We start from the raw sequence: 113,054 nt of genomic DNA on the forward strand, positions 1-113,054 counted from the left end.
GATGCGCGCGAGGCTTTCGCCCTTGGCATGAACTTCCGACGTTGCGTAGTCGGCAGCGGCGCGGCCGAACTGCGATTGGACGGAGCTGGTTGTGTCGTCAGCCATAAGTGCCCTCTCTTCGCGGGTATTCAGCATCTGCGAGTTTCAAGTATGCCGTCGTTTCCCGCGGCTCAAGCACCAATTTAGACAACGCTCCGCCTTTGGGAGAAATGGCATTTTTTATCGAAGATCAGAGTCGCGGATTTAGGAGATCAGCGACACTTTTCGGTTCGCTCTAGCACGATCCCATAGCCATTCTTCACACGACCCTCCTCGATGCGTCCGACCATTAATGATCGGACGATCTTCCTTCTGGTCCGCCGTGCTTTGGATTGGCATGTGCGAACGGACGGCAGAAAAGGTTCTGCGCGTGCGATCGTTACAAGGTTAGCTAGGAGCGAAACCAACCAGGCAAATTGATCTGCCATTGTGGTCCTAAAAGAAAAGCCCACGCGAGGTGGGCCATTGGCATCACAGCACGCTAGACACAAAAAAACCCGCTCGGCTTTCGCTTCGCAGGCTCGTTCGTCACTTTCTATCTCGTCGGCACGACTTGCCGAACGATAAAAAAATAATGGCCTAAAACCGGGTTTTTGCCAACACCCGGTTTTAGGATTTAATTCTGTTGTGGCACTACCGCTATACCTGCCACTCGCGGACATCGACGAAGTGGCCCTCGAGTGCGGCGGCGGCGGCCATGATCGGCGACACAAGGTGCGTGCGGCCCTTGTAGCCCTGGCGGCCTTCGAAATTGCGGTTCGAGGTCGAGGCGCAGCGCTGGCCCGGCTTCAACTGGTCCGGGTTCATGCCGAGGCACATCGAGCAGCCCGGCTCACGCCATTCGAAGCCGGCGTCGAGGAAGATCTTGTCGAGACCTTCAGCTTCCGCTTGCTCTTTCACGAGGCCCGAGCCCGGAACGATCATCGCGTAAGCGAGGCGCGACGAGATCTTCTTGCCATCCACGATCTTGGCGACAGCGCGAAGATCTTCGATGCGGCCGTTGGTGCATGAGCCGATCCAGACGACGTCGAGCGGAATGTCGGTCATCCGGGTGCCGGGCGTCAGGCCCATGTATTCCAGCGCACGCTGCATGGACGCGCGCTTGTTTTCGTCGTGCACATCGGCAGGATTGGGAACGGCGCTCGCGATCGACGTCACGTCTTCGGGGCTCGTGCCCCACGAGACGATGGGCGGCAGCTTTGCAGCGTCGAGGCGAACTTCGCGATCGAAGTGCGCGCCGTCGTCCGTGCGCAGCGTTTCCCAGTACTTCATCGCCATGTCCCAGGCCATGCCCTTCGGCGCCTTGGGACGATCCTTGAGGAACGCAAACGTCTTCTCATCCGGTGCGATCATGCCGGCGCGGGCGCCGCCTTCGATCGACATGTTGCAGACCGTCATGCGGCCTTCCATCGACAACGCGCGAATGGCCTCGCCCGCATATTCGATGACGGAGCCAGTGCCACCAGCGGTGCCGATCTCGCCGATGATCGCGAGCGTGATGTCCTTGGCGCCGACGCCCTTCGGGGCGACGCCATCGACCGTCACGCGCATGTTCTTGGCTTTCTTCTGGATCAGCGTCTGCGTCGCCAAAACGTGCTCAACCTCGGAGGTGCCGATGCCATGCGCGAGTGCGCCGAACGCGCCATGCGTCGAGGTGTGGCTGTCGCCGCAAACAATTGTCGTGCCGGGCAGCGTGAAGCCTTGCTCCGGTCCGACGACGTGGACGATGCCTTGGCGCTTGTCGCGCTCGTTGAAATACTCGATGCCGAAGTCGCGCGCGTTCGTTGCTAGCGTTTCGACTTGAACGCGGCTCTGCTCGTCGGCGATGCCCTTGGAACGGTCAGTCGTCGGAACGTTGTGGTCGACGACGGCGAGCGTCTTCTCAGGGGCGCGAACCTTGCGGCCGGCCATGCGCAGGCCTTCGAATGCCTGCGGGCTCGTGACCTCGTGGACAAGGTGGCGATCAATATAAAGGAGGCTCGTTCCGTCCGGCGATTGCTCAACCACGTGATCGTCGAAGATTTTATCGTACAGCGTCTTTGCCATGACTTTTCGAGAGCCTTTTGGGTGCGGCGGATCAAAACGAACGCGTTAGATAGCGTCAGAGATCGATTTCCGCAAATCAGTGCTGGTCGCAGGCCCGATCAGCAAAAAGCCGGGCCTTTTGGGCCCGGCAGTTCAGGGAGCTGGCATTTCAAACGGAGCGCCGACCGGTGGTGGCAAACAAACCAGTTCGCCGCTCCGCGCATGTCAGGGACATGGGGTGCTCGCGCTCGGCCAGCAAGGCCGCAGAGCGTTCAGTTACCTTTATTTTTGGCAATCTTCGAGATCAGGAAGTCGCGCAGCAGCTGGACCTTCTTTGAGGATTTCAGCTCTTCCGGGTAGGCGTACACCATATTGAGCGACGGCTGGTCGATGTCGGTCAGGACGGGCACGAGATCGGTGATGTCGTCGGTCAGATAATCCGGGATCATGCCGACGCCGATGCCGGCCTTAATCGCGTACTTGATGGCAACGACGCTGTTGACGCGCAGGGCGGCTTCGCGCGGCTCGCCGTTCAGGCTGCCTGCGGTTTCGATCCAGGACATGGCGTCGAGATGCTGGGCGGACGGACCGGTATAGCCGATGATGCGGTGCTGGTTGAGATCCTCGAGGCTCTTGGGCGCGCCGTATTTGCGGATGTAGTGTGCAGATGCGAAGGCGCGGACGCGGCTTTCGAACAGCGGACGGCGGATGAGGTCCGCCTGCTCCGGTTCGCGCGTCCAGATCGCAGCGTCGGCGGCGCGCATGCCGATATCGACCTGATCGTCGTTGAGGATCAGCTCGATGCGAATTTCGGGATAAAGCTCGCCGAATTCCCTCAAACGCGGCGTCAGCCAAATCGTGCCGAAGCCGATCGGCGCGGTGACGCGAAGTTCGCCCGAAGGCTTCGTCGTCGAGTCCGAGAGCAACGTTTCGGCGGTTTGCAGCTTGGCGAAGACCTCGGCGACCGTACGGTTCAGCAACTCGCCCTGCTCAGTCAGAACCAAGCCGCGGGCGTGCCGGTGAAAGAGCGTGACGCGAAGGTTGGCTTCGAGAGCCGAGATCTGCCGGCTGACGGCCGACTGGCTCATATGAAGCTGCTCGCCGGCATGCGTGAAGCTCCCTGCCTCGGCTGCGGCATGGAAGATTCGAAGCTTATCCCAATCCATTTCGGAGGCTCACCAGTGGGGGGTTACTGGACGGTACATAATTAGCTATGCACTGGACGCATTGCAACGGGGGTATGCCAGATAAGCAATAGACAAATGGGCCGAGCGCGGTCTTGTCGCGCTCCGTCCACAGATCAAAGGCATCTCTGGTCGCGATGAATGCGCCGGTTTCTATTCCGCGGCGTCGGCCTGGTCTTCCATCTGCGCGAGATAGCGCTCGGCTTCGAGCGCCGCCATGCAGCCCATGCCGGCCGCCGTCACGGCCTGGCGGAAGACTTCATCCTTGACGTCACCCGCCGCGAAGACGCCGGGGATGGCCGTCGCGGTCGAGTCGGGCGCGGTGATGAGATAGCCCGAGGGTGTCGTCTCAAGCTGGCCCTTGAACAGCTCGGTTGCGGGCGCGTGGCCGATCGCAACGAAGAAGCCGTCTGTCGCGAGTTCGGACGTCATGCCGGTTTTGATGTTCTTCAGCACGATGCCGGTCACCGACTTCGGCGACGGTGCGCCGATGACTTCCTCGACGACGCTATCCCAGATGACGTCGATCTTCGGGTTCTTGAACAGGCGTTCCTGCAAGATCTTTTCTGCGCGCAGGAAGTCGCGGCGATGAACGAGCGTCACCTTGTTGGCGAAGTTCGTAAGAAACAGCGCTTCCTCAACGGCGGTGTTGCCACCGCCGATGACGACGACGTCCTTGCCCTTGTAGAAAAAGCCGTCGCATGTCGCGCAAGCCGAGACGCCGTGACCTTTGAAATGCTCTTCTGACGGCAGGCCAAGCCAACGCGCTTGTGCACCTGTCGCGATGATGAGCGCATCGCACGTGTAGGTGTCGCCACTGTCGCCTTCCAAGCGGAACGGGCGAACACGCAGATCGACCTTGTTGATGTGGTCCATGATGATGTGCGTGCCGACGTGCTCCGCCTGCGCCTGCATCTGCTCCATCAGCCACGGGCCTTGGATCGGATCGGCGAAACCCGGATAATTTTCCACATCGGTCGTGATCGTCAGCTGGCCGCCGGGTTGCGTGCCCTGGATGAGCGTCGGCGAAAGCATGGCGCGCGCGGTGTAGATCGCGGCGGTGTAGCCGGCGGGGCCGGAGCCCAGAACGATAACCTTGGCGTGATGCGGTTTTTTAGTCATGGCTCTCACTCTCCGACCGCAGCCTGCGGGTCAGGGTTTGCTAATTAGGGGTGCCGTTTGCCCATCGTCAATGTTCGTCGGCCCGAGCGCCGTCGTTTCCGGGGAATACGTGCGGCACAGCGGCGCGGGCCGTGTTAGGCTTCATCAAAAACCGGGGGGTGACCAGGGGTGAATGACGCGAAGTCCGCGCCGGAAATGAGTTTCGGCCAGCGAATCAGAGCCATCCTCATCGGCTCTTCGGGCAATCTGGTCGAGTGGTACGATTTCTACGTTTACGCGGCGTTTTCGCTGTATTTCGCCAAAGCTTTTTTCCCGGCAGGCAATCAGACCGCGCAGCTCTTGAATACGGCCGCGATTTTTGCCGTCGGTTTTCTGATGCGCCCGATCGGGGCGTGGCTGTTCGGGCGGATGGCGGACAGGCACGGGCGGCGTGTGTCGCTAACGGCGTCGGTGCTGCTGATGTGTTTCGGCTCGGCGATGATCGCGGTGACGCCCGTCTATGCAACGATCGGCGTTGCGGCGCCGATTATTCTGCTCATCGCGCGCATGATCCAAGGGTTGAGCCTCGGCGGCGAGTACGGCACGAGCGCGACGTACCTATCCGAGATGGCGACGTCGAAGCATCGCGGGTTCTATTCGAGCTTTCAGTACGTGACGCTGATCGGCGGGCAACTGACGGCGATGCTGGTGTTGATCGTGCTGCAGACGTTCGTGCTGACGGCTACTCAGCTCGAAGCCTGGGGTTGGCGCATTCCGTTCGTCATCGGGGCGCTGCTTGCGCTCATCGCGTTTGTCATGCGGCGCGATCTCGTCGAGACGGATTCGTTTGCGCGTGAGACGCGGCGCGAGGGTTCGCTTGCGGCGCTCATGCAGCATCCGCGCGAGGTTGCAATCGTCATCGGACTGACGATGGGCGGTACGCTCGCGTTCTATACCTACACGACGTACATGCAGAAATTTCTTGCTAACACGGCGGGATTTTCAAAAGACACTGCGACCCTCGTGTCGGCATCCGCGCTGTTCGTCTACATGCTGTTGCAGCCTGTCGTCGGCGCGATATCGGACAAGGTGGGGCGGCGGCCGGTGCTCGTCACGTTCGGTGTTCTCGGCACGTTGTGCACGGTGCCGCTTTTGAGTGCCATCGGAAACGTGCGCGATCCGTGGGAGGCTTTTCTCTTGATCGTCGCGGGGCTCGCGATCGTGTCGTGCTACACGGCGATCAATGCGGTGGTGAAGGCGGAATTGTTTCCAACGTCGGTGCGCGCGCTGGGCGTGGGATTGCCCTATGCGCTGGCGGTCGCGCTGTTCGGCGGCACGGCGGAATGGGTGGCGCTGTGGCTCAAGCAGGCCGGACACGAAACCTATTTCTATTGGTATGTTACAGGCTGCATCGCGCTTTCTCTCATCGTTTACGCGACGATGCGGGACACGCGGGATCGCTCGGAGATTGATTGAGACATCATGTTTGACGGATGTGGTTCAAATCAATCGCAGCCCTTTGAGGCTCGCGTGACCATTGCGGCCGACGATGACGTGATCGTGCACGGTGACGCCGAAGGGCCGCGAGGCCTCGATGATCTGCTTCGTCATGTCGATGTCGGCGCGCGACGGGGTCGGATCGCCGGAGGGATGATTGTGGACGAGAATGATCGCTGTCGCTGACAATTCGAGCGCGCGCTTCACCACTTCGCGCACATAGACAGGTGTGTGGTCGACAGTGCCGTGGCCTTGCACTTCATCGGCGATGATCTGGTTCTTCTTGTCGAGGAAAAGAATGCGGAATTGCTCGCGCGTCTCGAAGCCTTGCGCCAAGCGCAGATAATCAATGACGCCGCTCCACGAAGTGAGCGCCGAGCGGGACTTGATCTCGCCTTTCGTCAAACGCTCGGCAGCGGCCTTGATGAGCTTCAGCTCTTCGACAGCACGGTCGCCGACGCCTTCAACTTCTTTCAAGCGTTGGGGTGCTGCGGAGACGACGTCGGCGAACGAGCCGAACTTGGCGAGCAGGCGTTTTGCGATGGGCTTGGTGTCGATCCGCGGGAAGGCGCGGAACAAGATCATTTCGAGAAGCTCGTAGTCGGGGATCGCTTCGGCGCCGCCGTTCTGGAAGCGGTCGCGAAGGCGCTTGCGGTGGCCGTGTCGATCATCCGGCTCGGGTTTCGGCTTCTCAGGCGCGGCGGCGAAAAACGCCGCTTGCTCTTCGGCGCTTGCCTTGTCGCGAGACCCCCCGGAGCGCGACATGCCTTACTCCATTACGCCGCGGCGCGGACGTTGTAGGGCGGGTAGTGATAACCGGCGGGCGATTCCGTGAAGATCTCGCAGCCGGTCTCGGTGACGCCGACGGTATGCTCGAACTGCGCGGATAGCTCGCGGTCGCGCGTGACCGCGGTCCAGCCGTCAGCGAGGATTTTCACGTGCGGCTTGCCGAGGTTGATCATCGGCTCAATCGTGAAGAGCATACCCGGTTCGAGCACGGTGCCTTCGCCCGGTTCGCCGTAGTGCAGGATGTTCGGGCGGTCATGGAAGACGCGCCCGAGGCCGTGACCGCAGAAGTCGCGGACGACGCTGCAGCGCTCGGCTTCGGCAAAGCGCTGGATGGCGGCGCCGATGTCGCCGGTCGTCGCGCCGGGCTTCACAACGGCGATGCCGCGCATCAGGGATTCATAGGTGACATCCATCAGCCGTTCGGCGCGGCGCGACACGTCGCCGACCGGATACATGCGGCTGGTGTCGCCGTGCCAGCCGTCGACGATCAGCGTCACGTCGATGTTGACGATGTCGCCCGGCCGCAGCGGTTTGTCGTTCGGCATGCCATGGCAGACGACGTGATTGATCGAGGTGCACGTCGCGTAGCGATAGCCGCGATAGTTCAGTGTTGCTGGGATGGCGCCGTGATCGAGGGCGAATGAGAGCACAAGCTCGTCGATTTCGGCCGTCGTGACGCCCGGTTGCACGACCGGAACCAGCATGTCGAGCGCGGCGGCTGCCAATTGGCCGGCCTTGCGCATGGCAGCGAAAGCGTCGGGGCCGTGCAACGGGATCTTACCGTCGCGGCTTGCTGTTTTGCTCACTTCAATGTTGGACATGGGACTCCACGGCGGGGCAATCGTTCGTCAGTATATTTAGTGCGAAATCGCGGCCAACAAAATACATGGCATCGTCGCGGCAGCATTAACGCAAAAAGCGCCAGGAGATCCCGGCGCTTTTCAAAATTTCAGAAGCGGCCTGCACGAGGCGTTTATTCCTTGGCTTCTTCGGCCGGAACTTCGGCAGCCGTCAGTTCGGCGAGAAGACGCTGAGCCTGACCGACCCAATCCTGCTTCTCAATCGCGCCCTTGAGCTTCAGCGTCTCATCGAGGTTGGCGATATCCTCATCCGAGAGGTTCGCGATCTGCTCGATCTTGTAGGCGTTGACTTGCTTCAGGCGGTTCTGCAGGTCGATGTCGATGCCCTTGATCTGGGTCAGATCTTCGGCCTCGCCCTTCGGCTTCTTGAAGCCCTTCCAGGCGGCGTTCAGGCGGCGCGCGCGAGCGTCCGTACGTTCGAAGATACGGGCGGCCTTACCGCGGCGGCCACGAAGATAGTAAAGCTTCGCGCGGCGGACCTTGCCGCGACGCAGGACTTCGATCTCAGCGATGAAGGGCGAATAGATCGGGAAAACGCGCTCGACGCCTTCGCCGTAGGAAATCTTGCGGACCGTGAAGTTCTCGTTGAGGCCTGCGCCGGAACGGGCGATGACCACGCCTTCATAGGCTTGGAAGCGTACGGTCGGTTCTTTCTCGACCTTCTTTTTCTTGTCCTTAGGATCGGCTTCAGCCGCCTCAATGACTTTTACCATCACTTTGACGGTATCGCCGGGGCCGAATTCGGGAACGCCGCGCTTGGAAAGAATGGCGTCCATCTGCTCGCGTTCGAGCTGCTGGATAAGGTTCATCTTGTTGATTCCATATAGTTTTTTGATGACGCAGAGGATCGGCTAAGCAGCCTTGGCGCTCGAGCCGTTCATGCAACCCCGAAGGGCAACCCGTTTGAGGGGGAATATTGTTGGGGCGGTTGATAACCGAAGCGCCAGGTTTTGTCGAGGGCGTCGCGCGAAAGTGCGCGCGAAAACCGGCGTGGTTCCGGTGAGCCACGTTACCACAGCCAAAAGCGGCGGCCACGCCGTCAGGCGCCTCAGTCTGTTATGATTTCCTTCGAATCACATTCGGAGGTGCGGAATGGCCGATTGCCCGCTCGTCATCATTCGGTGGCTCGATAGCCGGCAACCGTCAGGGCAATGGCGCTATCTTGCGGATTTGCCGGAGGCCCGGCCCGTCGAAGTGGCGAGCGTCGGTTGGCTGCTGCGGGATACCGCGGAGGTAATGGTCATCTGCCAGAACGTCGGCGATCTTGAGACCCCCGATAAAGCACAAGCGAGCGGGATCATGACGATACCCACTCGCTGCGTCCTTTCGGTTGAAAGGCTGACGGAAGTAGAACGCGGTACTAACGCTTTTGCTGCCCCTGGTTCTGCTGGTATTGCTGGTTCTGGGCATTTTGCTGCGATCTCTGAGGATCTTGAGATTGCGACAACACGGACGCTGCAAGCTCTTTGATCTCTTCAGAGTTCAGGGACTGTGGGTTCGATAGGGCCCTTGAGGCGATCGAACTCACACGCGCAGATGTTTTCTCATTCTGAGCCATGACGATTTACTCACTTTCTCAAAATTGAGGAACCAACTCACTTGCGCAGGCAACTGATCACGTTGCAGTGCGAAAGTCGTCAGTCGGCGGCGAGTTATCCACCGATTAGTTCGTATACGCTGTTAATTTAATGGGCAGTCCGGCGAACCCGAACGTGCGTTCGATTTTTGATATATATTGTTCTAAAATCAATTACTTAGTCCGAGCGCGTTGCCGATCATATTGCCGAGCGTCGCGTTTTGGCGGGCCGGGTATTGTTCGTCATCCACGTCGTTATCGCGGGTGCGGGCGGCGAGCGCTTCCGGGTTGAAGTCGGGCTCGACGGGTGCGAGGTGGTCGTGACCCTTGTTGATCTTGCTCCACTGACCATCGAGAGCTTGCGTGATGCGGCGCTCGTGGCCGTAGACGTCGGGGAAGGTCTTCAGCTTGCCATCGTCCGTCACCCAGGCGGTGAAGTAGACGATGTGGATCGGGATTTCCTTGGTGATCGGGATTTCGTTGTTGAGCGGTCCCGTCCGGTCAAGCTCATCGACTTTGGCGGCATCCCAGCCCTTGTCTTCCTTCAAGATCATCTTGGCGAGGTCCATCGGCTTCCAGACGCGCAGGCAACCATGGCTCAACGTGCGGACCGCAGGCTTGAACATCCACTTGTCCGGCGTGTCGTGCATGAAGATCGTGTGCTGGCTAGGGAACGAAAATTTGACGTGGCCCAGCACGCTCCTGCGTCCCGGCGGCTGGATGACCTCGAAATTGCGGATGTCGGTCGAGGCCCAGTCGACCTTGCGGTAGTCGATATTACGGCTGCCGTCCTTCGAGCGGATTTGCAGTCCGTATTTGGTCATCATGCCGCCGCCACGGATCAGGTTCGGCCACAGCTCGTTGACCATGATGCTTTCGGGCACGCGCCAGGCAGGGCGCAGCACGACGTATTTGAGCGGGCGCGAGAAGATCGTCGTCTGCTTGTCGACGAGGCCAGCCACGATCTTTTCGGAGCGGATGATCTTTCCGTCCTTGTAGACGTACTGCATGAACTCGGGGACGTTGTTCAGGACGTAGAAATTGCCCATATCGAGCCACATCCAGCGCCACTCTTCCATATTGGCGCGAATGCGCTTGGCGGCCGGGCTCAGTTTGCCTTTACCGTCCTTCGGCAGCATCGTGATGTAGATTTGGCGCAGCTTTTCGAACTGCGGATGCTGTGGTTCGAGGCTGCGCAGATAGGCGTCGGGTTCATGCGTGGCGGCGAGCGCGTCGATGACGATTTTCGGCTCAATCCATTGCGGGCGGCGATCGAGGTTGGTCGTCAGCTGCGCCGACGGGTCGGGGATCCGGCCGCCACGGGCGTCGCGGGCATAGAGCAGTGCGGCCTTCGAATACGTGATCTCGGCATCGGCCAGCGAATCTGTGTCCGTTGCCGTCAGCGCGCCGTCGGCGAGTTTCGGGACCTTGAAACGCCAGACATCGAGAGCGTAGTGATCGGCGTTGGCGATCTCGGCGGCAAGCGCCTTGGCTTCGGGTTTGAGGCCCGAGGCCGTCACCCACAAGCCGTCGCCGTGGCGACTGTTGTAGAATTCGACGAGCGCCTTTTGATCGTCGCGGTCGTGCTCGTCTTCTGCCGCGGGTTCGGCGGCGAGCTTGGCGCGGGCCGCAGCCAGGACCGGATCGTCTTGCGTTTGTTGCGGAGCAGCAGAAGCCGCTTCAGAGGATGGCGTCGCGGTTGCGGTGGGCGTTGCTGCCGGAGTGGATGGGGTTTCGGCTGCGGCTTTCGGATTGGGCGTATTGGTTTGAACGGGCGCCGGATCGGGCGCGGCGGGGAGCGGATCGGCGATTGCGGGAGACGTCAGCAGCACCACAGCCGCTATGCCGAGAAGCAGATTTTTGTAATATCCCATCGCCATCTCTCGATTGGTCACGCGTCCGTGCCGAGAGCTTCATGCGCACGGTCTAAAGAACCGTTTCGCGAATCTTCCCCCACGTCATTTGCCCAAGAAATCCTGGCCATGCAAAGGCGAAGCGGCTGTGACGCCTCACTTTGGGGCGCGGGTGGGACGAATAAGATCCGGGCGGCGGGCGGCCGTCAGTTCTTCTGATTGGCGGCGACGCCAGTCTTCGATTTTCTTATGATCGCCGGAGAGCAGAATGTCGGGAATGGCGCGGCCTTCCCACTCGCGGGGCTTGGTGTACTGCGGGTATTCGAGCAGGCCCGTCTCGAAGCTTTCGCTGGTCAGGCTGTCGGCGGCGCCCAGGACGCCCGGGATGAGGCGGACGCAGGCCTCGATCAGAACCATGGCGGCCAACTCGCCGCCCGCCAGCACATAATCGCCAATCGAAATTTCGCGCAGGCCCCTGGCTTCGATGACGCGCTGGTCGATGCCTTCGAAGCGGCCAGCGAGCAGCGTGGCGCCCGGTCCTTCGGAGAGATCGCGGGCGAGTTGCTGCGTCAGGGGCGTGCCGCGCGGAGAGAGATAGATCAGGGGTGCATCGGGCGAACGTTCTCGGGCGTGATCGAGTGCGGGGCCGAGCACGTCGGCACGCAGCACCATACCCGCGCCGCCGCCCGCGGGCGTATCATCGACCTGACGGTGACGGCCCAAGCCGAAGTCACGGATCTGCAGAGCGTCGAGCGACCAGAGGCCGGCGTCGAGCGCCTGTCCCAGCAGCGAGATGCCGAGCGGTCCCGGAAACATCTCGGGGAAGAGGGTCAGGACCTGCGCTCGCCACGGGGCGCGTCCGTCGCTCGTTGGGAAGTGGGCCATTTATGTTGTCATCCTCGGCTGCACGCCGAGGATCCATTTTGTAGGACGATGACCGATGGGTCCTCGGGACAAGCCCGAGGATGACACCGTTGAGCGTCCGATTACACGCCTTCGACAATGGTCATGTGCATCGTGCCGGCGCCCTGGCGTAGCGCTTTGGCTTCGGCATATTCGGGCGACTTGGCATAGCCGATCGCGTGTTCGTAGCTTGGAAATTCGAGGATGACGTTGCGGGCGACGCCCTCGCCTTCCAGGGTCTCGCTCTTGCCGCCGCGTGCGATGGGCTTGCCTTCGAACTTGTCGAGCGCAGCCTTTGTCTTGGCAGCGTACTGAGCCCACTTGTCGGGGTCGGTGACGATGGAGCGGGCGATAACGTATCCCTTGGGCATTGGCTTGTTCTTTCCTTCGACGCAGAGCGTGGATTTTTGGACGAGGAGCCATAGCCGGAGCGGCGGCGCTTCGGCAACCCATGCGACGTCGATGGTGGCGGCGCCAGGCGTTATTTCACGATCGACTGAAGAGCGCCGAGGGCGGTGTCGCTGCTGGTTGCGAACGATTGCCGGTGCGGCGCAGGGCGCGGCGGATTGGAAGCCGTCGCGACGGACGTGCCCAGCAGATAGGTTTCCCAACTCTGGCTCGCGATCATCACGCCTTTGAGCTTCTTGCCGTTCCCTTCAAGGTCGGGATCGGCCTTAACCAATCGCTTCCGGAAGCGCGGCGATAGCGGCGCCAAGCGTTTGCCGATCAGAACCGGGCAGGCGGCATTCGGATTGTCGCCGACGGATGTCAGCGGATTGACGATATAGCGCTTGCCGCACATGCCGATCTGCGGCGGCTCGCGCGTTCGGGTGAAATCGTCGTAGGCTTCTTTTAACGGCTCCCACGTATCGCATGCCGGATTGTCGGCGTGGCGCTTCATGTTGGCGGCGGTCATGCGGAACGGGAAAATGTGGATCGGCACGGATGTTTCGCCGCCGGCGAGCGCATCGCGCACGAAAGCGTAGATTTCTTCGATCTGATTGTCGGTCATGGCGAAGCAGCCGACGCTTTTGCAATCGCCGTGGACCATGATGTAGCTGCCGGTGCGGCCGAGCGAACGATCGAGCGCGTTCGGATAGCCGACGTTGAGCGCCAAATGATATTTGCTGTTCGGGTTCATGGCGCCGGGCGTGATGCGGTAGAAGCCCTCAGGCGACATCAGATCGCCCTGGGTGCGCTTTGGTCCGAGCGTGCCGCCCCAATTGCAGACAGGGAACGTCTTGATCAGCGCGTAACGGCCGTTCGGGCGGGCCTTCCAGACCTCAAGCTCGGATTCTTCCTTGAAGATACGAAGATAGACAGGGGAATTCTGGTCGATGTCCTTGAGGATCAGGGCGGCTTCCACGGCGGAGGGAAGCGGCTTTTCGGCGGACCGCTCGTCCGCAAGTGCCACGGGCGCGAAAACCTGGATGGCAACGGCGATTGCCGCAGCCAGCAGACGCACCTGCTGGGTCAAGTGCCAAAGCCAACGCATACTGTCCGTGAACCCCGCTTACGCAACGCTTAACCATCATGGACCGTCCAGTTCATGGCCAAAGACGGTTAAGGGGAGGTAAACGGCGAGTGTGCGCACGGCGTGGTGAGAGCTGGGCGCCGATGTGGCAAGGCCATGATCGGCCAGCGACTTATCGCGCGTAAGTGCCTTCGCCGCTAAGCCTGGGCGATGTGCTGCAGGAACGCTTCAGCGGCGGCTTTGGGGTCCTTAGCGGCGTTGATCGGGCGGCCGACGACGATGTGGTTGGCACCGAAGCCGATAGCCTCTTCGGGCGTCGTGACGCGGGTCTGGTCGCCGGCTTCGGCGCCGGGCAACCGGATGCCTGGCGTGACGATGAGGAAATCCGGCCCGGTTTCGGCGCGGATGGCGGCGGCTTCCTGGCCAGAGGCGATGACGCCGTCGAAGCCCGCGAGTTCCGACATGCGGGCGCGGCCGACCACGAGGCCTGCCGGCGTTATGTCGGTAATGCCCTGTTCTTCAAGGTCGGACTGATCGAGGCTCGTCAGCACCGTGACGGCGAGCAGCTTCAGGTTCGAGGAGCCACGGCCTTTGACGGCGGCTTTCAGCGTCTTGGTGTCGTGGCCGTGGACGGTGATGAAATCGACGCCCAGCCCGGCCGCAGACGCGACCGCGCGCTCGACGGTATTGCCGATGTCGAGGAATTTCAGATCGAGGAAAACGCGTTTTCCTTCGCGCTTCAGTTCCTGAGCAAGATCGAGACCGCCCGCAAACAACAGTTCCAAGCCGATCTTGTAGAAGCTGACGGTATCGCCGAGGCGATCAACAAGAGCGCGCGCTTGATCGTAAGACGACAGATCGAGGGCGACGATGAGCTTGTCTCGGGTGGCGGCGTCAATCATCGCGGTATCGTTCCTCTAGCCGTGCAGCACGCGGGCGGCGCGTGCGAGCCGCTGAATGACAGTCTTGAACTGCTCGGTCTGCTCTTTGTTTTTCAGGTGGCCGTGCTCGTCGAAGGCATCGGCGGCGCGGGGTAGTAGAAACTGGTTCGGTAGAACGAGCGCGCCCGTTCCCAGTTCCAGCATCAGGCGGAGTTGTGAGAGGCCGCGCAAACCGCCGGTGCCGCCGTTCGAGGCTGCTCCAAGGGCAAAGACGCGTGTGCGGAACACTTCGAGCGGGCTCTCGCCATCGTCGCGGATATGGCTGATCCAGTCGAGCGTGTTTTTCAAGAGCGGCGTGAAGGACGCGTTGTATTCTGGGCTCATGATGAAAACGCCGGTGTGGGCCATCATCAGGTTTTTGAGCTTGTGCGCGTTCTCGGGCTGGCCGGATGCGGCTTCAAGATCGCCGTCATAAAGTGGCATCGGGTAGTCGGAGAGATCGACGAACGTCGCCGGGATGCTGTTGGCTTCGGCGATCACGGCGCCGAGTCTCGCGACGCGCTTGTTGAACGAGGCTTGGCGGGCGCTGCCTGCGAAGAACAGAAGGCGCGGATCGGGCGCGGGGGCGTCGGTCATCTGGGTCGAAGGTCCGGATCATGAGAGCGCTTTGTGAGCCGGACCCTAGCGGCTTTCGGACCGTTGGCAAGGCTGCGCAAAGGGCTCAGAGGTGACGAGAGCAAACTGCGATCAGCCGCTCTTGCCTTCGAAGAATTCTTTCACGCGGGAGAAGAAGCCTGCACTTTCCGGGCTCGTTTCCTTGTGGCTCGCGCGCTCAAATTCTTCGAGCAGCTCGCGCTGCTTGCGCGTGAGGTTCTTGGGCGTTTCGACATCGACCTCGATGTACATATCGCCCGAGACCTTGGCGCGGAGTACGGGCATGCCCTTGCCGCGCAGACGGAACTGCTTGCGGCTTTCGGTGCCCTCGGGGATTTTCACCCGCGTCGTGGTGCCTTCAAGCGTCGGGACGTCGATCTGGCCGCCGAGCGCCGCCGTCGTCATCGAGATCGGCACCTTGCAGAAAATGTCGGCGCCGTCGCGCTGGAAGAATTCGTGCGGCTTGATCGAGAGGAAGATGTAAAGGTCGCCGGGCGCGCCGCCGCGTAGGCCGGCTTCGCCTTCGCCCGCGAGCCGAATGCGCGTGCCGTCTTCGACGCCGGCCGGGATGTTGACCGAGAGCGTGCGTTCTTTCTGGACGCGGCCTGAACCGGCGCAGTCAACGCACGGATCGTCGATCATCTCGCCGCGGCCCTGGCAATGCGGACAGGTGCGCTCAATCGTGAAGAAGCCCTGGCTGGCGCGGACTTTGCCCATGCCGCCGCAGGTGGTGCAGGTCTTCGCCTTGGTGCCGGGTTTTGCGCCGGTGCCCGAGCACGTTTCGCATTTGACGCTGGCGGGAACGCGGATCTGCGCGGTCTTGCCGGTGTAGGCTTCGGACAGCGTGATTTCGAGATTGTAGCGCAGGTCGGCGCCTGCTTCGCGAGCTGTGCGCGAGCGGCCCTGGGTGCCGCGTCGTCCACCCATGAATTCGCCGAACAGATCGTCGAAGATGTCGGACATCGAAGAGGCGAAATCCGGTCCGAAGCCGGGGCCGCCGCGGCCGCCCATGCCGCCGTCGAAAGCGGCGTGGCCGAACTGGTCATAAGCGGCGCGCTTCTGAGGGTCTTTCAGAACTTCGTAGGCTTCGTTGACTTCCTTGAAGCGGCGCTCGGCTTCTTTGTCGCCCGCATTGCGGTCGGGGTGATATTCCTTGGCGAGAGACCGATAGGCGGATTTGATCTCGATTTCGGTAGCGGACCGCTTGACGGTCAGAACTTCGTAATAATCGCGCTTAGCCATGGTGCGCTGTTCTATGACCTATTGATTGGCAAGTTGCTGGTCGAGGAAGTCGCAGCAATAACAAGCGGTTATATCAATTTTTCGCCCTCAGGCCGGGCGCAGCGTTCCAAAATTGAGAACGCCGCGACAACCCAAGGGCGAATCTAAGTTCGACTTTTAAGCCGATTTCTTCTTGTCGTCTTTGACTTCTTCAAAATCCGCATCGACGACGTCGTCGCCGCTGGCAGATTTCTCAGCCGATGCTTCGGGGCCACCTTCCATGCCTTCAGCGCCACCCTTGGCCGTGTAGACGGCTTCGCCGATCTTCATGGCGACCTGGGTCAACGCGGTTGAAGCCGAGCGGATCGCATCGGCATCTTCGCCGGCGATGGCTTCCTTGGCGGCCGTGATCGCAGCTTCGACTTCGCCCTTGATCGCGGCGACGGCCGGGATCGACTCGTTCTCGGCGAGCGATTTCTCGGTGCCATGGACGAGGGCTTCGGTCTGGTTGCGAAGCTCGACGACCTCGCGACGCTTCTTGTCTTCGGCCGCGTGGACTTCGGCGTCCTTGACCATCTTGTCGATGTCGGCATCCGAGAGGCCACCCGAGGCCTGGATGCGGATCGACTGTTCCTTGCCGGTCGCCTTGTCCTTCGCCGAAACGTGGACGATGCCGTTGGCGTCGATATCGAAAGTGACTTCGATCTGCGGCACGCCGCGCGGCGCTGGCGGGATGCCGACGAGGTCGAACTGGCCGAGCATCTTGTTGTCGGCCGCCATTTCACGCTCGCCCTGGAAGACGCGGATGGTGACAGCGTTCTGGCTATCTTCGGCGGTCGAGAAAGTCTGGCTCTTCTTCGTCGGGATCGTCGTGTTGCGATCGATCAGACGGGTGAAGACGCCACCCAGCGTTTCGATGCCGAGCGACAGCGGCGTGACGTCGAGCAGCAGGACGTCCTTGACCTCGCCCTGCAGAACGCCGCCCTGGATCGCGGCGCCGACGGCGACGACTTCATCCGGGTTGACACCCTTGTGCGGCTCTTTGCCGAAGAGCTGCTTCACGACTTCCTGGACCTTCGGCATACGCGTCATGCCGCCGACGAGAACGACTTCGTCGATCTCGGCAGCCTTGAGGCCAGCGTCCTTCAGAGCCTTTTCGCACGGACCCTTGGTCCGGTTGATGAGGCCATCGACGAGGCTTTCGAGCTTGGCGCGCGTCAGCTTCATCGTGAGATGCTTCGGACCGGTCGCGTCGGCCGTGATGAACGGCAGGTTGACTTCGGTCGAAGGGGCGCTCGACAGCTCGATCTTGGCCTTTTCGGCGGCTTCCTTCAGACGCTGAAGGGCGAGCTTATCGGAGCGCAGGTCGATGCCCTGCTCTTTCTTGAACTCATCGGCGAGGTACGTAACGAGGACCATATCGAAGTCTTCGCCGCCGAGGTGCGTATCGCCGTTCGTCGACTTCACTTCGAAGACGCCGTCGCCGATTTCGAGAATGGACACGTCGAAGGTGCCGCCGCCGAGGTCATAGACCGCGATCGTCTTGGCGTCCGTCTTTTTGTCGAGGCCGTAGGCGAGCGCAGCTGCCGTCGGCTCGTTGATGATGCGCAGAACTTCAAGGCCCGCGATCTTGCCGGCGTCTTTCGTCGCCTGGCGCTGGGCGTCGTTGAAGTAAGCGGGAACGGTGATGACCGCCTGCGTGACCTTCTCGCCGAGCTTGGCTTCGGCGGTTTCTTTCATCTTCTGAAGGATGAAAGCCGAGATCTGCTGCGGGGAATATTGCTTGCCGTGGCTTTCGACCCAGGCGTCGCCGTTGGTGCCCTTCACGATCTTGTACGGAACGAGCTTCTGGTCCTTCGTGACCTCGGGATCGTCGTAGCGGCGGCCGATCAGGCGCTTGATCGCGAAAAAGGTGTTGGTGGGGTTCGTGACTGCCTGGCGCTTGGCCGGCAGACCGACGAGACGTTCGTCGTCGGCAGTAAATGCAACAATGGACGGGGTGGTATTGGCGCCTTCGGAGTTCTCAAGCACTTTCGGTTTGCCGCCATCCATGACGGCGACGCACGAGTTGGTCGTGCCGAGGTCAATACCGATTACTTTTGCCATTCGCATCAATCCTTCTCAGTTGCGGCAGACCGGGTGGACCCTCTATTGGCATCCAACGTGCTCCCCAACGAGAGGTCAGAGGCACCGGTCCCCAGGATTTCAATTGTGTGACCGACGGTTATATAGGGGCCTGATTTCAGCGTGCAACGCTTCTTATCCCCTCCATAGATCAACTTTATCGCCTTTTGATTGCGTCAAAACGGAACTACCCGCCGTGACGCAATGCTTCAATTTGCAAGCTTTTTTCTGCGGTTGAAGCGCATCCTTGCTGAGGAGGAGGCGCCTTGATTTCGCTCAACGTTTGTTCTGGTGCGACGCTGGTCGCGACGTCGCAGCCGCATCAAGCATCGGCAGGCGGCTCCGACGAGGCAGGGGCAGCGTCGTCAGCCTTGGCGACTTTCGGGCCGCCGCGGGAGACGACGACCATCGCCGGACGCAGGTTGCGGTCATCGATCATGTAGCCGACCTGATAGACCTGCAGCACGGTGCCAGCTGGGACGTTTGCGTTCTCCTGCTCCATCACGGCTTGGTGGTGGTGCGGATTGAAGGGTTGGCCGGCCGGGTCGATGGCGCGGACACCGTGACGCTCAAGAGCCGTCTTATAATCACGCTCGGCAAGAATGACCCCATCGAGTAGGGTTTTTAGGGCCGGATCGCTTTCGACGGCATCCTTCGGCACGGCGGCGATAGCGCGCTGGAAGTTGTCGCCGACCGTCAGGATATCCTTGGCAAACTTGGTGATCGCATACTTCGCCGTCTCTTCCTTTTCCTTTTCGAGGCGGCGGCGGACGTTCTCCGTTTCAGCAACCGCGCGCAGGTACTGATCCTGCTTGGCGGCAGCTTCGGCGGACTTCTTTTCGAGATCGGCCTGAAGGGCGGCGATCATCGCCTTGAGCTGCTCGACGCTCACATCTCCCATTTCGGGGGGCGTTGCCGCGGACGGTTGCACGGTCTCGTCTATGGGCTTTTTGTCGTCGCTCATTTTTCTCTTCGCTGGAATAGCACTGCAAAAATTCCGGTGCCGGGGTATCGGCCGCTAGGCGGTAAAAATCAAGGCAGTTCAAGTTGGGGTGCGTCAGAAGCGGGTCAAATAGGTCTCGATGCCTCAGCCCATCAAGCGGCTCATCAGCTTGGCTGTATAATCCACCATTGGGATGATGCGGGCATAATTGAGCCGCGTCGGGCCGATGACGCCCAGAACGCCGACGACGTGGCGGGTCTCATCCCGAAATGGGGCAACAATCAACGATGAGCCCGAAAGCGAAAACAGCTTGTTTTCCGAGCCAATAAAAATGCGGACGCCTTCGGCCGTTTCGGAGGCGCCGAGCAGCTCGACGATGTCCTGCTTGGATTCGAAGGCGTCGAAGAGCTGGCGGATGCGCTCCAGGTCTTCGGCGGCGGTCACGTCTTTCAGAAGGTTGCTCTGACCGCGGACGATGAGGCTTTTGCGGTCATCGGCGACACCGGACCATTCGGCGAGCCCGGCCTTGATGACCTTTTGGGTCAACACGTCGAGTTCTGCCTTGGCGGCATTCAATGACTTTTCGAGTTCTGCCCGTGCTTCGGCGAGCGTCAGGCCGCGCAAATGAGTGTTGAGATAGTTCGAAGCTTCCTGCAAGGCAGACGGTGGCAAGCCATCGGGAAGGTTGATGATGCGGTTCTCAACGTTCTGGTCTTCATCGACCAGGATCACGAGGCCGCGTCCGGGTTCGAGTGGCACGAATTCGATGTGGCGCAGGCGGGCGACCTGTTTTTCGGCGAGCACCACACCCGCGCAGTGTGACAGACCAGACATCAGTTCGCCCGCTTCGCTCAAAAGTTGATCGACCGATTTTTCGCGCCGGACGGCGATCTGGGCTTCGATCTGACGGCGCTGGTCCGGGGTGATGTCGCCGACTTCAAGAAGGCCGTCGACGAACAGACGCAGGCCGAGCTGGGTGGGCAGGCGCCCCGCAGACGTGTGCGGCGCGATAATGAGGCCGAGCTGCTCCAAGTCCGACATGACGTTGCGGATCGAGGCGGGCGAGAGGGCGATCGGCAAGGCGCGTGAGAGATTGCGAGAGCCGACCGGCTCACCCGTCGCCAGATAGCTTTCGACGATGCGCCGCAGGATCGTCCGCGAGCGCTCGTTAAGCTTTTGCAGCTGTGTTTTGCCGTCCAGGATGGTGGCTGCCACGATTTGATCTTCCGTGTTCACCGTCAAAATCTATGAATGACAGGGGCCTACGTCAAATCCTGCGGTGTTTTCTGGGTATCTGCACCCTTCTTTCAACCGATAAGGTTTCCGGTTGAAGGCCGGGGGGGCCTTCATTAGGGTCGCGGCCGCAATACCAACAATTCAGGGAACTCATGCGACCTTCCAAACGCAAGCCAGACGAGTTGCGCCGTGTTTCAATCGAGCGGGCCGTTTCCAAATATGCCGAAGGCTCCTGCCTCATCAAATTCGGCGACACCCATGTTCTTTGCACGGCGAGCTTGGAAGAGCGCCTCCCGCAGTGGCTGAAAGGTCAGGGCCGTGGCTGGGTGACGGCGGAATACTCGATGCTGCCGCGGTCGACGCACGACCGGACGCGGCGCGAGGTGACGAGCGGCCATCCGTCGGGGCGGACGCAGGAAATTCAGCGTCTCGTCGGCCGGGCGCTTCGCGCGGTCGTCGATCTGACGAAGCTTGGCGAACGGCAGATCACGGTCGACTGCGACGTCATCCAGGCCGATGGCGGCACGCGCACGGCGTCGATCACGGGCGCGTGGGTGGCTCTGCACGATTGCATCCAGTGGATGAAAATGCGCGACATGGTGAAGGACACCGTGCTGCGCGATCACGTAGCTGCCGTGTCGTGCGGTCTCTACAAAGGTGAACCGGTGCTCGATCTCGACTATGCCGAGGACAGCAACGCGGATGCCGATTCCAATTTCGTGATGACCGGCTCGGGCGGCATCGTCGAAATCCAAGGCACGGCCGAGACGACGCCCTTCACAGAAGATAAGTTCACCGAGCTGATGGGGCTCGCCAAGAAGGGGATCGGCGAACTCGTTCAGCTGCAGAAGCTGACGGTCGCTTAAGACCAGACAACGGAGCGAGGCCATGTTCGGACCTTTTGCCCTGACGGTCGCGGCGCTGTTCACAGGCGCGGCGATCTACATCAACTGGGCAGAGCAACCGGCGCGGCTTTCTCTCGACGATGCTGCGATGCTTGCGGAATGGAAGCCCGCCTACCGGCGCGGATTTCAGATGCAGGCATCGCTTGCCGTCATCGGCTTCATTCTGGGTACGCTCGAGTGGCTGGTCACCGGCAAGGTCATCTGGCTTGCCGGTGGTGCAGCGCTACTCGCCAATTGGCCGTTTACGATCTTCGCGATCATGCCGGTCAATAAGATCCTTGAAGAGACCCCGTTCGAACGGGCCAACGAAGAGACACGGGCGCTGATCGAGCGCTGGGGCATGCTGCACGGCGTGCGCAGCGTGCTTGGTCTCGTCAGTGTCGGATTGTTCCTATGGGCATCGATCTGAAGCCTGCGCCGCGACCGTCGGGCGTTCTTGAAACGGTTCTGTACGCACCCGATCTCGGGGCCATTCAAGACTTCTACGGTCGCGTGTTTGGGCTCGAACCCTTTGCGGTCGCCGAGGGACGTCATGTTTTTTATCGCTATGGACCGCAGATGCTTTTGATCTTCAATCCGGAGGCGACACGTATTCCGCCGCCTGCGGGTGCGCTTCCCGTTCCGCCGCATGGCGCGGTGGGTGAAGGGCACGTCTGCTTCCGGGCGTCAGCTGACGATATTGCGGTGTGGCGTGAACGGCTCGAAGCGCTGGGCGTTCCGATCGAAGCCGATTTCGAGTGGCCGCGCGGTGGCCGCTCAATCTACTTTCGCGATCCGGCCGGCAATTGCCTCGAATTTGCCGAGCCGCGCATCTGGGGGATGGTGTGAAGAAACTTCAAAAAGGCATGAAGCTCGTCGTCGCGAGCCATAACCTCGGCAAGGTCTGGGAGATCAACCAGCTCATTCAACCTTACGGGCTCGATGCCGTTTCGGCGGGCGAGCTGGCTCTTTCGGAACCTGAAGAAACGGAGACGACGTTTGCGGGCAACGCGCGGCTGAAGGCGGTTGCGGCGGCCGAAGGTTCCGGGTTGCCTGCATTGGCTGACGACTCCGGCCTTGAAGTCGAATGCCTCGACGGAGCGCCGGGGATCTATTCGGCACGCTGGGCCGGCCCTGGCAAAGACTTCGGCGTCGCCATGAAGAAAGTCGCCGAAGAGATCAGCGCGTGTCATGGCTGGACGGCTGAAGGTCCGCGCGCCAATTTCATTTCGGTCTTGTGTCTCGCGTGGCCAGGCGGCGAGGTGGAACTATTCGAGGGCAAGGTGTTTGGCCATCTCGTCTGGCCGGCACGCGGCGGCAACGGCTTCGGCTACGATCCGATGTTCGTGCCGGACGGCGACACCCGCACATTCGGCGAGATGGAGCCGAAAGAGAAGTATGCGATTTCGCATCGGACGCGGGCCTTTGCGGCCTTCAAGGCGGCGATGCTCGATGGCATTACGCCGACCGCCGCAAAGGTGAGCGTACGACGGGACGTCGATGCGTTTGCAGCGGCGGCTGCGAGCCTTTCGACACGGGTCGAGGCTGCGGCGTTCGTTGCACGTTTGAAAGACGATCTCGTCACGCACGGCTCAGAATGGAACAACACGACACTCGAAAGTTTTCTTGGTGCGCTTGCCCGAGAGTTAGAGCGTGCGCCATCGAAGGATGAACCGGCGTGGCGACAAATCACGAAAGCAATGCTGGCTGCGAGCGATGACTGATCGCGACACTACATTCGGCGTCTACGTGCACTGGCCTTTCTGTGCGCAGAAGTGTCCGTACTGCGACTTCAACAGTCACGTTCGCCACAAGGGCTGGGACGAGGCGCGGTTTCTTTCGGCCTATAAGCGCGAGATCGATTGGGTGGCGGATCGCATCGGAGCACGCGTTGCGACGAGCGTGTTCTTCGGCGGCGGCACGCCATCGCTGATGCAGCCTGCGACCGTTGCGGGTATCCTCGATCACATTGCGAAGCGCTGGGGTATTGCGGATAACGCCGAGATCACGCTCGAAGCCAATCCGGGCAGCGTCGAAGCGGCACGTTTTCGCGGTTTTCGCGATGCGGGCATCAACCGCGTTTCGATCGGCGTGCAATCTCTACGAGATGAAGAACTGCGCAAGCTCGGACGCATTCACAGCGTTGCGGAAGCCAAGGCGGCGATCGATGTTGCGCGCGGCACGTTCGAGCGGTTTTCGTTCGATCTGATTTATGCACGTCCCGGACAGACCGGAGACGCGTGGCGTCGCGAGCTTGGCGAGGCGCTCGATCTCGCGGGCGATCACCTGTCGCTTTACCAGCTGACTATCGAACCCGACACGCCTTACGCTGCGCTTCATGCCGCCGGTAAGCTCGTCATTCCCGATGACTACGATGCAGGTGCGCTCTACGAGATCACCGAGGAGATGACGGCGTCGCGCGGGCTAGCGGCTTACGAGGTTTCGAACTACGCGCAAGCTGGTTCCGAAAGTCGGCACAACCTTCTTTACTGGCGCTACGGCGAATATGCCGGGATCGGGCCGGGGGCGCATGGCCGGATTGTGGTCGATGGTCGGCGCGAAGCGACGATTGCCGAGCGTAACCCGGAGGCGTGGGTCGAGCGGGTCGAAGACGGTGGTCATGGTTTTATTGAACGGATCGCATTGTCTGACGCCGAGCAGGCGGACGAGATGCTGCTGATGGGCCTGCGGCTCTCAGAAGGGGTAGAGCTTGCGCAGCTTGAGAAGATCGGGGGTGTGCGCCCGAGCCAAGTAACAATCGACGAACTGGCGGAACTCGGGCTGCTGGAGACGCTGCCTGCGTCCTTGCGCGCCTCCCCGGCCGGTGGCGACTGGCGGCGGAATGAGCTTGACGAGATTGTCATGTGCTCAGGTCCAGGACTTGCTCCCGAGACGCAACCGCTGTCTGGCGTGCGCATCCGGGTGACACCGCAAGGCCGGCTCGTGCTTAACGCCGTCGTCGCCAAACTCTCAAACAGCTTTCAGCTGACGGACCGCATGGACAAGCTCAGAAGCGCCGTTTAAGCAGCGCTCATGCTGAGGGGACTTTACGATTGGACGATGCGGATGGCGGCCAGCAAACGGGCGCCGTGGGCGCTCGCGGCCGTTTCGTTCGCCGAGAGTTCGTTTTTTCCGATCCCTCCCGACATTATGCTGATCCCGATGGTCCTGAGCGACCGGCGGAAAGCGTGGTGGTATGCGACGGTGGCGACCGTCGCATCCGTAATCGGCGGCATTCTCGGGTACGCCATCGGGTACTATTTCTTTGAGGCGGTCGGACTGCCCATCCTGAAGTTCTACGGCCGTGAGCATGCGCTCGATAGCTTCATGGCCTTTGTGCAGGAGTATGGTGTCGAAGCGGTCATCATTAAGGGCGCGACGCCGATCCCTTACAAGGTTGTGACGATTGCGGCTGGCGTTGGCAAAATGAATCTCGGGGCGTTTCTCGGCGCGAGCATCGTTGCGCGGGCCATGCGTTTCTATCTGGTCGCCGGTCTCCTATATTTCTTCGGCGAGCCGATCCGCGCTTTCATCGAGAAACGCCTCGGAATGGTGATGACGGTGTTTCTCGTGCTGCTGGTCGGCGGCTTCGTGGCCGTCAAATACATCTTCTAGGTCGGATTGAAGCCATGGCGTTTGCAGCACGGTCGGCTCGGGGTGCGGATTATCGGCTCGGCGCGCTGGCGCTATTTGGAGCGATTGCGACGATCCTGACGGCGCTCGGGTTTCAATACATTGGCGGCTACGTGCCGTGTATGCTGTGCCTGATCGAACGCTACGCCTATTACGCGGGAATTCCGGTTCTTTTCATCGCGTTGGTGCTGACGGCGGGCGGCTATCGGCGGATGGCCGCGCTGCTCTTCGTGTTGGTCGCTTTGGCGTTTCTGGCGAATACAGGGCTTGGCATCTATCACGCCGGAGCGGAGTGGAAGTTCTGGCCCGGCCCGAGCGCCTGCGGCGGTGGGGAATCCCTCACGTCGTCCGCCGGAAATCTTCTGAACGACATCCAGCACATCAAAGTCATCAAGTGCGATGAAGCGGCGTTGCGCTTCCTAGGCATCTCTTTTGCTGGCTGGAACGTCGTCGCTTCGGTGCTGCTGATGGCGGTTGCGTTCGGTGCGGCCTCGGCGGCTTGGACGCGCCGTAACATCTGAGGCGCGCCAGCGTTCCCAACGTCCTGACGCTTGTCCACAATTCTCAAAATCCATGAAAACGTTGATTTTGTTGCTGGCCTAATACTGTCAAGGCAATGTCGCGGTGAATATCACCGGTAAGCCGTGATCGCGCCTTCGCGTTGCCCGAATGTGACGGCTATTCTTGCTTCGTTCGCGGGGCACGGAACGAAACCCGAGCCGGCCCATGTGGATTGTGTGGATATCGTACCAGCGTTGGGAGCATTCGTGGTGGCGTCTGCGTTGAGTTTGTCGAGTGCAATGCTTGGGACGAGTGACAGCAATCCATTGTCCGAGGCCCAGTCCGCACCATCTTTGAGTACGAGTGGCGTTGTTGCGTTTCGTAGGCGTTCGTTGCGTAGCGTGGTGTCTGTGTACGGACCGAGCCCGAAAGACGTTCTGTCCGAGACGTTTGCAAAATTTAGGCGAACTGCTTCGACAAACTCGTCAAAGCGTATGTCCTCGCGGTTCGCCCGCACTCCTCACGGAGATCGCTCTTTCCCGGAGCGGACCTCCAACGGTTTTGAGGCAAGTGCGCGTTCACCTGATTGGGGATGGCGTCCAGTTGGAGACGTCGCGGGCGATGTGGTGCGAAACGCCATGGTCGCTGCGGCTCTCGCAAAGGCGCAGTGAACCCCTAAGTCGAGCGTTGAGTATCCGGTCGCGTATGCGTCGAGTTTTAAGAGTTGGGAAAAAGGATTTCGGAGAGCGCTGGCTTTCCAACGAGCTGGCAGACGCACGGAGCGTGATTGGAGTTAGCCCTCAATCGAGACATCATGTGACACGGTCTCGCGTAGTGATGTCACAGCGCTCTGTGTGTCTGCCGCCATCGTTAGAAACGCTGAAGCTTCGGTAATCGTTCCACGAATTTCGGTTTAGCGGAGTGCGAAGACAATGACCCCCTCGGTTCCGGAACACGTCAGCCCCATTCAGTGGCATCAGGCCATTGCGGTGAGCCGCGAGCAGTGCGCCAGGATCTTTCGCGATGGCGGCGCGCCGAGCGACGCGCTGGTCGCATTCGGATTGAAATGCGAAGACGGCGCCGACTCCGATTGGGAGCGCGTGGTCGATCTCGTTGCCGCCGAGCTTTGCGCCCATCCGATGGCGCGGGCCGCTTAAGATCGGGCGACGGCCGTACGTGCCCAAATGTGGTGGCCGGGCGTGACCCGGCCATGCGAGGGCGCGGAAGGCTACGGCTCGAGTTCGGTATCCCAGTAGAGATAGTCGAGCCAGCTTTCGTGCAGATAGTTCGGCGGGAAAAGCCGGCCGTTGCGATGCAGTTCGAAGACCGTTGGCCGATATGGCTCGTGCGCCGGGAACATGCCCGCGGCGCGCGGCATCAATCCGCCCTTCTTCAAATTGCACGGTGCGCAGGCGGTGACGACGTTGTCCCATCGCGTCTGGCCGCCACGCGAGCGCGGAATGAGATGATCGAACGTCAGATCATTCCTGTCGCCGCAGTACTGGCAGGCGAAGCGATCGCGCAGGAAAACATTGAAACGCGTGAAGGCCGGATAAAGCGCCGGTTTCACGTAGGTCTTCAGCGAAACGACACTCGGCAGCTTCAGCTCGAATGACGGGCTTCGGACGTAGCGTTCGTATTCCGAGACGATATTTACGCGGTCCAAAAAGACCGCCTTCACCGTGTCCTGCCAGCTCCACAGGGACAGCGGGTAGTAACTGAGCGGCCGGAAGTCGGCGTTCAGCACAAGAGCCGGACAATTGTCCGGTATTGTCACGTGAGCATTCACAGTCGCGCAAACCTCGCGGTTTTTCGATCCGTCGAATCGCGTCTTGGCCCCACTCGGACGCCGGGATACTAGCCGCGCGTATCAGTTCTGTGAAGCATTCGAGCCCATCTGTCGCGGAAATGATTTTTCCGTTATATTTCAGTTATTTATTTGTTTTTGTCCGGATCGGCTTTTGGGCTTTCCCCAGGAGAGCGCGGCGCGCGAAGGCGTAATCGGCCCATAACAGCCGGGCGGCGACGGCGCGTGCGGGGCGCCAGCGATCGGCGATTCGTTCCAGTTCCTCGGCCGTGGGGCGGTTTTCAAGCTTGAAGTGGTGCTGCGCGGCAAGCTGCAAGGCGAGATCGCCCGGCGCGAATGCGTCGCGGCGGCCCAAAGCAAAAAGAATATAGATGTCGGCGGTCCAGGGGCCGATGCCATGGATCGCGGTCAGACGTTCGACGATGACGAGATCATTGGCGGCGTTGAGGGCTTCGAAGTCGAGGCCGTCGTCGAGGACAGCGCGCGTCAGGGCGCGCAGCGTGCGGATCTTGCCGTCCGAAAGTCCAAGCCGTTTGAGGTCGCTATCGCTCGCCGCTTGGATTGCATCAGGCGTGAACGGGAAAAGCGCTTCGGCGACGCGTGTCCAGATGGCAGCGGCGCTCTGGGCTGAAAGCTGTTGCCCGACGACGATTTTTGCCAGTCCGGAGAAATCGGCGGGAAAATCCCGTGGCGGTGGAAGGCCGGTGCGTTTCAATATGCGCGACATGACCTTGCATTGACCGGCGAGCATAATCGCCGCTGCCTTGAGCTGGCGTTCGGTCGTTACGGTCGCATGGCGGCGAGGGGTCAAACGCGTTGTTCCGGGAAGGATTTGCCTCATTCAATTCGCGGGCGATCTTATCGCGCAATGCGGAGCCGGCGAAAAGAGGACGTGGAAAATGACACGGATTGCTGGAATTCTATTGGCGGCGCTCTTTATCGCTTTGCTGATTTCAGACAGTGCGGCAATGCGATTCTGAGGCGTCACGCTTTCGCCATGGCGAGGTTCGACAAGTTTTGGAATGACACACGGAGGCATCTCAGATCAGTGAGTATGGCGCCGACGTAAGACGTGCATGGCAATTGCAAGCATGCCGATCTTTCCGCAAAAGGTGACCATCCGTCTATCGAAGATTTTCAAAACTTCCCTGATCTCCGGCCGCCTTTTCGGTGCATTCAGATCGTGTGCCGGTGAAATTGCTTTGGCATAATAAGTGTCGCGTTCTCTGAGGGTAAGTTCAACAGTTTGGATCGTAGTTGAGGTCATGATTTATCAGTCTGCTGAGTGGAATGCCGGTCATTGTGTCGTTGACGCGCGTTTTGTGAGCCGAAGCGCGTGATGGCCTCGGTTACGCGTTTCGCGCCATCACCCAACGGTCTTTTGCACGTCGGGCACGCGCTCTCTGCTATCATCGCGCACGACACGGCACGGCGGAACGGCGGACGCTTTTTGCTGCGCATCGAGGATATCGATCTCGAACGCCGGCGGCCCGAATTCGTCACGGCAATCTTCGAAGATCTCAATTGGCTTGGGCTGACGTGGGAAGAGCCGGTGCTGGTGCAGTCGGAGCATTTCTCCGAATACCTTGCGGCTGCTGATCGGCTGATTGCGATGGGCTTGCTCTATCCGTGTTTTGCAACGCGCAAGGAAATTGTCGTTGCGGCGGATCCGACAAAAACCGATCCCGATGGCGTTCCGCTTTATCCGGGAATTTGGCGTGGTGCTTCCGCCGAAATAGTTGGTGAGCGGATGGCTGCGGGAGAGACGCCGGCGCTTCGTCTCAACATGGAAGGCGCGTTGCAGGTTCTGAAATCGAAACGCGGCGATGAGCCGTTGACGTTCGTCGAGGTTGAGGATGACGGTTCGCAGCGGACCGTTGTGGCCGATCCGGCGCGCTGGGGCGATGCCGTGATCGTGCGCAAGGAAGTGCCTGCGAGCTATCATCTTTCGGTCGTCGTCGACGATGCGCGGCAAGGCGTGACGCATGTTACGCGCGGACAGGATTTGCTGGCGGCGACCGATCTGCAGCGTCTGCTGCAAGAGTTATTGGATCTGCCGCAGCCGGTCTATTCGCATCATCGGGTGATCCGATGGGCCAACGGGCAAAAACTTTCGAAGTCCAATCAGGATATGGGGCTCCGGGTGCTGCGCGACGAAGGGGCGACAGCGGACGATATCCGGCGGGTCATTTTCGAAGTCTGATCGTGCCGTAACGTTTTTGTGGCCGTTGCGATATGGCGAAGCGTGTTCCGGGGCGGAATTAAATTCCCTAAGGCGCCAACTTTTTTGATTCGGCGCCGGTGCCATATTTCATTGCCGCGTTTCCGGGTCGTATTCCGCGCCGAATTCGTGCGCGATATTTCCCTTATTACTCTTAAGATTCAAAAATAATCGAAAAGCAAATTGGCCCCTCCTTGTAACTTTGGCCAAATCACGTCAATTTTAATCGTTCTCTAATCTATCCACCGGATTCTCGCATTTATGGCAGAAACATCGAAAATTGTCGGTGCCAGATTATCCGTCGCAATTGCGCACGGACTTGCAATCGTCCGTCAATTCGTCATTTGGGCCTTTGCGGACGTCCCGGAAACGGTTGAAGTTCGCAGGCCGGTCGAGCCGCGCCGGCTATCGCTTGCCGATCAATGGAGCCGACTGTCCGACATCGTGATCGGGGCGGCGCAGCAAGCTGAAACAGCGACGCGCTGCCATGCCTCTGCAACCCAGCAGATCGATCTGGCGCAATATGCTTTGTCGTCTTTGATCGATGAATTGTCGTCCGTCATGGATATGGGCGATCGGGTTCGCCGTCGCGCGACGGTGCATGTGTTGGGTGTGGCGCCGATGCCGGCGCTGCGGCCGATCGGCGGCGCAATCGCTGCTTAAACGCTTCACGCAAGACGGCTTTCGGCGTTGGTCCTGGGTTGATATGGGTAGTTCGACTGCCCGCATTTCAGGATCGAGACAATCTCCGTGGCCGATGACCGCTCATCTCTTTCAGCAATAGCAACGCCAAATCTTGGACCGGCGGCGCGTGCGCGGGGCGTGATTGCGGGGCTTTTGTCGGAGCCGTTGGCGGCTGGGCTTTATCTGGTCGCGACGCCAATCGGCAATCTCGGGGATATCACGCTGCGTGCACTGTCGGTGCTGGCGCGGGCCGACATCATTTATTGCGAAGATACGCGTCATTCCGCGAAGCTTTTGCAGCATTATGGCATTGCCACGCGGACGCGGCCATTTCACGACCATAATGAAGAGCGCGAAAGCGCGCGCGTTATTGACGAACTCAAAGCCGATAAGCGCATTGCGATCATATCGGACGCCGGGACGCCCCTGCTTTCGGATCCGGGATTCAAACTTGTGCGCGCTGCGGCGGCGGAAGACATTCCAGTCGTCGCTATTCCCGGCGCGTCGGCGCTGCTGCCAGCGCTGACAACCAGTGGTCTGCCGACGGATGCATTCTTCTTCGCGGGCTTTTTGCCGCCGAAGCAGGCGGCCCGGCGGGCGCGGCTTGCGGAATTATCGGCCATTCCTGGCAGTCTCATCTTTTATGAAGCGCCTCACCGTGTCGCGGAGACGATTCCGGATATGGCGCGTTTGCTCGGTAGCCGAGACGCCGTCATCGCCCGCGAACTGACGAAGCTGCACGAGGATGTTCGGCGCGGCACTCTGGCGGAGCTTGCTGAGGCAACTCCAATGGAGGGCCTCAAGGGCGAGGTTGTCATTGTCGTCGGGCCGGAGCAGGCTCAGGCCGTTAGCGACGAGACGTTGACGGCGCGGCTGGCGGGGGCTCTTGAGGTTATGAGCCTCAAGGATGCCGCCAAAGCCCTGGCCGACGAATTTGGGGTTCCGAAAGCGCGGGTTTATGGGCTTGGGATCAAGGCGAAAGATGAACTAAAGGCGAAGGACGTGGGACGATGAGTTCGAACGTCAATGATGAGCTTCGGCAGCGGCTTGAGCGCAAGCGGCGGCACCATAGTGGTGTCAGGGCCGAGACGATCGTTGCGGCGGTCTATATGGCGACCGGGCATCGCATTTTGGGCCGCCGGTTCAAGACCCCGGTCGGGGAAATCGACCTGATCGCGATCAGGAAAAACCGGGTGGCTTTCATCGAGGTCAAACGGCGGCAGACAACCGAAGAAGCCGAAGACGCCATTACGCTGACGATGCGCCGCCGGGTGCGCCGCGCGGCCGACCTCTGGCTGGCGCGCAACCCGCAATACCGCGAGCACGACGTCGGTTTCGACCTGGTGTTCGTGCTGCCCTGGCGCTTTCCGATTATCATGCGGGATGCACTTTGAGACAAAAAAAAGACCCGCCGAAGCGGGTCTTTAAGTGATTGAACGTGAAGTGCAGGGACCGTCATCGTCTAGGAACGCGCGAGCGCGATAGATTTGCGCTGCATGTTGATGAACGTTTAGCTGGTCGAGCCTGAACGTAATTTGAACGGCGCTCGATCCCTTTGTTCATCCCTCCGGAAGCCGGCCGGGCCGCGAAACGCCCGAAATTCAGGCTCCTTGCGAAAATGTAATGCGGCAACGCGCCCTCTTGGCGCACTGTTGAAGCCTTGCAGAGTGCATGTTAAGGACAGCCCGGCTTTGGAAGGGGGCTGCTGGTGGGTTCCGGCCCCGGCGCTCTTTTTTTGTCAAAGGCCTTTCCTTGGAGCGGGCGCAATTTCGGGCCTTTTCGTGCCCCGCCCTCTATGCGCCCGAAGGCGCGAGGTGAGAGCGACGTGGCGACGGACGAAACAAGCGTGGACGGAGTGGCCGGACGATATGCGTCGGCCTTGTTCGAGCTGGCTAAGGAAAGCTCGAACATCGAGGGGATCGAAAGCGATCTCGTAAATTTCCAATCGTTGCTCGATGAAAGCCCGGATCTGGTGCGCCTTGTGTGCAGCCCGGTGATCGCCGCCGACGATCAAGAGAAGGCGATGGCCGCCATTCTCGACAGGGCAGGCATCGGCGGCTTGACCGCGAACTTCCTGAAGCTCGTGACCGCCAATCGGCGCCTGTTCGTCATTCAGGACATGATCAAAGTTTATCGCTCGCTCGCTGCCAAGGCGCGCGGCGAAATCACGGCTGAGGTCACCAGCGCGTTTGCGCTCAACGACGAGCAGATCTCGGCTCTTAAAGAAACGCTGAAAGCTTCTGTCGGCAAGGATGTGACGCTGCAGTCGCGCGTCGATCCGAGCATTCTCGGCGGCCTGATCGTCAAGGTTGGCAGCCGCATGATCGACTCCTCGCTCAAGACCAAGCTTCAGAACATGAAGACGGCGCTGAACGGAGCCGGGGCTTAAGGCCTGACAGTTTCGCTGCTGGCTGCGAGGCCGGCGGTGTCACCGCAAGGTTTGCACTTAACAAATTGGCATAAGGGGCCGGACCAGGCTCCGTAAATGGAAACGACCAGGGAAGAGGTCTCAATGGAAATCCGGGCCGCAGAAATTTCTTCGATCCTGAAGGATCAGATCAAAAACTTCGGCAAGGAAGCCGAGGTTTCCGAAATCGGCCAGGTGCTGTCGGTCGGCGACGGCATCGCACGCGTCTATGGTCTCGACAACGTCCAGGCGGGCGAGATGGTCGAGTTCCCCGGCGGCATCCGCGGCATGGCGCTGAACCTCGAAGCCGATAATGTCGGCGTCGTTATTTTCGGCGACGATCGCACGATCAAGGAAGGCGACACCGTCAAGCGGACCGGCGCCATCGTCGAAGTTCCGGTCGGCAAGGGGCTTCTCGGTCGCGTCGTCGATGGTCTCGGCAACCCGATCGACGGCAAGGGCCCGATCCAGTTCGAGAAAAAGATGCGCGTCGACGTCAAGGCGCCGGGCATCCTGCCGCGCAAGTCGGTGCACGAGCCGATGGCGACGGGTCTCAAGGCCATCGACGCGCTCATCCCGATCGGCCGCGGCCAGCGCGAGTTGGTCATCGGCGACCGTCAGACGGGCAAGACGGCCGTCGTGCTCGATACCTTCCTCAACCAGAAGCCGCTCAACGCAGGCAACGACGAAAGCGCGAAGCTTTATTGCGTGTACGTTGCCGTCGGCCAGAAGCGCTCGACGGTTGCGCAGTTCGTGAAGGTCCTGGAAGAGCGTGGCGCGCTTGAATATTCGATCGTCGTTGCTGCGACCGCGTCCGATCCGGCGCCGATGCAGTACCTCGCGCCGTTCACCGGCTGCACGATGGGCGAATACTTCCGCGACAACGGCATGCACGCCGTGATCGCCTATGACGATCTCTCGAAGCAGGCTGTCGCTTACCGCCAGATGTCGTTGCTGCTGCGTCGTCCGCCGGGCCGCGAAGCTTATCCGGGCGACGTTTTCTATCTCCATTCTCGTCTGCTCGAGCGCGCCGCTAAGATGGGTGACGCTGCCGGCAAGGGGTCGCTGACGGCGCTTCCGGTTATCGAAACGCAAGCCAACGACGTGTCGGCCTACATTCCTACGAACGTCATCTCGATCACCGACGGCCAGATCTTCCTTGAATCGGATCTCTTCTATCAGGGCATCCGTCCGGCCGTGAACGTCGGTCTGTCGGTGTCGCGCGTCGGCTCGTCGGCGCAGACGAAGGCGATGAAGCAGGTTGCCGGCAAGATCAAAGGCGAGCTTGCACAATATCGCGAAATGGCGGCCTTCGCGCAGTTCGGTTCGGATCTCGACGCCGCCACGCAGAAGCTGCTCGCACGCGGCGCCCGCTTGACGGAACTTCTGAAGCAGCCGCAGTTCTCGCCGCTGAAGATGGAAGAGCAGGTTGCGGTGATCTTCGCGGGTACGCGCGGCTACCTCGATGCCATTCCGGTGTCGGCTGTCGGTAAGTTCGAAGAAGGCGTTCTCGCCGGGCTTCGCTCTGAAAAGACGCTGCTTGAGACGATCGCGAAAGAGAAGGCTCTGTCGGCAGACTCCGAGAAGAAGCTGGTCGAGTTCCTCGACAAGTTTGCCAAGGGTTTTGCAGCTTAATCGGGTTCCTTGAGGAGAACGCCCGATGGCGAGCTTAAAAGATATGCGCAACCGCATCGCCTCGGTGAAGGCGACGCGGAAAATCACGAAAGCCATGCAGATGGTTGCGGCGGCGAAGCTGCGCCGCGCGCAGGAAGCCGCAACTGCCGCCCGGCCCTACGCCGAGCGGATGGCCACCGTGCTCGGCAGCCTGGCTTCGAAGGTTGCGGACAAGAATGGCGCTTCGCCACTTCTCGTTGGCACCGGCAAGGATCAGGTGCATCTGCTGATCGTCATGACGGCGGAACGTGGTCTATGCGGCGGTTTCAATTCGAACATCGCCAAGCTAGCGCGTTCAGATGCGAACCGTTTGATCGCCGCGGGCAAGACGGTGAAGATCATGACGGTCGGCCGCAAGGGCGCCGACAACCTGCGTCGCGATCTCGGCCGCAACATTGTCGAGCGCAAAGACTTTCAGGGTGTGCGTCAGCTGACGTTCGGGCATGCCGAGGGCCTCGCGAAGCGAGTGCTTGAGATGTTCGAAGCCGGCGAGTTTGACATCGCAACGCTCTACTTCTCGGAGTTCAAGTCGGTTATCGCGCAGAAGCCGACGGCGCTGCAGCTCATTCCGGCAACCGTGCCTGAGGCGGCACCGGACGCTGCGAAGGGCGCAGGCGCCATTCACGAGTACGAGCCGAGCGAAGAAGAAGTCTTGGGCTTCCTGCTATCGCGCAATATCTCCACGCAGATCTTCCGCGGTCTGCTCGAGAACTCGGCATCGTTCTATGGTGCGCAGATGACCGCGATGGACAACGCGACGCGCAACGCCGGTGACATGATCAATAAGCTGACGATCGCTTACAACCGTCAGCGTCAGGCAAACATCACTAAGGAATTGATCGAGATCATCTCCGGAGCGGAAGCGGTCTAGGGCGAGGTAGATAGATCATGGCCTATGTAACGCGTGCAACGACGAAGGGCGGCCGGGACGGCCGCGCAGTTCTCGAAGAGGGCAAGCTCGCTCTTGCGATGGCGCTGCCGAAGGATCTCGGTGGATCGGGTGAAGGCCATAACCCCGAGCAGCTGTTTGCGCTCGGGTGGTCGTCTTGCTTCGGTCAGGCGGTTCTGCTGCTGGCCAAGAAGCACGGACTCGACGGTCAGGCCGCCAAGGTTACGTGCGAAGTTGAACTCGACAAAGATGCGACGAGCTTCGGCCTCAAGGCGCATCTGACGCTCGCGATTCCTGGCGCCGATAAGGACAAGCTGCAGGCGCTGATCGAAGAAGCGCATCAGATCTGCCCGTATTCCAAAGCGACACGCAACAATATCCCGGTGACGCTCTCGGTCGCCTGAAACAATTCCGCTGGAGATAAAAATGGCTAAAAACGTAGGGAAGATTCACCAGGTGACGGGTGCCGTCGTTGACGTGCATTTCGCCGACAAGCTGCCGGAAATTCTGAACGCGCTTGAGACCACCAACAACGGCAATCGTCTGGTTCTCGAAGTCGCGCAGCACCTTGGTGAAAACACCGTGCGCACGATCGCGATGGACTCTACCGAAGGCTTGGTCCGCGGCCAGGAAGTCACCGACATGGGCGCTCCGATCTCGGTTCCCGTCGGCGACGAGACGCTCGGGCGGATCATGAACGTTATCGGCGAGCCGGTTGATGAAGCCGGTCCGATCAACAGCAGCTCGGTGCGTGCTATCCACCAACCGGCGCCGACGTTTGAAGATCAGGCAACGGAAGCACAGATCCTCGTCACGGGCATCAAGGTCGTCGACCTGCTCGCTCCTTACGCGAAGGGCGGCAAGATCGGCCTGTTCGGCGGCGCGGGCGTCGGCAAGACGGTTTTGATCATGGAGTTGATCAATAACGTTGCTAAGGCCCACGGCGGCTACTCGGTTTTCGCGGGCGTCGGCGAGCGTACGCGTGAGGGCAACGATCTTTATTACGAAATGATCGAGTCCAACGTGAACAAAGACCCGAAGAAGAACAACGGGTCGGCTGCCGGTTCGAAGTGCGCTCTCGTTTACGGTCAGATGAACGAACCGCCGGGTGCGCGTGCACGCGTCGCTCTTTCGGGTCTGACAGTCGCCGAGCACTTCCGTGACCAGGGCCAGGACGTGCTGTTCTTCGTCGACAACATCTTCCGCTTCACGCAGGCGGGTTCGGAAGTGTCGGCGTTGCTCGGCCGCATTCCTTCGGCGGTTGGTTATCAGCCGACGCTGGCGACCGACATGGGCGCCCTGCAGGAGCGCATCACCACGACGCAGAAGGGTTCGATCACGTCGGTGCAGGCCATTTACGTTCCGGCCGACGACTTGACCGACCCGGCGCCGGCAACCTCGTTCGCTCACCTTGATGCGACGACCGTTCTTTCGCGCTCGATTGCTGAAAAGGGCATCTATCCGGCGGTTGATCCGCTCGACTCGACGTCGCGCATGCTCGATCCGCGCATCGTCGGCGAAGAGCACTACGCCGTTGCCCGTAAGGTCCAGGCGATCCTGCAGAAGTACAAGTCGCTGCAGGACATCATCGCGATCCTTGGCATGGACGAGCTTTCCGAAGAGGATAAGCTCACCGTCGCGCGCGCTCGTAAGATCGAGCGTTTCATGTCGCAGCCGTTCCACGTCGCGGAAGTGTTCACCGGCTCGCCCGGCAAGCTCGTTCCGCTCGCCGATACCATCAAGGCGTTCAAGGGCCTCTGCGACGGTGAGTACGATCACCTTCCCGAGCCGGCGTTCTATATGGTCGGTTCGATCGACGAAGCGATCGCGAAGGCAGAGAAGCTCGCGGAAGCGGCATAACAATAAGGCTGAGCGTTTTCGAGCGGAGGACCCGTCCGAAGGCGCCGCCAGGAGAAAGAGTTCATGGCGGAAGCCGGAAAGACGTTTGGAAGCTGCTGCGAAGAGCTGAAAGAAGCTCTTGAAGGCGGCGACTTCGAGCCCTTGATCACGGTCGGGCCCGATGAGGTCATCTACATGACTGTCGGGCTCGTCGATCTCGAAGAAGAAGAGCCGGGTCTGGTCGATCATCCGCTTTTCTTCTGCCCGTTCTGTGGCACCAAGCTGCAGACGCCGGAAGAGGTGAGAGCCAAAGCCGGCGCCGAAGACGACGGCGAAGAAGAGCCGCGCCAGGCTTGATGGCGCCAAAATAAAAAACGACGGCATTAAATAGGTCGAACGCCTTCGAAGGGTCGGAAATCACCATGGCAGGCACATTCAGGTTTGAACTCGTCTCGCCCGAACGGGTGTTGATGTCGGTCGACGCCGAGCAGGTGGTCGTGCCTGGCACAGACGGAGAGTTCACGGTTCTCGCCGGTCATGTGCCGGTCATCTCGACGCTTGTTCCGGGCGTTCTCGATGTTACGGCCGGCAGTGTGCACAAGCGGCTCTTCGTTAAGTCGGGCTTTGCGGAAGTCGATCCGGCGCGCCTGACGGTTCTGGCTGAAAAGGCCTATGACGTCGACGAGATGTCGGCGGCGACGATCGCTGCGGAGCTCAAGACTGCGGAAGCGGAACTCGCCGCCGCAAAGGACGATGATGCGAAGCGCATGGCCGATACGCTCGTCGGTGAGCTGAAGCGGCTTTCGCCGCAGGCTTAAGCGGCGCGCTCAGACACGATCTATAACTGAAACTCAAAGCGCTTCTTGCAGGCTGGGACGATCTCAGCCTTGCGAGGAGCGCTTTGTCATATCTTAGATCGCCGACCGGTGCGCCATGGTTCTGATGGGTCAGGCCTTCAGGCAGCGCTGTCCGTCGGTTGTTTCCCGTCAGGGTTGGTCCTCTCCTGTCCGTTTGTCGATCCGGAACGAGCCGACATAGCGGGCTGCCTTGCTGCCGACGCCGTTTGGCAAAGGCGCGGCGTTGGTTTGAATTTCGTTGCCATCGCTCAGCGTCATGGCCTCAAGCGCAACGGACCTCTTGGTGAAGGACTTCCAGGCGACCGGAATTGCGTGCAGGTCCGGGCCGACCTGCCAGGCGAAGACATCGTATTTCCCGGAGCATGTTTCTGACGCATCGCAGCCTTGATCAGCTCTTGCGCGGTTTTGGGATCTAAGGGGATCGTCATCAGAACCCCCGGACGCAAGTGGCGCCATGCGATCGGAGCGTCCTCGTGCCTCTCGAGCGGGGGTGGCTCGGTTCGGCATTTTTGGGCACGGCGCCTCCGAGCGACAAATTGGATGGCAAATTTCGTTCAAATCAGGTGTAGTTTTGCCGAGTTCTCAACACCGGTTCGATCGTCACTGAAAGCTATATCTAGGTGTGTTACCCAGGCCGCGGATGTCCTGCGGCCAACTGGCGTTGGGCAAATTGTCCAATTTTGCTTCAACCTGTGCGCGTTTAGCGGGAGATCAGGGGAAGCTCTGTCGATAGGACGCGACCTGCCTTGAAACGTTTTTATATATTCGCTCTGTTGCCGTTTCTTGCCCTTCTGGGCGGCTGCAACGCAATCGTGCTCAATCCCGCCGGCGATATTGCCATCCAGCAGCGCGATCTCGTGATTATCTCGACCGTTCTGATGCTCTTGATCATCGTTCCGGTCATGGCACTCACGGCGTGGTTTGCCTGGCATTATCGAGCCTCGAACACGAACGCGCGATATGAGCCGAACTGGTCGCATTCGACCCATCTTGAGCTGATCATCTGGTCGGCACCGCTTCTGATCATCATCTGCCTTGGCGCCGTAACGTGGATGGCGACGCACATGCTTGATCCGTGGCGCCCGCTCAACCGCACCGGCCCGGACAAGGAAATCTCGGCCACCGCAAAGCCGCTTACCGTTCAGGTCGTCGCGCTCGATTGGAAGTGGCTGTTCATCTATCCAGAACAGGGCATCGCGACCGTGAATGAAATGGCGGCTCCCGTCGACCGGCCGCTCAATTTCAAAATTTCTGCGTCGTCGGTGATGAATGCGTTCTACGTTCCGGCGTTGGCCGGCATGATTTACGCGATGCCGGGCATGCAGACCCAGCTGCACGCGGTGATCAACAAGGCGGGCACCTATAAGGGCTTCTCTTCGAACTATAGCGGCAACGGCTTTTCGGAGATGCGGTTCGACTTTCTGGCAATGGACGATGCCGGCTTCGACAAGTGGGTGTCGGACGTCAAGGCATCGCAGACCGGCAAGCTTGGCCGGACCGAGTATCTTGATCTTGAGCGTCCCAGCGAAGCTGTGCCCGTCAAGAAATTCTCGAGCGTCGATCCGCAGCTCTTCGATCTGATCGTCAACATGTGCGTCCAGCCCGGCAAAATGTGCATGCACGAAATGGCAGCCATCGACGCCAAGGGCGGGCTTGGGCTCGCGGGCAACAACATCGTGCAGTCTCTCGAGTACGACAAGTATGCACGTCGCGGCGATGGGCCGGTCGTGAAGAAGTCGTACGTCGCAAGCGTGTGCACGAAGACGGCGCCGATGGGCATGGATGCGCAGGCTGCTGCCGCAGTCACGCCTGTCAGCTCGACGCCGCTCGTCGGGGCCGGGCTGCCGCAGCCGGGCATGTTCCAATCGTTTGCGCGAAAGCCATCAAATTCCTGAGCCGTCGGGCTCCTGACCGGGATAGTTTCCAGAGATGTTCGAAAACTTTGACCTTCAGAAAGCGATATTCGGGCGGTTGACGCTCGAATCTATTCCCTATCACGAGCCGATTTTGGTGATGACGTTCATCGGCGTCGCTATCGGCGGTGCGGTGGTTCTGGGCGCCATCACCTACTACAGGCTGTGGGGCTACCTCTGGCACGAATGGTTCACGAGCGTCGATCACAAGCGGATCGGCGTCATGTATATCGTGCTCGGCCTGGTGATGCTGCTTCGCGGCTTCGCCGACGCCATCATGATGCGCGCGCAGCAGGCCATCGCCTTCAATGGCAACGAGGGCTATCTGCCGGCGCACCACTTCGACCAGATCTTCACGGCGCATGGCGTGATCATGATCTTCTTCGTGGCGATGCCGCTGGTCACGGGTTTGATGAACTATGTCGTGCCGCTGCAGATCGGCGCGCGCGACGTCGCCTTCCCGTTCCTCAACAACTTCAGCTTCTGGATGACGGTTTCGGGCGGCGTGCTTGTCATGGCGTCGCTGTTCGTCGGTGAGTTCGCGCGGACCGGGTGGCTCGCCTATCCGCCGCTTTCGAACTACGCCTACAGTCCAGATGTCGGGGTCGATTACTACATATGGGCGCTGCAGATAGCCGGCGTCGGAACGCTTCTATCGGGCGTCAACCTGATCGCGACGATCGTGAAGATGCGTTGCCCCGGTATGACGATGATGAAGATGCCGGTCTTCACCTGGACCGCGCTTTGCACCAACGTTCTGATCGTGGCGGCCTTCCCCGTTCTGACGGGTGTGCTGGCCCTGCTCTCTCTCGACCGGTACGTCGGCACGAATTTCTTCACGAACGACTTCGGCGGCAACCCGATGATGTACGTGAACCTCATCTGGATCTGGGGCCATCCCGAAGTTTACATTCTCGTGCTGCCGGTGTTCGGCGTGTTCTCCGAGGTGACCGCGACGTTCTCGGGCAAGCGCCTCTTTGGCTACACGTCGATGGTCTACGCCACGGTCTGTATCACGATCCTGTCGTACCTCGTCTGGCTGCATCACTTCTTCACGATGGGCTCGGGCGCTAGCGTCAACTCGTTCTTCGGCATCACGACGATGATCATCTCGATCCCGACGGGTGCGAAACTCTTCAACTGGCTGTTCACGATGTATCGCGGCCGGATTCGCTTCGAGCTGCCGATGATGTGGACCGTCGCGTTCATGCTGACGTTCGTGATCGGCGGCATGACGGGCGTCCTGCTCGCAGTTCCGCCGGCGGACTTCGTGCTTCACAACAGTCTCTTCCTGATCGCGCATTTCCATAACGTGATCATTGGTGGCGTCGTGTTCGGCTGCTTTGCGGGCATCGCGTACTGGTTCCCGAAGGTCACCGGTTTCAAGCTCGATCCGTTCTGGGGCAAGATGTCGTTCTGGTTCTGGGTCTCGGGCTTCTACCTCGCCTTCATGCCGCTCTACGTTCTTGGCCTGATGGGTGTGACCCGCCGCCTGCGCGTGTTCGACGACCCGTCGCTGCAGATCTACTTCGTCATCGCGGCGTTCGGTGCGTTCCTGATCGCACTCGGTATCGGTTCGTTCCTCATCCAGCTCGCCGTCAGCATCAAGAACCGCGAGAAGCTGCGCGACCTCACCGGCGATCCCTGGAATGCACGGACGCTCGAATGGTCGACGTCATCGCCGCCGCCGGTCTACAATTTCGCCTTTACGCCGGTCGTCTACGATCACGATGCGTGGTGGGACATGAAGGAGCACGGCTATAAGCGGCCGATGGGAGGCTTCAAGCCAATCCATATGCCGAGGAACACCGGAGCCGGTGTCATTCTCGCCGGTCTTAGCTTCATCACCGGTTTCGCTTTGATCTGGTACATCTGGTGGCTGGCCGCCGTTGGCTTCGTTGCGCTACTGGCGACCGCGATTGGTCATACCTTCAACTACAATCGGAGCTTCAACATTCCGACGCAGCAGATCGTTGAAACCGAGAGCGAGCGCACTCAGCTCCTTCAATCGGTGGGGGCCTGAGCGATGACGACAATGACGGCAAGTGCGTCGGCGTCCGGGGCCGGAGAGGCAAAGGAAACGCGCCCCTTCTACGTGGCCGATGAGCACGAGCACGGTGACGGTGGCAGCACCCAGCTGGGCTTCTGGCTCTACCTGATGAGCGACTGTCTCATCTTTGCGGTGCTGTTCGCGACTTACGGTGTGCTTGGCGGCAATTTTGCAGCCGGGCCGTCGCCGAAAGATTTGTTCGACCTGCCTCTGGTGGCAGTCAACACGTCGATGCTGCTGTTCTCGTCGATCACGTATGGCTTTGCTGTGCTTGAGATGCAGAAGAACCGCAAGCAGGGCATGCTGATGTGGCTGGCGATCACGATGGCGTTCGGCGCCGCGTTCATCGGCATCGAGCTGTTTGAATTCACGCACATGATCCTCGAAGGCGCGACGCCTCAGAGAAGCGCATTCCTCTCGTCGTTCTTCACGCTCGTCGGCACGCACGGCCTGCACGTGACGTTCGGCATCATCTGGATGATCACGCTGATGGTTCAGGTGACGAGGTTCGGCCTGAATGAGCCGAACAAGCGCCGCATCCTATGCCTCAGCATGTTCTGGCACTTCCTCGACGTCGTCTGGATCGGCGTTTTCACCTTCGTTTATCTTATGGGAGTGCTGCGATGAGCACGGACGCGCACGCCAATCACGGACATGCCGCGCATGGGCATATTGCTCCTGGCGGCGGTCATGACGATCACGGGCATGGCAGCGGCCATCCCGAGTCGACGCTCAGCGGCTATCTGACGGGCTTCGTTCTTTCCGTCATCCTGACGGCCATTCCGTTCTGGCTCGTGATGTCGGGCGCGCTCGGAAGCAAGGAAGCGACGGCCATCTCGATCCTGGCTATCGGTGCGGTCCAGATCGTCGTCCACATGATCTACTTCCTGCACATGTCGCCGAGTTCGGAGGGCGGTTGGACGCTGATGGCGCTGATCTTCACGGTCGTCATGGTCGTCATCACGCTGACCGGCTCGCTGTGGGTGATGTATCACCTGACGACCAACATGATGCCGATGGATCCGAGCCAACTGCCGTGACATCCGACGCCGGCGGGCGCGGGGGACGAGAAGCGGCGCCCTCGGGCGCAACGGAGTTCAATGCGGATGCGCCGGGTCGCGACTCGGCGCGCACACCTCGTTCGCTGTCTTCGCTGGCAGTCATCAGCCTCGTGGCGCTGCTCGGTGTTGCCGGTCTCATGTGGCTTGGCATTTGGCAGGTTGAGCGGCGAGCTTGGAAGCTCGATTTGATTTCCCGCGTCGAGAGCCGGGTTCACGCAACTCCGGTGCCCGCGCCGGGTCCGGCCGATTGGCCTTCGATCACCGCCAATAACGACGAGTATCGACGCGTCACGGTTTCCGGCCACTTTCTTCATGATCGCGAGACGCTCGTCATGGCCGTCACCGACGAGGGCGGTGGCTATTGGGTGTTGACGCCGCTCAAGACCGCGACAGGTTTCGAAGTGCTCGTCAATCGCGGTTTCGTACCGACCGAAAAGAAGGAGCGTGAGACGCGGCTTGCGGGAGAGATCGACGGCAACGTAACCGTTACGGGTTTACTGCGCATGACGGAGCCGAAGGGCGCATTTCTGCGCGGCAACGATATCTCGGCCGATCGCTGGTATTCCCGCGACGTTGACGCCATCGCGATCAAGCGCGGTCTCGACAATTATGCGCCTTACTTCATCGACGCCGATGCAACACCCAATCCGGGCGGCTATCCGGTCGGTGGTCTGACGGTGATCAAATTCCCGAACAATCACCTCGTTTACGCGTTGACGTGGTTTGCGCTGGCGCTGATGCTCGCGGCTGCCTTCGTCCGGTTCCTGCGCGAAGAGATTCGCATCCGGCAAACGCCGCAGGGGGCCGGCGGTGCGGCTCCGGATTGAGGTCCTCTGATCCCTAGTCTGTGCGCCCGGTATGTCGAAGTTCAGTGACCTCCAGTTCCCTTTTCAGAGCGACGAACTCGCGGCATCGCCTGCCAATGGAGCCGATGCCATTGGCGTGGAAAACATGCTGCTGCTGGTCCAGCTTCGCTGGATCGCGGTTGCGGGCCAGGTGGCGACGATTGTGTTCGTCTGGACCGTCCTTGGGGTCAATCTTCCGCTCGTGCCGATGGGCCTCGTTGCATCGTCGTTGGTGGTTCTCAATCTTGCAAGCCTCTGGTGGCTGCGGCGCGGGCGTGACGTCGGCGCCATGGGTTTGCTCGTTGCGCTGCTACTCGACGTCGCCGGTCTGACGGCACAGCTCTATCTCAGCGGCGGGGCGATGAACCCGTTTGCCTTCCTTTATCTTCTTCAGGTTACGCTGGCAGCGGTGCTGCTCAATGTGCGGCTGACGTCGGTGGTGCTGGCCGCGACGTGCGCGAGCTTCCTTTTGCTTACGCGGTTTTATCGTCCGCTTGAAATTCCGGCCGGAGAGATCAACCTCTTCACGCTACATGTTATCGGCATGCTGGTCTGTTTCGCGGTCGATGCGGCGTTGCTGTTCGTGTTTGTCACGCGCATTACGCGCAATCTCAGGGAGCGCGATGCGCGCCTTGCAGCGCTGAAGCAGCATGCCGCCGAAGAGGATCATATCGTGCGTATGGGGCTTTTGGCGTCGGGTGCTGCGCATGAACTTGGTACGCCGTTGGCATCGCTGTCGGTCATTCTCGGCGATTGGCGTCGGATGCCGGTCATCACGGGCAATCCCGAGCTGTTGCAGGAAGTCGATGAAATGCAAGCCGCCGTGAAGCGCTGCAAATCGATCCTGACGGGCGTGCTGCTGTCGGCCGGAGAGGCACGCGGCGAAGCCCCGAGCGTGACCACGGTGACGACCTTCTTTAATGCTCTGATCAACGAGTGGCGGGAAGCGCGAACTCCAAACTATCTCGATTATAACAACGCGTTCGGTGCCGATCTGTCGATCGTTTCCGATTCGACGCTGAAGCAGATCATCTTCAACGTGCTGGACAACGCTTACGATTCATCGCCCGACTGGGTCGGCGTTTCGATTTCGCGTGATGGCGACATGCTTATTCTGCGCGTACTGGATCGCGGTCCGGGATTTGCGCCGCAAATGCTCGCGCAATTCGGAAAGCCCTATCAATCGAGCAAGGGGAAGCCGGGCGGCGGGCTTGGATTGTTTTTGGTTGTGAATGTGGTCCGCAAACTCGGCGGCAGCGTCATAGCGGCCAACCGTCCCGAAGGCGGTGCCTCCGTGACGCTCAAGCTGCCGCTTTCGGCCCTTGCCCTTGGAGCCCGCTAGACATGGATGATGCCAACCCAACGCTGGTGATCGTCGAAGACGATGCGTCTTTCGCCGCGACGCTCAAGCGTTCGTTCGAGCGGCGCGGGTACAAGGTTGATCACGCCGAAGGCCCCGAGCAACTTCACGACATCCTGCAGGTCCGCACGCCGGGCTTTGCCGTCGTCGATCTGAAGCTTGCTGGCGCTTCCGGTTTGACATGCGTCGAAGCCCTGCATGCGCATGATCCCTCGACCGTTATCGTCGTGCTAACGGGCTTTGCGAGCATCGCCACCGCGGTTGAAGCGATCAAGCTCGGCGCGCGGCATTACCTCGTGAAACCGTCGAGCACGGACGATATCGAGGATGCGTTCGAGCGCGCCCAAGGCGATCCCGGCGTTGCACTTACGGAACGCCCGACGTCGATCAAGACCGTCGAGTGGGAGCACATTCACCAGATCCTGGTTGAGACGAATTTCAATATTTCCGAGGCGGCGCGGAGGCTTGGCATGCACCGCCGGACGCTGGCGCGGAAGCTTGAAAAGCGGCGCGTAAAATAGCTGTCGCAGCGATCCTGTTCTGCTAGCTTAACATCAGCAAGCGGAGGGGTTTTGCATCATGCGCAGCGGTTCGATTTTTATTCATCAGTCGACGACGTTTGTCGGAGTGATGGGATTAACGCTGCTTATCGCTGTCGGCTTTGCAGAAACGAAAGAAGCGCATCGGACGCCGCCGTGCGATGTCGATTGTGTGAGCCGGGACGCCGGTTATGCCTGGGGCAAGGAACTCGGCATCGACGATCCCTCGGAATGCGGAGGAAATTCCGCGGACTTCATTGCGGGCTGTCAGGCCTATGCGACGAAGCATGAAGATCCGATGGCACTCCCGGCGGACGACGCACAGAGCGATCAGCAATCCGATGACGAACAGGATCAGGCCGACGGCATGAGGGTTGACGATAACGTCAATGTGCTCACCGGGCCGAGTGCCGATCCGGACTCCAATCTTCCGCTGCCTAGCGAAGTGCCGAGCCAGGACTGAAGCGAGGCTTCATAGCAGGCGTTAGTTCTGCGGGATTTGCGGGCCGGAGACGGGAGCCTGGGGTGCGGGATGCGGCTTGTCGGGAAATGGCCAGCCCGGCCAGTAGAGCCGCACAAGGACGACGAGTACGAAAATATAGATGGCGAGCAGCCACGCGCGGCGCGAGGTCAGATCATGCTTGGGTTTCGGCTCGGGCGTGTTGTCGGAGGTCATGCTGGTTTCGCCCTGATCCACCCTGTTCGAGCTGGTGGTCCGTCTAGCTCGTGAAAATCGACTGTAAAAAACTTAAGGAATTATCCTACACCCTCTACACTCCTATCTCTCACCTTATCCACATTGCGAGTTCTCCTTCGAATTCCGCAACTCGTTGAATGTTGGCGTGACCGATAGCGATGCCGATGGAAGTCAACTCCAAGTGGCACAGGTATGTCTCGTCCCAAAGAGATTGAAGCTGGGAGGCCTCTGGAAAACACTCTTGAAGCTTGTCCAGTATTTGCTGGTTGTTCATGGCCTTAGATTTCGCGACAGCCCATAACTTGTCCGCTGAAGGCTTTGGGAACCCAATTTTGTTGCAGTGCTCGAATAATTCCTGCTCATTTCGTACCCCTACTTGAAATTTATCATTGTCGTGCATGCTATGGATTATTAATTGAGAGGAGTAAGATTTTAAGTCTGGAGCGAATATTGTCTCTAGCTCCGCCAAATCGCAGCCTCGCATAAAAAATCCGATATAGTTGCTTCGCAAAATATCAATGAATTTGGCTTGGCCAATGCTGACGTGGCCGCAGGATTGAGCGTTTAGATAATTTGCAACGCTCTCTTCCCTTGTTATATCTCCCATTAAAGGCGAAGTGCACTCTTTTAGCTTTCCCGCAAACTCAACAAAATTCTTCGCTCCGAGTCGCGTGTACCTAATCAAGAAAACGATGGAGAGGACAGCAAACTCCTCTTTTGTGAGGACAGCGGTTTTATTAATTGCCTCGTTGAGAGAGAGCGTTACGCGTGTTCTGTCGTCTCGTTGGCATCGGCTTTCAATAAGATCTAAAAGTATCTCCTTGACATTGGAGGCGCCACTTCTCGCATAGGCGTGGGCGGCTTCTCCGAGGACGTATTGGAAATCGGGAGTTTTTAGGGCGGATGCAGCCGCATCCGGATGTTTCGCCAGTCTCTCGAAAATGCCTTGTGATAGGTCTTCCATCAAAGCTCGTGCCTCCTCCTTCGCTAGAGCCCTGAACATTGGAGTAAAGGACGCGAGTATTTTTTCTATTTCTTCGACGGTTAAGGCCTCATTCTTGATGATCGTAATATTGCCTTGGGCCTGAGCCGCAATACTATCGTTTCCAACTTCCTGATTTTGCTTTGTCATTATTGATCTCAACATTGCTGTCGCGGCCAGATTGAACGGCTGTCGAATTATTGCCTACAGTTTGGTTTTGGCTAGAGCTACGGATGCGCTTAACCACTGGGATTCCGACCAGTGCAATGACGGCAGCAATAGCTGCAATAATACCGGCCCACTCCGATGCTTCTGTAAGGGTCATCTCAAAGTCTCCGCGGTGCAGTCGAGTTGATAAAGCGAGTCGGTAGTATGCCGATAATTGTAGCGTAATTTTTTGGGGGTCACTCCCTATGCCGTAGCCCTGCCCCGGCCCCCCTTGTGGGGGTGTTGTGCATGCCCTGTGAATTTTAAAGTGCTAGGTTGTATAGTGGGTGCCATTCTTCTTTCTGTCTCTCGGCCTGTGCCGCCTTAGCTCCGTTGGGTAGTCCGGAGCTAAGCGTAGGACGAGGAGCCCGAAGGTCGACGGGAGCGCGAACACCGCAAAGATGCTTGGAAGGTGCTTGGAATTGGGGGAAGCGCGGCGAAATCAACGGTGCCAGGAAGAGCTAGCCTGTTGATTTGGAAATGGTACCGCCTCCCAGAGTTGAACCGGGGACCTCTAGATCCACAATCTAGCGCTCTAACCAACTGAGCTAAGGCGGCACAAGCCGTTTTCCGGGTAAACTTTAGCGCGGTTGGCTGGCGCAGTGCATCTGCAAACGCCTCATCCGTCGCGCCGGAGATCCCCGATTGTCGAGCGGCCCGGAGGTACGCTCGGCGAGCGCTGGTTCCATCACAGGCTGGGGCGAGGGTCAAGGGCGACTTATCGCTCTTTGTGCGGTCCGCCCCGAATTTTCGGGGGGCCTACACGATTGAATATTAACTTTGCATGAACGCATGGAACTCGCTCCCCTGACGGGAGTATAGTGCGCTAGTGGGGAAACCGTAGGGACTGTTTTCGGGGGAAAACGGAAAATCATGACCCTTTGTCATTACAGCTCGGAAGAGCTCGATGAGCTTCAGCAATTGCTGAAAAGCATCATCGACGAAGCACACCAGATGTCGCTCAATATTCCAGATGAGGACATTATCGAGAAACTCTACGACCTGGCCGATCGCGGCGAACGCGACCCGGAGAAGCTCCGCGAGGCCATTCTGACCAAGGCTGCGTAAACCGACGAGGTTGGTGCGCGCCTAGATTGTCATTCTGCGTTTTCGTTCAATCGGTTGATGTGATTCCACCCGCGGTGCAGCGAGACGATCGTGCCCGTCCCGCGGTTGGCAGTGGAAAATCGTGCGTTTCGCCATTCTAGGTGTCCGCAAATCACGTACGTTGACGTGGTGCGTTGCGAATAAGCCTTTGGAACGGGCGAACTTTCACGATGGCTGTCGCGGCTAAACCCGTACTCCCGAATGGCCGTGACGATGCAGCGCCGCTCGATGCCGAGCAGGACGCGCAACCCACTGTCGTCATCGACACTGAAGCTGCGGAAATTCTCGCCGCCAACGCGCGCGGGCGGTCTGCGCTCGGGCTTTTCCCTTATGCAACCTTTCCGATGGCGCTTGATCCGGCGATGCCTGCCGTCGCGCGCCTTCGGCAGATTGCGGCGGCAACGAACCTCGGCAAGGGGACGCCGGAGACCTTGCTGTTCTGGAACAGCGGCCGGCTGAAACGCGTGAAATGCAAGGTAGCGCAACGCGGCGGCAAGGGCTCGAAGGTTTTGCTGCTTCACATCGAGATGGTGGAGGCTCCGGACGATAGCTATCCGCCGTCCCGCCGTGCGGGCACTTCGGCCGGCGCGGTCGAAAAGCTGCCGGACACGCCGGCGAGTGCGCCGGTCGCGGCCCAGCCGGTGGCGGCGTCTATAGCCGCCGGGCTCGACGTCGATACCATCGCCAAGCTCGCGCACGAGCTCAAGACGCCGCTGACGGCGATCGCGGCGGCTGCCGAGATCATGCGCGACGAACGGCTCGGCGAGATGAAGAACCAGCGCTACTTGAGCTACGCTGCGGACATTCACGAAAGCGCAACGCACGCCCTCGACGTCATCACGTCGCTGCTTGCAGAACGCGCCAAGCCTGCGACGGCCGCGTCGCGTCTCATTGCAATCGATCTCAATGCCATCGTCGACCGCACGGTTTCGAGCGTGAAGGCGCTAGCGGAATCGTGTGGATTGAACCTTTCATTCGATTCCGATGGAAGTACCCCGCATGTCGTCGCCAATCCGACGGCGCTGCGGCAGATCCTGCTCAATCTGCTGACCAACGCGATCAAATTCACCCCGCAGGGCGGAGATGTCCGCGTCGCGACCGGACACCTGGACGATGGGCGCGTGTTTCTCACGGTTCGTGATACCGGCGGCGGAATGAGCGGCGTCGGTGTGGCGGCGGGATCGATATCGGCCAGCGAATTGAAGCCCGCGTGGGCTCGCAGCAACGGCATCGGACTGCCGCTCGTCGAATCGCTGGTGCGCGACATGGGGGCGGAGATCGAGATCGACAGCGCACCTCAGAAAGGGACGGCGGCGACGATCCTGTTCGGCGACTTCGCACGCCGTTTCAAGTGATCCGGTGAGGGCGTCGGAAGCACGCCATAGCTAGTTGAAAATTATAAAAATTCTAATGTGAGCGATGCGACTTAGTAAGTGTTGACCGAGTCGCTATCGTCGCGTTAGCTCAGATAACGATGTCATCGGCGACATCGCGCGTCAGTCACTCGTCAGTTGCTGGCGTCAACCGATACCGGGGCCTTGAACCTCGATTATTGGAGCGGACAATGGACTTTTTCTCCAGCGCTATTCATTGCGCACTTTCTCAATCATCAGCACTCGTTTCATCAGGTCTCGACTCCGGCGTCGTCGCCGCGCTCGTGAGCCTCTCGGCGGAGGGTTCGCACAATGGCTAATTCGGCATCCAATTCCTCTCTCGGACAATCGGCGCGTTCGGCGAAGGTCGTGCCCTTGCCGGCGCGTGCACCTGAGCGGCTGGTTGCCGTCGGCTTCCGCTGCTGGCTCGCCGGATTGTCGACCGGCGATATCAAATGCTGGGAAGACGCGTGGAACACGTTTTCGGGCATGCTCGGCCCGGACAATGCCAAGGCGCTGTTGCTCGACCTTTCGAAGTTCGTTCGCGCCGTCAAAGCCAACGCGCAGCGCGACATCGAGATTTCGCCGGCGGGCTGCCGCAGCTTCTGCCGCGACGAGTGCCTCGCGATCTCGATTATCGCTGCGTGTCAGCATGATGAGCGTCAGGCGCTGACGGCTGCGGCTGAAGCGCTGATCGGTTCGGGCGATATCGGCGATACGCTTAACGGTGCGCAGGCGCTGGCAGCGGCGTTGCGCAAGACCAACCAGATGCTCGATGCGGATTCGATCTGCCCTGCTACGTGCGGCCTTCGCGCGTCGCGCCGGCGGTTGATGTAAGCACAGCGGCCTACGCTTTAGCGAGATCGTTCTGAATGCGTTCGGCGGCCATTGCGCGCTCGCCGAGCGCCAAGTGCAGGCCTACCTTCGTGCGCCGCCAAAGAATATCGTCCGCGGTCACGGCCCATTCCTCCGATTTGAGATAGGCGATTTCGTGGGCTGTCAGACCGCCGCCTAAGTCTTCGCCAAGGTCTTGTTCCGATCGCGCTCCGGCGATGAGGTCTTGTGCGCGCGTGCCGTACCGGCGAGCGAGACGGCGAAGACGAGTTGGCGCAAAACCGCTGTTCGCTCGGACGAAGTCTGCCAACCACTGTTCGAACGATTGTCCACCAAGGTCGCCGCCCGGCAATGGCGTCGTCGCGGTCGTTCCGCGGGGCATGTTCGGGAAGTAGGGATGGAGCGCGCTAAGAGCGGCTTCGGCGAGCTTGCGATAGGTGGTGATCTTGCCGCCGATGACGTGAAGGATTGGCGGCGATTGCTTGGCTTCCAAGTCGAGCCGGTAATCGCGGCTGACGGCGGATGCGCTTTGCGCGCCATCGTCATCGAGCGGGCGCACGCCTGCGAAACTCCAGACGATGTCGCTATGTTTTGGAGCATTCCGAAAAAAGCGGCGCGCGACGTCGAGCAGATATGTTTCTTCAACGCGGGTCGGCGTGGCATGGCGTGGATCGCCCGACAGTTTTTCTTCCGTCGTGCCGATCAGCGTGAAATCATCTTCGAACGGTATTGCAAACACGACGCGGCCGTCTTCGTTTTGGAACGTGTAAGCGTCATCAGCACCGGTGATGCGCGGGACGACGATGTGACTGCCTTTGACGAGGCGAATGGCAATCGCGTTTGCCGGCGGTTGTGTCGTCGTCGCCAGCTTCGCGACATCAGCGACCCAAGGACCAGCCGCATTGACGATGGCGCGGGCAGCGCAGCGTTGGCCATCGCGTCCGAACGAAGCGATCCATAGATCATTTTCAGTTGTGAGCGCCGTGACGGCGGTGCGCGTCAGGATGCGGGCTCCGGCATTGCGGGCGGCGAGCGCATTCAGAACGACGAGGCGGGCATCGTCGACGGCGCAATCCCAATACGTGAAGCCAGACACGATCTCTGGCTGAAGCGGTTTGCCCGCAGGTTCGCGCCGCAGATCAATCGCGTGCGAGGCGCCGAGCGACTGGCGCGTGGCGAGGTGGTCGTAAAGGAAAAGTCCGGCGCGCATCATCAGAGCCGGTCGCATGCCTTCGACTTGCGGCAGCACGAAACGCAGCGGACGGACGATGTGCGGGGCTTTTGCCAGCAGGACTTCCCGTTCGGCGAGCGCTTCTCGGACAAGGCGAAATTCGAAGTGTTCGAGGTAGCGGAGGCCGCCGTGGATCAGCTTGGAGCTTGCTGACGACGTTGCGCCTGCCAGGTCTTCGGCTTCGGCCAACAGAACCGACAGGCCGCGTGACGCGGCGTCGGCGGCGATCCCGGCACCGTTGATGCCGCCGCCGATCACGAGCAAGTCGTAGACTTCATCGGTCATGCAAAACCCATGGGGAACCCGCTCCACGACGTTGGTCGTTGCGGGATTCTAGGCGACTCGCTCAGAAGCGCGAAGGATCAGCTTTCTGTCGGGCCGCCGGCTTTGCGGCTGCGGAACAGCAGGCTGAAGAGCAATCCGGCGATGAAGCCCGCGGGTACCGAAACCAGCGTGATGGCCGCCGGTTGCAGTCCGCCCCAGTTGGCAATGGTCGTGACATGGGCGACGAGCGTGGCGCGAGCGGCAGCTTGAGCTTCCGGTGTCGTCGCTGCAGCAAGTGCGGTTTGCAACTCTGTGAAACGGTCGGCAGCTTCGGGCATGGCGTTCGACAGGCCGCCGCTCAGGCTGAACAGTTCCACCGGCCAGACGTGGACGCCGAAAAGGTAGATGCCGGTGATGGCGATACCGACCAGCATCGCAGCGATGGCGCCGACCTTGTTCATGTGCCGCCAATGTAAGCCTAAAACGAGGGCGGGGAAGAGCCCTGCGGCGAGGATCGCAAATCCTTCAGCGGCGAGCAGGCCCGTGCTCATCGCCGCATAAAGTGCGCCGAGCGCACCTGCCACAAGCATTGTGCCGCCGACCGTCACGGCGCGGAAATCGAGGTTCACGAGATCGTTGGCGTCGCGGTTCGCGCGGATTTCGCCATCCGCAACGACGATGCCGGAGATGAGCGCGTTGCCCATAAGGATCGAGGCCAGCACGGCGCCGATCAGCAGTGGGTATTGTAGCCAAGGATCGAGGCCCGAGATCTTCGGTGCGGCGACGACGAAGCCGTCCGTCGTAAACGCAAGGTCTTGCAGCCGGACGAAGCCGCGCTGGCCCGAGGCCTTCTGGCAGGCCGCTGTCAGTTCGGTTGGCGCTTCGGAATTGCGGTCGCAGACCTTCACCCAGCCGAGCGCGCTGGCTTCTGCCAGCGATTGCGGAATGGCGGCAATCTCGATGCCCTTCGACATCGCCTGTTCGAAGCCGAGGCGGCTATAGATGGCGAGCGGCGGCAAGCTCGCGATGATGATGGCAACCGCGAAAAGTGCAGCGGCGGTGCGCTTTACGGCAGAGCCTGGTGCGACGGAGGATTGCGAGACGTGGCGGCCGAGAAGATGCGGCGCGACGACAATGCCGAACGCGACTGCCAGCAGCAGCCCGGCGAAGTTTTTCATCGACAGCTGCAGGAATGGCGACGCCATCGGCTTCAGCGATTGGAAGTCCGAGAGGCGATTGATGATCAGTTTCTGGCTGATGCTGGCATGACTTTGCAGGGCGGCCCCGAGCGTCAGATGCGGCATGGCCGAGCCGTCGGCGTAAAGCGCAAGGCCAATCAGCGTTGCGAGCAAGCCGCCGCAGATGATGATAAAGCCGATGCCGTTGATCTTCTTGCCGGGCAGCAGAGAGCCGGCCAACCAGATGGCGGTGATCGCGAGGGTAAGAACGAGGATCGCCTGCGGCAGCGGCAGGTTCGATAAGCTTTGAAAGGCCAGCGATCCGGCGCGGATATCGGCCGCCAGCAAAAGCACGCAGCCGACGAAGGCAATCAGGAATGCGAGGCGGCGCACGACATTGCTGCCGTAGCGGATGGCGAAAAAGCCGCTGATCGATTGTACCGGATAGAGCACGAAGCGCGGCGCGACGAGAATGGCGAGAAGCGCGATGCCGGCGACCATGCCAAGCGGCAGCGCCAAGCCGTCATATCCCATGGCCGCGATATAACCGGTGAAGCCCAACAGCGCGACTGCGCCGACGCATTCACCGGCAAAGACGAGCGCCGGGCCGATGCCTTCGCGCGCCGACGTGCCGCCCGCGCGCCAAGCGTAAAACGCGACGAGCGCAACGAGACCGATGATGGCGCCCTGGGCTGCGATCCAGAAGCCGAGCGGGAAGCCGGCGAAGTGGAAGAGATTGAGCGTCAGCGCGCACAGCGGCAGAGCGACGGCCAAGATCAGCCATAGCATCAAGCTTGCGAGCAAAAGGCGGCCCGACGGCCGGCTGGCGCCTGCGATATCCCCCAAACTCATTCTGAAAACCTCTTCCCATCCCCGCTTAGCATCGAACGCGCGCTATTGGCGTCAGAAAGGCGTTCCGATCAAGGCGGGGAACATTACCGATGAGAGCTTCTGAACTAAGATCAGAAAAATGCCGGTGGCGGCGGAATGATGGGCCAGAACGACCCTTGTTTTGTTCGTTCGAAGGCCGGAATTGAATTGGGGTGGCTCGACTGGCGAACCACCCCAATAGTTTCGTCCCTAGACTTGGACCTTTATTCGTTTTTATCCCTGCGACCGGTCCCAACCATCGCGGAGTGGGCGCACCATGTACCATTGTGTCTTCTGCGTCAAGTCACCGCGCGACATAAATAATTTCGATTTTGTGACTGCCTAATCGATGGTCAATTTTGTTGCCTCGGAGGGGTGCACCGCGCTCGGTTATTGGTCGATTATGGCAAAATAGCGGGAGGAAATGAGTGCCGCAGCAACAGGCGGGTTTCGCCTGCTCCCAGAGCGTGGAAATCGCCATCGTGAGGCGCCGTCGAGGGGGGGCGTCGAGCCTGTGCAACTTATGCCGCCCCTGGCTTCCTGGGACGTCCAGGAATGTCTGTCTGACCGGTATTCAGAGCCGTTTAACGCCCCGCACGCCAGGACGTGCTAAGCTCGGTTTTGATCGGCCAACAACGGGCCAGGAAATGGATTGAACGCTGTGGCATCGGCCAAACGCATTCTACTGATCATCGGCGGCGGGATCGCGGCCTACAAATGCCTGGAGCTGATCCGCCGGCTCAAGGAGCACGGCCACAGCGTCCGGGCGGTGATGACCAAGGCCGCGCATCACTTCGTGACGCCGCTATCGGTCGGAGCGCTGACGAATGAGCGCGTGCTGACGGATCTCTTTGATCTCGATGAGGAGCGCGAGATCGGCCACATCCGGCTGGCACGCGATAGTGATGTGATCGTCGTCGCGCCCGCAACAGCGGATCTGATGGCGCGGATGGCAGGTGGGCATGCGGACGACCTCGCGACGGCGGTGCTGCTGGCAGCCGACAAGCCGGTGCTGGTCGCGCCAGCGATGAACCCAGCGATGTGGCTCAATCTGGCGACGCGACGAAACGTGGCGCAACTCAAAGAAGACGGCATTCGCTTCGTCGGACCGGCTGTTGGCGAGATGGCGGAGAGCGGCGAAGCTGGCCCTGGCCGTCTCGTCGAGGTTCCGCAGCTCATTGAAGCCATCGAGAGTGTGCTTGAATCGCACACGGATACCGTTGGTCCGCTCGCAGGGCGGCACGTCGTTATTACAAGTGGGCCGACGCACGAGCCTATCGATCCGATCCGCTATCTGGCGAACCGGTCATCCGGCAAGCAGGGTTTTGAACTCGCGGCGGCCGCGCGCGAACTTGGCGCCCGCGTAACGCTGATTACCGGGCCCGTGTCCTTGCCTGAGCCGCGCGATGTCACGGTCGTGCGAATCAAGACGGCTGATGAAATGCTTGCGGCGGTGCGCGCGGCGCTTCCTGCCGATATCGCCGTGTTTGCAGCAGCCGTTGCCGATTGGCGTGTCGACCGGCCGCAAACGGAAAAGATCAAAAAGGCCGAAGGCAAAAGCGCGCCGATGCTGACGCTGTCGGAAAACCCCGACATTCTGAAAACGATTGCTCAATCCGGTCAGATGCGGCCATCGCTCGTCATTGGCTTTGCGGCCGAGACGCAGGACGTGCTGGCGCACGGGCAAAAAAAACTGAAGACAAAGCGTGCGGACTGGATCGTTGCAAATGATGTTTCGCCGTCGTCCGGCGTGATGGGAGGAGAGAACAATACCGTGCATGTGATAACGGCGAGCGGCGTCGAGAGTTGGCCGGAGATGAGCAAAGCCAAGGTGGCGCGAAAGCTCATGGAGCGTGCGGCCGGAGAGCTTCACAGCAAGCGGACGGCTGCAGAATGAAAGTGAAAATCAAGCGGCTGCCGCACGCCGACGGTCTTCCGCTTCCCGATTATCAAACACCCGACGCGGCCGGTTTCGATCTTGTGGCGGCGGTCGCTCCCGATACGACGGTAACGATCCTGCCGGGCGCACGCGTGCTCATTCCGACGGGATTGATCTTCGAGATTCCGAAGAAGATGGAAGCTCAGGTGAGACCGCGTTCCGGTCTTGCCATCAAGCATGGCGTGACGGTTCTCAATAGTCCCGGTACGATCGACGCCGACTATCGCGGCGAAGTCGCAGTCATTTTGATCAATCTCGGCAAAGAGCCGTTCGTCGTGACTAGGGGCGAGCGCATCGCGCAAATGGTTATCGCGCCCGTTGCCCGCGTAAAATTGCGTGAGGTCAAAAAGCTTTCGAAGACGAAAAGAGGTGCCGGCGGTTTCGGCTCGACGGGCGTAGGTGAGGCGGCATCCCAACCGAAGTCCCGCAAGGAGAAATCCGTTTCCGACGACGGGGAGGCGGCGCAAACAAAATCCGGCTCTCAAAAGCGGGGACGCTCGTCGTAAGCATAAAAAATGCAATGCTTATCGGCGCCTACGACTATGCATCGCCTCTTGAGAGCGGTGCTCGAACCTGCGAGAAACGACCCTACATTCAGATGTAGTCGGTGCAGACACGCGCCAACGCAACCCGAGACTTCTCAAACCGAGACAGGCCATGACAGAGACGCTTGAGATCAAGACACTGGACGCCACAAAGAGCTGGGGGCGCGGCCGCGTCTATGACAGCATCACCGAGACCATCGGTCATACGCCGCTCGTGCGTCTTTCGAAAATCCAAGAGGCTGCGAAGCTCAAGGCAGACATTCTGCTGAAGCTCGAATTTTTCAATCCGCTGTCGTCGGTCAAGGATCGTATTGGCGTGGCGATGATCGACGTGCTCGAAGCGGAAGGCCGCATCAAGCCGGGTAAGACCGTTCTGATCGAGCCGACATCGGGCAACACGGGTATAGGTCTCGCGTTCGTTGCAGCGGCGCGCGGATATCGCCTCATCCTCGTCATGCCAGAGACGATGTCGATCGAGCGCAGAAAAATTCTGGCGCATCTCGGCGCTGAGCTTGAATTGACGCCTGGACCGGGCGGCATGCCGGCGGCGGTCACGCGCGCGGAAGAGCTTGCGAAGACGCTGCCGGACGCGGTCATTCCGGGTCAATTCGATAACCCGGCGAACCCGCTCGTTCACGAAAAGACGACGGCGGAAGAAATCTACAACGACACCAACGGCAAGGTCGACGCGCTCGTGGTTGGCGTCGGCACAGGCGGCACGCTGACCGGTGTCGGTCGGGCGCTGAAGAAGCGCATTCCAGGCCTCAAGGTCATCGCCGTCGAGCCGTCGACGAGTGCGATACTGTCCGGGCAGCCGCGCGGTCCGCACAAGATCCAGGGCATCGGCGCCGGTTTCATTCCGAGCATTCTCGATAAAGGCCTGATCGATGAAGTCGTGACGGTGTCGAGCGAGACGGCATTCGATGTGTCGCGCATGGTCGCGAAGGTGGAAGGCATTCCGGGCGGCATCTCGACGGGTGCCAACGTTGCCGCCGCGATCACGGTTGCCGAGCGGCCGGAATTCGCAGGCAAAACGATCGTGACATTCGCGCCGTCGTCGGCGGAGCGGTATTATTCCAGCGAGCTGTTCGTCGATCCGCAGCCGCGGAGCTAAACGCGCAAGAGGTTCTTATGGCGACACTCACGTCCGAAGAGGTGCAGCGTTACAAGCGTCACCTTGTGCTGCGTGATGTCGGTGCGCCTGGACAGCAGAAGCTGAAGGGCGCGCGTGTTCTCGTTATTGGTGCCGGCGGACTTGGTTCGCCGGTCGTCACCTATCTTGCGGCGGCGGGTATCGGCACCATCGGCATCGTCGACGACGACACCGTTTCAATCGACAACCTGCAGCGTCAGATCGCGCATCGCACCGAGGACGCCGGGCGACTGAAAGTCGAGAGCGCACGCGATACGATGCTGCGTCTTAATCCACTCGTCACGGTCGAGACGCATGCGGAGCGCATGAATGCCGATAACGCGATTGCGCTGATTTCCAACTACGACATCATTGCTGACGGCTCGGACAACTTCGCGACACGCTACCTCGTGGCGGACGCGTGTTATTTCGCCAAGCGGCCACTCGTCTATGCGACGCTCGGATCGTTCGACGGTTATGTCTCGACGTTCAAGCCTTACGAGCGAAACGCCGAGGGAGAGCCATATCCGACACTGCGCTGTCTCTTTCCCGAGGCACCGCCGCAAGGGCTTGTCGCCAACTGCGAAGAGGTGGGCGTACTCGGTCCGGTTGCCGGCGTCGTCGGCACGCTGCAGGCGACGGAAGTGGTGAAGGAAATTCTTGGTCTCGGTGAAAGTCTGGCGGGGCGATTGCTGATCTATGACGCGCTCGCGGCGCGCTTCGAGGTCGTCGCCATCGCCTGGGATCCGGACAATCCGCTGTCAGGCAAGCAGCCGACGATTGTCGATCTGTCTTCGCACCGGGCGTCGCAGAATTCGGCCTGCGCCGCCGAGTGACCCCGTCTCCGTGCTGACCACTGTCGCGCGCAATTAAAGGCCCGTTCCTTCCAATCGTTTGCGTACCTGGCGTGGCTCGCGATAAAAGAGCCAGCGTCAATTGCGAGGTCGCAGCGTGTTACCTCTTCTGCAGAATCTTCTCTTTCTGATCATAGAACTGCTCAGGGTGCCATTCGATCTTGTCGTTGGCACGAAGCGGCGGATCTATGAGGTTTCGCGCTTCGTCGATGCGCCGAAGACAGTGGCGTGGAATGTCGTCTCGGCGCACAAGATCAAGCTCGAAGGGCCGCCGCCGATGGAGCTCGATACCGAGCCCGATCCAGCGCGTCCGGGCGTGTTTACGGGAACCTGTCAGTACAACGACAAGCGGCTCAAATTCGCTTACCAGATCCTGGCGGAGACACCGGGCGAAGCGATGACGTTGCGTCTGCTGACGGATGAATGCGATCCGATCTATCGGGTCGGCGACGATTACATCGGCGCTGTTGCCGTTGCGGGCGACGACCGGCAATCGGTCATCACGGAATGTTGCGAGCTGACGCACACCAAGATTTCGACGCGGCTGTTAATGCCGCTGACAGTCTTGCGCAGTCTCTACAGCCTGAAGCGAACTGCGGAGGCTCGCGCGGGACGGCGCGGGCGCAATTTTGGCGATCAACTGACGAGCGCGGTTATTACCGGGGCGCTGACGTTTGCGAGCTTCTCAGCGCTTTTCGATATGTCGACCGCCGTGATTTTGCTGCTCGTGGTGTTACTGCATGAGCTTGGGCATGTGCTGGCAATGCGCTGGGTCGACATTCCCGTACGCGGAATTTATTTCATTCCGTTTTTCGGTGGTGTGGCGGTCGGCGAGGGTTTCGGCAAAAGCGAAGCGGTGCGTGGTTTCGTGGCGCTGATGGGACCGGCGGGCAGCATGCTGACGACGGGGCTTTTCCTCTGGCTGTCGTTGCAAAACGACGATCCGTTTCTTGCAGACCTCGTGTTGCTGAGTGCGGTGGTGAACGGCTTGAACCTGCTGCCGATCCTGCCTCTCGACGGCGGCCGGATATTGCAGGCGTTGACGTCGCGCCTGTCGCCGCGTGGGGCACGTTCGATCCATGGCGCACTGCTGCTTGTCGGTGTCGGACTCGCCGCCTGGTTCGGCGACTACCTTTTGATGGCGCTCATTCTGCTGATTGCGCCTGGCATTTTATCGAAGCAGACGTATGCACTCAACCAGGTGATGCCACTGACACGCCGGGAGATGGCGTGGCTCGTCTGCGGCTACGGCGCGACATTGCTTTTCTATATCGGCGTGGCGGAGCGCATCTGGACTACGGCGCTCGTCGCGGGCGGTTCTTGAGGCCGCCCGCGCGAGAGAGATTGCGTCAGAGCATCGCCGGATGGACGCGGTCGGGCGGCGCGTGGCCGTCGGAGTAGGCCTTGATGTTGATGATCACCTTTTCACCCATGTCGATGCGGCCCTCGATCGTGGCCGAACTCATATGCGGAAGCGCGACGACGCGGTTCGATGCGAGCAGGCGTGGATTGACGGCCGGTTCGTGCTCGAACACGTCGAGACCGGCGCCGGCGATGGCGCCCGATTCCAGCAGGCGGACCAACTCGTTTTCATCCACGACTTCGCCGCGCGCGGTGTTCACGAGATAAGCCGATGGTTTCATCAACTTCAGACGGCGCGCCGAAAGCAGATGGTACGTCGCTGGCGTGTGAGGGCAATTGATCGAGATGATGTCCATTCGCGTCAGCATCTGATCGAGGCTTTCCCAATACGTGGCCTCGAGTTCTTCCTCGACCTCTTCCATGACACGGCGGCGGTTGTGATAGTGGATCTGCAAGCCGAACGCCTTGGCTCGGCGGGCGACCGCCTGACCAATGCGGCCCATGCCGATGATGCCGAGGCGCTTGCCGTAAATGCGGTGTCCGAGCATCCAGGTCGGCGACCAGCCCGTCCACGTCGTTGCGGGATCGCGCATGTAGGCGGCGCCTTCCGCGAGACGGCGCGGAACCGCGAGGATCAGCGCCATCGTCATGTCGGCGGTGTCTTCGGTCAGTACGCCTGGGGTATTGGTGACAAGGATGCCGCGGTTACGCGCAGTATCGAGATCGACGTTATCGACGCCAGTGCCGAAGTTCGCGATCAGGCGCAGCCGCGGTCCGGCCTGGGTCAGGACCGAGCGGTCGATGCGGTCGGTGACGGTCGGAACGAGGACGTCGGCGGTCTTCACGGCTTCTACGAGCTGAGCGTGGCTCATCGGCTTGTCGTCGACATTCAAACGCGTGTCGAACAGCTCGCACATCCGCGTCTCGACGACATCGGGGAGTTTCCGCGTAACAACAACAACAGGTTTCTTGGGGGACGTCGGCATTCGTTTCCCATGGCTTGAAAAATGCGGCTTTGGACGAGATGACTGGGCCGCTTGAGAAAGTGCGGCCCCGTGTCTATCAGATGGCCTTTGCTAAGACAAAGTCCTGAAATCAAATAGCAGACGCCCCACTGCCGGGCATGCATCGATCCATGCTCGAACGCGGGGGCTACGAGCTATTCCAAATGACTGAATTCGCCATCACAAATCCCAAGCGCGGACGAATTCCGCTTGCGGTCTCGCGGGTTAGGCTTGCCGTTGCGGCCATATCCGTGGCGATTGCGGCAATGTCGGCCGTCGTACCGGCAAAGGCCGACGATTCGCCGCCTGTGACCGGCAGCGGCCTGCCGGTTCCGCGTTTCGTCAGTTTGAAATCGGATCGCGTAAACCTCAGGAACGGCCCAGGGACGGACTATCCCACTGGCTGGGTCTATCGCCGGGCCGGGCTGCCGGTCGAAGTGATCAAGGAATTCGAGACGTGGCGCGAAGTTCGCGATTCGGACGGGGTCACGGGCTGGGTGCTGCAGTCGCTGCTGTCGGGCCGGAGAACCGGGCTCGTGCTGCCTTGGGAGCGAAAATCCGGATCGTCGCCGCTGGTGCCGATCATGGCCAGCGACAGCTCACGGTCGGGCGTCGTCGCCAAGGTGGAAGCCGGCGTAATCGCCGATTTGCATTCCTGCGACGGCCGCTGGTGCCGCGTGACCGTCGATCAGTACAGCGGCTACATAGAGCAGAAGAAGCTCTGGGGCGTCTACGAGGGCGAGACCTTCAAATAAAGGACGCGCTGATGCAAAAGCCCAAGCGCCGCCAGCGCTGTTGGGCTTTGCCGACTATTCGCCGCGGTTAGATTTTCGCGAGGCGCACGACGACGTCGACGTGCGTGATCTTCATGCCTTCGGGCGGCTCGGGCAGGCCTTCGACTGAAATCGCGTCGCCGGCGATATCCATCAGCTCGCCGTTGGGTTCGAGCAGGAAATGATTGTGGTTGGAGGTGTTGGTGTCGAAGTAGGCCTTCGACCCCTCGATTGCCAACTCGCGCAGGAGACCCGCGCGCTTGAACTGGTGCAGGGTATTATACACGGTCGCGAGCGAGACGTGCTCTCCGAGACCTGCAACCTCGGCATGAAGCTGCTCTGCCGTCACGTGACGGTCACCGCCCTCGAACAGCAAACGGCCGAGCGTCATGCGCTGGCGCGTTGGCCGCAGACCCGCCTTTCGGAGGAGGTCGGAGGTGTTTGCCGGCATCCCGGTTTCCATATCGAGCGGAGATTTCTCGGACATTTCCGTTTGCAGAACCGTGTTGGCGTCACCACGTTCGATCGCAAGAATCGCCCGTGATGCAACGTGCTTCGAAGATCTGAGTATAGTCACTTGCCGGAAAACCCGCAACTTGCGGTCAAAACGGCTTTGAGGCGGGGATTTGGCCTGTTACACGCACCGGCTGGTCATGCTAGGCGCTCGGCCAAGCGTGTGTTAGGACCCGCTGATCTTGAACGGCCGGAGCATATTGTGCACGTACACGACACTATCGGCCATGAAACGAGGGGATACATGGCAGAACGCCGTTCTAGTTACGAATTCGATGATCTGCTCGCTTGCGGCCGTGGGGAGCTGTTCGGGCCGGGAAATGCCCAATTGCCGCTGCCGCCGATGCTGATGGTCGACCGGATCGCGTCGATTTCGGAGACGGGCGGCGCACACGGCAAGGGTCAGATCGTTGCCGAACTCAAAGTCGCCGGAAACGAGCGCCTGGATTGGTTATTTGCCTGCCACTTCAAGGGCGATCCGGTCATGCCCGGCTGTCTCGGTCTCGATGCGCTGTGGCAATTGACCGGATTTTTTCTGGGCTGGCTCGGACTTACGGGGCAGGGCCGGGCGTCAGGCGTCGGCGAGGTGAAATTCACGCGCGAAGTGACGCCGGACGTGAAGCAGCTTGAATATATCATAGACATCAAGCGGGTTATTGCTCGAAAGCTGAAGCTCGCCGAGGCTGACGGGGTCCTGAAAGCCGACGGCGAAGTGATATACACAGCCAAGGACTTGAGGGTCCTACTCAAGTCGAGCGAAGGCCCTTAAGCGTGGCCCTAGGGCCCGGTTGCCAGGGTGGGCGGCAGCAGGAACCGCAGGAGTGAAGGAGCGCATGCGGCGCGTAGTTGTGACTGGGATGGGTGTTGTGTCCTCGATTGGGAACAACACTCAGGAAGTTCTTGCTTCGCTGAGAGAGGCGAAGTCCGGCATTTCTCGCGCCGAGAAATACGCTGAGCTTGGCTTCAAGTGTCAGGTCCATGGCGCGCCCCATATCGACTGGGAAAGCATGGTGCCGCGCAAGCCGAAGCGTTTCATGGGCGCGGGCGTCGGCTGGAACTGGATCGCGATGGATCAGGCCATTCGCGATGCGGGCCTTGAGCCGTCGGATGTGGTGAATGAGCGCACGGGCGTCATTCTGGGCTCGGGCGGACCTTCTACGAAGGCCATCGTCGAGGCGGCGGAGACGACGCTCCGGACCGGCAGTCCGAAGAAGATCGGCCCGTTCGAGGTGCCTAAAGGCATGTGCTCGGGGCCGTCGGCCGCGCTTGCGACCGCTTTCCAGATCAAGGGCGTTAACTATTCGATCGCGTCGGCCTGCGCGACCAGCTCGCACTGCATCGGCAATGCTGCCGAAATGATCCAGTGGGGCAAGCAGGACATCATGTTCGCAGGCGGCTGCGAGGAACTCGATTGGACGCTGTCGGACCTATTCGACGCCATGGGTGCGATGTCGACGGGCTTCAACGCCACGCCGGAGCGGGCCAGCCGGCCGTTCGACAAGAACAGGGACGGCTTCGTGATCGCGGGCGGCGCGGGCGTCGTGGTGCTTGAAGAGCTGGAACGGGCCAAGGCTCGCGGAGCCAAGATTTACGGCGAACTCAAGGGCTACGCCGCGACATCCGACGGCTATGACATGGTCGCACCGTCCGGCGAAGGTGCGGAGCGCTGCATGCGCCTCGCCATGAAAGGGTTCGACGGTAAGGGCTTGCCCACGATCGATTATATTAATCCGCACGGAACCGGCACACCGGTCGGCGACGCCAAGGAAATCGACGCCATCCGGGCCGTCTTCGGCGATAAAATCCCGCCTATCTCGGCTACCAAATCGTTAACAGGGCACTCGCTCGGCGCTATTGGTGTGCAAGAGGCGATTTTCTCACTGCTGATGATGAACAATGGCTTCATCGCCGAAAGTGCAAATATCGACGAGCTTGACCCGGCGTTCGCTGATGTGCCAATCGCTCGCAGTCGTATCGACAACGCCAGCCTTAACTGTGTGATGTCGAACAGCTTCGGTTTTGGCGGCACCAATGCCACTCTCATTTTCTGCCGGCATGATGCCTGATTAACCGATGCTTTCCTGGTCGCCGCTAGGACTGCTCAGCGGCGAACGGTTGAGAGCGATGAGAGTATATAAGCGTGGTTCAGGCTGGTTTGACGTACGCGGGCGTACCTTTGGTGACAAAACGAGGCTTCCTATGACCGACATCGATATCGCTAAGCCCGGCCCGATCATGGCCGGCAAGCGTGGCCTCATCATGGGTGTTGCCAACGACCGTTCGATCGCGTGGGGCATTGCCCGCGTCCTTCACGGTCAAGGCGCCGAGCTGGCATTCACCTATCAAGGTGGCGCATTCGGGCGCCGCGCTGTGCCGCTGGCGCAGTCGATCGGCTCGAAGATCATCGAGGAATGCAACGTTCTCGATCTCGAAAGCGTCGATCGCGTTTTCAATCGCATCAAGGACGAGTGGGGCAGCATCGACTTTGTCGTGCACGCGCTGGCCTATTCCGATCCCAAAGAGCTTGCTGGCCGCTACGCCGACACGACGCGCGAAAACTTCATCAACTCGATGGTGATCTCGTGCTTCTCGTTCACTGAGATCGCGAAGCGCGCTTCGGCGCTGATGCCGAACGGTGGCTCGCTGATCACGCTGTCTTATGGCGGTGCGACGCGCTGGGTGCCGTCTTACAACGTCATGGGCGTCGCGAAAGCCGCGCTTGAGGCTTCGGTGCGCTATCTCGCAGCGGATTTCGGACCGCAGGGCGTTCGCGTCAATGCGCTCTCGGCCGGTCCGATGCGCACGCTCTCGGGCGCTGGCGTTTCGGATGCGCGCGTGATCTTCAATTTCCAGCGCGATAACTCGCCTCTGCAGCGCACGCCGACGCTCGATGAAGTGGCGGGTTCGGCGCTTTATCTGCTGTCGCCGCTGTCGGGCGCCGTGACGGGCGAAGTTCACTTCGTCGATTGCGGCTATAACACCGTGTCGATGCCGTCGCTGCAGAGCCTGAAAGAACAGGACGCTGAGGCCAAGCCCGCCAGCGCATCGCCGTCGGCTGCGGCGGAGTAAAATCCGCACGTCTGGCATCGGGCGATCGTCGGCCCGGTTGACGTTCACAATTCGCCGTCGCAAACACTCCGGCCATGATCGGGGTGTTTGATTCAGGGCTGGGTGGACTGACGGTGCTTCGCGCGCTCGTTGCGCGTTTCGACACGGTCGATTTCGTCTATCTCGCCGATCACGCCCACGTCCCCTATGGCAATCAGGCGTCGGAAGCCATCGTCGGCTATACGCGCGACTGTGTCGAAGAGCTGTTTGCGCGCGGCGCCAAGCTCGCGCTTCTGGGCTGCAACACGGCGACGGCGGTGGCGCTTCGACGATTGCAGCAGGAGTGGCTACCGGACAGTCGCTGGGCAGGCGGACACAATGTGCTCGGCATCGTCGCGCCGACAGTCGAAGGCGCAACACAGACGCCGTGGGCGGTGACGTCGCCGCAATATCCGCAGAAGTACAACACCGACACGATTGCCGTTTTCGGCACGACGCGGACGATCACGTCGGGCGTCTATCCGGAAGAGATCCGCAAGCGCTGTCCGAAGGTCACGGTCGTGCAGCAGATCTGCTCGGAGCTTGCGGGCGCCATCGAGCAGAAACGGCCGGAAGCGGAGCTTGATGCGCTCGTTCGCGAGGGCGTCGAGGCGATGCTTGCCAGCAACGGCAACATGCCGCCGCATCGCGCTATTCTCGGCTGCACGCATTTCCCGCTCGTTGAGCATCTGTTCCGGAAATATCTGCCGCCGTTTACGCGCATTCTTTCCCAGCCTGAAGTCGTGGCCGACAGTTTCGAGGATTATCTGGCGCGGCGGTCGAATTACCTCAACGGCGATGAACGGGGAAAGCTCACGCTGTTGACAACAGGTGACCCTCAGGACGTCAGCGAGAAAGCCCGGGTTTTCTGGCCCGACGTCCCTGCCTTCGCCAAGGCCTGAAGCGTCCGTGCAACGCTGCGACATTTTCGCGGGTTATTTGTCATTGATCCGTTGGCGGAATAGTTCCCCGCTGGTAGACGTCATGGTGTCTACAACTCCGGCGGGGTGCCGAAGGCATAGGGGAGAGGGATAGGCCCGATGACAACAAAGTTTCCGTTCGCTGCCATGGTGATCGCTGCGGGGCTGATGTTTGCAAGCGGACCAAGCATCGCGAATACGAGCGTAGCCGTCGGCAGCCTGAAGGCCGTGGCTGCTGCTCAGGGGGCTACGGTTCAAAAAGTGGGCTACTGGAATCGCTGCCGATGGGGCATCGGCGGCTATCACAAGTGGGTGCCGGGCGTCGGCCGTGTGCAGTGCACTGCGCGCAAATGCTGGCGCAATAGCTGGGGTATTCGCCGCTGCCGCTGGTATTGATCCGGCGCAGTTGTCATCCCGGACGAGGTGTCGCGAGCGGGAGCTCGATACAGCGGGGAAGTGGCTTCTCCTCCGAGTTCTAGGCCCGCAAGCGGCATCACCTAGGATGGCCGTTCGAGAGATCAGGCGGGGTAAAAAAAGCCGCCGGACTGCGGGTTCCGGCGGCTTTCGTCATTTCAGCAATGAGGCGAGGGCTTAGCCGCGCTCACGGCGCGGACCGCGACCGCCACGGCCACCTTCGCGGCGCGGCGGACGGCTCTCGAAGACTTCTTCCGGCTCGCCTTCAGCGCGCGGGATTTCCTGGCCGGTCGCCTGATCGACGATCTTCATCGACAGACGCGTCTTGCCGCGATCGTCGAAGCCAAGAAGCTTCACGTAGACTTCCTGGCCTTCCTTCACGACTTCGCCGACCGTCTCGGGACGGCCCTGCGCGAGCTGCGAGATGTGGACCAGGCCGTCCTTCGCGCCGAAGAAGTTCACGAACGCGCCGAACTCCATGACCTTCACGACCTTGCCCTTGTAGATGTGGCCGACCTCGGGTTCGGAAGTGATGCCGCGGATGCGGTCGAGGGCTTTCTCGATCGATTCACGGTTGGCGGAAGCGATTTTCACGGTGCCATCGTCTTCGATGTCGATCTTAGCGCCCGATTCCGCGACGATTTCACGGATGACCGAACCGCCCGAGCCGATGACTTCGCGGATCTTGTCGACTGGGATCTTGATCGTCTCGATGCGCGGGGCGAACTCACCGAGTTCGGAACGCGCACCCGTGATCGCCTTCGACATTTCGCCGAGGATGTGGATACGGCCCTCATGCGCCTGCTCGAGAGCGACGCGCATGATTTCCTCAGTGATGCCGGTGATCTTGATGTCCATCTGCAGTGACGTAACACCCTTATCGGTGCCGGCCACCTTGAAGTCCATGTCGCCGAGGTGATCTTCGTCGCCAAGGATGTCGGAGAGGACGACGAAGTCATCGCCTTCCTTGATCAGGCCCATCGCGATACCAGCCACCGGAGACTTCAGCGGCACGCCGGCGTCCATCAGCGCGAGAGACGAACCGCAGACCGTCGCCATCGACGAGGAGCCGTTCGACTCGGTGATTTCGGAGACGACGCGGAGCGTATAGGGGAACTCTTCCTGGCTCGGCAGCATCGGGTGGATGGCGCGCCAAGCGAGCTTGCCGTGGCCGATTTCGCGGCGGCCCGGAGAACCCATGCGGCCGACTTCGCCGACCGAGTAGGGCGGGAAGTTATAGTGAAGCAGGAAGCGCTCTTTCTTCGTGCCTTCGAGGCTGTCGATGAATTGCTCGTCTTCCCCCGTGCCGAGGGTTGCGACGACGAGCGCCTGCGTCTCACCGCGCGTGAAGAGCGCCGAACCGTGCGTGCGCGGCAGAACGTGGACTTCCGAGAGGATCGGACGAACCGTCTTGAGATCGCGGCCGTCGATGCGCCGCTTCGTCTTCAGGACGTCACCACGCATGATGTCCATTTCGAGCGACTTGAACGCGTCCCCGAGCAGGACTTTCTCGTTCGGGTCGTCAGCCGGAATGGCGATGCCTTCGGTGATCGCCTTCTTGGCTTCCGAAACGAGGTCCTGACGCTTGCCCTTTTCCTTGGTGGAGAAGGCTTCCTTCAGCTTCGCTTCGGCGATCTTCTTGACGTCGGCGGCGTATTTCGCCTTGTCGGCGATCTTGATATCCCACGGCTCTTTAGCGGCTTTTTCGGCGAGCTTGATGATCGCCTGGATGACCGGCTGCATGTGCTTGTGGCCGAACATGACGGCTTCGAGCATCTGGGATTCCGGAAGTTCCTTGGCTTCCGATTCAACCATCATCACGGCGTCGGTCGTGCCGGCGACGACGAGGTCGAGAGCGGTTTCCGCCATCTCGTCGATCATCGGGTTCAGCACGAACTCGCCGCCGATGAGGCCGACGCGCGCAGCGCCGATCGGGCCGAGGAACGGCAAGCCCGAGAGCGTCAGCGCAGCGGAGGCTGCAACCATGCCCAGAATATCGGGATCGTTTTCGAGGTCGTGCGACATGACCGTCACGACGACCTGGGTTTCGTTCTTGAAGCCGTCGACGAAGAGTGGACGGATCGGACGGTCGATCAGGCGGGAAACCAGCGTTTCCTTTTCGCTCGGACGGCCTTCGCGCTTGAAGTAGCCGCCAGGGATCTTGCCGGCTGCGTAGGTGCGTTCCTGATAGTTCACGGTCAGCGGGAAGAAGTCGATGCCGGGCTTGGCGGAACGGGCGCCGACGACGGTTGCGAGCACCGTGGTGTCGCCATATTGCGCCATGACGGCGGCGTCTGCCTGGCGGGCGTAATGGCCAGTTTCAAGCTTCAGCTTGCGGCCACCCCAGTCGATTTCGACGCGATGGATGTCAAACATGTTTGATCTTTCGTTTTCGCTTTTTCTGTTCGGTCGGTCAGCTCAAACGGCCTCATGCCGGGAGAGCGCGTATCGCGCCGGCACCGATCGAGGCGCCGACGTTCTTCTTGTTCAGTAGATCGCGTGACTGGCCATCGGGGCCCGTCCTGTCTTGGACGCTCTTGCGAGCGCGCAATTAGCGGCGGATGCCGTTTTTCTCGATGATCTTCTGATAGCGGGCGTTGTCCTTGGCCTTGACGTAGTCAAGGAGCTGGCGGCGCTGGCTGACCATCTTGAGCAGGCCACGGCGCGAATGGTTGTCTTTCTTGTGCGCCTTGAAGTGCTCGGTCAGCTCGTTGATGCGATGCGTCAGGACGGCGATCTGGACTTCCGGCGAGCCGGTGTCGTTGGACTTCGTGGCATTGTCTTTGATGACAGCCGTCTTGGCCTCACGGCGGTGAGGTGCGATCTGCGACATCGAATGCTCCTTTCGAAATTGGGAGTTTGAGATCAGCGGCCACGGCCGGGATGTCGTCCAGCGGGGTCGCAAACGAAAGCCGCGCGGGAACGAGGCCCGCGCGGGTGCGCTACTTATACACGAACCTCAGCCAAAGGCGAGGCGGATTTCGTGGGAAATTTCGTGATTTTTTTCAAGGAATTAACGAAAATTAGCCGAGATTGAAGACCCGTGTCGGGTGCAGCGCGCCCTTGGCAAGCTCGCCGAGCGCGATCAGGCGACCCTTCGAGGTCGCGTAGGCGGGGCCGGTCATGATCGGCGCGTCACGGCCGCGAATGATGACTGTTTGGCCGCGCGCGAGCGTGGCGGCGTCGCTTTGAGAGACGAGCAGCTCGGGGAGATCGGCGAGGGCCGCCTCAACGGGCAGCAGCAACTTGGCGATCTCTCCCGGATCTTCCGACTGCGCGGCCGCGAGGAGCGTGTCCATGCTGATGGCGCGAGCTTCGTCGAAGGGGCCGACTTCGGTACGCCGGAGCGCGATGACGTGGCCATAGCAGCCCATCAGTCGTCCGAGATCACGGGCCAGGGCGCGGACATAGGTGCCCTTGCCGCAGCGGGCTTCGAATACGCTTGTTGCGTCATCCGGCATGTCGACGAGCTTCAGGCTCTCGATCACGACCGGGCGCGGTTCAAGGACGACCGTTTCGCCGTCGCGCGCCAGATCGTAGGCGCGATTGCCATCAATCTTGATCGCCGAATAGGCGGGCGGCACCTGCATGATCTCGCCGTGAAAGCGCGGCAGCAGAGCTTCGATCTCCGCGCGCTCGGGGCGCTTGTCGCTCGTTTTCGAGACGGCGCCTTCGGTATCGTCTGTCTCAGTTTCAGCGCCCCAACGCACGGTGAAGCGATAGGCTTTTTCGCCATCGACTGCGAACGATACAGTTTTCGTGGCTTCGCCGAGCGCGATCGGGAGGATGCCTGTTGCGAGCGGATCGAGCGTGCCGGAGTGTCCGGCCTTTTGCGCGTTGAAGGCGCGGCGAACCGCACCAACAGCCTGCGTCGAGGTCATGTTGATCGGCTTGTCGAGAATGAGCCAGCCGTGAACGGCGTTGCCTTTTTTGCGTCGTGCCATGTTCGTTATTTCTTGATGTCGCGCTGAACGCGCTCGCTATCGAGAAGGCGGTCAATGCGGGTTGCTTCTTCGAAGGTTTCGTCCTCGCGAAAGCGAAGGTCGGGCGCATAACGGAGGTTCAGCGTATGCGCGACTTCGGCGCGGATGTATTTTTTGTTCCGCGTGAGGGCTTCGATGACAGGCTTCACGTCGTTGCCGCCGAGCGGCATGACGTAGACGGTTGCGAGCTTCAGGTCCGGCGAGAGACGCACTTCCGGAATGGTGATGACGTGAGAAGCCAGCACGTCGTCGTGGATTTCTCCGCGAGAGAGCAGTTCGGAAAGCTTGTGACGGATCAGTTCGCCGACGCGCAACATGCGCTGCGACGGGCCTTTGGCGCCCGATGGGGCTGGTTTCTTTGCCATTTGTTATCCGCCGCGGGATGGGACCGCGCGCGGCCTCTTGATAGAAATAGGTTACTGGGTCGAGGGAGTAGCGGATCGTGTTACATCCGCGCAAGCCCGCGCGATGAATAATCGCGCGGGATCGCTTGGGTTAAATGCTTAGAGCGATCGAGCAATCGTCTCGACCTGGAAGCACTCGATCTGGTCGCCTTCGCGAATGTCCTGATAGTTGGCGAAGGACATGCCGCATTCCTGACCGGAGACAACTTCTTTGACGTCATCCTTGAAGCGCTTGAGGATCGCAAGCGTGCCTTCGTGAATGACGACGTTGTCGCGCAGCAGACGGACCTTGGCGCCGCGCTCGACCTTGCCTTCGGTAACGATACAACCGGCGACCTTGCCTGCCTTCGAAATGTTGAAGACCTGCTTGATCGTGGCGTAGCCGAGGAAGACCTCGCGCCGGGTCGGAGCAAGAAGGCCCGACATCGCCGCTTTCACTTCATCCACGAGATCGTAGATGATGTTGTAATAGCGGATTTCGACGCCGGCTGCGTCGGCGGCTTGCTTCGCCTGCGCGTTGGCGCGGACGTTGAAGCCGATGACGACGGCCTTGGCGGCAGCCGCGAGCGCGATATCGGACTCGGTGATGCCACCGACGCCGGAGTGCACCAGACGGGCTTCGACTTCCTCGTTGCCAACCTTTTTCAGCGCACCAGCGATGGCTTCGACAGAACCCTGCACGTCGCCTTTGACGACGAGCGGGAATTCCTTTCGGCCAGCGTCCTTGAGCTGCTGCATCATCTGCTCAAGCGTGCTCTTGGTGCCAGCAGAGCCAAGCGTCTCGCGGCGCTTGCGGACGCGGTAATCCGTCAGCTCACGTGCGCGGGCTTCGTTTTCGACGACCGCGAACTGGTCGCCGGCTTCCGGTGCCGAGTCAAAGCCCAGGACCTCTGCGGGAACCGAGGGACCAGCCGACTGGATATTGGCGCCGTGATCGTTGAGGAGTGCACGGACGCGACCCCAGGCCGTACCGGCGACGATGATATCGCCGACGTGCAGCGTGCCGCGCTGAACAAGGACAGTGCCGACCGGACCACGGCCGCGCTCGAGCTTGGCTTCGATGACGACGCCATCGGCCGTGCGGTTCGGGTTGGCCTTGAGGTCGAGAATTTCGGCCTGAAGGCGGATCGCTTCGAGCAGCTTATCGAGGTTGGTGTGCTTGAGCGCCGAGACCGGCACTTCGAGCGTTTCACCGCCCATGCTTTCGACCACGATCTCGTAGGACAAAAGCTCGGTGCGGACGCGGTTAGGATCAGCCTGCGGCTTGTCGATCTTGTTGATGGCAACAATGATCGGCACGTTTGCAGCCTTGGCGTGATTGATGGCTTCAACCGTCTGCGGCATGACGCCGTCGTCAGCTGCAACGACCAACACGACGATATCCGTCACCTTGGCACCGCGTGCACGCATGGCGGTGAAGGCCTCGTGGCCTGGCGTATCGATGAACGTGATCTTGTCGCCGTCGGGCGCCGTCACCTGGTAGGCGCCGATATGCTGGGTGATGCCGCCAGCTTCGCCCGAGACGACGTTGGCCTGACGGATGGCGTCGAGCAACGACGTTTTGCCGTGGTCGACGTGACCCATGATCGTGACGACCGGCGCGCGCGATTCGAGCGAGGAATCGTCAACGTCTTTCTCGCCGACGAAACCGATTTCGACGTCCGATTCAGAAACGCGCTTCGATGTGTGGCCGAATTCCTGGACGATCAGCTCAGCCGTGTCGGCATCGAGCACGTCGGTGATCTTATGCATCGCGCCTTGCTGCATCAGGTACTTGATGAGGTCGACGGCGCGCTCGGCCATACGGTTGGAGAGTTCCTGAATCGTGATGGCTTCAGGAATGACGACCTCGCGAGCGATCTTTTCGCGCGTCTGCTGAATGCCCATGGCTTTCAGCTTTTCCTTCTCGCGCTTGCGCTTCAAGGATGCGAGCGAGCGGACCTGAGCTTCGCGATCGAAGTTCGTGATCGTCAGCTTCTGGCGTTGGCGGCCATCATCGTTGGTTTTGACGGCCGGGCGCGGAACCTTGACGCCGCCGGGGCCGCGCTTACGAGCATCATCGTCTTCGACCTGCTCGCGAACGACCGGGGGACGCACCGGGCGGGACGGCTTTTCAATCGTCGTCGCATCAGCCGGTCCTGCGGACGCGCCACGGCGGGCCGGGATCGGCAGCTCGATCTCGCGCGGGCGGCCGGCTTCACGCGGCATGAATGCGGTGTTGCCCGACGGACGTGGGCCGCGGTTGAATTGCGGACGGCCGCCATCGCCGCGCGGCGCATGACCAGCGTCGCGACCACCCTCACGTCCACCACCATCGCGGCGGCCTTCATGGCGCGGCTCGCGCTGCGGCGCGTTTCCGCGTCCGGCAGGCGGCGGTGTCGGTGCGGAAGCGGGCTGAGCGGCAGCTGCGGCCGGAGCTGATGCCTGTGCTGCAGCTTGTTCGGGCGCCTGTGCGGCGGGAGCGACGCTGGAGGCCACTGTGGGCTGTTCGCTCGGCGCCGTCTGCGGCCGTTCCTCGGCGCGCGGCTGTGGCTCGGGCGGACGAACGACGGGTTCGAAGCGGACCGGCTCAGCTTCCGGCACACGGCTCGTATCTTCGGCGCGTGCAGCGGCCAGTGCGCGCTCGCGTGCGGCGCGTTCCTCATTCGAAAGGACGCGGCCAGCGGAACGGTCACCAGATGATTGGCTCGGCGGTGCTGGGGGCACGCGATGCGGTGCCTGCGATTTTTCGATCGTCACAGCGCTGGGAGCAGGAGGCGCAGTGCCCTCGCCCTCGGATCCCAATCGCCGAGTCTTCTTTTTCTCGACGACAACGGATTTCGATCGCCCGTGGCTGAAGTTCTGCCGCACGTGGCCAGACTCGACCGTTCGCTGCAGCGATAGCGGCTTTCGCGCTCCGACCCGGATGGTCTTATCGGTCTGGTCGTTCGAATCCGTCATGCGTTATCCGTTCAGCCTTCACTAGAAAGTTCAGAAATATCGTCGGCCGCCCCAGGGGCGGTTTCGGGGGCGGCTTCAATCGTGGAGCGCCGGTAGCGGGTAACCCGCTCCGCTTCCTCCAGAAACCGATCCGACAGTCCTCCGGGTATGAGCGCAGCATGTACCACACTTCCGCGCCCAATGGCCAAGCTCATTTGCGCTATCGTCAGAACATTGACGATGGCAGCCGGTTGGCCACGATCTGCCTGAATAGCCTTGTATTTTCGATCAATTTTCGAGCAGCCGTCGGCGGCAGCATCGGCGCCATGCAGGATGGCGCGGACCGGCCCCTTCTCAAGAGCCGCAAAAACCTTTTCGAAACCGGCGATTGCGAGCCCAGCCTTATTGGCCAGCGACAGCGTTCCGGTTACGCGCTTAAGGATAAGAGCGTCAACGAGATCTGCAAGGTCCCTGGGTGCTTCGGCCTTCGTTTTAAGGCTTTTTGAAAAGGCCTGCGTCGAGATGGCCTTTTCCACCAGCTTTCTGTCGCAACCAACCCAGACACCCCGTCCTGGCAAGCGGCGATCGAGATCGGGAACGACAATGCCGTCGGGCGACAGGACGAAGCGGATCAGTCCGCTCGCGTCACGGCTTTCCCGCGTGACGGCGCACAGGCGCTCTGGTCCGACGCCGGAATCTAGCTCCGTGTCGTCCAGCATCAACCGTTGTTGCCGCTTCGCCATCACGCGCGTTTGTCGTCCTTCCGGTCATTCCTGTTAGCCTTCGGCGCTGACGCCGGAGGCATCAGCAGCGTCGGGTTCGGTTTCGCCCTCGGCGGGCTGTTCGAGATCTTCGGCCTTGATCCAGCCGGCGTGCACGCGCGCCGCCATGATCATGTTTTCAACGTCGGTCCGCGACAGCTCGAAGCCGTCGAGATAACCCTTGTGGCGAACTGGCTCGGTGTCTTTTTCCTTCTTACGCTCGGTCCAGCCGATCAGTTCGTCGGTCGCGCAATCGGCGAAGTCTTCGACGGTTTTGACGCCGTTCTCGCCGAGCGCGACCATCATCGCGGTCGTGATGCCGGGGATTTCGGCCATGTCGTCGGCAACGCCCAACTCGCGGCGCTTGGCATCGCGTTCGGCTTCCTGCTGTTCGAGGTATTCGCGGGCGCGGCTCTGGATCTGCTCGGCGGTGTTCTCGTCGAAGCCTTCGATGTGCGCGATTTCCGCGATGTCGACGTAGGCGACTTCTTCGATCGTCGCGAAGCCTTCGGTGACGAGAAGCTGTGCGATGACCTCGTCGACGTCGAGCGAATCCATGAGAAGCTGCGTGCGCTCGGCGAATTCCTTCTGGCGGCGTTCGCTTTCTTCCTGCTCGGTCAGGATGTCGATGTCCCAGCCGGTGAGCTGCGAGGCCAGCCGCACGTTCTGGCCGCGACGGCCGATCGCGAGCGAAAGCTGGGCTTCGGGAACGACGACTTCAATGCGGTTTGAATCTTCGTCGAGCACGACCTTGGTGACTTCGGCCGGTGCAAGCGCGTTGACGATGAAGCTCGCAGCATCCGGGTTCCACTGGATGATGTCGACCTTCTCGCCCTGCAATTCGTTGACGACAGCCTGGACGCGAGCGCCGCGCATACCGACGCAGGCGCCGACCGGATCAATCGAGGAATCCTTCGAGATGACGGCGATTTTCGCTCTGGAGCCAGGATCGCGGGCAACCGATTTGATCTCGACCACGCCATCGTAGATTTCCGGCACTTCGGCGCGGAACAGCATCGACATGAATTCGGGGCGGGCGCGCGTTAAGAAAATCTGCGGTCCGCGCTGTTCGCGGCGGACTTCATAGATGTAGGCGCGGATGCGATCGCCGAGGCGGACGTTTTCGCGCGGGATCATCTCATCGCGGCGGATGATGCCCTCGGCGCGGCCCAGATCGACGATGACGTTGCCGTATTCGACGCGCTTCACGGTGCCGTTGATGACGTCGCCGGTGCGGTCCTTGAATTCGGAGAACTGGCGGTCGCGCTCGGCTTCACGCACCTTCTGGACAATAACCTGCTTGGCGTTCTGAGCGGCAACGCGGCCGAATTCGAGAGGCGGCAGCGTTTCGGCGATCATGTCGCCGGCTTTGGCATCGGGGTTGCGCTTCTTGGCGTCTTCGACGGTAATCTGTGTGGCGTCGTTCTCGACTTCATCGACGACGGCGAGTACGCGCGTCAGCTTGGCTTCGCCGGTCTTCGGATCGATTTCGCAGCGGATGTCGTTTTCCGCGCCATAACGCGACTTCGCGGCTTTCTGGATGGCGTCTTCCATCGCCTCGATGACGATCTTCTTGTCGATCGTTTTTTCGCGGGCGACGGCGTCTGCAATTTGCAGAAGCTCAAGGCGGTTGGCACTGATGCCTGCCATGGCCATGGGATCAATCCTCCAGATCGTCTTCGTCGAGTTCGGCGCCGTCGCCGGGCCGGGTTGAATGGCGCTCTTTGGCGCGTTGCAGCGCTTCGCGGATCAATTCGTCGGTTAAAACGAGCTTGGCATCCGAAATGAGATGAACGGGCAGCCCTAAGTGCTGAATGCCCTGCTCGCCGGTATCGGCTTTGATGCGGACCTCACCGTCTTCGAAGCCTTCAAGGATGCCCTTGAAACGCTTGCGGCCGTCAACGGCTTCTTTCAGCTCGATCTTGGCTTCGTGGCCGGACCAGTCTTCGAAATCGCTCGGGCGGACCAGCGGACGGTCGATGCCAGGCGAGGAGACTTCGAGCCGATAGGCGCCGGAGATTGGGTCGGCGACGTCGAGGACCGGAGAAACGCCCTTGGAGATCGCCTCGCAATCATCGACCGTGATCGAGCCGTCTGGCCGTTCCGCCATCAACTGCACGATGCGGTCGCGGCCGTCGCCCTGAATTTTCACGCGCACCAAGCGGAAGCCGAGATCGGCAAGCACCGGCTCGACAATGGCAGCAATTTCAGCCGCAATGCCGGTCTCGCGCAAAAAACGCGTCGTATCGGCGTTTTCTGCAGGCGAAGCCTGATCCTGATCGTTGGCAACCGTGTCTTGCAATGGCGTTCCTGAGTTTAAAGTCCGTTCGGAGCGGGCCCTGCGGTCCACTCTCCAATCAGTGCGTCGTGTTATTGGAATAGCAGCTAAATAGGCGACTTTGGCCTTTTGCGCAAGGCTTCGGCGGCGTCAGGCCCGCAGAAATCGGAAATAATAGCGTTTGCGGCCTTCTCGAACGGCCTTTGCTTCGTAACGCGTCTCGGGCCAATCGGCGGGGCGAATGCGCCAGTCTTCGGGGCTCGTGGCCTGCCAGAGAAAGCGCGGTTCGTGGGCGAAAGCTTCAAGCATCGTGCGGGCATAGTCGCCGATATCGGTGCCGATACGCAGCTCCGCGCCGGGGCGCATCACGTTCGCGAGCAGCGCCAGTAACGAAGTATTAACCAAGCGGCGCTTTCGGTGCTTTCGTTTCGGCCAGGGGTCCGGAAACAGGATAAAGGCGCGATCTATGCTGTTTGACTGAGCGGCGCGCAGGATGTCGCGCACGTCGTCCATGTGCAGGCGAATATTTTTCAAATTCTCTTCGGTGACGGCCGTCAGGACCTTGATCATGCCGTCTTCGAACGGCTCGCAGCCGATCAGCGCAACACCCGGATTGTGCCGCGCCTGCCAGAGCAAGTGCTCACCGCCGCCGAAGCCGATTTCGAGCCATGTCTGCTCAAAGCCTTCGGGCGGGGCGGCAGGATCGAACGAGAGGCGCGGAAGATCATGGAGAAGCAGTGCCGATTGACGCGCGCTCGGTTTGCGGCCGCGGCGCCGTCCAAACGATCTTAGCTCGTGTTCGCTGTCAGACATGATGCGTTACCAGAAGAAAACAGCGGCTTTTGCAGGCTTTTGCGTCGGCATTGGCGATACGCATTCCGCGCGCCGATGCGGCGCTAGTTGAAACAAAATCCGGTAAAAGAAAACGGCCGCTTTCGCAGCCGTTTTCCGAAACTCAATTCGTGCGTGCGGCTTTAGCCGACGGCCTTCGCGATCTTATCGGCGAGGTCGGTGCGCTCCCACGAGAAGCCGCCGTCAGCTTCGGCGTGGCGGCCGAAATGACCGTAAGCCGCGGTGCGCGCGTAGATCGGCCTGTTGAGGTCGAGCTGGTTGCGAATGCCGCGCGGCGTCAGATCCATGACCTCGCCGAGAGCCTTCTCGATGACGGCTTCATCGACTTTGCCGGTGCCGTAGGTGTCGACGTAGATCGACAAGGGCTTGGCGACGCCAATGGCGTAAGAGAGCTGGATCGTGCAGCGATCGGCAATGCCGGACGCCACAACGTTTTTGGCGAGATAGCGGGCTGCGTAAGCTGCCGAGCGGTCAACCTTGGTCGGGTCCTTGCCGGAGAACGCGCCGCCGCCGTGGGGAGCCGCGCCGCCGTAGGTGTCGACGATGATCTTGCGGCCGGTGAGACCGGTGTCGCCATCGGGGCCGCCGATGAAGAACTTACCCGTCGGGTTGATGTGCCAGATGCAGTCTTTGCCGATCCAGCCCTCAGGAAGTGCCTTGCGGACGTAGGGCTCGATGATCTCGCGAACCTGGCGCGAGCTCAGGTCTTCGACGATGTGCTGGTGTGAGACGACGATCTGCGTCACGCCGACCGGCTTACCGTTTTCGTAGCGGACGGTGACCTGGCTCTTGGCGTCGGGGCCGAGCTTTGCGGCGTCGCCGACCTTGCCTTTACGTGCGGCCGCAAGATCGAACAGGATCTTGTGCGCGTAGTAGATCGGCGCCGGCATCAGTTCCGGCGTCTCGTTACAGGCATAACCGAACATGATGCCCTGGTCGCCCGCACCTTCTTCCTGGTTCGTCGGCTGCTGAGCATCGACGCCGGCTGCGATATCGGCCGACTGCGAGTGCAGCAGAACTTCGATGTTACAGTTGGCCCAGTGGAAGCCGTCCTGCTCGTAGCCGATATCCTTGATAGCGTTGCGGGTCAGGTCTTCGATGGCTGCGACAGTGATGCCCTTGGGGCCGCGCGATTCACCGGCGATCACGACGCGGTTGGTCGTGGCGAGTGTTTCGCAGGCGGCGCGGATCGTCCAGGGATCGAGCCCTTCCTTCGCGCCTTCGCGATAGAACGCATCGACGACCTCATCGGAAATACGATCGCAGACTTTATCGGGATGGCCTTCGGAGACGGATTCGCTTGTGAAAAGGAAGGACTTGCGCGCCACTTTGGCCCCCATGTTTTGAAGATTTGCGGGACGAACGCCGCAACACTGTGCGGATTTCAAACCGACGAAAGGCGCCGGGTTGTCGCAATCTTGTTGCGCCCGGTCAAGCCGAGGTGCGCCGAGAGACGCGAAATGGGCCGCGACCTAGCGCCCTTCCGTTTTATCGGAGGCGAGCCAATCCGTCATAAAACAGCAAGGCTTCAGCTTTCCTCGCCAGCAAGCGCGCGAACGAGTTCGACAATCGAACGGCGAACTTTCGGATCGGTGACACGGGCAAAAGCCTTGTTCAACTCGAGGCCTTCGCGGGTGCCGAGAAAATCGACGACATAGCTTTCGTCGGGTTGTTCGGCGAAGCCCGGCGTCGCAGCGCCGGCGCTTTGGGCGCCGGAAGGGGCTTCGTCGTAGAAGAATTGAACCGGGACGCCCAAGACCTTGGCGAGGTCGAAGAGGCGGCTGGCGCCGATACGATTGACGCCTTTTTCGTATTTCTGGACCTGCTGGAACGTCAGTCCCAGATGCTCGCCAAGCTTTTCCTGGCTCATGCCGAGAAGCATGCGCCGTAACCTGACGCGTGATCCAACATGGACATCCATGGGGTTAGCGCGGCGAGATCCCTTCGGGGCCTCTTCGCTCGAATCGTCTTCGATAGAGATTTGATCCACCATCACTCGTACAGCCAGCAGTTCCAAAGGCAAAGGCTTTGCACTTCGTAGGTGCACGGGCGCAAGGCGTCAATGACCGAGCGCTTCCGCGACAAGTTGACTTCAAGACTTTGATTAACGGCCTTTTTTCCTGAGCCCGGCAGCCAAGACGGCAAAAAGCGCGAGAATAGCGGCAAGGAGCCAGTCACCGAGGCGCGCATAGGGGGGTAGCGGCACGGCTTTCGGCAGGGTGCTGTCGATCTGGCCACGGACATCGAGGCCAAGGGACACCAGGACACGGCCGAAGGGATCGACGACGCCCGATATCCCATTATTGGCGGCCCTAACGAGCGGAGCGCCTTCTTCGACGGCTCGGACGCGGGCCTGATGGAAATGCTGATACGGTCCCGTCGTCTCGCCGAACCAGCCGTCGTTGGTCACATTGATCATGACGCCGGGATGCTCGTGGCCCTGAACGACATTCCCGGGAAAGAGCGCTTCATAGCAAACGAGGCCTAGAACCGGGGGCAGGCCGGGAATGTGCATCAGCGGTCGCGGCTCGGGGCCGGTGGCGAAGGAGCCGCGGCCCTGCGTCAGTTTTTCGATGCCGATGGCGGAGAGCGTTTTCTCATAGGGCAGGTACTCGCCGAACGGCACCAGATGGGTTTTGTCGTAGGTCGCAATCGGCTGGGCCTTCTCGTTCAGCACCAGAATGCTGTTGAGCGTGCGGGTCTCGCGCGTGATCTGCGAACCGGGCGGCAGCGTCGGATCGTGACGGAGCGCACCGGTGATCAGCGTCGTGCCGGGCGGCAGGATATTCGCCAGAATGTCGAGCGCGACAGGGGCTTCAAGCGGGAAGAAGGGCATCGCCGCTTCGGGCCAAATGACGTGCGTGATGCCCTGAAGCGAATCCATTTTGCCGGATGGGTCCGTCAGCGACAGCGCGACGTGATCATCGAAAATGCGGCGCTGGTACTCCGCCATCCATTTTTCGCGCTGGGGAACGCTCGGCTGCACGATGCGCATTTTTACATTCGGCACGAACTCTTGCGGCGATTGCAGACGCCAGACACCGTAAGCCCACAGCAGGCCGATCGGCGCGATGGCGAGAAGCAACGCGGTCGAGACGGTACGCAGGGTCGAGTGTTTGCGCTTGTCGCTCAGGGCGACGAGCGGAGCGGGAAAGACAAACAGCGCAATCGCCGTCAATCCATAGGCGCCAAACAGTGCCGCGCTCTGCATCAGTGGCAACGGATAGGTCAGCGCATAGCCCGGCAGGTCCCAGGGGAAGCCCGTCAGAATATGTCCGCGCAGCCATTCGACGATCGAGAGTGCGATGGCAAAGACGAAAACACGCGAAAGGCCGTCGCTCCAAAACAGTCGCGCCGCTGCACCGCCGATGCCCCAGAACAGCGCAAGTCCGGCCGGGAGGAGTGTAATCGCGAAGGGCAAAAGCCACGCAAACTTATCGGCTTCGACGAGGAACGCTTCTCCAATCCAAAAGAGATTGCAGAAGAAATATCCGAAGCCGAACAGCCAGCCGGCGCTAAAGGCACGTCGCCAATTCGAGCTGCCGTCGATCAGCCAGATGAAGACGGGAAGCGTCAGAAATAGAATCGGCGTCACGAACATCGGCGCGAACGCCAAGGCCGAAAGGCCGCCTGCCGCTATTGCAAGTAGCGCGCGCCGCCAGCCGCGGAGCGCCATGATTTTCTCGCGCATACGCGCGATCAGCGGCGGTTGTTCCGGCGCGATGGCTGGGACAGCGTCCATCACGCCTTCGGCGCTTCGGGCAACGACTTGGTGTTGGTCAGAGGCGGACGCGGCGGATGGATTTTCAGTTTTTTGACGCGACGCGGGTCGGCGTCTAGAACTTCGAACTCGACGCCGGTCGGGTGGCGGATCAGCTCACCGCGCGCCGGCACGCGGCCGAGCATCGAGAAGATGAGGCCGCCAATCGTATCGACGTCGGTTTCTTCGTCGTCCGGCACAAGCTTCACGCCGAGATGCTTCTCAAGCTCTTCGATGGGCGTGCGGGCGACGGCGACGATGCCGAGTTTCGGATCGACGACGATGTTGGTTTCGTCGTCGTCGTCATGTTCATCTTCGATATTGCCGACGACCTGCTCGACCAAGTCCTCGATGGTGACGAGGCCGTCGGTGCCGCCATATTCATCGACGACGAGAGCCATATGGATGCGCGTCGATTGCATGCGGATGAGAAGATCGACGGCCGGCATCGACGGCGGAACGTAGAGGATCTGCCGGCGGATCTTCACAGTCGTGATCGGCTTGTTGAGGTCGATGGCGCGCAGGTCGAACAGGTTCATCGGCACCGGAGCGTCGGGATCGACTTTGCCGTTTTTCGACGACTGGCCGGTCGCTTCGGCCATCAGCCAGCGCAGCACATCTTTGATGTGGATCATGCCGCGCGGATCGTCGAGCGTCTCGCGGAACAGCGGGATGCGCGAGACACCTGCCTCGTTGAAGGTCTGCAGCAGCTCCGAGATCGGCTCGTTCTCATCGAGCGCCGTGATGTCGGCGCGCGGGACCATCAGCGAAGCAACACGGCTTGAGCCGAACTGGAGCAGCCGCTCCAGCATCTTGCGCTCGGCTTCCGTGAAATTGTCGGTGCCGCCGGTCTTCAACGCGCCTTCGAGCGCGTCGCGAACGTTCTGCGGGACCACCAAGCCCAGCTTCGACCGCAGCAGGTGAAGCCAGCCCAGGGAACCGAATGCCCGAGCCTCGTCGGCTAAACTGTCGGACAGAGGCTTATCTTGTGTGTTGTCAGTCATGGTCATGGGTTGAAACCCGGTCACTCACTTGTACCGGTTTCCAGCTCGCCCGTGTAGGGATTTGCTATGCCTAATTTAGAAAGTATATTTATTTCAATGGCTTCCATGCGTTCCGCATCTGCCGTGGTTTCGTGATCATAGCCTAAAAGATGCAGCACGCCATGGACGACCAAATGCTGCAGATGATGCGCGATCGGGACGCCTTGCTCGGCGGCTTCTCGCTCGACCGTTTCAAGCCCGAGGATTATGTCGCCAATCTGACCGTCGGGGGCTCCGTCCCCAGCCGGAAAAGATAAGACATTCGTGGGCTTAGGCTTGCCGCGAAAGCGGCCGTTGAGGTCGGCGACGATCGCGTCCGAAGACAGGGCGACGGAAACGAAACCCGGTATTTGTCCCTCGGCTGCCGCAACGGCAGCCTGGGCAGCGGTCTCGATCAAATGATCGAGATCAGAAATCTGCGACCAGTCCCCGTCATCTTCGACGATCTCAACCTCGAAGACAGGCTTAGCCGCATTTGGTGACGCAGGCATTGGTTCACTTCGGCTTTTCGTAGGCGTCGACGATCTTGGCGACAAGGTCGCGGCGGACGATATCGCCGGCCATGAAGTTGATGATCGAGATATCGTCAACTCCCGCGAGCAGCTCGACAGCTTCGACGAGGCCGGACTTGGTCCCGAACGGCAGGTCGACCTGGGACGGGTCGCCCGTCACGATCATTTTCGAGCCCTCGCCGATACGGGTCAGGAACATCTTCATCTGCATGCTGGTCGTGTTCTGCGCTTCATCGAGGATGACGAAGGCATTCGACAGCGTGCGGCCGCGCATGAAGGCGAGGGGCGCCACTTCGATGACGCCGGTTTCGATATCGCGCTCGACCTTTTCAGGCGGCAGGACGTCGTACAGGGCGTCGTAAAGCGGCCGAAGATACGGGTCGACCTTGTCGCGCATGTCGCCGGGCAGGAAGCCTAAGCGTTCGCCGGCTTCAACGGCGGGCCGCGATAGGATGATGCGTTCGACGAGGCCGCGCTCAAGGCAATGGGCGGCGAAAGCTACGGCGATATAGGTTTTGCCGGTACCGGCGGGGCCGACGCCGAACACGAGATCCTTCTTCTGGATCGCGCGCATGTATTCGCTTTGCGTCGGGGTGCGGGCTTTAACGACCTTGCGGCGCGTCGCGATCTGGGCCTGCCCGTCGGTTTCAGAGCCTTCGGTCCGGGCGTGGCGGATCAGTCCGTCAATATCGCCGGCGCCGACCGTCTCGCCTTTGCGGATGCGGGCGTAAAGGCGTTCCAGAACGTTTCGGGCGATATCACAGGCGGCGGCCGGGCCAGTCAGGATGACGACGTTGCCGTGAGCGTGGGCATCAATGCCTAATCGATCTTCAATCAGGGCCAGGTGGCTATCGTATTCCCCAAGCAGCTGGGTGAGCAGCCGGTTGTCTTCAAAGGGTACAACGACGCGAGCAGTTTCAAGTTCGGCCTTGCCGGCGGGGCTGGGCCGTCTCGAGGCTGACGCGGAGGACCCGCGGAATGCTGCCAATCCTGACTCTCCTTTGGTTGCGATTTTTCTACGCGCAGAAGTCAAAATCGAATCGACCGTAGAAGCAACGTTAGCATGCGGAATATGCCTTCGGCACAGCGAGGTGTGGTTAACGCACAACAAGTGCGGCCCCACCCCTATCGTCCGATTATGCTGCCGCGATGACACCCGACAGGCTGACGCGGCGGGCATCGGTCACGGCCACGTTTGCTGTGCGCCCTACGAGGTCGCCCTCGGCGGCCACGTGAACGAGCTGTAGATAGGGTGTCCGGCCGACAAATTCACCCGGCTGGCGGCCGCGGCGTTCAAACAGCACCGGAACGGTCATGCCGAGGGCCTGGGTGTTAAAGTCTGCCTGCTGGTCGTCTAGCAGCGCCTGAAGGCGCTGGAGACGTTCGGATTTGACCTCTTCGGGGACCTGACCCTCGTGGGTTGAAGCCGGGGTTCCGGGGCGGGGGCTGTATTTGAAAGAAAAGGCCTGAGCAAAACCGACTGCCCTGATGAGCGAAAGGGTGTCCTCGGCATCCTGGTCGGTTTCGCCGGGAAAGCCGACGATGAAATCGCTCGACAGGGCAAGGTCGGGGCGGGCGGAGCGCAGGCGGCCGATGAGGTCCAAATATTCCTCGGCGCGATGCTTGCGGTTCATGGCAGCCAGCATACGGTCGGAGCCAGACTGCACCGGCAAGTGCAGGAACGGCATCAACTGGGGAACTTCGGCATGGGCGGCGATCAGGTCGGCGTCCATATCGCGCGGGTGGCTCGTCGTGTAGCGGATGCGCTCGACGCCCTCGATATCCGCCAGCCTGCGGATCAATTCGGCGAGGCCGATCGTGCGGCCGTCAGGGCCTTCGCCGTGATAGGCGTTGACGTTCTGGCCAAGCAGCACAAGCTCTTTGGCTCCTGCCGCGATCAGCTCGCGGGCTTCGGCTTCGAGCTTTACGAGCGAGCGCGAAAACTCAGCGCCGCGCGTGTAGGGCACGACGCAGAAGGTGCAGAACTTATCGCAGCCTTCCTGCACGGTCAGAAATGCGGACGGCGACGACACGCGGCGCGGCGCTTTCATGCGCTCGAACTTTTCGTCGCCGGGAAATTCTGTTTCGACGATGTGCTCGCGGGTATTCGCGGTGCGTTCGATCAGTTCGGGCAAACGATGATAGCTTTGCGGGCCGATGACGAGATCGACCGCAGGCTGACGGGTTGTGATCTCGCGGCCTTCGGCTTGTGCCACGCAGCCTGCCACGGCGATCACGGTTTCCTTGCCGTCGCGCTTTCGCGCGTCCTTCATGTCGCGAATGCGGCCGAGATCGGAATAGACTTTCTCAGCGGCTTTCTCACGGATGTGGCAGGTATTGAGGATGACGAGATCGGCGCCAGCGATGTCGTCCGTCGCGGCATAGCCGTCGCGCGCCAGTGCTTCCGTCATACGCTCGCTGTCGTAGACGTTCATCTGACAGCCGAAGGTCTTCAAATAATAGCTTTTGGTGTTCGGGCGCTGCACGTCGATGGGCCAATTAAGATTGGGGTTTTGGCTCAGGCTTCCTGAGGAGGAAGCGCATAGCACAGAATAGGTCGATTATGTCCATTTCTCGCTGCGGGCCGCAGGCAAGCCCAGTTTTTGGCGGCGGATTTCCTGGCTCGGCTCGACGGGGATGAGAGCCGGGTCGTCGGGGCGGCCGCGCAGAATGCCGAGGACGGCGGAACGGACGGCGCGTTCGGTCTTGAGCGCCAGGTCCTTGCGATCCTTGAATTCCGAAAGCGGGACGGGTGGGCTGATCTTGATCGTTGCCGTGATCGGCCCGGATTTGAGCACCCCCCAGGCATGCGAGGTCATTTCCATGTCACCGTACCAACCGATGCGCGGGCGGTCGGCGCGGGTCAGGGGGACGCCGCGGAGATGGGTATAGACGACGGCTGCGGTCTGTACGACGACGTCGCCGTTGCCCGTTGCGCCTTGACCTGAGACTGCGCCGAACAGGGATGTCTTGAACGGCAGTACGCGATTGCCGTCGCTCGATGTGCCCTCGGCGAACAGCACGATCGTATCGCCGAGCTTCAGCCTTTTCATGATTTCGGTTGCGGCGTCGCCGGTTGCTTGTCGTCGCGTGCGATCGACGAAGACGGAGCGCTGAAGCCGCGCGAGCGCCGAGACGAACGGCCAGCTACCGACTTCGAGCTTGGCGACGAACGACACCGGAGCAACGGCAGAGAGCACCGGAATATCGAGCCAGGAGGTGTGATTGCAGACGAGCAGTACCGGCTTGTCGTCAACGACCTGTCCTTCGATTTTCAGTTTGACGCCGAGAATCCGACAGACGTTGCGATGATACCAATTGGGAAAGCGGCGGGCGGCAGCGGGCGAAACCTTAAGCAGCAACGCCTGCACCGGCATCAGCGGCAGCGTGAAGCCGAAGAAGCCTGTCAGAACTGCCGAAGCGCGGAGCGATCCCTGTGCCATCGTGGCCTAGCCTCTGCGGGCGGACGACTTCTTTTTTCCGAGCGGCACGCCGTAGAGCTCCAGGCGATGGCCGACAAGCTCGAAGCCCAACTCACGCGCGACGCGCTCCTGTAGCGCCTCTATCGCCGAGTTGGAAAATTCGATCACGCGGCCGGTTTCGATATCGACCAGATGGTCGTGGTGCTCTCTGGGCGCCGGTTCGTAGCGGCCGCGGCCATGACCGAAGTCGTGGCGCTCCAAGATGCCCTTTTCCGAGAAAAGCTTCAGCGTGCGGTAGACCGTCGAAAGCGAAATGCGTGCGTCGACGGCTACGACCCGCCGGTGCACTTCCTCGACGTCGGGATGATCGGTTGCTGCCGATAAGACCTGGGCGATGACGCGCCGCTGGCCGGTCATGCGCAGGCCATACTCCGTGCATCGTTTTTCGATGGATGTCTCGGACTTCGCCGAAGGTGCGGTCATGACGATCAAGCTTTGGCTGAAGACGATTCCTCGTCGCCCGAGTATGGCGGCCATATAGGCTGTGGCAAGGCTTCGCGTCTATATCGACGCTAGGCTTTGGCGGCGTCGAGATCGAGAACGAGCGTCAATGCATCGACGGCTGTGCTGCCGGGGCGTTCGTAATAACGCTTGCGGCGTCCGGCTTCGGTAAAGCCGAGTTTGCGATAAAGCGCGATGCCGCCTTCGTTGTCCTCTGCAACTTCAAGGAAGATGCGTTTGGCGCCGCCGCGGCGGGCGGCACGGCTCAAGCCCTCCAGCAGACCGGTGGCGAGGCCGACCCGCTGCCAATCGGGCGAAACGCCAATGGAAAGGATTTCGGCTTCATCGGCGGCGAGCTGGCCGATGACAAAGGCAATGACGGATTTTTTCTGACCGCCGGCGACGGCGATCAACGAGGTGGCGGCGGGGTGTTCGAGCAGGCCCTTGATTGCATCAGTGTTCCAGGCCGGATCGAAAAGTTTAGCGTGCAGCGCCGCGATTTCCTCCGCTCGATCCGGCGACGCCCAAAGCATGCTTGCGTGTTTCACGTTCCGAAACGGCGTGACGTTCGTCATGCACCGGCTCCGAGGAACGGGCTTGGGGCAGGCGGCTTGGCATCGGGCGGGCGGAGATAAAGCGGGCGGAGGCTGTCCGTTACCGGCATCTCGCAGGCCGGAAACAGAAGATCGAGGGCATCGGGCAGCAGGTCCGGCAGGATCGCTGTCGCCTCGATGCCTTCGCGGCGGGCGGCTGCGGCAAGCGCTTCAGCACCGGAACCGGCGACGACGATGGGCGCTGTCCCTAAGGCTTTTACCGCATCGGTGATTGCAAGGCATTGCGGAGCGGCAACGCTTTGCAGCGAATGGCGATCGAAAACCTCAATATAAACTTCGTCACGCCGGGCGTCGGTCGCGATAGCAACACGGCGTGTCGGTGCTGCAGATATTCTCGGACTCATCGCCATAAGCTTGAGGCTCGAAATCGCGACGAATTGAGCGCCCGTCGCGAGAGCAAGCGCGCGCGCTGCAGAAACGCAAATGCGCGTGCCTGTAAATGTGCCCGGTCCAAACGTGACCGCAATGCGGTCGAGCAATTTGAATTTCAGGCCTGCTTCGGCCATGACCATTTCGATCATGGGCATCAATCGCTCGGAATGGCCGCGCTGCATACCCTCGAATGCGAACGAAATGCCGGGGGTGAGCGAACGAAGCCCCCGGCCCGCCGCGACGGAGCAGGCATCAAAACAGGTATCGAGCGAAAGAATATTCATTCCGGGCGGCTTTTTATACGATTGATGCCATTTCGTCGAAGCTAAATCGTGGCGAACGTGGATAAATACCCTCCGGGTCGCCATATCCAAGATTACATAGGAAATTCGACTTTATGTCGGTTCCAGCGAAGAATTCGGCGTCGACGGCGGCATTGTTAAAGCCCGACATTGGCCCGCAATCCAAGCCAAGCGCGCGGGCTGCCAGAATAAAATAGCCGCCTTGCAGGCTGCCATTTCGAAATGCCGTCGTATCGGCGTGCTCTTTTTTGCCGACAAACCAGCTTTTGGCATCGGCCGGCGGATAGAGACGCGGCAGATATTCGTAGAATTTCAAGTCGTAGGCGATAATCGCGGTTGCTGGCGCGGCCATTGTTTTATCGACATTTCCGGGGCTGAGGTGCGGTTTTAGACGCTCTTTCGCTTCCGGCGATTTCACGAAAACAATTCGAGCGGGCGAACAGTTGACGCTCGTCGGACCCCATTTCATATGCTCGACAATCTGCTTCAATAGATCATCAGGCACGTCGCGCGGCTGCCATTTATTGTTTGTGCGGGCTTTATCAAACAATTGATCGAATGCGGCATGATCGAGTGGTGTGGTCATTTCCATTTCCGTGGTTGTTTTTAGGTCCAGAAACGAAGAACCCCGCCGAGGCGGGGTTCAAAGGAAGAAATTCTCAGTTTAGACCGGTTCTACAGCCTGCACTTCCGGCAAGAAATGCTTCAGGAGATTTTCGATGCCGTGCCGCAGGGTCGCGGTCGAGCTTGGACAGCCCGAGCAGGCGCCGCGCATGTGCAGGTAGACGACACCGTCGCGGAAGCCTGAGAAGGTGATGTCGCCGCCGTCCTGTGCGACAGCGGGGCGCACACGGGTTTCGAGCAGCTCCTTGATCGTGGCGACGATCGATTCGTCTTGCGGATCGTAGTTTTCGGCGCTGCTGTCGTTGGCGTCTTCCTCGTCCGTAGCCGTGGCGCCGGACATGTAGTGCTCCATGATCGCGCCGAGGACCATCGGCTTCAGGTGCTGCCACTCGATGTTGCCTTTGGTCACCGAGATGAAGTCTGAGCCAAGGAACACGCCGTTGACGCCGTCGATCGCGAAAAGCCGGGCTGCAAGCGGCGAGGCTACAGCGTCGCCTTTCGAGCGGAAATCGGCGGTGCCGTCAGCGAGGACGTCACGGCCGGGGATGAACTTCAGCGTTGCCGGGTTTGGCGTCGCTTCGGTCTGAATAAACATGCTGGCCTCACTTCGTGTCCGGTGAATGAGCATCGCCCGCCGGCGGGTGATTGGAAGGCTTCTAATATAGGTACGCCAAATGGCCGTGTCGAGGTTATCGCCCGGCTCGGATCTGTGGCCAATTTAGGCCAATGCCTTGATTTCCGCGAGTGAAAGTTGGCCCGGAACGACCGTTACGGGAACCGCAAATCCGCCGCCCGCACGGCCTGCCGCCAGGGATGCGACAAGGGGTCCGGGGCCTTTGGCGTCGATGGACGCGCCAAGCACCAGAATCGCGATGTCTTCGTCTTCGGCGATGAGCTTGTTGACCTCTTCGGCGGTGCGGCCTTCGCGGATTACGTCTTCGGTTTCGACAGCCTCGAAACCGGCGTGGGCAAGCTTACGGCGGAAGAGGCGGAACAGGGCCTTGGCTTTCGTCGTCTCTTCGTCGATCTGCATCTGACGGACGCCCGCCCAGTTCTGCAGTTCGCTCGGCTCAATGACGTAGAGCATGATGATCATGCCCGAAGAGCGTTGGACGCGGCTCGCGGCGTAATAGAGCGCGCTTTCGACTTCCTGGCTCTCGTCGACGACGATCAGGAACTTGCGGCGATGGCCTTCTTCGAATGAGCGACGCGGTTTCATGGTCCGGATGCTGCCACTCCCGCCCTGCGGCTGCAATGGCGGCAAGTGCTGCCGCCATATGCAACTTCAGGGAACGTGTGGGTAAGCGATCAGCTGCGGATGAAGCCGACGATATCCTTGACCTTGTCCATGATCGGCGACGCGATTTCGCGGGCGCGCGCCGAGCCGTCACCCAAGACGCGGTCGATCTCGGCAGGGTCGGCTGACAGCCGCTTGATCTCGATAGCAATGGGTTCGATGCGGGCGACGAGCGCGTCCGCCAGGACCTTCTTGAACGACGAGAACTGTTGACCGCCGAACTCGGCGAGAACGGCATCAACGGGCTTATCGACAAGCGTCGCGTAGATGCCGATCAGGTTTTCGGCTTCCGGGCGACCCGCGAAACCTGTCTCGTCGCTCGGCAGCGGTTCGGGATCGGTTTTGGCTTTCTGGACCTTTTTCGCGATCGTATCGGCATCATCCGTTATGTTGATGCGCGAGAGGTCGGATGGGTCGGACTTCGACATTTTTTTCGTGCCGTCGCGCAGGCTCATGACGCGCGTCGAGGACCCGGTGATGACGGGCTCCGGCTGGGGGAAGAAAATGCCGTCGGCGAAGCCGTTCTCGATGATCGAAGCCGAATAGTCGTTGTTGAACTTCTGCGCGATGTCGCGGGCGAGTTCCAAATGTTGCTTCTGGTCTTCGCCGACGGGAACGTGCGTCGCCCGATAGGCGAGAATGTCGGCGGCCATCAGGTTAGGATAGGCGTACAGGCCGACGGATGCCTGCTCGCGATCCTTGCCGGCTTTCTCCTTGAACTGCGTCATGCGGTTGAGCCAGCCCAGGCGGGCGACGCAATTGAAGATCCAGGCGAGTTCGGCGTGGGCGGAAACCTGCGATTGGTTGAAGAGGATGCTCTTCTTCGGATCGAGACCGGCGGCGATGTAGGCGGCCGTGACCTGACGGATTGCCGTTCTCAGCTCAGCGGGGTCCTGCGCTACCGTGATCGCATGCAGATCGACGACGCAATAGATGCACTCGTGGGTGTCCTGCATTTTGATCCAGTTGACCATCGCGCCGAGATAGTTGCCGAGATGCAGGCTGCCTGTCGGCTGCATGCCCGAGAAGACGCGCGGCGTGATTTTCATGGGATCCGTACCGGTGTTGAAATGATTTGGCGGCCTTATCGCGTGCATGCGGCCGCCGCGCAAGTCTTGCGCATTGCCTAACGTTGCTTGCGCACCAGACGGCCGAGCTGCCCGACCGTCATGACGCCGGTTGCCAAGATGATTAGGGCGTAAATGATCAGGCCGGCGCCGATCTCGATCCCGAGAATAGAGGCTTTTACCAAAAACCCCGTGTCATGCCCGTAATGGGGCAACAGCCAGTGGCTGATGGCGAGGAGGGCCGCGACCATGACCGCGCTGGCCAACAGGATCAGAGGGATGTTGCGCTTGATGCGGCTGTCGGCGACGAAATCGCCGTGGCGGCTCAGTGTGGCCCACAGCAGATAGGCATTGAGCCAGCCGCCGATTGCCGTCGCGATGGCGATGCCGAGCTGCGGCAGCATGCCGAGATGACGGAACATGAAAAACAGTCCGATCGAGCCGATGGTATTTGCCGTCAGGCTGATCACGGCGTAGCGCATCGGCGTCTTGGTGTCTTCGCGGGCGTAATAGGCCGGCGAAAAAACTTTGATCATCACGAATGCGGGCAGGCCGAGCGCAAACATCGCCAGCACAGACGCGGTGACGTGGGTATCTTTCGGGCCGAAAGCGCCGCGCTCGAACAGCACGCGGACGATGTCGGTCGGGATTGCGGCGAGCGCAAAGGCTGCGGGGACCGTCAGCAGCAGTGCGAATTCGAGCGAGCGGTTTTGGCTATCCATTACGGCCGCCGTGTTGCCGGCTCTGAGCTGGCGCGCGACGTCGGGCAGCAGCACGATGCCGACCGCAATGCCGACAATCGCGAGCGGCAATTCATAGATGCGATCGGCGTAATAGAGGTGGGACACGGCGCCCGGCTGAAGCGATGCGATGATCGTTCCGATGGCGATGTTGAGCTGGGTTACGCCACCGGAAATGACGCCCGGAATGCCGAGCCGGACAAGGTGGCGAACGTCGTTCGTCAGTCGCGGCCGGCGGATGCCGAGACGCATCCCAGCCCGGTGCATGCCCCATATCAGTACGGCGAGCTGCAGGAAACCGGCGACGAAGACGGCCCAAGCCTGGATGATGCCGGCTTCCGGTTCGGCCTTGTAGCCCATCCACATCGAGATCAGCGTCGCGACCATCATCACGCCGTTGAGCACGATCGAGACGGATGCGCTTTCGACGAAGCGGCCGACCGAGTTCAATGCGCCCGACATCAGCGCGACGAGCGACATGCAGAGTAGGTACGGCATCGTGATGCGGGTCAGCAGCACGGAGAGATCGAATTTCTCTGGCCGGGCATCGAAGCCGGGCGCCAACCCGTACATCAGAAACGGCATCGCAATTTCAGCGACGATGGTAACGATCAGCAACACGAAAAGGAGGCCCGCCATCGCGTCTTCGGCGAAGCATCGGGCAGCTTCCGGGCCGTCGCCTTCGAGTTTTTTGGCGAAGATCGGCACGAACGCCGAATTGAATGCACCCTCGCCGAAAAGGCGGCGAAAGAGATTGGGGAAACGAAAGGCGACGACGAAGGCGTCCGCGACCCAGCCCGATCCAAGCGTGGCGGCGATCAGGATATCGCGCATGAAGCCGAAGACTCGGCTTAGCAGCGTCAAGCCGCCGACGGTGGCAAACGATTTATAAAGATTCATCGAAAAGGTTCGCGTTGTGCCACAAAGCAGATTTGCCCTCTTAAACCGGCTTCAGGCCGTAGACATCCGGCAATTTGATGGCCCGGCGGCTGCCTTGTGGGCCGTGGCCGTGAAGTCACGCGCCGGCACAAGCATCAAACTCTGGCGGGCTCGGTCGCGCTTTTCGGGCGGGCGGGATCGAGGATTGATCTGAGGCGCGACCGCAACGTGGCCTGCCTGGTCTCGTTGATGACCTGCTTGCCGAGGAGGTCAGTGACGTAGAAGACGTCGACAGCTTTTTCGCCGAACGTCGTCACGTGCGCAGAGGAAATGTCGAGCGAAAGGTCCGACAGTGCCGACGTCAACTCATAGAGAAGGCCGGGGCGGTCGCGCCCGGACACTTCGAGCACGGTCAGGCGATCCGACAACGCGTTGTTGATGACGACTTCGGGTTCCACCGTGAAGGCTTCGACGCCGCGCGTGCCGATGCGTTTTTTCTTAAGCAGCGTCGATAGCCGTTCTTTGCCGTTGAGCAGGCTTTCGATGGTGTTGATGATGCGGCGAGATCGGCGCAGCTCATCCTCGTCGTCCTGGAATTCGCGATTGAGCAGGAAGGTATCGAGCGCGTAGCCGTCGCGGGTGGTCGTGATGTGAGCGCCGGCGATGTTGGCGCCCGCCGCGGCGCATGCACCTGCAAACAGCGAGAGAAGACGGGGATGGTTTGGCGCGAAGACCGTCAGCTCGGTGATGGCAGTGAAGGCATCGGTCTTGATGTTGGTAGCGAACTTGCCGCGCGATTGCATGGCATCGCGCAGGACATTCGCATGCGCGATCTGCGTCGAAAGATCGGTGCGAAGCCAATAGTTCGGATAATGCCGATCGATAAAGTCGTCGACGACGTCTGCTGGCCAATCGACGAGCGCCTGACGGAGTGCCGCCTGCGCTTTGTCGATGCGTTCGTCGCGCGGAATCTGGGTGTGGCCGCCCGCCACGAGCGGTTCGGTTTCATGATAAAGTGTGCGTAAAAGCTGGCCTTTCCAGCCATTCCAGACGCCGGGACCGACGGCGCGAATGTCGGCGCAGGTCAGCAGCAGAAGAAGCTTCAAGCGTTCCGGGCTTTGTACGATGTCGGCGAACGCGCGGATGGTGTCGGGATCGGAAATGTCGCGTGAGTGCGCAAAGTTGCTCATCGTCAGATGCTCTTCGAGCAGCCAGGCGACGAGATCGGTTTCGGCTGCCGTCAGTCCGAGACGCGGGCATAGCTTGCGCGCGATGCGGGCGCCGACGATCGAGTGGCTTTCCTTCCGGCCTTTGCCGATATCGTGGATGAACGCGGCGACGAGCAGGGCGCGGCGGTTTTGAATCGACGAGAAGATCGCCGTGCAAAGCGGCAACTCGCTTGCAAGCTCGCCGCGCTCGATAGCAACGATGTTGCCGAGCGTGCGCAGCAGATGCTCATCGACCGTGTAGTGATGATACATGTTGAACTGCATCATCGCGACGATGCGGCCGAATTCCGGCAGGAAGCGGCCGAGGACGCCCGCGTCATTCATGTGCCGGAGCGAGGCTTCTGGATTGCCTTTCGCCGTCAGCAGCGAAAGGAAAATGGCGTTGGCCTCGGGATCGTGGCGCAGCTTGTCGTCGATCAGGCGCAGCGAGCTGCGCAGCAGCCGGATGGCGTCGGGATGAAGATACGCGCCGGTGTTCGCGGCCTGCGCAAAGAAGCGAATGAGATTGACCGGATCGCGCGCGAAAACCTCGCGGTCGGTGACGTTGAGCCGATCGTTGTCGATGCGAAAATCGGTTTTCTCGCGGACTTCGCGGCGCGTTTTCCAGCTTAGCGGACTCAGCAGGCGCTTATATCCGGGCGATGTTTTCAGTTGCTGCATTTCCAGCGCACCGCACAGAATCGTCGTCAAATCGCCGACGTCCTTTGCGATCAGGAAGTAATGCTTCATGAAGCGTTCGACAGCGCGGAGACCTTCACGCGAGGTATAGCCGAGGTTCTTCGCCATCGCGGGCTGAACTTCGAACGACAAAACCTCTTCGGCGCGGCCAGTGAGGAAATGCAGGAAGCAGCGAACGCGCCAGAGAAAATCTTCGCAGCGGCGGAACGTCTGAACTTCTTCCGGCGTGAAGATACCAGCTTCGACGGCTGCTGCGCCGACTTCCTGATTGAAGATGTATTTCGACAGCCATTGCAGCGTATGGAGATCGCGCAGGCCGCCTTTGCCGTCCTTGATGTTGGGCTCGACCTTGTAGCGGCTTTCGCCCGCCCGGCGCGTGCGTTCGTCGCGCTCGGCCATCTTGGCGTCGATGAACTGGCGCGCGGTGCCTTTGACGACTTCGGCGCGGAAGCGATCCTCGAATTCGGCAAAGAGCTGCGTGTCGCCGAGGATCAATCGGGAATCGAGCAGCGCGGTGCGGATGGTGATGTCGGCCTGGCCGAGCTTCAAGCATTGATCGACCGTACGCGTCGCGTGCCCCACCTTGAAGCCCAGATCCCAGAGCATCAGGAGCATGTATTCGACGACACTCTCGCCCCACGGCGTCTGCTTGTAGGGAAGCAGAAACAGCAGGTCGATGTCGGAGCCCGGCGCCAGCAGTCCGCGGCCGTAGCCGCCTGTCGCCACGATCGCCATGCGTTCGGCATCGGAGGGATTGGTGGCGCGATAAACGTGCGTCACCGTGTAATCGTAGATGAGGCGCAGCAACTCGTCTTGAAACAAGCTCAGGCCCGCGGCGCAGCGGCGACCGTTGCCGTCGGCTTCGAGCGCGGTACGGGCAGATTCGCGCGCATTCTTGACGAGCCCTTTCAGGCTTTCCAGCACCTTGGGGCGCGCTTCCGCGTGGGAGGCATTGCTGGCATTGAAATACCCCGTTAACTCGCGGCGGGCGGCGAGCCGGTCAAAATAGGGCGGCGGGATGAGGACGTTCACGGTATCGTCGGTCAAGGCTTCGTCTTCTTCAAATTTTCGGCCAGAGCCTTGAGTTCATAGAGCTTCTCGAGCGCCGCTTTGGGCGAGAGATCATCAGGATGCATGTTCAAGAGCAGCTTTTCAACGGCAGAAGGCTCTTCGCCGGCCGATGCGCCGCCTGATGCGCCTTTGGGCCGCGCCGCAGAGAATAGCGGCAGATCATCAATACTTTCGTCCCCGGCTTTGGGCCGCCGGTCGGCTTTTTCAAGGCGGGCGAGCACCTGGCGCGCTCTGGCGACGACCGGATCGGGAAGGCCTGCGAGCTTTGCCACCTGGATGCCGTAGGAACGGTCGGCCGCGCCGGGCTTCACTTTGTGCAGGAAAACGATGGTGTCGTGCCATTCGGCGACGTCCATCGTGACGTTGGCGATGTCGTCGAGACGGCGGGCGAGTGCGGTCAGCTCATGGTAGTGTGTGGCGAAGAGGGCGCGGGCCTTCGTTACGCCGTGGAGATATTCGACTGTCGCCCACGCAATCGAAAGACCATCGAAGGTTGCGGTGCCGCGGCCGATCTCGTCGAGGACGACGAGCGAGCGTTTCGTCGCCTGATTGAGGATCGCTGCCGTTTCGACCATTTCGACCATGAAGGTCGATCGGCCGCGCGCCAGGTCGTCGGAGGCGCCGACGCGCGAGAACAGCCGGTCGACGACCCCGATGTGAGCCGAGCGTGCGGGCACGTAAGAGCCCATTTGCGCCATCACGGTGATGAGCGCGTTCTGGCGCAGGAACGTCGATTTGCCGGCCATGTTCGGACCGGTGACGAGCCAGATGCGGGCATCGGGAAGTTCGTTTTCGTCGGGATGTGCTTCTGGGGTGCCGCTGCGGCCGAGAATGCAATCATTCTCGATGAAGGCGGTCCCGCCCTGTTTCGCCAGCGCCTGCTGGACGACGGGATGGCGGCCGCCGCGAATTTCAAAGGCGGACGTTTCGTCTATGGATGGGCGCACATAGCCCTGTTCCAGCGCGAGCGATGCCAGAGACGTGTAAACATCGAGTTCGGCAAGCGCGGCGGCCGCTGCGCCGAGCGCGTCTGTTGCGGTTGAGATGTCTTCCGTCAGCGACGTGAAGATTTCTTGCTCAAGATTGAGTGCGCGTTCGCTGGCGGATGCAATCTGGCCTTCGGTTTCGAGCAGTTCGGAGGTCGCGAAGCGTACCGCATTTGCCATCGTCTGGCGGTGACGGAATCGCTCGGATAGCGGCGGCGACATCAGCGGTTTGGCGTTAAGTTGCGTGACCTCAATGTAGAAACCGAGAATATTGTTATGGCGCACGCGGAGCGTCTTGATGCCCGTTTCTTCGATGTAGCGGGTCTCAAGCTCAGCCATGACACGGCGGCTGTCGTTGCGCAGAGCGCGTGCCGCGTCGAGATCGGAATTGTAGCCTTCGCGGATGAAACCGCCGTCGCGGCGAAGCAGCGGCGGATCGTCGACAAGGGCATTCTTCAACGCGTGAGCAAGGGCTGCCGGAACGGCCTCAAGACGCGTGCTGATGGATTGCAGCTCGGGCGGCAACGGGAGCGGGGTTGCGGCGCGGTTCAGCATATTCGCGGCGTTGGATGCTGCGTCTATGGCGTCGCGCACGGCGGCAAGATCGCGCGGGCCGCCACGGCCGAACGTCAGTCGCGGCAGGGCACGCGCGAGATCGGGCGTGCCGCGCAGACAGTCACGAAGTTCGTCCATTAGACGCCGGTTGTCGACGAGAAAGGACACGGCGTCGAGACGGGCTTCGATGGGAGCGGGCGCAATCAGGGGGCTTGCAATTCGGGCTTGCAGTTCACGTGCGCCGCCGCCGGTAATGGTGCGGTCCATCGCGGCAAGCAAGGTCGAGGATTTGTCGCTCGACGTCGATTTCACGAGTTCGAGGCTGGCGCGGCTGGCAGCATCGATGAAGAGGGCCGCACTCCCCGACCGGCGCGGCGCTTGCAGCAGCGGCTTTCGCCCCATCTGCGTCAGGTCGACGTATTTCAGAACGGCGCCGACGGCGGCGAGTTCGCTGCGTGAAAACGAACCGAAACCGGCGAGATCGGCGACGCCAAGGCATTCTTTGAGATCGCGTGCGCCGGAAGCGCTATCGAAATAGGCGGATGGAATCGGCGTCGTCTTGCCGCCGGAATAATCGACCGTCCGTGTGAAGGTTTCCATGCCGATGAGCGTGTCGGCGGCGAGAACTTCGCTCGACGCCAGGCGGATCAGCTCGCCGGAAAGATCGACGCCTGACACTTCCGAGACCTCGAATTCGCCGGTCGAAATATCGATCGAGGCGAGCGCGACGCGGGCGTCCGGGAATGCGAGACCCAACTCAGCCGGGGTGGCGAGGAAAACGGCCGTCAGGTAATTGCGCGCCTTGGCGTCGAGCAGGGCTTCCTCGGTCAGCGTGCCGGGAGTCACGAGGCGGACGACGTCGCGTTTGACGACGGCCTTAGCGCCGCGTTTCCGCGCCTCGGCCGGGTCTTCGAGCTGCTCGCAAACCGCGACGCGGTGCCCTTGCTTGATCAACCTTTGCAGATATTCGTCGGCGCGGTGCACGGGGACGCCGCACATTGGGATGTCTTCGCCCCGGTGCTTGCCCCGCTTGGTCAGAACAATCGAAAGCGCCTCGGAGGCGATGACCGCATCGTCAAAGAAAAGCTCATAAAAATCGCCCATCCGATACCAAAGGAGACTATCGGGATTGGCCGCTTTGATTTCTAGGTATTGCGCCATGGAGGGCGTTGCCTCGGGCGTCGCGGGCGTAGTGCTGCTCTGCGACACTTCGGCAGGCGCCGACGGCGCCGATTCTGGCCGCCTGCTCTTGCGCGGCTCGTCGGTTCTGGACATCAAGAGATTACGTTTCAAATTGCCCTGTTCGGCTTTACGAAAGGCGCGAAAAGGAACGTCTCGCCGCCCCATCCAAGCGCTGGATATGCATAGGTTGCCGTCCCGGCTCCCGCAACCTATCGTGCCGGCCCTTATCCCCTGATGTGTGTTTGGGCAACACTGCCCTGGCGCACGAAATCCTGAACGGTCAACATCATGCCCTCCCTTCACCGCGCAGCCCACGTGACGGCTCAAGAAGCGCTTGCATTCCATGCCAACGGCAAGCCCGGCAAGCTGGAAATTACGCCAACGAAGCCGTTGGCGACGCAGCGCGATTTGTCTTTGGCATATTCTCCGGGCGTTGCCATTCCCGTTCAGGCCATCGCCGAAAATCCGCGCGATGCCTACGCCTACACGAGCAAGGGCAATTTCGTGGCCGTGGTGTCGAATGGCACCGCCATTCTGGGGCTTGGCAATCTCGGGGCGCTGGCAGCGAAGCCGGTGATGGAAGGCAAGGCGGCGCTGTTCAAGCGATTTGCCGACATCGATTCCATCGACCTGCTCGTCGATACGCCCGATCCGGAAGCATTCATCAATTCGGTGCGCTATCTCGGGCCGTCTTTCGGCGGCATGAACCTCGAAGATATCAAGTCGCCCGATTGCTTCGTGATCGAAGAGAAGCTCAAAGAGCTGCTCGATATTCCCGTTTTCCATGACGACCAGCACGGGACGGCCATTGTCGTTGCAGCAGGCGTGCTGAACGGATTGCGCGTCGTCGAAAAGGATATCGGCGACGTGAAGCTTGTGTGCGCGGGCGCGGGTGCTGCGGCGCTCGCCTGTCTCAATCTGCTCGTGAAGATAGGTCTCAAGCGCGAGAACATCTACGTTTGCGATATCAAAGGTCTCGTCTACGAGGGTCGCAAGGAGCTGATGGACCCCTATAAGGCGCCGTTTGCTCAGAAGACGAACGCCAGGACGCTGAGCGATGTCATCGGCGGCGCCGATATTTTCCTCGGATTGTCGGCGGCCGGCGTGCTGTCGCGAGAGATGGTTACGCAGATGGGACCAAAGCCGCTCATCTTTGCGATGGCCAACCCGGATCCTGAGATCACCCCGGAAGAAGTAAGGTCGGTGCGCACCGATGCCATCATGGCGACTGGGCGTTCGGACTACCCGAACCAGATCAATAACGTTCTGTGCTTTCCATTCATCTTCCGCGGCGCGCTCGACGTGCATGCGACGACGATCAACGATGCGATGAAGATCGCGGCTGCCGAAGCGATTGCGGCGCTGGCGCGTGCCGAGGTGCCGGATCAGGTCGCAGCGGCGTTTCTCGGTGAGCGGCCGACGTTTGGTCCCGGATACATAATTCCAGCGCCGTTCGATCCACGCCTGCTGCCGCACGTCTCCGCCGCTGTCGCGAAAGCGGCAATGGATTCGGGCGTTGCGCGCAATCCGATCGTCGATATGGAAGGCTACGTTGCACGCCTCAATGCGCGGCTCGATCCGGTACAGGGCTGGTTGCAATCAACGTTCGACGCGGTTCGCAACGATCCCAAGCGCGTTGTGTTTGCCGAAGGTGAGGAGCCTGCCGTTATCCGCGCGGCTCATACATTCTTCCAGCAGGGCTATGGACAGCCTATCCTGATCGGGCGGAAGAAAGTCGTCACCGATCGCTTCCGCGAGCTCGGCATTCCGCTTCGCCGGGAATTCGAACTGATCGACACGAGCGAGTCACCGTTCCTCGATGAGTTTACCGAGTTTCTGTATGCGCGATTGCAGCGGCGCGGGTATCTGAAGCGCGACTGCGAGCGTCTGGTTACCAATGAGCGAAATGTTTTCGCTGCGCTCATGGTCGTACACGGGCATGCCGATGCGCTGGTCTCAGGCGTGACCCGCAACTGGACGAGCGTCTATGCCGACATACATCGGGTCATGGACGAGAAGCCCGGCCGCCACGTGATCGGCGTGTCGCTGGTGCTGATCCGCGGCCGCGCCGTGCTCATCGCCGACACGAGCATTCACGATTTGCCGACGGGCGAGCAGATTGCAGATATCGCCGTCGAAGCGGCGCGGGCTGCGCGTTATTTCGGCATCGAGCCACGAGTGGCGCTGCTTGCCTACTCAACGTTCGGGCAGCCGAAAAGCGAGCGTTCGGAGCAGGTGCGCCAAGCCGTGCGGCTTCTCGACGAGCGTCTCGTTGATTTCGAGTACGACGGCGACATGGCGGCCGACGTCGCGCTCAATCGCAGCCTGATGGAGCACTATCCGTTCTGCCGGTTGTCGGACACCGCAAACGTTCTGGTGATGCCGGCGTTCCACGCCGCGTCGATCTCGACGAAGATGATCAAGGAACTGGCGGGCGCAACGCTGATCGGGCCGATCGTTACCGGACTGTCGCATTCGGTGCAGATCTGCACGTTCGGCGCGACGGACGCGGACATCGTCAACATGGCGGCGCTGGCCGCTTATGGTGCTGCGAAGGAATAGCGGACTATTTCTGCCCGCTCACCCTACCCTCTCCCAACAGGGCGAGGGAATTTTGAGGTGGGAGTCGATCAGGCGTCGACGGCAATGCGGCTCTTGGTTTCGGCCGGGGCGCCGTAGTGATCGAAGTAGCGCGGATCGATTTTTGCGACCGGCATGATGACGAGCACGTCGGTCGTGCCGAACTGCCGGTCGATGACGGCGCCGTCCCCGAAATAGGCGCCCAGCCGCAGATAAGCCTTGATCAGCGGCGGCATGGCTTTCAGCGCTGCCTTCTGATCGATGTCGGCCATCGGCATCAGGTTCATCGAGACGCCGAGCGGATCGCGGGCGCTGGCGCGCCATTCGAGCGGCGCCAGGGCTTTGTGATGCAAGTAGCTCAGCGCCATCTTGTGGTCTTCGAGGTCGATGCCTTCGAAGCTGGCGCAGCCGATCATCACGTCGATGCGGTTTTCGCGGACATAAGTCCAAAGGCCGTGCCACAGCAGTTCAACCGATCGCTTGCTGCGATAGGGGGCGAGCACGCAGGAGCGGCCAAGCTCCATGAAGCGGTGGGTCGCCGCCTTGCTTTTGAGAAGAGGGGCGATGTCGTATTCGCCGGCGGAATAAAAGCCGGGGCCTTGCTCGGCAATTTCCTGGCGAAGAATGCGGTAAGTGCCGACGACTTTCGGACGTTCCGGACGGCCGGCGCGTCCTGGCATCGTCTTATCGAGATCAATGACAAGAAGATGATCGCAGAGCGCGTCGTAGGCGTCCTCATCGCGACGGCGGAATTGCGCGAGGCGGCTCGGCACCGCCGACATTTCTTCGAAAAAGACCTGATAGCGCAGACGTTGCGCAAGCTTGATCTCGGCCCAGGTACGGGCCAACCGCACTTCCAGATTGCCAACGCGGCCGTAGACCTTCGGCTCGATGTCGCGGGCAAAGCCCTTGAGACGGCGGGCGGGAGCGCTCAGCGCTTCGATGGCGGCAAGGCCCGCCGGGAGCTTTCCGAGACGGCCGGGCTTACGTTTGCTTCGGTCTGCAATTGCCTGCCACATCGGATAGAAATCCCCACGGTGCTCTAGCACACGCCGCTAGCACGATTCCGTGACAGTTTTTAGATCGAAACGTCCGCTGATCAAGCGGCAGGTGGTGCAGCACGGAGGGGTTGGGGCGCCCACCTGAGAAGCAGGTCGTGGAGATTGCGGGCGTCGAAGGGTTTGGCGAGGTAGTCGTCCATTCCGGCGGCGCGGCAACGGTCGCGGTCCTCGGCGAAGGCGTTGGCTGTCAGCGCGATGATCGGCGGACACGAGAGAGCCGCGTCCTTACGTTCCCGATAGAGCGCTTTGATCGATTTGGTGGCCATGATGCCGTCGATCTCGGGCATCAGAACGTCCATCAGCACGAGGTCGAACGCAGGACGTTTGCGCTCCAGCACTTCCCACATCACCGTGATTGCGGAACGTCCGTCCTCGACCACGGTCGCCGTGCCGCCGGCGCGTTCGATGATTTTGCAGGCGAGCAGGGCATTGATCTGGTTGTCCTCGGCAACCAGGACGCGAAACGGCGGGCAAGGGGCGCGGCGGAGGGCTGTTTCGGAGCCGTCCCGTCCGCTTTCCTCCGGCACGAGCGAACCGGCCGTGAGCGGCGGCGCGCCGGCCGCATGGAGTTCCACCCGGGCGGTGAAGACGGCGCCCTTGTCGGGGCCGGCCGAAGCGACGATGTCGCCGGACATGGCCTGGGCGATGCGTTTCGAAATCGCGAGGCCGAGGCCGGTGCCTGCCGGATTGCGGTTCATCGCGCTTGCATCTTGCTCGAACTCGTTGAAGAGGCGGCGGGCCGCGTCGGGCGAGAAACCGATGCCGGAATCGGCGACTTCTATAGCGATGCGCACGGCGTCGGGATTGGCAGGGGGATCATTCGCGATGGAGATGCCGACGGAGATGCCGCCCGTGTCGGTAAACTTTATGGCGTTCGACAACAGGTTGAGGATGATCTGGCGCAGCCGGATTTCGTCCCCCCGAACCCACTCGGGCACTGCGTCCGATATCGCCAAATTCAACGTCAACTTCTTGGCGGCAGCGTCGGGCGCCATGAGCTGCATCATCTGGGTCATGCAGTTCCGGAGCGAAAAGATCTCGTTCGCCAGTTCGAATTTTCCCGCCTCGATTTTGGAGAGATCGAGAATGCCGTCGATCAGACCGAGAAGGGCGCGAGCGGAATCTTCCGCAACGCGCGCATAGGTTCTCTGCTCTGGATCAAGCTGGGTATCGCGCAGCAGGCTGATCATGCCGATGATACCGTTCATCGGTGTGCGGATTTCGTGGCTCATGGCGGCGAGAAAGCGGGACTTCTCGCGATTGGCCGTCTCGGCGCGATCGCAGGCGCCGCGCAGCCGCTCTTCGATTTCACGCTCGACGGTGATGTCGCGGCCGACACTCTGGATTTCGATGGCGCCGTCCTGGGTTAAGACTTCCGTTTCGTCCCAGGCGATCCAGCGCTTGCCGCGCCGCGTAGGCAGAAGCTCAATCGTTCGCAAGTTGGTGGCCGACATGCCGGCGGTGGATTCGCTGCGTAGGATGTGCGGCCGGAAGCGCGAGCCGAGAATATCTTCGCTGCGCACCCCGAAGGCTTCAAGGAACGCCGTATTCGCAAAGACAAGACGACCGTCTTTCGCGCGGCGGACGATGAAGTCGCGCTGCGAATCCAAAAATTGGCGATAGCGGACGGCGTTGTCGGATAGGCGCCAATGCGCATCCTTGAGGTCTTCGATGTCATCGTCCGCACGCCTTGTATCGCGTTGCGCGACGGGCGTTTTCTGACGCCACAATTTCCAGGGCAGCGTGACGCTAAGGATCGCAGCCGCGGTCAGCACCGCGACGCCGACAAAAGCGGCAGTGAGGCCACTATCGAATGTCACGGCGCTCGAGACAAGACCAAGGACAAGCAAAAGCGTGCCGATGATAGCCGCCGTAGACGCGCACACGCGCCATGTCCAAGTCGCTCGCCTGTTTCCGCCGGGCGATGGCTGCATGTCCATACGCTCCCCGACAGGTCGCGAGTAAATCAGTTTTCGAAACAATTTCTTTGGCCCCTAAATGCCGGGGCACAGTCGGCCAGTGCACTTTTACAGAGTCTAAAGAGACGTGGTTAAGCGCACAGCGGCGGCGATCAAATCTGCTGTCGCAATAGCAGGCCGCTCAAGTGTTCATTACAGCCGGCGCAGGTCTTCGTCGGTCAGCTTGCGGGCTGCATCTTCGATCATCAACGGTACGCCATTGCGGATCGGAAATGCCAAGCCTGCAGCTTTGCTCAACAATTCGCGTTTGTTCGCATCGTAGATCAGACGTGTCTTGGTGAAAGGACAGACGAGCAGCTCAAGCAGCTGTGGATCGACGGCGTTGGCGTCGTCTGGAGCGCTGTCGTCAGCATCATCGGTCATGGCTTTTTCCGATATTACTGAAGTGTCGTGCCGCTGCTGCCGTTCGACGCCAGATCGATTTCGGCGAGCGCAACGAGAACTTCGGCGCGCGACCGCAGATCCTTGGCTTCGAGCAGTGCCTGCTTTTCTTCCGGTCCGTAAGGACACATCACCGACAGAGCGTTGATGAGAAACTCGTTCGATGCGCGCTGGATCGTCGACCAATCGGTTTTCAGGCGGTTGGCTTCGAGATAGGTTTTCAAGACGCGCAAGAGATTTTGCCGATCGACCAGTTCTTCGCCGAGACCTTCGGTCAGGTCGCTGGCAAATTTGTCGTAGCTCACGCTCATAATGCGGTAAGGCATTTCGGTTTCGGCTTCGCCGACGCACTCGAAGCGCGTAATGCCCGTCAACGTGATGATCAACCGGCCGTCGTCCAATTCCTGGTACGACGTGATGCGGCCGGCACAGCCTACGGAGCGCAACTCGGCCGTTTTCTCGATCGGGCTTTCCTGATCGTCATCGCCCGATACGACAGGTTGCAAAATGCCGATGATGCGCGCGCCTGACATCGCATGATCGATCATTTCGAGATAGCGAGGCTCGAAGATGTTCAAGGGCAATGTGGCGCGCGGCAGGAGAATCGCGCCGCGAAGAGGAAAAACGGGAATCCTCGGGGGCAAATCAGCCGGGCGTCGATAGCGCTCCGTGAGTATCAAAAGAAAAAAACTCCGCTAAGGATCGTTTCTGGATCAGCTGAACAGGATGGATGATAGCCTCCGGCGCCCTTCGGCCACCAGAGGTTCCTTGGGGCCCCAGGCGTCGAAGAACTGCAGAAGCTGCTTGCGTGCGGCTCCGTCGTTCCATTTGCGATCCACCCTGATGAGATCGAGCAGAAGCTCAAGCGCCTCCTGCCTGTCGCCGGTCGCGCCGAGGCCGACGGCGAGATCGAGACGAGCTTGAAAATCCTGAGGGTTTTCGGCGACGCGCTTTTGGAGCGCATCGAGTTCGCCAGTGTCAGCACCTTTTTCCGCAAGCTCGATCGCTGCTTCGAGGCTTTTGACGGCAGCAAGCTCGCGCTTATCCGGCGGCACGAGCGCCAATGTCTGCTTGGCGCGGGCAATGTCGCCGCTCTTCATATAGCAGGACGTCAGACCGGCGATGGCTTCGGCGTTGGCCGGATCTTCCTGGAGGATGCTCGCGAAAACTTCGGCTGCTCCTTGCAGGTCGTCCTGCTCCAGCAGTTCTTCGCCGGTTTTGAGAACTTCGGCGATGCCGATCTCAGCATCGTCGGCCACGAGGCGATCAACGAAAGCTTTGATCGCGCTTTCCGGCTGCACGCCGACGAAACCGTCGATCGGCTGGCCGTCGCGGAAGGCGTAGACGGTCGGCAGCGACTGGATGCGAAGCTGCGCCGAAATCGCTTGGTTCTCGTCGACGTTGACCTTCACCAGGCGGACCTTGCCGCTGTAGCTGCGCACGACCTTTTCGATAACGGGCGTGAGCTGCTTGCAGGGGCCGCACCAGGCCGCCCAGAAATCGACGATGACAGGAACCGTCTTCGAGGCATCGAGAACGTCAGCCTTGAACGAAGCGGTGGTTGCATCCTTGATCATGTCGGCGGCACCGGGTGCACCGAACTCCGTGCCTTTAGCGCCAAATTCCATTGAACCAATCTCCTCGCCGCTCGAACCTCAAGATGCGGTCAATACCATGACCTGAGGCTCATGGCCGGTGGACCGAATGAACCGCAAAAGGTCGTCGCGTGCAATGTTTGTTGTTGCTGTGTTTTCAAGCGGATGACAGTTGACCGAGGGGGCGGCCATCAGAGCCTCGTCGAAGATGATCTTCACGCGATTGCCGGTATCGTTGATCGTTGCAAAGGCTGTGACGGAGCCCGGCGTCACGCTGAGTGTTTCCATCAGCAACTCGGGCTTGCCGAAGGAAAATCGCCCGGCGCCCAGGCGTTTCGACAATGCTTTGAGATCGACGCGGGTTTCGGTGTTGGCGATGACGAGGAAAAGCGCGCCCTTGTCGTCCCTTAAGAACAAATTCTTGGTGTGGGCGCCCGGCAGGGCAATTTCGACCTTGTCGCTTTCCGCGACGGTAAAAACGGCCGGATGGCCGATCGTTTCCGTCTCAATTCCAAGATCGGCGAGGGTCTGAAAGAGCTGTTGGCGCGTTACGGGCATCGGTCGAGGTTTTTCTCCGGCTTTCCTGTCGGGGGGGGCGCATCCATACCCTGGCCGCCTCTGATATATAAGGGCGATTGGACATTTTCGCCGCTGTGATTGAGGGGCTTGCATTGGGCGATCACTTGCGCCATAAGGCGGGTCTTCCGCCGCCGCAAGGCGGCGTAAGCTTTCTGGACATGCGGGTGTAGCTCAGGGGTAGAGCACGACCTTGCCAAGGTCGGGGTCGAGGGTTCGAATCCCTTCGCCCGCTCCAGGCACCAATCAGATTTCAGTTACCTCCTGAAATCGTCTCGGCCACAAGCCGCTTCGGCGGATTGGCCATTCCTTCTTAAGATCGGTGCCTACGGCGGCTTCGCCGCAACACTCGCAGCGCCTATATGGCGTGGACCCCAGCCTTTACGAAATGGTATGGACGGCGCCCGATTAGCCCCGATTATAGGTGTGCCCTCACTTGGCGTGACTTTTGTTCTCACAAGCAAGGGGGGAGACCTCATGAAAACGACATTGAGAGTGGCCATCGCCGCTGCGGCGGTGGTTCTGGGCGCTGGCTTCGCAAACGCCGCAACGGTCAGCAGCGACGTGCATGCGCTGAAGTTGCTTACGGCGCACTCTTCGGCGGCACAGGACGTTTATTGGCGCCGTTGGCATCATCGTCACCGCCATTGCTGGTGGCGGCACGGCCATCGCTTCTGCCGCTGGTGGTGAAGTGTTTTACGGCGCCCAAGCGGCGCCGTATCACATTCTGCGGCCTTTGACTCGGCGCCGCCGCGCTTCAGACTCGATGCCGCCATCGGGAGGGAGAATAATTGCACCCGGCTGGGACTTTGAAAGGGTGCAACTCACTTGAAACGCTTCGTGCAGTTTCTTCAGGCGGCACTTGCCTGCACAATCCTGGTAGCTCTGATCTTCAGCATTCCGGTTGTCATGGCTTCGACGCCAATCCACCTCGGCATTTCGTTCGCTCATCCGGACCGTCTGCTAGCCGGGCCGCAGCATGCGGACAGCACGGCCGCACCGCTTCTGCCGTGATCCTAAAATGAAGCCGGCCCCTCACGGGGCCGGTGTCAGGTCACTTGTCAGTAGTAGCAGTAGGGGTGATGGCGGCGATACCAATAGTCATTGCAGAGGTAGCCGTCGTCGTAGGCGTAGTAATCATCATAGTACGGGCCGCCGTAGTAGAAGCCGGGACCCCAGCCCCAACCGTAGCCGCCGCGCCAGTGACGACCGTGGCCATGCCATCCGCCGCCGTGCCAGCCGCGACCACCCCAGCGGCCGCCTGCAAAGTGGCCGCCGCCCCAGTGACCGCCGCGGAAGCCGCCGCCACCAAAGCCACCGTGAAAACCACCACCGTGGAAGCCGCCTCCGTGGAAGCCACCGCCACCATGAAAGCCGCCGCCGCCATGAGCTTCAGCGGCTGCGGAGAAGCCGCCCACGGCTAAGGCTGCGAGAGCGCCCACCACCGCTTTTTTCCAATTGTGCATTTTGTGCTCCATACGAAACAAAATCGCGTCTCTCTGCGCGACCGCCGGTGGCTATAACGTGGTGTCACTAAACATCGTTTCCAATGTCATCCTGCCAATTGCGCATGGCAGGCCCGAGCCCTTTTGCCGTCGCTTGGTTGGCCGCGTGTGCGGTGCAAACACTGATCGCGAAGCGGTGGGCCGTCTTTCAAAAACGACCGCATTTCATAGGATTTTTATGCACTGGGGAGCTTTCGCCCGGGCATTTTGCAAGCAAGAGCCGCTGGGATTTGGTCTTTAGAAGGACGTTTTGCGTCAGATCGTAAGTACGAATACGAACGGATTCGATACGTTTGTATGCGCGGCGCAAACCAAATTCGCAGTCGGAAATTTTTAACACTTGCCGACAAGATGAACGCCAGGTGAATGAGGCGTTTATCTCTTCACAACAATTCCATTTCGCGCGGAAAAATTCCGGCCGGCAATTCCTCTGATCGAAATCGATCAGCCATGAGATCGCGGTTGGTTGGCCACCCGAATTGCGACGAACGGCGAAGGCGTCGCTTGAACGTCACAGATGAAAATCATACCACAGACGTCCGATTCCTGAGGCCTCTCTCTTCGCTTTCCAATCCTGCACCGCTTACGGACCAGACATGAGGATCGCCAGCGCCATGACCGCCAGCATGCAAACTCTCATTGTTCGCCCGATCGCATTTCTTGCGATCGTCGTCGCTGCCCTGTCGATGGCGGGCTGCGGCGTCAATACAATTCCGACGAAGGAGCAGCAGGCGAAAGCCGCTTGGAGCGAGGTTCTGAACCAGTACAAGCGCCGCTCCGATCTCATTCCCAATCTCGTCGAGACGGTGAAGGGTTTTGCCGATCAGGAAAAAAGCGTGCTGACGGAAGTTACGAAAGCCCGCGAGCAGACGACGAACATTCAACTGCCGCCCGATATTCTGACGAACCCCGATGCGATGAAGAAATTCCAGGATGCGCAGGCGACGCTCTCGGGCGCGCTCGGGCGGTTGATGGCGGTCGTCGAGCGGTATCCCGATATCAAGTCCGGGCAGAACTTCCTGGCGCTGCAAAGTGAGCTTGCGGGCACCGAGAACCGCATCGCCATTGCGCGGCGCGACTACATCACGGCGGTGCAGTCGTACAATACCGAGATCAACACCTTTCCTGGCCGGCTTTGGAAAATGGTGCTTTATCCGCAGGCCAAAGACATGGCGACGTTCGACATTTCGCCTGAAGAGCAGAAGGTGCCGAAAGTCGATTTCAGCAAGCCTTGAACCGCGGCGCGCATCGCTTTTGGTCGGGAGCCTTTGAAATGGCTGGCGTCATCAACGCCGCTCGGGTTTCGCCATGGCGTGGCATGGCGCGGGCGCTGCCGGGCTTGCTGGCGGCGCTCGTTCTTGTGCTGTCGGCGCATTTCTCAGTGGCTTTTGCAGATCCGGTCTATCCGGAATTGGCCGGCCGCGTCACGGATGAAGCGGGACTGCTAACGCCTGCCGAGAAGACTGACATCGAAGCCGACCTTGCCTCGCTTGAGCAGACATCGACCGATCAGCTTGCGGTCGTGACCGTCAAGTCGCTGCAGGGCTATTCCATTGAGGATTACGGCATCGGCCTCGCGCGCAAGTGGGGCATCGGTCAGAAGGGCAAGGACAACGGCATTCTGCTGATCGTTGCGCCGAACGATCGCAAGGTGCGCATCGAAGTCGGGCGTCGGCTTGAGCCGTTCATGACCGACACGATGGCGGCGCTCATCATTCAGAATGCCATTCTGCCGAAGTTTCGGCGCGGCGATTATGCGGGCGGCATCAAGGATGGCATCCGCGATATCAAGTCGGTGGTGCTTGGTGATGCCGAGGAGGTGAAGCGGCGCGCTGCCGGACCGCGCACGCCGGAAAACGATCCGACGGTGATCTTTCACATCATTCTGTTTCTCGCGATCGTGGCCTTCATCATCTGGGTCAATTATCGCAACGCGCAGGCGATGCGGGCCGGCATGCCGGGTGCGCCGCGACGCCGGGGCGGCATCGTCGTTATTCCAGGTGGATCGGGCGACTGGGGCGGTGGATGGTCCGGTGGTGGCGGCGATAGCGGCGGCGGAGGCTGGTCGGGCGGCGGCGGGGACTTCGGCGGCGGTGGCGCATCGGGAGGGTGGTAGCAATGTCGAGATCAACGCAAGCAGGCAGCACGCAACGATGAGCTTCATCAGCGCCAAGGACGCCGAGCGGATTTCGGCGGCGATCACGAAAGCCGAGCGCAATACCTCTGGCGAGATCGTGGCCGTCGTTGCCGATCAGAGCAGCCGGTATCAGCACATTCCGTTCATGTGGGCGGCGCTGCTGGCGCTGGTCATTCCGTGGCCGTTCATCCACTTCACGTGGATGAAAGTGCAGTGGATCTTTCTTATTCAACTGTTGGTCTTCCTTGGGTTGCTGGCACTCGCCTGGCACCCCAAGGTGCGAATATCGCTCGTTCCGAAGTCGATCCTTCATGCCAACACGCGGCGGCGTGCCAGCGAGCAATTTCTAGCGCAGAATTTGCACACGACAACCGGGCGAACGGGCGTGCTGATTTTCGTTTCCGTCGCGGAAAAGCGCGTCGAAATCATCGCCGACAGCGGTATCGACGCGCTCGTTGAAAAAGGCGTCTGGCAGAAGATCGTCAACGATTTTACGGCCGATATCAGCGCAGGGCGGGTGGCGGACGGTTTCGAGCGGGCGATTGCGCGGATCGGGGATCTGCTCGCGCAGCATTTTCCGCCGGGGGCCGTCGATCCCAACGAATTGCCCGATCATCTTATCATCTTGCGAAGCTGATTATCTCGCGAGCGCGACGAGACGGTCACACGAAAAGGGGGAAGGCATGTCGACCTTGGACATCGGCGAGGGGGCCGAGCAAGCCGCAATGGCGACCGACGGCGACGTCAAGCATGCGCCGCTCCGCGCTCGCGTCTCGTGGATGCTGTTCGACTGGTCGGTGCAGCCGCACTACACGCTGGTGCAGACCTTCTTGTTCGGACCTTACTTCGCCAATGCCATTGTGCAGAATTCGGTTTGCGGACTTGCTGCCGGAAGTGAGAAAGCGGCCTGCGGGCAGGCGATGTGGGGCTATGCGGCTGCGGTGGCGGGCCTTCTGATTGCGATCATCAGTCCGCTACTTGGTGCGGCGGCCGACGGACGCGGATCGCGCAAGCCGTGGATGGCGATGCTGTCGCTGCTCTTTCTCGCAAGCCTTTCGAGCCTGTGGCTCGGCGTTCCCGACGCCAACATGACGACGATCCTCATTGTGCTTGCTGGGTTCGTCGGTGCGACGCTTGCCGCAGAATTGATGAGCGTCTTCTCAAACGCCATCATGACGGGCCTGGCACCAAAGGAAGAACTCGGGCGGCTTTCCGGCACCGGATGGGCTGTCGGCTATTTCGGCGGCCTTGTCAGCTTGGCGGTGGTCGCGGGACTATTGGTGCCGATGCCGGGCGAGCCAAAAACTCTGCTGGGACTTGAGCCGCTTCTGCACCTCGACGGCGCGACGCATCAGAGCGATCGCATCACCGGGCCGTTTGCGGCGATCTGGTTTGCGATCTTCATTATTCCGTTCTTCCTGTTCGTGCCGGACCGGCACCGCGCATCGACGGCACATCCGGAGCGCTCGGCGGCGGCGGAGCTTTGGGAGACGATCAAGTCGCTGCCGTCGATGCCGAGCCTGTTGATCTTTCTCATCGCGCGGATGCTGTTCACGGATGGCTTGTCGGCGATCTTCGCGTTCGGCGGTATCTACGGCGCATCGGTGTTCGGGTGGGGGCCGCTCGAACTCGGCATGTTCGGCATCATCCTGACGCTCGTCGGCGCGTTCGGTGCGCTGTTCGGCGGATGGCTTGACGACGCTATCGGCCCGAAAGCGGTGATCATCCTGGCACTTCTGGCTTTGATCGTCGGCGCGCTCGGCATTCTTTCCGTCGATAAGACGCACATCTTCTTCACGACCGAGGTGGCGGAAAAGATTGTCGGGTCGAAGCCGTTTTCAGCGCCAGGCGAGCAGGTGTTTTTAGCGTTTGCGATTTTGGTCGGCGTCGTGTCGGCCCCGGTTCAGGCCGCCAGCCGGTCGTTGCTGGCGCGCATCGCGCCTGCCGACAAGATCACACAGTTCTTTGGGCTGTTCGCTTTCTCGGGCAAAGTCACGGCGTTCCTGGCGCCGTTCTGCGTCGCGCTCATCACGCAGGAAACCGGCAGCCAGCGCATCGGCATGGCCGCCGTTCTTGCCTTCCTCGCTATCGGCGTCGTGATGATGATGTTCGTGCGGACGCGCTCGGCGCGCTGACGGGCGGCTGCCTCAGTGGCGGAAGTGGCGGACGCCGGTGAAGACCATCGCAAGGCCACGTTCGTCCGCTGCTTTGATGACCTCGTCGTCGCGCATGGAGCCGCCGGGCTGGACAACTGCCGTAACACCCGCTTCGGCCGCAGTAATCAAGCCGTCGGCGAAGGGGAAGAAGGCATCGGAGGCAACGACCGATCCGATCGTCAAGGACTTGTCGAGGCCGAGCGCCTTCGCCGCTTCGGCGGCCTTCCACGCCGCGATGCGCGA

Annotated in this window: 112 protein-coding genes and 2 tRNA genes (2 of these 114 only partly in view); 51 read left to right on the plus strand and 63 right to left on the minus strand. The window is 60.7% G+C overall.

Going from position 1 to position 113,054, the window contains the following annotated elements; genetic code table 11:
* From HYPMC_RS21645 to trxB, 4 genes are all read right to left on the minus strand, one after another.
* A protein-coding gene (locus tag HYPMC_RS21645; protein ID WP_013950280.1) for a class I SAM-dependent methyltransferase crosses the window boundary here: on the minus strand, positions 1-105 show its 5' end (the start). 705 nt of this gene lie to the left of the window's left edge; only the first 105 of its 810 coding nucleotides appear in the window; it begins with the start codon at positions 103-105; its stop codon lies beyond the left edge, outside the window.
* A 573-nt stretch (positions 106-678) separates the two neighbouring features.
* Positions 679-2,085: a 3-isopropylmalate dehydratase large subunit gene (gene leuC, locus HYPMC_RS21650; RefSeq protein ID WP_013950281.1), complete on the minus strand. Its 1,407-nt coding sequence runs from the start codon at positions 2,083-2,085 to the stop codon at positions 679-681.
* A gap of 251 nt (positions 2,086-2,336) precedes the next feature.
* On the minus strand, positions 2,337-3,230 hold the full coding sequence (locus HYPMC_RS21655) for a LysR family transcriptional regulator (protein WP_013950282.1): 894 nt from the start codon (positions 3,228-3,230) through the stop codon (positions 2,337-2,339).
* A 171-nt stretch (positions 3,231-3,401) separates the two neighbouring features.
* A complete protein-coding gene (gene trxB / locus HYPMC_RS21660; protein ID WP_013950283.1) occupies positions 3,402-4,370 on the minus strand; it encodes a thioredoxin-disulfide reductase in 969 nt (322 codons plus the stop codon).
* 195 nt (positions 4,371-4,565) lie between these two features.
* On the opposite strand from trxB, the gene HYPMC_RS21665 reads away from it, so the two are divergent.
* Complete coding sequence (locus tag HYPMC_RS21665) at positions 4,566-5,825, plus strand: MFS transporter (RefSeq protein ID WP_083832141.1); 1,260 nt, start codon at positions 4,566-4,568, stop codon at positions 5,823-5,825.
* A gap of 24 nt (positions 5,826-5,849) precedes the next feature.
* Here HYPMC_RS21665 and radC read toward each other — a convergent pair whose 3' ends face one another.
* The 3 genes from radC to rplS all read right to left on the minus strand — a co-directional run bounded on the left by radC (position 5,850) and on the right by rplS (position 8,304).
* Entirely contained in the window at positions 5,850-6,611 is a 762-nt protein-coding gene (radC, locus tag HYPMC_RS21670; protein ID WP_013950285.1) for a DNA repair protein RadC, read from the minus strand.
* 11 nt (positions 6,612-6,622) lie between these two features.
* Complete coding sequence (gene map / locus HYPMC_RS21675) at positions 6,623-7,456, minus strand: type I methionyl aminopeptidase (RefSeq protein WP_013950286.1); 834 nt, start codon at positions 7,454-7,456, stop codon at positions 6,623-6,625.
* 152 nt (positions 7,457-7,608) lie between these two features.
* On the minus strand, positions 7,609-8,304 hold the full coding sequence (rplS, locus tag HYPMC_RS21680; protein ID WP_013950287.1) for a 50S ribosomal protein L19: 696 nt from the start codon (positions 8,302-8,304) through the stop codon (positions 7,609-7,611).
* Between the two features lie 283 nt (positions 8,305-8,587).
* Here rplS and HYPMC_RS21685 point away from each other — a divergent pair, with 283 nt between their 5' ends.
* Complete coding sequence (locus HYPMC_RS21685) at positions 8,588-8,965, plus strand: hypothetical protein (RefSeq protein WP_013950288.1); 378 nt, start codon at positions 8,588-8,590, stop codon at positions 8,963-8,965.
* A 276-nt stretch (positions 8,966-9,241) separates the two neighbouring features.
* Here the strand turns inward: HYPMC_RS21685 and HYPMC_RS21690 are convergent, their stop codons facing one another.
* From HYPMC_RS21690 to hrcA, 10 genes are all read right to left on the minus strand, one after another.
* Positions 9,242-10,945 carry a L,D-transpeptidase family protein gene (locus HYPMC_RS21690; protein WP_013950289.1) on the minus strand — a complete coding sequence of 568 codons (1,704 nt, stop codon included), beginning with the start codon at positions 10,943-10,945 and terminating at the stop codon, positions 9,242-9,244.
* Positions 10,946-11,080: 135 nt separating this feature from the next.
* A complete protein-coding gene (gene trmD / locus HYPMC_RS21695) occupies positions 11,081-11,809 on the minus strand; it encodes a tRNA (guanosine(37)-N1)-methyltransferase TrmD (protein ID WP_013950290.1) in 729 nt (242 codons plus the stop codon).
* Positions 11,810-11,910: 101 nt separating this feature from the next.
* Positions 11,911-12,198: a DUF1330 domain-containing protein gene (locus HYPMC_RS21700; protein ID WP_013950291.1), complete on the minus strand. Its 288-nt coding sequence runs from the start codon at positions 12,196-12,198 to the stop codon at positions 11,911-11,913.
* Positions 12,199-12,308: 110 nt separating this feature from the next.
* A complete protein-coding gene (locus tag HYPMC_RS21705; RefSeq protein WP_013950292.1) occupies positions 12,309-13,322 on the minus strand; it encodes a murein L,D-transpeptidase family protein in 1,014 nt (337 codons plus the stop codon).
* A gap of 176 nt (positions 13,323-13,498) precedes the next feature.
* Entirely contained in the window at positions 13,499-14,203 is a 705-nt protein-coding gene (gene pyrF, locus HYPMC_RS21710; protein WP_013950294.1) for an orotidine-5'-phosphate decarboxylase, read from the minus strand.
* Between the two features lie 15 nt (positions 14,204-14,218).
* On the minus strand, positions 14,219-14,818 hold the full coding sequence (locus HYPMC_RS21715; protein ID WP_013950295.1) for an NADPH-dependent FMN reductase: 600 nt from the start codon (positions 14,816-14,818) through the stop codon (positions 14,219-14,221).
* A 111-nt stretch (positions 14,819-14,929) separates the two neighbouring features.
* Positions 14,930-16,078 (minus strand): molecular chaperone DnaJ, encoded by a 1,149-nt coding sequence (dnaJ, locus tag HYPMC_RS21720; RefSeq protein WP_013950296.1) that lies wholly within the window; start codon positions 16,076-16,078, stop codon positions 14,930-14,932.
* A gap of 156 nt (positions 16,079-16,234) precedes the next feature.
* Positions 16,235-18,163: a molecular chaperone DnaK gene (gene dnaK, locus HYPMC_RS21725; RefSeq protein WP_024275018.1), complete on the minus strand. Its 1,929-nt coding sequence runs from the start codon at positions 18,161-18,163 to the stop codon at positions 16,235-16,237.
* A gap of 340 nt (positions 18,164-18,503) precedes the next feature.
* The gene (gene grpE / locus HYPMC_RS21730) at positions 18,504-19,145 is read right to left on the minus strand and encodes a nucleotide exchange factor GrpE (RefSeq protein WP_013950299.1); all 642 of its coding nucleotides are present in this window, start codon (positions 19,143-19,145) and stop codon (positions 18,504-18,506) included.
* Between the two features lie 123 nt (positions 19,146-19,268).
* Positions 19,269-20,339 carry a heat-inducible transcriptional repressor HrcA gene (gene hrcA, locus HYPMC_RS21735; RefSeq protein ID WP_013950300.1) on the minus strand — a complete coding sequence of 357 codons (1,071 nt, stop codon included), beginning with the start codon at positions 20,337-20,339 and terminating at the stop codon, positions 19,269-19,271.
* Positions 20,340-20,512: 173 nt separating this feature from the next.
* Between hrcA and rph the strand changes: the two genes are divergently transcribed.
* The 8 genes from rph (at position 20,513) to HYPMC_RS21780 (ending at position 26,535) form a co-directional block, all read left to right on the plus strand.
* Complete coding sequence (rph, locus tag HYPMC_RS21740; protein ID WP_013950301.1) at positions 20,513-21,226, plus strand: ribonuclease PH; 714 nt, start codon at positions 20,513-20,515, stop codon at positions 21,224-21,226.
* Between the two features lie 22 nt (positions 21,227-21,248).
* A complete protein-coding gene (locus HYPMC_RS21745) occupies positions 21,249-21,674 on the plus strand; it encodes a DUF1772 domain-containing protein (RefSeq protein WP_013950302.1) in 426 nt (141 codons plus the stop codon).
* Positions 21,659-22,093, plus strand: a complete 435-nt coding sequence (locus HYPMC_RS21750) for a VOC family protein (RefSeq protein ID WP_013950303.1) — start codon at positions 21,659-21,661, stop codon at positions 22,091-22,093. Before HYPMC_RS21745 ends, HYPMC_RS21750 begins: the two co-directional genes overlap by 16 nt.
* Entirely contained in the window at positions 22,090-22,968 is an 879-nt protein-coding gene (rdgB, locus tag HYPMC_RS21755; protein WP_013950304.1) for an RdgB/HAM1 family non-canonical purine NTP pyrophosphatase, read from the plus strand. Before HYPMC_RS21750 ends, rdgB begins: the two co-directional genes overlap by 4 nt.
* Positions 22,961-24,268, plus strand: coding sequence for a radical SAM family heme chaperone HemW (gene hemW, locus HYPMC_RS21760; protein ID WP_013950305.1), 1,308 nt, complete (start codon positions 22,961-22,963; stop codon positions 24,266-24,268). The genes rdgB and hemW overlap by 8 nt, the downstream gene beginning before the upstream one ends.
* A 9-nt stretch (positions 24,269-24,277) precedes the next feature.
* Positions 24,278-24,859: a YqaA family protein gene (locus HYPMC_RS21765; RefSeq protein ID WP_013950306.1), complete on the plus strand. Its 582-nt coding sequence runs from the start codon at positions 24,278-24,280 to the stop codon at positions 24,857-24,859.
* 14 nt (positions 24,860-24,873) lie between these two features.
* The gene (locus HYPMC_RS21770) at positions 24,874-25,398 is read left to right on the plus strand and encodes a disulfide bond formation protein B (RefSeq protein WP_013950307.1); all 525 of its coding nucleotides are present in this window, start codon (positions 24,874-24,876) and stop codon (positions 25,396-25,398) included.
* A gap of 912 nt (positions 25,399-26,310) precedes the next feature.
* Positions 26,311-26,535 carry a hypothetical protein gene (locus HYPMC_RS21780; RefSeq protein WP_013950309.1) on the plus strand — a complete coding sequence of 75 codons (225 nt, stop codon included), beginning with the start codon at positions 26,311-26,313 and terminating at the stop codon, positions 26,533-26,535.
* Between the two features lie 71 nt (positions 26,536-26,606).
* On the opposite strand, the gene HYPMC_RS21785 is transcribed toward HYPMC_RS21780, so the two are convergent.
* Both HYPMC_RS21785 and HYPMC_RS21790 read right to left on the minus strand, forming a co-directional pair.
* Complete coding sequence (locus HYPMC_RS21785; RefSeq protein ID WP_013950310.1) at positions 26,607-27,167, minus strand: HNH endonuclease; 561 nt, start codon at positions 27,165-27,167, stop codon at positions 26,607-26,609.
* Between the two features lie 142 nt (positions 27,168-27,309).
* Complete coding sequence (locus HYPMC_RS21790; protein ID WP_029670699.1) at positions 27,310-27,996, minus strand: DNA-3-methyladenine glycosylase; 687 nt, start codon at positions 27,994-27,996, stop codon at positions 27,310-27,312.
* A 528-nt stretch (positions 27,997-28,524) separates the two neighbouring features.
* Here HYPMC_RS21790 and gluQRS point away from each other — a divergent pair.
* From gluQRS to HYPMC_RS21850, 11 genes are all read left to right on the plus strand, one after another.
* Positions 28,525-29,388 carry a tRNA glutamyl-Q(34) synthetase GluQRS gene (gene gluQRS, locus HYPMC_RS21800; RefSeq protein WP_013950314.1) on the plus strand — a complete coding sequence of 288 codons (864 nt, stop codon included), beginning with the start codon at positions 28,525-28,527 and terminating at the stop codon, positions 29,386-29,388.
* A 279-nt stretch (positions 29,389-29,667) separates the two neighbouring features.
* A complete protein-coding gene (locus tag HYPMC_RS21805) occupies positions 29,668-30,069 on the plus strand; it encodes a hypothetical protein (RefSeq protein WP_013950315.1) in 402 nt (133 codons plus the stop codon).
* Between the two features lie 87 nt (positions 30,070-30,156).
* Positions 30,157-31,104, plus strand: a complete 948-nt coding sequence (gene rsmI / locus HYPMC_RS21810) for a 16S rRNA (cytidine(1402)-2'-O)-methyltransferase (RefSeq protein WP_013950316.1) — start codon at positions 30,157-30,159, stop codon at positions 31,102-31,104.
* Positions 31,101-31,484: a YraN family protein gene (locus HYPMC_RS21815; protein WP_013950317.1), complete on the plus strand. Its 384-nt coding sequence runs from the start codon at positions 31,101-31,103 to the stop codon at positions 31,482-31,484. Before rsmI ends, HYPMC_RS21815 begins: the two co-directional genes overlap by 4 nt.
* Positions 31,485-31,915: 431 nt before the next feature.
* Entirely contained in the window at positions 31,916-32,479 is a 564-nt protein-coding gene (locus HYPMC_RS21820; protein ID WP_024275026.1) for a F0F1 ATP synthase subunit delta, read from the plus strand.
* Positions 32,480-32,602: 123 nt separating this feature from the next.
* Complete coding sequence (gene atpA, locus HYPMC_RS21825) at positions 32,603-34,132, plus strand: F0F1 ATP synthase subunit alpha (protein ID WP_013950319.1); 1,530 nt, start codon at positions 32,603-32,605, stop codon at positions 34,130-34,132.
* A gap of 25 nt (positions 34,133-34,157) precedes the next feature.
* Entirely contained in the window at positions 34,158-35,042 is an 885-nt protein-coding gene (locus tag HYPMC_RS21830) for a F0F1 ATP synthase subunit gamma (RefSeq protein WP_013950320.1), read from the plus strand.
* A 17-nt stretch (positions 35,043-35,059) separates the two neighbouring features.
* The gene (locus HYPMC_RS21835) at positions 35,060-35,464 is read left to right on the plus strand and encodes an organic hydroperoxide resistance protein (protein WP_013950321.1); all 405 of its coding nucleotides are present in this window, start codon (positions 35,060-35,062) and stop codon (positions 35,462-35,464) included.
* Positions 35,465-35,486: 22 nt separating this feature from the next.
* Positions 35,487-36,920 carry a F0F1 ATP synthase subunit beta gene (gene atpD, locus HYPMC_RS21840; protein ID WP_013950322.1) on the plus strand — a complete coding sequence of 478 codons (1,434 nt, stop codon included), beginning with the start codon at positions 35,487-35,489 and terminating at the stop codon, positions 36,918-36,920.
* 63 nt (positions 36,921-36,983) lie between these two features.
* Positions 36,984-37,256 carry a hypothetical protein gene (locus HYPMC_RS21845; RefSeq protein ID WP_013950323.1) on the plus strand — a complete coding sequence of 91 codons (273 nt, stop codon included), beginning with the start codon at positions 36,984-36,986 and terminating at the stop codon, positions 37,254-37,256.
* Positions 37,257-37,321: 65 nt separating this feature from the next.
* Entirely contained in the window at positions 37,322-37,717 is a 396-nt protein-coding gene (locus HYPMC_RS21850; RefSeq protein ID WP_013950324.1) for a F0F1 ATP synthase subunit epsilon, read from the plus strand.
* 168 nt (positions 37,718-37,885) lie between these two features.
* Here the strand turns inward: HYPMC_RS21850 and HYPMC_RS21855 are convergent, their stop codons facing one another.
* Positions 37,886-38,212 (minus strand): hypothetical protein, encoded by a 327-nt coding sequence (locus tag HYPMC_RS21855; RefSeq protein WP_013950325.1) that lies wholly within the window; start codon positions 38,210-38,212, stop codon positions 37,886-37,888.
* Positions 38,213-38,502: 290 nt separating this feature from the next.
* Between HYPMC_RS21855 and cyoA the strand changes: the two genes are divergently transcribed.
* Genes cyoA through HYPMC_RS21895 form a run of 8 tightly spaced genes read left to right on the plus strand, consistent with a single transcriptional unit; the run spans position 38,503 to position 45,987 of the window.
* The gene (gene cyoA / locus HYPMC_RS21860) at positions 38,503-39,651 is read left to right on the plus strand and encodes a ubiquinol oxidase subunit II (RefSeq protein ID WP_013950327.1); all 1,149 of its coding nucleotides are present in this window, start codon (positions 38,503-38,505) and stop codon (positions 39,649-39,651) included.
* A gap of 34 nt (positions 39,652-39,685) precedes the next feature.
* Positions 39,686-41,692 carry a cytochrome o ubiquinol oxidase subunit I gene (gene cyoB / locus HYPMC_RS21865; RefSeq protein WP_013950328.1) on the plus strand — a complete coding sequence of 669 codons (2,007 nt, stop codon included), beginning with the start codon at positions 39,686-39,688 and terminating at the stop codon, positions 41,690-41,692.
* Positions 41,693-41,704: 12 nt separating this feature from the next.
* The gene (gene cyoC, locus HYPMC_RS21870) at positions 41,705-42,346 is read left to right on the plus strand and encodes a cytochrome o ubiquinol oxidase subunit III (protein ID WP_024275028.1); all 642 of its coding nucleotides are present in this window, start codon (positions 41,705-41,707) and stop codon (positions 42,344-42,346) included.
* On the plus strand, positions 42,343-42,759 hold the full coding sequence (cyoD, locus tag HYPMC_RS21875; protein WP_013950330.1) for a cytochrome o ubiquinol oxidase subunit IV: 417 nt from the start codon (positions 42,343-42,345) through the stop codon (positions 42,757-42,759). Before cyoC ends, cyoD begins: the two co-directional genes overlap by 4 nt.
* On the plus strand, positions 42,756-43,607 hold the full coding sequence (locus tag HYPMC_RS21880; protein ID WP_013950331.1) for an SURF1 family protein: 852 nt from the start codon (positions 42,756-42,758) through the stop codon (positions 43,605-43,607). The genes cyoD and HYPMC_RS21880 overlap by 4 nt, the downstream gene beginning before the upstream one ends.
* 31 nt (positions 43,608-43,638) lie before the next feature.
* Positions 43,639-44,967, plus strand: a complete 1,329-nt coding sequence (locus tag HYPMC_RS21885) for an ATP-binding protein (RefSeq protein WP_013950332.1) — start codon at positions 43,639-43,641, stop codon at positions 44,965-44,967.
* A gap of 2 nt (positions 44,968-44,969) precedes the next feature.
* On the plus strand, positions 44,970-45,506 hold the full coding sequence (locus HYPMC_RS21890; protein WP_013950333.1) for a response regulator transcription factor: 537 nt from the start codon (positions 44,970-44,972) through the stop codon (positions 45,504-45,506).
* 58 nt (positions 45,507-45,564) lie between these two features.
* On the plus strand, positions 45,565-45,987 hold the full coding sequence (locus HYPMC_RS21895) for a hypothetical protein (protein WP_013950334.1): 423 nt from the start codon (positions 45,565-45,567) through the stop codon (positions 45,985-45,987).
* 21 nt (positions 45,988-46,008) lie between these two features.
* Here the strand turns inward: HYPMC_RS21895 and HYPMC_RS21900 are convergent, their stop codons facing one another.
* The 4 genes from HYPMC_RS21900 to HYPMC_RS21910 form a co-directional block, all read right to left on the minus strand.
* Entirely contained in the window at positions 46,009-46,200 is a 192-nt protein-coding gene (locus tag HYPMC_RS21900; protein ID WP_024275031.1) for a hypothetical protein, read from the minus strand.
* Between the two features lie 109 nt (positions 46,201-46,309).
* Positions 46,310-47,353, minus strand: a complete 1,044-nt coding sequence (locus HYPMC_RS21905; RefSeq protein ID WP_013950336.1) for an LPO_1073/Vpar_1526 family protein — start codon at positions 47,351-47,353, stop codon at positions 46,310-46,312.
* Positions 47,319-47,528, minus strand: a complete 210-nt coding sequence (locus HYPMC_RS24425; RefSeq protein WP_013950337.1) for a hypothetical protein — start codon at positions 47,526-47,528, stop codon at positions 47,319-47,321. The genes HYPMC_RS21905 and HYPMC_RS24425 overlap by 35 nt, the downstream gene beginning before the upstream one ends.
* Before the next feature lie 363 nt (positions 47,529-47,891).
* Positions 47,892-47,968: transfer RNA gene (locus HYPMC_RS21910), tRNA-His, on the minus strand.
* 315 nt (positions 47,969-48,283) lie between these two features.
* Between HYPMC_RS21910 and HYPMC_RS21915 the strand changes: the two genes are divergently transcribed.
* The 3 genes from HYPMC_RS21915 to HYPMC_RS21925 all read left to right on the plus strand — a co-directional run bounded on the left by HYPMC_RS21915 (position 48,284) and on the right by HYPMC_RS21925 (position 50,727).
* Positions 48,284-48,478 carry a hypothetical protein gene (locus tag HYPMC_RS21915; protein WP_013950339.1) on the plus strand — a complete coding sequence of 65 codons (195 nt, stop codon included), beginning with the start codon at positions 48,284-48,286 and terminating at the stop codon, positions 48,476-48,478.
* 209 nt (positions 48,479-48,687) lie between these two features.
* Complete coding sequence (locus tag HYPMC_RS21920) at positions 48,688-49,872, plus strand: HAMP domain-containing sensor histidine kinase (RefSeq protein ID WP_013950340.1); 1,185 nt, start codon at positions 48,688-48,690, stop codon at positions 49,870-49,872.
* A 330-nt stretch (positions 49,873-50,202) separates the two neighbouring features.
* A complete protein-coding gene (locus HYPMC_RS21925; protein WP_013950341.1) occupies positions 50,203-50,727 on the plus strand; it encodes a hypothetical protein in 525 nt (174 codons plus the stop codon).
* Positions 50,728-50,737: 10 nt separating this feature from the next.
* Here the strand turns inward: HYPMC_RS21925 and glpD are convergent, their stop codons facing one another.
* A complete protein-coding gene (gene glpD, locus HYPMC_RS21930; RefSeq protein ID WP_013950342.1) occupies positions 50,738-52,240 on the minus strand; it encodes a glycerol-3-phosphate dehydrogenase in 1,503 nt (500 codons plus the stop codon).
* A gap of 77 nt (positions 52,241-52,317) precedes the next feature.
* Complete coding sequence (locus HYPMC_RS21935) at positions 52,318-54,249, minus strand: sodium/substrate symporter small subunit (RefSeq protein ID WP_013950343.1); 1,932 nt, start codon at positions 54,247-54,249, stop codon at positions 52,318-52,320.
* 679 nt (positions 54,250-54,928) lie between these two features.
* Between HYPMC_RS21935 and coaBC the strand changes: the two genes are divergently transcribed.
* The 5 genes from coaBC (at position 54,929) to HYPMC_RS21960 (ending at position 60,061) form a co-directional block, all read left to right on the plus strand.
* Complete coding sequence (gene coaBC, locus HYPMC_RS21940) at positions 54,929-56,164, plus strand: bifunctional phosphopantothenoylcysteine decarboxylase/phosphopantothenate--cysteine ligase CoaBC (RefSeq protein ID WP_041301184.1); 1,236 nt, start codon at positions 54,929-54,931, stop codon at positions 56,162-56,164.
* A complete protein-coding gene (dut, locus tag HYPMC_RS21945) occupies positions 56,161-56,712 on the plus strand; it encodes a dUTP diphosphatase (protein ID WP_013950345.1) in 552 nt (183 codons plus the stop codon). Before coaBC ends, dut begins: the two co-directional genes overlap by 4 nt.
* Before the next feature lie 151 nt (positions 56,713-56,863).
* On the plus strand, positions 56,864-57,865 hold the full coding sequence (cysK, locus tag HYPMC_RS21950; protein ID WP_013950346.1) for a cysteine synthase A: 1,002 nt from the start codon (positions 56,864-56,866) through the stop codon (positions 57,863-57,865).
* Positions 57,866-57,882: 17 nt separating this feature from the next.
* Positions 57,883-58,719, plus strand: coding sequence for a molybdopterin-synthase adenylyltransferase MoeB (locus HYPMC_RS21955; protein WP_013950347.1), 837 nt, complete (start codon positions 57,883-57,885; stop codon positions 58,717-58,719).
* A gap of 115 nt (positions 58,720-58,834) precedes the next feature.
* Positions 58,835-60,061 (plus strand): metalloprotease, encoded by a 1,227-nt coding sequence (locus HYPMC_RS21960; protein WP_013950348.1) that lies wholly within the window; start codon positions 58,835-58,837, stop codon positions 60,059-60,061.
* Positions 60,062-60,086: 25 nt separating this feature from the next.
* On the opposite strand, the gene HYPMC_RS21965 is transcribed toward HYPMC_RS21960, so the two are convergent.
* On the minus strand, positions 60,087-61,085 hold the full coding sequence (locus HYPMC_RS21965; protein ID WP_013950349.1) for a D-glycerate dehydrogenase: 999 nt from the start codon (positions 61,083-61,085) through the stop codon (positions 60,087-60,089).
* Positions 61,086-61,267: 182 nt separating this feature from the next.
* On the opposite strand from HYPMC_RS21965, the gene HYPMC_RS21970 reads away from it, so the two are divergent.
* Positions 61,268-61,858, plus strand: coding sequence for an SH3 domain-containing protein (locus HYPMC_RS21970; protein ID WP_155831100.1), 591 nt, complete (start codon positions 61,268-61,270; stop codon positions 61,856-61,858).
* A 67-nt stretch (positions 61,859-61,925) separates the two neighbouring features.
* On the opposite strand, the gene irrA is transcribed toward HYPMC_RS21970, so the two are convergent.
* Positions 61,926-62,327, minus strand: coding sequence for an iron response transcriptional regulator IrrA (gene irrA, locus HYPMC_RS21975; RefSeq protein ID WP_013950351.1), 402 nt, complete (start codon positions 62,325-62,327; stop codon positions 61,926-61,928).
* Positions 62,328-62,633: 306 nt separating this feature from the next.
* Between irrA and fabA the strand changes: the two genes are divergently transcribed.
* From fabA to HYPMC_RS22000, 5 genes are all read left to right on the plus strand, one after another.
* Positions 62,634-63,158 carry a bifunctional 3-hydroxydecanoyl-ACP dehydratase/trans-2-decenoyl-ACP isomerase gene (gene fabA / locus HYPMC_RS21980; protein ID WP_013950352.1) on the plus strand — a complete coding sequence of 175 codons (525 nt, stop codon included), beginning with the start codon at positions 62,634-62,636 and terminating at the stop codon, positions 63,156-63,158.
* A gap of 64 nt (positions 63,159-63,222) precedes the next feature.
* Positions 63,223-64,455: a beta-ketoacyl-ACP synthase I gene (gene fabB / locus HYPMC_RS21985; RefSeq protein ID WP_013950353.1), complete on the plus strand. Its 1,233-nt coding sequence runs from the start codon at positions 63,223-63,225 to the stop codon at positions 64,453-64,455.
* Between the two features lie 133 nt (positions 64,456-64,588).
* Complete coding sequence (gene fabI, locus HYPMC_RS21990) at positions 64,589-65,458, plus strand: enoyl-ACP reductase FabI (protein WP_013950354.1); 870 nt, start codon at positions 64,589-64,591, stop codon at positions 65,456-65,458.
* 74 nt (positions 65,459-65,532) lie between these two features.
* Entirely contained in the window at positions 65,533-66,378 is an 846-nt protein-coding gene (locus tag HYPMC_RS21995; RefSeq protein ID WP_013950355.1) for a glutamate racemase, read from the plus strand.
* Positions 66,379-66,516: 138 nt separating this feature from the next.
* Positions 66,517-66,792: a hypothetical protein gene (locus HYPMC_RS22000; protein WP_013950356.1), complete on the plus strand. Its 276-nt coding sequence runs from the start codon at positions 66,517-66,519 to the stop codon at positions 66,790-66,792.
* A 195-nt stretch (positions 66,793-66,987) separates the two neighbouring features.
* Here HYPMC_RS22000 and pnp read toward each other — a convergent pair whose 3' ends face one another.
* The 27 genes from pnp to mutS form a co-directional block, all read right to left on the minus strand.
* Entirely contained in the window at positions 66,988-69,186 is a 2,199-nt protein-coding gene (pnp, locus tag HYPMC_RS22005; protein ID WP_013950357.1) for a polyribonucleotide nucleotidyltransferase, read from the minus strand.
* A gap of 175 nt (positions 69,187-69,361) precedes the next feature.
* Complete coding sequence (gene rpsO, locus HYPMC_RS22010; RefSeq protein WP_371199544.1) at positions 69,362-69,715, minus strand: 30S ribosomal protein S15; 354 nt, start codon at positions 69,713-69,715, stop codon at positions 69,362-69,364.
* Between the two features lie 118 nt (positions 69,716-69,833).
* Positions 69,834-70,754 carry a tRNA pseudouridine(55) synthase TruB gene (truB, locus tag HYPMC_RS22015; protein WP_013950360.1) on the minus strand — a complete coding sequence of 307 codons (921 nt, stop codon included), beginning with the start codon at positions 70,752-70,754 and terminating at the stop codon, positions 69,834-69,836.
* A 5-nt stretch (positions 70,755-70,759) separates the two neighbouring features.
* The gene (gene rbfA / locus HYPMC_RS22020) at positions 70,760-71,158 is read right to left on the minus strand and encodes a 30S ribosome-binding factor RbfA (protein ID WP_013950361.1); all 399 of its coding nucleotides are present in this window, start codon (positions 71,156-71,158) and stop codon (positions 70,760-70,762) included.
* Between the two features lie 138 nt (positions 71,159-71,296).
* Positions 71,297-74,137: a translation initiation factor IF-2 gene (gene infB / locus HYPMC_RS22025; RefSeq protein ID WP_013950362.1), complete on the minus strand. Its 2,841-nt coding sequence runs from the start codon at positions 74,135-74,137 to the stop codon at positions 71,297-71,299.
* 11 nt (positions 74,138-74,148) lie between these two features.
* Positions 74,149-74,859, minus strand: a complete 711-nt coding sequence (locus HYPMC_RS22030) for an RNA-binding protein (protein ID WP_013950363.1) — start codon at positions 74,857-74,859, stop codon at positions 74,149-74,151.
* Positions 74,860-74,892: 33 nt separating this feature from the next.
* Positions 74,893-76,533 carry a transcription termination factor NusA gene (gene nusA / locus HYPMC_RS22035; protein ID WP_013950364.1) on the minus strand — a complete coding sequence of 547 codons (1,641 nt, stop codon included), beginning with the start codon at positions 76,531-76,533 and terminating at the stop codon, positions 74,893-74,895.
* 4 nt (positions 76,534-76,537) lie between these two features.
* The gene (gene rimP, locus HYPMC_RS22040; protein WP_013950365.1) at positions 76,538-77,179 is read right to left on the minus strand and encodes a ribosome maturation factor RimP; all 642 of its coding nucleotides are present in this window, start codon (positions 77,177-77,179) and stop codon (positions 76,538-76,540) included.
* A gap of 126 nt (positions 77,180-77,305) precedes the next feature.
* Entirely contained in the window at positions 77,306-77,968 is a 663-nt protein-coding gene (locus HYPMC_RS22045) for a tRNA (guanosine(46)-N(7))-methyltransferase TrmB (protein ID WP_013950366.1), read from the minus strand.
* A gap of 161 nt (positions 77,969-78,129) precedes the next feature.
* A complete protein-coding gene (metK, locus tag HYPMC_RS22050; protein WP_013950367.1) occupies positions 78,130-79,335 on the minus strand; it encodes a methionine adenosyltransferase in 1,206 nt (401 codons plus the stop codon).
* 200 nt (positions 79,336-79,535) lie between these two features.
* The gene (locus HYPMC_RS22055) at positions 79,536-80,000 is read right to left on the minus strand and encodes a helix-turn-helix domain-containing protein (protein WP_024275043.1); all 465 of its coding nucleotides are present in this window, start codon (positions 79,998-80,000) and stop codon (positions 79,536-79,538) included.
* A gap of 111 nt (positions 80,001-80,111) precedes the next feature.
* Positions 80,112-81,749, minus strand: a complete 1,638-nt coding sequence (lnt, locus tag HYPMC_RS22060; RefSeq protein WP_013950369.1) for an apolipoprotein N-acyltransferase — start codon at positions 81,747-81,749, stop codon at positions 80,112-80,114.
* The gene (locus HYPMC_RS22065) at positions 81,749-82,777 is read right to left on the minus strand and encodes a hemolysin family protein (protein ID WP_013950370.1); all 1,029 of its coding nucleotides are present in this window, start codon (positions 82,775-82,777) and stop codon (positions 81,749-81,751) included. Before HYPMC_RS22065 ends, lnt begins: the two co-directional genes overlap by 1 nt.
* A gap of 14 nt (positions 82,778-82,791) precedes the next feature.
* Complete coding sequence (ybeY, locus tag HYPMC_RS22070) at positions 82,792-83,301, minus strand: rRNA maturation RNase YbeY (protein ID WP_013950371.1); 510 nt, start codon at positions 83,299-83,301, stop codon at positions 82,792-82,794.
* 4 nt (positions 83,302-83,305) lie between these two features.
* The gene (locus tag HYPMC_RS22075) at positions 83,306-84,310 is read right to left on the minus strand and encodes a PhoH family protein (protein ID WP_013950372.1); all 1,005 of its coding nucleotides are present in this window, start codon (positions 84,308-84,310) and stop codon (positions 83,306-83,308) included.
* A 148-nt stretch (positions 84,311-84,458) separates the two neighbouring features.
* Entirely contained in the window at positions 84,459-85,808 is a 1,350-nt protein-coding gene (miaB, locus tag HYPMC_RS22080; protein WP_013950373.1) for a tRNA (N6-isopentenyl adenosine(37)-C2)-methylthiotransferase MiaB, read from the minus strand.
* 75 nt (positions 85,809-85,883) lie between these two features.
* Positions 85,884-86,765, minus strand: a complete 882-nt coding sequence (locus HYPMC_RS22085; RefSeq protein ID WP_013950374.1) for a 1-acyl-sn-glycerol-3-phosphate acyltransferase — start codon at positions 86,763-86,765, stop codon at positions 85,884-85,886.
* Between the two features lie 6 nt (positions 86,766-86,771).
* Positions 86,772-87,227 carry a Fur family transcriptional regulator gene (locus HYPMC_RS22090; RefSeq protein WP_024275044.1) on the minus strand — a complete coding sequence of 152 codons (456 nt, stop codon included), beginning with the start codon at positions 87,225-87,227 and terminating at the stop codon, positions 86,772-86,774.
* Between the two features lie 89 nt (positions 87,228-87,316).
* Entirely contained in the window at positions 87,317-87,820 is a 504-nt protein-coding gene (rimI, locus tag HYPMC_RS22095; RefSeq protein WP_013950376.1) for a ribosomal protein S18-alanine N-acetyltransferase, read from the minus strand.
* Positions 87,817-88,515, minus strand: coding sequence for a tRNA (adenosine(37)-N6)-threonylcarbamoyltransferase complex dimerization subunit type 1 TsaB (gene tsaB, locus HYPMC_RS22100; protein ID WP_013950377.1), 699 nt, complete (start codon positions 88,513-88,515; stop codon positions 87,817-87,819). The genes rimI and tsaB overlap by 4 nt, the downstream gene beginning before the upstream one ends.
* 13 nt (positions 88,516-88,528) lie before the next feature.
* Positions 88,529-89,119 (minus strand): malonic semialdehyde reductase, encoded by a 591-nt coding sequence (locus tag HYPMC_RS22105; protein WP_013950378.1) that lies wholly within the window; start codon positions 89,117-89,119, stop codon positions 88,529-88,531.
* A 78-nt stretch (positions 89,120-89,197) separates the two neighbouring features.
* Positions 89,198-89,752, minus strand: a complete 555-nt coding sequence (locus tag HYPMC_RS22110; protein WP_013950379.1) for a NifU family protein — start codon at positions 89,750-89,752, stop codon at positions 89,198-89,200.
* A 123-nt stretch (positions 89,753-89,875) separates the two neighbouring features.
* Entirely contained in the window at positions 89,876-90,376 is a 501-nt protein-coding gene (locus tag HYPMC_RS22115) for a universal stress protein (RefSeq protein WP_041300502.1), read from the minus strand.
* 89 nt (positions 90,377-90,465) lie between these two features.
* On the minus strand, positions 90,466-91,503 hold the full coding sequence (gene trpS, locus HYPMC_RS22120; protein ID WP_041300505.1) for a tryptophan--tRNA ligase: 1,038 nt from the start codon (positions 91,501-91,503) through the stop codon (positions 90,466-90,468).
* Between the two features lie 77 nt (positions 91,504-91,580).
* The gene (gene murJ, locus HYPMC_RS22125) at positions 91,581-93,161 is read right to left on the minus strand and encodes a murein biosynthesis integral membrane protein MurJ (RefSeq protein WP_013950382.1); all 1,581 of its coding nucleotides are present in this window, start codon (positions 93,159-93,161) and stop codon (positions 91,581-91,583) included.
* A 134-nt stretch (positions 93,162-93,295) separates the two neighbouring features.
* Positions 93,296-96,094 carry a [protein-PII] uridylyltransferase gene (locus tag HYPMC_RS22130; protein ID WP_013950383.1) on the minus strand — a complete coding sequence of 933 codons (2,799 nt, stop codon included), beginning with the start codon at positions 96,092-96,094 and terminating at the stop codon, positions 93,296-93,298.
* The gene (gene mutS / locus HYPMC_RS22135) at positions 96,091-99,186 is read right to left on the minus strand and encodes a DNA mismatch repair protein MutS (protein WP_371199545.1); all 3,096 of its coding nucleotides are present in this window, start codon (positions 99,184-99,186) and stop codon (positions 96,091-96,093) included. Before mutS ends, HYPMC_RS22130 begins: the two co-directional genes overlap by 4 nt.
* On the opposite strand from mutS, the gene HYPMC_RS22140 reads away from it, so the two are divergent.
* The gene (locus HYPMC_RS22140) at positions 99,130-101,403 is read left to right on the plus strand and encodes an NADP-dependent malic enzyme (protein ID WP_013950385.1); all 2,274 of its coding nucleotides are present in this window, start codon (positions 99,130-99,132) and stop codon (positions 101,401-101,403) included. The two genes, mutS and HYPMC_RS22140, sit on opposite strands and share 57 nt — an antisense overlap.
* A gap of 68 nt (positions 101,404-101,471) precedes the next feature.
* On the opposite strand, the gene HYPMC_RS22145 is transcribed toward HYPMC_RS22140, so the two are convergent.
* The 6 genes from HYPMC_RS22145 to HYPMC_RS22170 all read right to left on the minus strand — a co-directional run bounded on the left by HYPMC_RS22145 (position 101,472) and on the right by HYPMC_RS22170 (position 106,995).
* Positions 101,472-102,440, minus strand: coding sequence for a GNAT family N-acetyltransferase (locus tag HYPMC_RS22145; RefSeq protein ID WP_013950386.1), 969 nt, complete (start codon positions 102,438-102,440; stop codon positions 101,472-101,474).
* Between the two features lie 80 nt (positions 102,441-102,520).
* Positions 102,521-104,368, minus strand: a complete 1,848-nt coding sequence (locus HYPMC_RS22150) for an ATP-binding protein (protein ID WP_172636522.1) — start codon at positions 104,366-104,368, stop codon at positions 102,521-102,523.
* A gap of 225 nt (positions 104,369-104,593) precedes the next feature.
* A complete protein-coding gene (locus tag HYPMC_RS22155) occupies positions 104,594-104,824 on the minus strand; it encodes a Trm112 family protein (protein WP_013950388.1) in 231 nt (76 codons plus the stop codon).
* Between the two features lie 14 nt (positions 104,825-104,838).
* Entirely contained in the window at positions 104,839-105,522 is a 684-nt protein-coding gene (locus HYPMC_RS22160; protein ID WP_013950389.1) for an LON peptidase substrate-binding domain-containing protein, read from the minus strand.
* A 33-nt stretch (positions 105,523-105,555) separates the two neighbouring features.
* The gene (gene trxA / locus HYPMC_RS22165) at positions 105,556-106,470 is read right to left on the minus strand and encodes a thioredoxin (protein WP_013950390.1); all 915 of its coding nucleotides are present in this window, start codon (positions 106,468-106,470) and stop codon (positions 105,556-105,558) included.
* 27 nt (positions 106,471-106,497) lie between these two features.
* Positions 106,498-106,995, minus strand: a complete 498-nt coding sequence (locus tag HYPMC_RS22170) for a prolyl-tRNA synthetase associated domain-containing protein (protein ID WP_013950391.1) — start codon at positions 106,993-106,995, stop codon at positions 106,498-106,500.
* Between the two features lie 181 nt (positions 106,996-107,176).
* Here HYPMC_RS22170 and HYPMC_RS22175 point away from each other — a divergent pair.
* From HYPMC_RS22175 to HYPMC_RS22185, 3 genes are all read left to right on the plus strand, one after another.
* A tRNA-Gly gene (locus HYPMC_RS22175) sits at positions 107,177-107,251 on the plus strand.
* Positions 107,252-107,490: 239 nt separating this feature from the next.
* Positions 107,491-107,703, plus strand: coding sequence for a hypothetical protein (locus tag HYPMC_RS22180; RefSeq protein WP_013950392.1), 213 nt, complete (start codon positions 107,491-107,493; stop codon positions 107,701-107,703).
* Between the two features lie 150 nt (positions 107,704-107,853).
* Positions 107,854-108,027: a hypothetical protein gene (locus tag HYPMC_RS22185; protein WP_155831102.1), complete on the plus strand. Its 174-nt coding sequence runs from the start codon at positions 107,854-107,856 to the stop codon at positions 108,025-108,027.
* A gap of 47 nt (positions 108,028-108,074) precedes the next feature.
* Here the strand turns inward: HYPMC_RS22185 and HYPMC_RS22190 are convergent, their stop codons facing one another.
* Positions 108,075-108,479, minus strand: coding sequence for a hypothetical protein (locus HYPMC_RS22190; RefSeq protein WP_013950394.1), 405 nt, complete (start codon positions 108,477-108,479; stop codon positions 108,075-108,077).
* 653 nt (positions 108,480-109,132) lie between these two features.
* On the opposite strand from HYPMC_RS22190, the gene HYPMC_RS22195 reads away from it, so the two are divergent.
* Genes HYPMC_RS22195 through HYPMC_RS22210 form a run of 4 tightly spaced genes read left to right on the plus strand, consistent with a single transcriptional unit; the run spans position 109,133 to position 112,790 of the window.
* A complete protein-coding gene (locus HYPMC_RS22195) occupies positions 109,133-109,753 on the plus strand; it encodes a LemA family protein (RefSeq protein ID WP_024275055.1) in 621 nt (206 codons plus the stop codon).
* Positions 109,754-109,791: 38 nt separating this feature from the next.
* Positions 109,792-110,634: a YgcG family protein gene (locus HYPMC_RS22200; protein ID WP_024275056.1), complete on the plus strand. Its 843-nt coding sequence runs from the start codon at positions 109,792-109,794 to the stop codon at positions 110,632-110,634.
* Positions 110,635-110,671: 37 nt separating this feature from the next.
* Entirely contained in the window at positions 110,672-111,292 is a 621-nt protein-coding gene (locus tag HYPMC_RS22205; protein ID WP_041300510.1) for a TPM domain-containing protein, read from the plus strand.
* 46 nt (positions 111,293-111,338) lie between these two features.
* The gene (locus tag HYPMC_RS22210; RefSeq protein WP_013950399.1) at positions 111,339-112,790 is read left to right on the plus strand and encodes an MFS transporter; all 1,452 of its coding nucleotides are present in this window, start codon (positions 111,339-111,341) and stop codon (positions 112,788-112,790) included.
* 12 nt (positions 112,791-112,802) lie between these two features.
* Here the strand turns inward: HYPMC_RS22210 and purH are convergent, their stop codons facing one another.
* A protein-coding gene (purH, locus tag HYPMC_RS22215) for a bifunctional phosphoribosylaminoimidazolecarboxamide formyltransferase/IMP cyclohydrolase (RefSeq protein WP_013950400.1) crosses the window boundary here: on the minus strand, positions 112,803-113,054 show its 3' portion. The gene runs 1,332 nt beyond the window's last position; the window shows 252 of its 1,584 coding nt (coding positions 1,333-1,584); the start codon falls outside the window, past its right edge; the stop codon is at positions 112,803-112,805.

Source organism: Hyphomicrobium sp. MC1 (assembly GCF_000253295.1).
Taxonomy (GTDB): Bacteria; Pseudomonadota; Alphaproteobacteria; order Rhizobiales; family Hyphomicrobiaceae; genus Hyphomicrobium_B.

Bases quoted from the DNA above. Each gene is read 5' to 3' on its own strand.
- HYPMC_RS22065 (WP_013950370.1), bottom strand. From the start codon at position 82,777: ATGACCATGACTGACAACACACAAGATAAGCCTCTGTCCGACAGTTTA.
- fabA (WP_013950352.1), top strand. From the start codon at position 62,634: ATGGCAGAACGCCGTTCTAGTTACGAATTCGATGATCTGCTCGCTTGC.
- HYPMC_RS21965 (WP_013950349.1), bottom strand. From the start codon at position 61,085: ATGCCGACGTCCCCCAAGAAACCTGTTGTTGTTGTTACGCGGAAACTC.
- grpE (WP_013950299.1), bottom strand. From the start codon at position 19,145: ATGAGCGACGACAAAAAGCCCATAGACGAGACCGTGCAACCGTCCGCG.
- HYPMC_RS22045 (WP_013950366.1), bottom strand. From the start codon at position 77,968: ATGTCTGACAGCGAACACGAGCTAAGATCGTTTGGACGGCGCCGCGGC.
- HYPMC_RS21750 (WP_013950303.1), top strand. From the start codon at position 21,659: ATGGGCATCGATCTGAAGCCTGCGCCGCGACCGTCGGGCGTTCTTGAA.
- gluQRS (WP_013950314.1), top strand. From the start codon at position 28,525: ATGGCCTCGGTTACGCGTTTCGCGCCATCACCCAACGGTCTTTTGCAC.
- rbfA (WP_013950361.1), bottom strand. From the start codon at position 71,158: ATGGCAAAGAAACCAGCCCCATCGGGCGCCAAAGGCCCGTCGCAGCGC.
- HYPMC_RS22210 (WP_013950399.1), top strand. From the start codon at position 111,339: ATGTCGACCTTGGACATCGGCGAGGGGGCCGAGCAAGCCGCAATGGCG.
- rph (WP_013950301.1), top strand. From the start codon at position 20,513: ATGCGACCTTCCAAACGCAAGCCAGACGAGTTGCGCCGTGTTTCAATC.
- HYPMC_RS21685 (WP_013950288.1), top strand. From the start codon at position 8,588: ATGGCCGATTGCCCGCTCGTCATCATTCGGTGGCTCGATAGCCGGCAA.
- fabI (WP_013950354.1), top strand. From the start codon at position 64,589: ATGACCGACATCGATATCGCTAAGCCCGGCCCGATCATGGCCGGCAAG.
- HYPMC_RS22190 (WP_013950394.1), bottom strand. From the start codon at position 108,479: ATGCACAATTGGAAAAAAGCGGTGGTGGGCGCTCTCGCAGCCTTAGCC.
- HYPMC_RS21815 (WP_013950317.1), top strand. From the start codon at position 31,101: ATGAGTTCGAACGTCAATGATGAGCTTCGGCAGCGGCTTGAGCGCAAG.
- HYPMC_RS21765 (WP_013950306.1), top strand. From the start codon at position 24,278: ATGCTGAGGGGACTTTACGATTGGACGATGCGGATGGCGGCCAGCAAA.
- cyoD (WP_013950330.1), top strand. From the start codon at position 42,343: ATGAGCACGGACGCGCACGCCAATCACGGACATGCCGCGCATGGGCAT.
- HYPMC_RS21855 (WP_013950325.1), bottom strand. From the start codon at position 38,212: ATGGCGCCACTTGCGTCCGGGGGTTCTGATGACGATCCCCTTAGATCC.
- leuC (WP_013950281.1), bottom strand. From the start codon at position 2,085: ATGGCAAAGACGCTGTACGATAAAATCTTCGACGATCACGTGGTTGAG.
- atpD (WP_013950322.1), top strand. From the start codon at position 35,487: ATGGCTAAAAACGTAGGGAAGATTCACCAGGTGACGGGTGCCGTCGTT.
- HYPMC_RS22090 (WP_024275044.1), bottom strand. From the start codon at position 87,227: ATGACCGCACCTTCGGCGAAGTCCGAGACATCCATCGAAAAACGATGC.
- HYPMC_RS21915 (WP_013950339.1), top strand. From the start codon at position 48,284: ATGACCCTTTGTCATTACAGCTCGGAAGAGCTCGATGAGCTTCAGCAA.
- HYPMC_RS21955 (WP_013950347.1), top strand. From the start codon at position 57,883: ATGGCGACACTCACGTCCGAAGAGGTGCAGCGTTACAAGCGTCACCTT.
- mutS (WP_371199545.1), bottom strand. From the start codon at position 99,186: ATGGAATGCAAGCGCTTCTTGAGCCGTCACGTGGGCTGCGCGGTGAAG.
- HYPMC_RS21700 (WP_013950291.1), bottom strand. From the start codon at position 12,198: ATGCCCAAGGGATACGTTATCGCCCGCTCCATCGTCACCGACCCCGAC.
- cyoB (WP_013950328.1), top strand. From the start codon at position 39,686: ATGTTCGAAAACTTTGACCTTCAGAAAGCGATATTCGGGCGGTTGACG.
- HYPMC_RS21970 (WP_155831100.1), top strand. From the start codon at position 61,268: ATGACTGAATTCGCCATCACAAATCCCAAGCGCGGACGAATTCCGCTT.
- HYPMC_RS22145 (WP_013950386.1), bottom strand. From the start codon at position 102,440: ATGTGGCAGGCAATTGCAGACCGAAGCAAACGTAAGCCCGGCCGTCTC.
- HYPMC_RS22000 (WP_013950356.1), top strand. From the start codon at position 66,517: ATGACAACAAAGTTTCCGTTCGCTGCCATGGTGATCGCTGCGGGGCTG.
- cyoC (WP_024275028.1), top strand. From the start codon at position 41,705: ATGACGGCAAGTGCGTCGGCGTCCGGGGCCGGAGAGGCAAAGGAAACG.
- HYPMC_RS22115 (WP_041300502.1), bottom strand. From the start codon at position 90,376: ATGAAACCGCGTCGCTCATTCGAAGAAGGCCATCGCCGCAAGTTCCTG.
- pyrF (WP_013950294.1), bottom strand. From the start codon at position 14,203: ATGATTGACGCCGCCACCCGAGACAAGCTCATCGTCGCCCTCGATCTG.
- ybeY (WP_013950371.1), bottom strand. From the start codon at position 83,301: ATGCCTGCGTCACCAAATGCGGCTAAGCCTGTCTTCGAGGTTGAGATC.
- trxB (WP_013950283.1), bottom strand. From the start codon at position 4,370: ATGACTAAAAAACCGCATCACGCCAAGGTTATCGTTCTGGGCTCCGGC.
- HYPMC_RS21995 (WP_013950355.1), top strand. From the start codon at position 65,533: ATGATCGGGGTGTTTGATTCAGGGCTGGGTGGACTGACGGTGCTTCGC.
- HYPMC_RS22155 (WP_013950388.1), bottom strand. From the start codon at position 104,824: ATGACCGATGATGCTGACGACAGCGCTCCAGACGACGCCAACGCCGTC.
- radC (WP_013950285.1), bottom strand. From the start codon at position 6,611: ATGTCGCGCTCCGGGGGGTCTCGCGACAAGGCAAGCGCCGAAGAGCAA.
- cysK (WP_013950346.1), top strand. From the start codon at position 56,864: ATGACAGAGACGCTTGAGATCAAGACACTGGACGCCACAAAGAGCTGG.
- hemW (WP_013950305.1), top strand. From the start codon at position 22,961: ATGACTGATCGCGACACTACATTCGGCGTCTACGTGCACTGGCCTTTC.
- HYPMC_RS21780 (WP_013950309.1), top strand. From the start codon at position 26,311: ATGACCCCCTCGGTTCCGGAACACGTCAGCCCCATTCAGTGGCATCAG.
- trpS (WP_041300505.1), bottom strand. From the start codon at position 91,503: ATGAAAATCACGCCGCGCGTCTTCTCGGGCATGCAGCCGACAGGCAGC.
- HYPMC_RS22170 (WP_013950391.1), bottom strand. From the start codon at position 106,995: ATGCCCGTAACGCGCCAACAGCTCTTTCAGACCCTCGCCGATCTTGGA.
- HYPMC_RS21895 (WP_013950334.1), top strand. From the start codon at position 45,565: ATGCGCAGCGGTTCGATTTTTATTCATCAGTCGACGACGTTTGTCGGA.
- HYPMC_RS21655 (WP_013950282.1), bottom strand. From the start codon at position 3,230: ATGGATTGGGATAAGCTTCGAATCTTCCATGCCGCAGCCGAGGCAGGG.
- dut (WP_013950345.1), top strand. From the start codon at position 56,161: ATGAAAGTGAAAATCAAGCGGCTGCCGCACGCCGACGGTCTTCCGCTT.
- trmD (WP_013950290.1), bottom strand. From the start codon at position 11,809: ATGGCCCACTTCCCAACGAGCGACGGACGCGCCCCGTGGCGAGCGCAG.
- HYPMC_RS21920 (WP_013950340.1), top strand. From the start codon at position 48,688: ATGGCTGTCGCGGCTAAACCCGTACTCCCGAATGGCCGTGACGATGCA.
- HYPMC_RS21830 (WP_013950320.1), top strand. From the start codon at position 34,158: ATGGCGAGCTTAAAAGATATGCGCAACCGCATCGCCTCGGTGAAGGCG.
- dnaJ (WP_013950296.1), bottom strand. From the start codon at position 16,078: ATGGCTAAGCGCGATTATTACGAAGTTCTGACCGTCAAGCGGTCCGCT.
- HYPMC_RS22195 (WP_024275055.1), top strand. From the start codon at position 109,133: ATGACCGCCAGCATGCAAACTCTCATTGTTCGCCCGATCGCATTTCTT.
- HYPMC_RS21925 (WP_013950341.1), top strand. From the start codon at position 50,203: ATGGCTAATTCGGCATCCAATTCCTCTCTCGGACAATCGGCGCGTTCG.
- HYPMC_RS21665 (WP_083832141.1), top strand. From the start codon at position 4,566: ATGAGTTTCGGCCAGCGAATCAGAGCCATCCTCATCGGCTCTTCGGGC.
- HYPMC_RS21850 (WP_013950324.1), top strand. From the start codon at position 37,322: ATGGCAGGCACATTCAGGTTTGAACTCGTCTCGCCCGAACGGGTGTTG.
- HYPMC_RS21690 (WP_013950289.1), bottom strand. From the start codon at position 10,945: ATGGGATATTACAAAAATCTGCTTCTCGGCATAGCGGCTGTGGTGCTG.
- HYPMC_RS21770 (WP_013950307.1), top strand. From the start codon at position 24,874: ATGGCGTTTGCAGCACGGTCGGCTCGGGGTGCGGATTATCGGCTCGGC.
- glpD (WP_013950342.1), bottom strand. From the start codon at position 52,240: ATGACCGATGAAGTCTACGACTTGCTCGTGATCGGCGGCGGCATCAAC.
- HYPMC_RS21805 (WP_013950315.1), top strand. From the start codon at position 29,668: ATGGCAGAAACATCGAAAATTGTCGGTGCCAGATTATCCGTCGCAATT.
- atpA (WP_013950319.1), top strand. From the start codon at position 32,603: ATGGAAATCCGGGCCGCAGAAATTTCTTCGATCCTGAAGGATCAGATC.
- irrA (WP_013950351.1), bottom strand. From the start codon at position 62,327: ATGCCGGCAAACACCTCCGACCTCCTCCGAAAGGCGGGTCTGCGGCCA.
- pnp (WP_013950357.1), bottom strand. From the start codon at position 69,186: ATGTTTGACATCCATCGCGTCGAAATCGACTGGGGTGGCCGCAAGCTG.
- HYPMC_RS21745 (WP_013950302.1), top strand. From the start codon at position 21,249: ATGTTCGGACCTTTTGCCCTGACGGTCGCGGCGCTGTTCACAGGCGCG.
- HYPMC_RS22085 (WP_013950374.1), bottom strand. From the start codon at position 86,765: ATGGCACAGGGATCGCTCCGCGCTTCGGCAGTTCTGACAGGCTTCTTC.
- HYPMC_RS21885 (WP_013950332.1), top strand. From the start codon at position 43,639: ATGTCGAAGTTCAGTGACCTCCAGTTCCCTTTTCAGAGCGACGAACTC.
- HYPMC_RS21905 (WP_013950336.1), bottom strand. From the start codon at position 47,353: ATGACAAAGCAAAATCAGGAAGTTGGAAACGATAGTATTGCGGCTCAG.
- rplS (WP_013950287.1), bottom strand. From the start codon at position 8,304: ATGAACCTTATCCAGCAGCTCGAACGCGAGCAGATGGACGCCATTCTT.
- lnt (WP_013950369.1), bottom strand. From the start codon at position 81,749: ATGGACGCTGTCCCAGCCATCGCGCCGGAACAACCGCCGCTGATCGCG.
- fabB (WP_013950353.1), top strand. From the start codon at position 63,223: ATGCGGCGCGTAGTTGTGACTGGGATGGGTGTTGTGTCCTCGATTGGG.
- map (WP_013950286.1), bottom strand. From the start codon at position 7,456: ATGTCCAACATTGAAGTGAGCAAAACAGCAAGCCGCGACGGTAAGATC.
- murJ (WP_013950382.1), bottom strand. From the start codon at position 93,161: ATGAATCTTTATAAATCGTTTGCCACCGTCGGCGGCTTGACGCTGCTA.
- HYPMC_RS21900 (WP_024275031.1), bottom strand. From the start codon at position 46,200: ATGACCTCCGACAACACGCCCGAGCCGAAACCCAAGCATGATCTGACC.
- HYPMC_RS21705 (WP_013950292.1), bottom strand. From the start codon at position 13,322: ATGCGTTGGCTTTGGCACTTGACCCAGCAGGTGCGTCTGCTGGCTGCG.
- HYPMC_RS22105 (WP_013950378.1), bottom strand. From the start codon at position 89,119: ATGACCACACCACTCGATCATGCCGCATTCGATCAATTGTTTGATAAA.
- HYPMC_RS21935 (WP_013950343.1), bottom strand. From the start codon at position 54,249: ATGAGTTTGGGGGATATCGCAGGCGCCAGCCGGCCGTCGGGCCGCCTT.
- HYPMC_RS24425 (WP_013950337.1), bottom strand. From the start codon at position 47,528: ATGACCCTTACAGAAGCATCGGAGTGGGCCGGTATTATTGCAGCTATT.
- nusA (WP_013950364.1), bottom strand. From the start codon at position 76,533: ATGGCCATGGCAGGCATCAGTGCCAACCGCCTTGAGCTTCTGCAAATT.
- infB (WP_013950362.1), bottom strand. From the start codon at position 74,137: ATGACGGATTCGAACGACCAGACCGATAAGACCATCCGGGTCGGAGCG.
- HYPMC_RS21715 (WP_013950295.1), bottom strand. From the start codon at position 14,818: ATGACCGACGCCCCCGCGCCCGATCCGCGCCTTCTGTTCTTCGCAGGC.
- HYPMC_RS21890 (WP_013950333.1), top strand. From the start codon at position 44,970: ATGGATGATGCCAACCCAACGCTGGTGATCGTCGAAGACGATGCGTCT.
- HYPMC_RS21835 (WP_013950321.1), top strand. From the start codon at position 35,060: ATGGCCTATGTAACGCGTGCAACGACGAAGGGCGGCCGGGACGGCCGC.
- rimI (WP_013950376.1), bottom strand. From the start codon at position 87,820: ATGACGAACGTCACGCCGTTTCGGAACGTGAAACACGCAAGCATGCTT.
- tsaB (WP_013950377.1), bottom strand. From the start codon at position 88,515: ATGAATATTCTTTCGCTCGATACCTGTTTTGATGCCTGCTCCGTCGCG.
- HYPMC_RS22200 (WP_024275056.1), top strand. From the start codon at position 109,792: ATGGCTGGCGTCATCAACGCCGCTCGGGTTTCGCCATGGCGTGGCATG.
- HYPMC_RS22110 (WP_013950379.1), bottom strand. From the start codon at position 89,752: ATGTTTATTCAGACCGAAGCGACGCCAAACCCGGCAACGCTGAAGTTC.
- HYPMC_RS21845 (WP_013950323.1), top strand. From the start codon at position 36,984: ATGGCGGAAGCCGGAAAGACGTTTGGAAGCTGCTGCGAAGAGCTGAAA.
- HYPMC_RS22205 (WP_041300510.1), top strand. From the start codon at position 110,672: ATGAGCTTCATCAGCGCCAAGGACGCCGAGCGGATTTCGGCGGCGATC.
- truB (WP_013950360.1), bottom strand. From the start codon at position 70,754: ATGGCACGACGCAAAAAAGGCAACGCCGTTCACGGCTGGCTCATTCTC.
- HYPMC_RS22055 (WP_024275043.1), bottom strand. From the start codon at position 80,000: ATGGTGGATCAAATCTCTATCGAAGACGATTCGAGCGAAGAGGCCCCG.
- trxA (WP_013950390.1), bottom strand. From the start codon at position 106,470: ATGGAATTTGGCGCTAAAGGCACGGAGTTCGGTGCACCCGGTGCCGCC.
- HYPMC_RS22030 (WP_013950363.1), bottom strand. From the start codon at position 74,859: ATGGCGAAGCGGCAACAACGGTTGATGCTGGACGACACGGAGCTAGAT.
- dnaK (WP_024275018.1), bottom strand. From the start codon at position 18,163: ATGGCAAAAGTAATCGGTATTGACCTCGGCACGACCAACTCGTGCGTC.
- HYPMC_RS22140 (WP_013950385.1), top strand. From the start codon at position 99,130: ATGCCCTCCCTTCACCGCGCAGCCCACGTGACGGCTCAAGAAGCGCTT.
- HYPMC_RS22180 (WP_013950392.1), top strand. From the start codon at position 107,491: ATGAAAACGACATTGAGAGTGGCCATCGCCGCTGCGGCGGTGGTTCTG.